The following is a 111,811-nucleotide window of genomic DNA, read 5'->3' as shown; positions in this document are numbered from 1 at the left end:
CGGCGGCTCCGTCGGTCGCCTCGGAGACGGCGAGGCAGTTGGCGTCGTTCTCGATGCGGACGGGCCTCCGGAGAACGAACTCGAGATCGCCCTGAAGCCGCCGTCCGTTGAACCAGGTGGAGTTGGCGTTTCGCACGAGACCGGTTCTGGGTGACAGCGAGCCTGGCGTCCCTATCCCGACGCCGGCGGCCTGCCCAAACCTCGCCTCCATATCCGCCACGATATCCCGGATGACGCCCAAAGCGCCGTCGTAATCGCCTCTCGGGGTCGAGACGCGCTTCCGCCCCAGCGTCGCGCCGTCGTCGTCGAGCGCCGCGGCTTCGATTTTCGTGCCGCCGATGTCGACGCCGATCAGCATGCCGAAGGTCTCCGCGCGCGGAACGAAGCGGGCCTCCGCGGGTTCGGCCGGTAGGCGCGTCGTTCCGATCGCGGCGGCGCGCAGTTCGCATGAAAGGCTGCCGTCATGTCGACCGTCCGCATCCTGCTCACATCGGCTCTCCTGTCCGCCTCGCTCGCTGTCGCCGGCGCCCCCGCGCTGGCGCAGAGCGGAGGCTCCTCCTCGGGAGGTTTGGGAAGCTCAAGCGGCGCATCGAGCGCCGGCGGCTCGTCGGGGGCCTCCGGCGGCTCACTGTCCTCGCCGTCTTACTCCGCCACGACCCCGCAGGGAACGCAGGCCTCGGGCGGCGCGGCCGGCGCGGCGGGCGGCCGCGCGGCTGGAAGCGCGATCAGCGCCGAGCGCAAATACCCGGAGGACGGCGGCCGCACCATCCGCTGCCCGGACGGATCGATCGGCAAGACCGACGCCGGCGGATGCCTCGGTGGTCCGCAGGTTCGCTAGTCTTCGTTCGCGATCGGCGTCGATGCGCTGACGCAAAGCCGCTCCGCAGTCGGAACAGGGCTTCGTTGCGGCGCACAAAAAGAGCAGAGAGATCAGGTCGATAGCGGCGCGCGCCAGAGGACGGCCGGGCAGGGCTCCGCCGTCGCCGGCGTCTTGGAACTCCAACGGCTTGACCTTCAGGGCGCAGGGGCGATGGACGTGCGCCATATATTTTGCGTCCGCGAGGGAGCCCCCAATGTCATTCACGCTCGCCAAGACCGAACGCCTCGCCGCGATCCTGTCCCAGACCCCGGTGATCCCGGTCCTCACCTTCTCCGACGCCAAGTCGGGGCTTGAGACCGCCAAGGCCCTGCGCGACGGCGGCCTCACCGTTCTTGAGGTCACCATGCGCACGCCGAAGGCGCTCGAGGCGCTGAAGGCCATCGTCGACGAGGTGGAGGGCGTCACGGTCGGCGCCGGCACGATCCTCGAGCCCGAGCACGTGCAGCAGGCGATCGAGTCCGGCGCGTCCTTCCTCGTCAGCCCGGGTTCGAGCTCTCGGCTTCTCGGCGCGGCCAGCGAAGCGCCGGTGCCGTGGCTGCCCGGCGTGTCGACGGTGTCGGAGGCGATGCAGCTCTCCGAGCGCGGGGCCACCTTCGCGAAGTTCTTCCCGGCCGGCCCCGCGGGCGGTCCGGCGTTCCTGAAGTCGCTCGTCGCCCCGCTGCCGGAGCTTCACTTCGTGCCGACCGGCGGCATCGACATGTCGAACGTCCAGGACTACCTGAAGCTGCGCAACGTCGCCTGCTGCGGCGGCTCCTGGGTCGCGCCGCAGGACGCGATCGACGCCGGCGACTGGGGGAAGATCCAGTCGCTCGCCAAGGAGGCGGCCGCGCTCAAGGCGCGCTGAGGGCGCGCCGCACGTTCGAGCCGGCGGCGCTCTTGTCCCGCAGGGTTGGGAAGCTTACGTCCGTCGCGACCTGATCTGCGACTTCAACGGAGGCTCCCGCCCATGCTCGACGCCAAGAAGCTCCTCGACCAATTCCTCGGTTCGGGGGCAGGCTCCGCATCGGGAAAGCCCGGCGGCGGTCTTAGCGAGGCGATCGGCGGCGCGCTGTCGCGCATGGGCGGGCCGGGTTCGACGCCCGCTCCTGTCGATCAGCAGGGGCGGCCTCCGGCCCCGCAACAAAGCTCCGGCGGCGGAGACCTGCGCAGCCAGATCGAAGGTTTCGCGAAGGGGCCGCTCGGCGGCGTCGCGGGCGGCGCGATCGCGGGGACGCTGGCCTCCGTTCTGCTCGGCGGCGGCAAGAAGAAGATCCCGATGAGCGGGTCGGCCGTGAAGCTCGGCGGTCTCGCGATCCTCGGGGGCCTCGCCTACAAGGCCTGGCAGAACTACCAGGACAAGAACCAGCAGCCGCCGGCGCAGGCGCCGTCCGCGCCGCCGCCCGCTGCTCCGGTCCAGATCGCGCCTCCGCCGCAAGAGACGGCTTTCGTTCCGAACGGCTCGGACGAGGAGCAGAAGCTCGGCCTGCTGCTGGTGCGGGCGATGATCGCCGCGGCGCGCTCCGACGGGCGCATCGACGGCGACGAGATCGCCAAGATCCGCGACGCCCTCAAGGCCGCGGGCGCCGACGGCGACGAGCAGACCTTCCTGATCGATCATCTCGGTCGGCCTGACGATCTCGACGAGATCGCCGCCGAAGCTCGTGGTCCGGAACTCGCCTCCGAGGTGTGGCTCGCCGCCCGCCTCACGATCGATCCCGACACCGACGGCGAGAAGCGTTTCCTCGAGACCCTCGCCCAGAAGCTCGGCCTCGGCGCGCCGCTCGTCGCCCATCTCGAGCAGATGGCCGCGCAGGCCAAGGCCTCCGGCGTCGAGGCCGGCTGACGCCCTTTCGGCTCATGCACCTAAAGCGAATGGCGCGCTCCGCGCCGCTCGCGGACCTTCGCCGGACGTCGTTTCTGTCCGGCGAAGGTCGCTATGTCCCGCATCGCCACCATCCTCGTAGCCTGCGCAGCCGTGACGGCCGCGCCGACGACGCTTCGCGCCTTCGAGTTCGACGGCCGCAAGAACGTCACGCTGGAGACGAGCGACGGCGACACCGTCGCCGTCGGTTCGATCACGTTCTCGAAGGCGGCCGAGGGCGCGACCTTTGCGGTCGCGATGGACCAAGGCCGCTTCAAGGACTTCTTCCTCTCCATGCGCGAGTTCAAATGCCTGGAGGGCAAGGAGATCCTGTGTCACGTGCCCTATCCTTACGCGAACCCGCGCACCGTCGCGGCCGACAAGCTCGGCTGGCTCGAGGCGAGCCTCATCTTCATGTTCAAGACGCCGGCGCAGTTCGGCGCGACGCTCGCCAACGGCCTCGTTTATGAGCTGAAGGACGAGAGCGAGGCGCTCGTCGGGACGCCGCGGCTGGTCGACCTCAACGAAATCGCCGCGCCGCCGGACGATGCGTCGCGGCCGCCCTTTCCGCCCGACGACCGGCTCGACGTCGAGCCCGGCTCGCGCTGGGGCGCGCGGCTCGTGATCCGCTAGGCCGTCCTCGGCGGAAACAGCGGATCCGGAACGGTTCCGGGTCGCCGCGGGTTTTCATTACGAAACCCCACGTTCCAAGCGAGTTCCCATGTCCGAGACCCCCGTCACCCCCGCTCTCAAGGCCCGCGCGAAGAAGCTCTGGGAAGACGCCGGATCCCCGGAGGGCCGGATGGACGATTACATCGAGAAGGCCCGCGAGCTCGCGGCTTTCGAGTCCAATCCGAAGGCCGGGCTCGAGCCGGTCGAAGACGCCGTCGCGGAAGAGGCCGAAAAGCGGTTCGGCCGCTCGGTCGAAGAAGCGAAGCTTCAGGAGAATCTCGGCGAGTTTCCGGGCCTCCAGCGCGACCAGGGCGACCGCGAGACAAAGCCCGAACGTTGACGTTCTGAATTCGTTACTTGCGTTTGCGGGACGGCGGGCGGGCGCACCCGCCGGTTGATCCTCCCTTGGCTGGAAGCATTTTAGATCGCGCGTGGCTCGTCGCCGCGATCTCGAATGACGCGCACAGCGAGGGAGTTTCCCGCCCATGTCCCCAACGCCCGATCCCAAGAAGCCGGCGTCGCTCCTCGGCCCGGTGGTCCTCATCGGGGCGATCGTCGCCGGCGCGGGCGGCGCCTTCGCCTATACGGCCGGCTGGCTCTCGCCCGATCGGCTGACGCCTGACAGGTTCCTAACGGCGCTCGCGCCGCCGTCCGGTCCCGCGGCGGGCCATCGCCGCAACCACGCCAAGGGCGTGTGCTTCACGGGCGAGTTCGTCTCCAACGGCGCTGGAGCCCGGCTGTCGAAGGCGCAAGCGCTCGCCGCAGGACGCTACCCAGTGGTCGGGCGTCTCAACCTCGCGACGCCCAATCCGATGGCGATGGACGCAAGCGCGAGGGTGCGGGGGCTCAGCCTCCAGATCTCGACGCCGGACGGGCAGCAATGGCGGATGGCCAACATCACCGCTCCGGTGTTCGCGGCCTCGACGCCGGCGTCGTTCTACGAGCTGCTGAAGGCGTCGGGGTCCAAGGATCCGGAGGCGCTGAAGGCCTATGCGGGCGCCCATCCGGAGTTTGCGGGCTTCGGGGCCTGGGCCGGAAGCGCGCCCTGGACCGAGAGCTACGCGCAGGATCGCTACAACGGGCTGAACGCCTTCCTGTTCTCGGACGCGTCCGGCGCCTCGCGCGCGGTGCGCTGGTCGTTCCTGCCGACCGTCGAGCCGGTCGCCTCCAAGCCGGACGAACTCGGCAAGCGCGGTCCGAACTTTCTCGAAAGCGAGCTCACGGACCGGGTGAAGGCCGGTCCCGTGCGCTGGAAGATGGTGGTGACGCTGGCGGGCCCTGGAGACCCGACGGCCGACCCGACCAAGGCCTGGCCCGAGGACCGCGAGAAAGTCGAGGTTGGCGAGGTCGTGGCCTCCGCCGTCCAGAACGAGCCTGACGGCCCCTGCCGCGACCTCAATTTCGACCCGACGGTTCTGCCGTCCGGGATCTCGACCTCGGACGATCCGTTCCCGGCTGCGCGCTCGGCGGTCTATCAGGCCTCCTTCGACAAGCGCACGGCGGAGGCGAAGGCCTATCCCGCGACGAATCCGGAGATGTCGAAATGAGCGGCGCTGTGGCGAAGTTCTCCCCGTTGCAGCGCGCGCTGCACTGGTCGATGGCGCTCGCGATCCTCGCCATGCTGTTTCGTCGGCGTCGGCATGACGGCGACCGTCGATCAGGTCCGCGAGACGCTGATCGCGGTTCACCGGCCGCTCGGGATCGCGATCCTGATCCTGGCGCTGCTGCGGATCGCCGTGCGCCTCGTCCAGGGCGCGCCCGAGCTTCCCGCCGGCATGCCCGAGCCGATGAAGCTCGCGGCGAAGCTCTCGCATCTCGCATTCTACGGGCTGATGATCGCGATGCCGATCATCGGCTGGGCTATGATGTCGGCGGCCGACTATCCGATCGTGCTGTTCGGGGCCGTCCATCTGCCGCCCATCGTATCGCCGAGCCGCGAGCTGCACGCCGCGCTCTGGACCGCCCATGCGGGGCTCGCGCTCTGCTTCTTCGCGCTGATCCTGCTCCACCTCGCCGCGGCGCTGTTCCACGCGCTGGTGCGCCGCGACGGGGTGTTCCAGCAGATGGCGGGCGGCCGCGCGCCGGCGGAGTAGCCGCCGCTCTTGTCCCGGACTTGGTCTGGGATCCAGAATCGATGCCGGTCCCGAACTCATCGCAACCGGCGGCGCCTTCATCGGAAGCGCCGCCGTCTCTGGGTCCCGGGTCACGTCCGGGACAAGGGGCGGTTCACGCCGCCGCACGCTTCTCCAGAAACGTCTTCATGCGCTCGAGCGCCTTCGAGATGTTCTCGGCCGAATTGGCGTAGCTGAGGCGGATGTAGCCTTCGCCCAGCACGCCGAAATCCGGCCCGCCGATCACCGCCACGCCGGCGTCGTCGAGCAGCGCGGAGGCGAGCGGCTTCGCCTTCCAGCCGGTCTCCTTGACGTTGGGATAGGCGTAGAACGCGCCCTTGGGCGCGATCGCGGAGACGCCTGGCAGCGCGTTGAGGCCTTCGGTCACGAGCTTGCGGCGCTTGTCGAACTCGGCGCGCATGTGGGCGACCGCGTCCTGCGGGCCTTCGAGCGCCGCGATCCCGGCCCACTGGGGGGCCGTTGACGCAGGACCAGGCGTTGACCCCGAGCTTGCGGACGTCGTCATAGAGCTTCTTCGGCCAGACCGACCAGCCGAGCCGCCAGCCGGTCATGGCGTAGGTCTTGGACCAGCCGTTCAGCACGATCAGCCGGTCGCGGATCTCCGGATAGGCCAGGAGCGTCTGGTGCTCGAGCCCGTCGAAGGTCAGCTGGTCGTAGATCTCGTCCGACATGATCGCGACGTCCGGAAAGGCCTCGAGACCCTTCACCAGCTTGTCGATCTCGTCCTTCGGGGTCACGCCCGCCGGTGGGATTGGCGGGCGAGTTGATGATCAGCAGCCGAGTCTTCGGGGTGATGAGCGCGAGCGTCTCCTCGGCCGAGAAGGCGAAGCCGTTCTCCTCGCGGATCGGCACCGGGATCGGATTGGCGCCCGTGAACTCGATCATCGAGCGATAGATCGGGAACCGGGGTCCGGATAGAGGATGTCGACGCCCGGCTCTCCGAAGAGGAGGATGGCGGCGTACATCGTGACCTTGCCGCCCGGCACGATCATCACGAGGTCCGGATCGACCTCGACGCCGAAGCGGCGGTTCAGGTCTTTGGACACCGCCTCGCGCAGCGGAAGGATGCCGGTCGCGGGCGTGTAGCCGTGATGGCCGTCCTTCAGCGCCTTGACCGCGGCCTCGACGATGTGGGGCGGGGTCGGAAAGTCGGGCTGGCCGATGCCGAGATTGACGATGTCCTTGCCTTCCGAGGCGAGCTTGGTCGCGCGGGCGAGCACCGCGAAGGCGTTTTCCTCGCCGATCCGGTCGAAGGCGGCGACGGTCTTCAGCATTTTCGGCCTCCCGGCTGACAGTCGTGGCGCGGTCGGACCGCGCGGGACGCTTCACCTATCATTTGCGCGGCGAATGTCATGCGCGTCCGATTCATGGCCGTCCTGCAAGCCGGCGGGCCAGACGCGCGCGCCAAAATTCCGGCGCGGGCTCACGCCCGCCGCTTTTTGGTGATCTGACGCAAGCCATGATCCTTCTCCGCGCCGCCGCGATCCTCGCCGTTTTCGCCGCCGTCGCGCCCGTGGCGGCCGCGCCCCTGAAGCAGACGATCGTCGCCTCGAAGGTCGGGCGTTCGAACGTCCAGATCCGCATCGTGGTGCATCCGCAGGCGGACTTCTGCACCAAGGCGCTGGCCGAAAAGATCAAGGCGCGCGCCCGCGAGCTCGCGAGGCGCATGTGCGCGAGAACCTCAAGGCCCTGATCAAGAAGGCCGGCACAGACGCCAGCGGCCCGACGCAGTTCTTCGGGGTCGCGTTTCTCGCCGGCTGCCCGAAGGACGGCTCCGCCTGGGTGGCGTTCCCGGCGGAGGGCAAGGACAAGCTGGTCTCCCGCTTTGCGCCGGAGCTCGGCTGGTCGCCGATGATGAAACTCTGATGGCTTGCCTCACGAAAAGGCGTTGGACGAGCCGCGCCGGACGCGGCAGGACCGACGCGGCTCCAGTTTCAGGCTTTTGATGATGACGACGTCTCCCACCGATCCCGATCTCGTTCCGCCGCGCGGCCTCAAGGTCGAGGGCCCGGCGCCGACGCGGCCGACGCCGGTGAGGCTGGAAGGCCGGCACGTCGTTCTGGGCCCGCTCGATCCGGAGAAGGACGCGGCCGATCTCTACGCGCCGACCCATGGCGAGGGTCGCGAGGCGCGCTTCGCCTATCTGTTCGACGGGCCGTTCGAAAGCGAGGCCGCGATGGCGGCGGCGCTCAAGACCGCCGCCGCGGCGACCGACGTCGCCACGCTCGCGATCCGCGACAAGGCGAGCGGCAAGACGCTCGGGCGCGCGGGCTTCATGCGGGTCGATCTCGGGCACCGCACGGTCGAGGTCGGCTCGATCCTGTTCTCGCCGGCGCTGTCGCGCACGCCGGCCGCGACCGAGGCCATGTATCTGATGGCGGCTCACGCCTTCTCGCTCGGCTTCCGCCGTTACGAGTGGAAGTGCGACGCGCTCAACGCGCCCTCGCGGGCCGCTGCGCTGCGCTACGGCTTCCGTTTCGAAGGGATCTTCCGCAAGCATATGGTGATCAAGGGCCGCAGCCGCGACACCTCGTGGTTCGCGATGACCGAGGACGACTGGCCGGCCGTCAGGGCCGCGTTCGAGGCGTGGCTGAAGCCCGAGAACTTCGACGCCGACGGAAGGCAGCTCCGCAAGCTGGCGGAGCTGAGGGGCGATGGCTGACGAGCGCTCGGGCGAAGGCGCCTCGGCCAAGGCCGATCCACGCAGGCCCGCGACGACCCCCGACGTCTGCCCGGTGCTGACGCCCGAGCAGGCTCGCTGGAGCCAGGAGCTCAGGCGGATCGAGCGCGACATGCTCGACGCCGTCGAGTCGGCGATGCGACGGGCGGCGGAGGACGCGAAGGCCCGTCTCGGCGGGGCGGGACCCGACCTTCGGCCTCCGCCGCCTGACTACTTCGTCGCCGTCGTTCAGCAGGCCGCCTTCACCCGCATGTGCGGCGCCGATCCGCAGACCTTCGCGGGCGGCGACGTGCGGATCGCCGGCGCCGTGATCCGAAACAACCAGAACATCGCGATGCATTACTGGGGCGCGGATCCGGCCGACCTCGCGCCGCCTGAGCGCGACAGTTGAGCCGGCTGTTGCGCGCGTAAGGCCGCGTCAGTCCTCGTCGTCCGGCTCGTCCTCGCCGGGCGCCGCGCCGAGCTGGGCTCCGAGATTGGAGCCGACCTTGCGCAGAAGCTTGCGGATCCTCTTGCGGTCCTTGCCGTCGACGCCGTCACAGGCTTCCTTTTCGAGCGCGCCCCAGACGCCCTCGACGGCCTCTGCGCGGCGACGGCCCTCTTCGGTCAGTTCGACCCGCACGACCCGCCCGTCGCCGTCCACGGCGCGGCGCTCTACGAGGCCTTGCGCCGCGAGACGCGCCACCGTCTTGGAGGCGGTCGGCGGACGCACCCGAAGCTCGGCCGCGAGATCGCCCATGGTCCGGCCGCTCTCCTGCGCGGCGAGCAGGGTCAACACTTGCTCCTGGCCCGGAAACAATCCGAGCTCCTGAAGGAGTTGAGCGCTGCGGGCGCGGTGCAGCCGCGCGGCGTGGAGCAGCTCGTAGCCCACGGTCTTGGCGTAGGGGCTCTTCATGGTCGGCCCTTCTCGAAGGCTTGGCCCGGCTCGGCGGCGTAACAATATGGCCGACGAAGCATATGCTGGTCTCGTGACAGGAAGTCGAGCGCGTCAAAGATCTGCGGCGGCGCATGCTTTCTGAGGCGTCCCTCGAATGTCCGCAAGGGCGGAGCGCGTCGTGAATCGTCTTCTGCTGACAGCCTTCGGCCGTTTCGACGGCGGACCGAACTGCTCGGAGGCGCTGCTCCGGCTTCTCGCGAGCGATCGGGCGAGGTTGGAAGCCGCCTTCGGAGGGCCCGTCGCCTTCAGGCTTCTCGAGGTCGACACGGAGGCGGCGGAGCGCCAGCTCGCCGCGGCGATCGCCGAGACGCGCCCGAGCCATGTGCTCCTCACCGGCCAGGCGGCCGGACGCGAGGCGTTGTCCTTCGAGCGGGTCGCCCGCAACCGGCGCGACCTTCGGGTCGCCGACGCGCGCGGACAGTTTGGCGCGCTCGGCCCGGTGCGCGACGGCGGACGGGAGACGCGCGCCGCCTCGTGGCCGGATCTCGAAGGCGCGGCGGCGGCGCTTCGAGCTCTCGGCTTCCCGGCGGAGGTCTCGGACGACGCCGGCGCGCATCTCTGCAACCAGACCCTCTACCTCGCGCTCGAGGCCGCCGAGCGCGCTTCGCCGGCTTTCGTCGCGACCTTTCTCCATCTGCCTCTGACGCCCGAACAGGTGGCGGCGGGCGTTCCCGCGGCGGCGCGGCTCGCTAGCTGCTTCGCGCTTCCCCTCGACGACATGGCGCGTGCGGTCGCGGCGTTTCTGGTCCATACCCGGCGCGACCGAAACCGACCGCCGGACGCCTGACGATGAGCCTGCCCCGCCGCCGCTGGACGGAGATGACGACCAGCGACTTTTGCGATCCTTCGGTCGGCGAGTGGATCGCGGTGCTCCCCGTCGCGGCGGTGGAGCAGCACGGGCCGCATCTTCCGCTCGGTGTCGACTCCATGATCGGCGAGGGCTATCTCGAGCGCGCGCTGGAGCTCGTCCCGGACGACCTGCCGATCACGGTGCTGCCGATGCAGCGCGTCGGAACCTCGGCCGAGCACGCCGCCTTTCCCGGCACGCTGTCGATCGCTCCTGAGACCATCATCCGCGCCTGGACCGACATCGGCGAGTCGGTGGCGCGCGCGGGCGTCCGCAAGCTGATCCTCATGAACAGCCACGGCGGCAACACCGCGGTGCTCGACGTCGTGGCGCGGAGCTTGCGCGTGCGGCGGGGGATGCTGGCGGTGCACTGCCACTGGCAGCGCTTCGGCTATCCGGCCGGGCTGTTCGAGCCCGAGGAGATCCGCCACGGCATCCATGCGGGCGGCATCGAGACGGCGCTGATGCTCAAGCTCAGGTCCGACCTTGTCCGCATGGACGAGGCGCGCGACTTCCGCCCCTATACGATCGACATGGAGCGCGAGTTCGCGCATCTGCGGGCGACCTCGCCCGCGGGCTTCGGCTGGATGGCGCAGGACATCAACGCCGCCGGCGCGATCGGGAACGCGGCTTCCGGCACGGCGGAGGCCGGCGCCGACGCGATCGAGCACGGCGCGCGCGCCTTCGTGGAGCTGCTCAAGGACGTGGCGCGCTTTCCGATGGAGCGCCTCGACGTCGGGCCCATCGCCTGACGGGTCGACAAATCGCGGGCCGGCGTCTCAAATGCGCCGGCGACAACGATAACAAGGGGACAGCGCGCATGGGGGACGTTCGGCAAGACGAGCGGCTGATCGAAGGGCTCAAGGTCATCGAGACCACCGAGACCGACAACGTGCTGCGCTGGGACGGCTCCGTCCTCTATGTCGAGCACGACGTCTACCACAACGGCCAGCTCGTCCACCGCAAGTACCGGCGCAAGGTGACGGCCGAAGTGGCCAAGGTCCTGCTGAGCGTGATCGCCGGGAAGGCGTGATCCTAGCCTCTTAGGAACGCCATGACCTTGGCGTAGGCCGGCTCGGCGTTCGGGTCGGGCAGCGAGGTGAAGACATGGGCGGAGCCGGGCCAGACCTGGAGCTCCGCCTGATTGCCCGCCGCGACCCAGCGCGCCGCCATGAACAGCGTGTCGTCGAGCAGCGGGTCGCGAACGCCGACGGTGAAGATCGCGGGCGGCAGGCCCGCAAGGTCTGCGTAGAGCGGCGAGACGTCGGGATCGCGCAGGTCTTCGCCGTTCTGCAGGAAATTCGCGGCGAACATGCGGATGTCGCGCGTGCCGAGCACGAGCTTCTGGTTGCCGAAGGCCCGCGCGCTCGGCGTCAGCGACATGTCGAAGCTGCCGGCCGTCAGGTTGGCGCGGGCGAACGGCGTCAGACCGTGGCGATCGCGCAGACGCACGAGCGTCACGGCCGTGAGATGCGCCCCGGCGGACTCGCCGCCGATCAGCAGCGTCTCGACGCCGAATTTTTGTTTCGCCTCGCGCGCGACCCAGAGCGCGGCCGCCTCGCAATCGTCGGACCCGCGGGGTAGGGGTGTTCGGGCGCGAGCCGGTAGTCGACCGAAGGCACGCGAAGCCGAGTTCGGTCGCGAGGCGCTCGAGCCGCGGATCGTCCTGGTCGCAGGTTCCGAGCGTCCAGCCGCCGCTGTGGAAGTGCAGGTAGAGAGCGGTCGGGTCTTCGGGCGCGATCACGCGCACCGGAACCTCGCCGGCGGGACCGGGAACGAGGATCGTCTCGGCCCGCGCGCTCTTCGGCTCCACGATGAACGGCGTCAGCCCCTTGGCGCGGCGGGCGCGCACCTCGGCGGGGCCGAGCGCCCAGGTGTCGGGCGCAAGGCTCGCCTGCGCGATCAGCTTCCTGGCCAGCGCCTCCGTTCCTTCGGGCGCGGCGCCTTCGGCGAAGACGGCGGGGTCGATCGTGAGCGGCTTCATCGTCCGGGCTCCGGCTTGGTTTCGGGCGGGCGCGGCGAGAAAACACGCGAGCGGGGGCTCGCCGCAAGGCCTTCGCGCCCGAGATGGGCCCGCATGGCCAACCCTCTGTTGCGCGACGCCGACCTCAGCCTCGTCTCCGCGGGTCCAGCGGACCACCAGGCGATCGCGCGCTTTTCCGTCGGCACGCGGGGGCCGGGCCTCGTCGACGTCACCGGAGCGGTCGCGCAGGCGCTGCGCGAGGGCAAGGCCGGAGACGGCCTCGCGACGCTCTTCGTGCGGCACACCTCCGCCTCGTTGACCATTCAGGAGAACGCCAGCCCCGAAGTGCTCGACGACCTCGTGGACGCGCTCGACCGCCTGGCGCCGCGCGACGCCGGGTGGCGCCATGGCATCGAGGGGCCGGACGACATGCCCGCCCATGTGAAGACGATGCTGACCGGCGTCTCGCTCTCGATTCCGGTGATCGGCGGCCGGCTTGCGCTCGGCACCTGGCAGGCGGTCTATCTCCTGGAGCACCGCGACCGCCCGCACGCCCGCGAGATCGTGGTGCATTTCTCCGGGCGGAAGGCTGTTTAAGGCTTCGGAACGGCCCGAACCGCGCCAATTCCGCAACGCCCTCAGAACTATTCTGAACGAGGCGTCATATCGCAGTGATTTCGCAACCGCGAATCGCTAAGAGACGCTCATGAGCACCTCGTCGACTTCGGCCTATCGCGTTCTCATTGCGGATGACCATCCGCTGTTTCGCGCCGCCTTGCGTGAAGCGATGGCCGGCGAGGCCGCCGACATCTCGGAGGCCGGCTCCTTCGACGCCGCCTCCAAGGCGCTCGAGGCCGACAGCGGCTTCGACCTCGTCCTGCTCGACCTCAACATGCCGGGCGTCAGCGGTTTCTCGGGCCTGATGTATCTTCGGGCGCAGTATCCTGCGCTGCCGGTCGTCGTGGTCTCGGCCAACGAAGACCCGACCACGATCCGCCGCTGCATGGACTTCGGCGCCTCGGGCTTCATCCCGAAGACGCTCGGCGTCGACGAGATGCGCGACGCGGTGCGTGAAGTTCTGGCCGGCGGCGCCTGGTCGCCCCCCGACGTCGACCTGACCGGCCCGGACGACGGCTCGGCCAAGCTCGCCGCCCGCCTCGGCACGCTGACGCCGCAGCAGGTCCGCGTGCTGATGATGCTGAGCCAGGGCCTGCTCAACAAGCAAATCGCCTACGAGCTCGGCGTCTCGGAAGCCACGGTGAAGGCCCACGTCTCGGCGATCCTCGCCAAGCTCGGCGTCGAGAGCCGCACCCAGGCGGTCATCGCCGCCTCGAAGATCGAGGCCGGCCAGTGGCCGGAGCGCGCCGCCGGCGTGAGCGCCGCGGCTGACCTGTCCGGTTAGCTCCCCGGCCGTCACTCCGCAGCGTCCCTGCGCACCAGCATCTGGGAGAGCAGGGCCCGCAGCGCCGGCTTCAGCGGCTTCGGCAGCATCGTCACCTGCTTCTCTTCGGTTTCGGCGCGCAGCTCCGGCGAACGGTCGGCGGTGATGAGCACGGCCGGCACCGGCTTTCCGAATTTCCAGCGCAGCGCCACGATCGCCTCCATGCCGTCGGCGTCGTCGAGATGGTAGTCGGCGAGCAGCACGTCGGGGATGGTCTTGGCCGCCCGCACCACGGCCTCGGCCTCCTTCAGGCTCGACGCCGTCATGATCGTGCAGCCCCAGCCGGTGAGCAGCGTCGTCATGCCCTCGAGGATCGCGGGTTCGTTGTCGATGGCGAGCACGTTGAGCCCGGCGAGCGCCTGGCTCGTCCGGGCGCCGGCGCCCGAGGCGACCTTCAGGGCCGGCATCGGCGCGGTGACGGGCACGTCGAGCGCGAAGATCGAGCCCTTGCCGGGGTCGGAGCGCAGGGTGATCGGGTGGTCGAGGATGCGCGCGATGCGCTCGACGATCGAAAGTCCGAGGCCAAGGCCCGACGCCACCCGCATGCCCTGGGTCGAGCCGCTTGAATTCGCGGAACACGACCTTCTGCTGCTGCGGCTCGATGCCGAGGCCGGTGTCCCACACCTCGACGCGAACCCGCCCCTTGGCGCGCCGGCAGCCGACCAGCACGCGTCCCTCGGGCGTATACTTGATGGCGTTCGAGACGAGATTCTGGAGCACGCGGCGAAGCAGCCGGCGGTCGGAGCGCACTGTGAGGTTCGTCGGCATCACGACGAGCTTCAGGCCCTTCTCCTCGGCGACCGGCGCGAATTCGCGCGCGAGCTGGCCCGTGATGTCGTCGAGCCGGAAGCTCGAGAGCTCGGGGCGCATCGCGCCGGTGTCGAGCCGCGAGATGTCGAGCAACGTGGAGAGGATCTCCTCGACCGCGTCGAGCGATGAATCGACGTTGCGCGCCAGCCGGCCGAGATCGGCGCCTTCCTCTGCGCGCTCCACGATGCTGGTGGCGAAAAGGCGCGCGGCGTTGAGCGGCTGAAGGATGTCGTGGCTCGCCGCCGCCAGAAACCGCGTCTTCGAGATGTTGGCCTCGTCGGCCTCGGTCTTGGCGCGGGCGAGCTCCTGGTTGAGGCGGGGTGAGCTCGCGGGTGCGCTCGCGCACGCGCCGCTCCAGCGTTTCGTTCGCGCGCTCGAGCGCCTCCTGCGCCGCCACCGTGTCGGAGATGTCCGTGTAGGTCGTGACGACGCCGCCTTCCGGGATGCGGGCCGAGCGGATCTCGATGACGCGGCCGGACGGGTGGAGGCGCGTGCGCAGCGTCTCGAGCTTCACGACGAAGCGCTCGATGCGGTCGGCGATGAAGGGTTCCGGGTCGATCGGCCCGTAGGCGCCGCGGGCCGCGTTGAAGCGAAAGATGTCGTCGAGCCCGACGCCGAAGTGGATCATCTCTTCCGGCAGGTCGAAACAGTTCGCGGAACTGCCGGTTCCAGCACACGAGCTTCATGTCGGCGTCGATCGCGGTGACGCCCTGGCGGGCGTGGTCGAGCGCGTTCTGGAGCACGTCGCGGCTCGTCAGCATCGCGGCGGAGGCGTCGTCGAGCAGCTTCAGCGCGTCCGTCGTCGTGACGTTGCGCTTGGTCAGCAGCATCGAGAGCACGAGGCGGGAGGAGGCGGCGCCGATCGCCGAGGCGAGCAGGTGCTCGGCGAAGCGCAGCGTCTGGAGGTCGACTTCGGCCTTCGGCTCGAGCGCCGCGCCGCGCGCAATGCCGAAGCCGCGAAACGCGGTTTCGGTGCGTTCGGCCCCGAGATAGCGCGCGACGGTCTGGACGAGCTCGCCCGCAGTCGCGCGCGAGCGCCAGGGCCGGAAGTTCGCCGCCGTCGGCTGCGGTCCCGCGCCGGCGGGTTCGCGCCCGCAGAAGGCGAGCGCCTGCTGCCGCTCGATCGGCGTCAAGCCGCGGGTGCCCGACACAACGACATAGGCGAGCGCATTGAGCAGCAGGCTCGTGACGACGCCATGGGTGAGGGGGTCGGAAAAATCGGCGCCGAACATCGCCTGCGGACGCAGCCACGCGACGCCCCATGGGCCGTTCGCCACCAGCCCCGCGAGCCAGCCCTCGCTGCCCGAAAGCGCAGGCAGGCAGCACCAGCGTCCAGCCCCAGAGCGCCAGCCCGACCAAGAGCCCGGCGATCGCGCCCCGGGCGTTGCCGCCCGTCCAGGCGAGGCCGCCGAAGAAGACCGGCGCGAGCTGGGCGATCGCCGCCATCGCGATCAGGCCGAGGCTGGAGAGATCGGTCGCGCCCGCGATCCGGCTCACCCCGTAGGCGGCCCCCATGACGAGCACGATCGAGATGCGGCGGATGAGGAGCAGCCGCTCGGCCATGTGCCCGCGGCGCGCCGAGCGGCGGCGCAGCATCACGGGCATCGCGAGATCGTTCGACATCATCACGGCGAGCGCCACGCATTCGACGATGACCATGGCGCTGGCCGCTGAGAGGCCGCCGAGAAAGGCCGCGACCGCGATCCACCGCGCGCCGGCCTCGAGCGGCAAAGCGAGCACGTAAGAGTCGGGCGAGATCCCCTGTTCGCCCCCGAAGGTCACGAGGCCGGCGAGCGCGACGGCCGGCACGAACAGGTTGAAGGCGACGAGATAGGCGGGAAACAGATAGGCGGCGCGTCCGACGTCGGCCTCGTCGCGATTCTCGACAACGGCGACGTGGAACTGGCGCGGAAGCAGCAGGAAGGCCGCGAAGGACAGCGCCGTCAGCGCGACCCAGTGCGCAGGAGACGGCGCGGTGGCGAAAGGCGAGACGACCGCGGTCGCCGCGGCCCGGCCGATCAGCCCGGAATAGCCGTCGAACAGCCAGAAGGTGACGAAGCCGCCGACGATCAGGAAGGCCGCGAGCTTGACCACGGACTCGACCGCGACCGCCAGCATCAGCCCTTCCTGCCGTTCGGTGGCGGCGACCTGACGCGCGCCGAACAGCATGGCGAACAGCGCGAGCCCGGCGGCCGCGACCAGCGCGGGATCGATCGCGAACTCGCTGCTGGGGCCCGCCATGATGGCGACCGACGTCGCGATCGCCTTGAGCTGCAGCGCCACGTAAGGGGTCGCGCCCACGATCGCGACGACGGCGACCAGTCCCGCCACACGCTCGCTCTTGCCGTAACGCGCGCCGATGAAGTCGGCGATCGAGGTGATGTTGCGCTCTTTCGCGAGGCGGACGATCCGCTTCAGCGCCGGGGTGAAGAGCGCAAGCGCAAGCGCCGGGCCGATCGAAAGCGCGAGGAAGCTCCAGCCGGCCGAGGCCGCGAAGCCGACCGCGCCGAAGAAACGACCAGGCGGTGCAGTAGACCGAAAGCCCGAGCGCATAGAGGTGCGGCCGGAGTCGCCCTTCCGTCCAGCGCGGGCGCGAATGGTCGACCCAGGCGGCGAGCGCGAACAGCGCCGCCAGATAGACCGCCGCGACGGTCAACACGATCCAACCCTGCAACTTGAGCCGTCTCCTCGCACAGCCTGACGCGCGGGCGATTGACTGAGACGAATCCTGTCGCGCGCCAAGTCATTGCGCGCCGTCGTCTTGCCAATCGCTCGCCGGGCTCGATAACCTCTAACGGCATAGCCGGCGTTTTGTCATCTGCCGGCCGTTACAGGGGGTTCCGCCATGTCGATGGTGCAAGAGTTCAAAGAATTCGCAATGAAGGGCAACGTCGTCGACCTCGCGGTCGGCGTCATCATCGGCGCGGCCTTCGGCAAGATCGTCGAAAGCCTCGTGGCCGACATCTTCATGCCGATCGTCGGCGCGGTCATCGGCGGCCTGGATTTCTCGAACTACTTCGTCGGCCTGTCGTCCGCCGTGACGTCGCCCGCGCTCGTCGACGCCAAGAAGCAGGGCGCGGTGCTCGCCTATGGCAGCTTCCTGACCATCACCATCAACTTCATCATCATCGCCTTCATCCTATTCATGGTGATCAAGGCGATGAACCGGATGAAGAAAAGGGAAGAGGCCAAGCCCGCGCCGGCCGCGGAAGTGCCGGCCGACGTCAAGCTGCTGGCCGAGATCCGCGATCTCCTCGCCTCCGGGGCGTCCGCGCCCAAGGTCTGAGGCCAAAGGACGCCTGCGGAACACGCGTCGGACGCGCCGCCGTTCTGGGCCGTGTTCCCGGATCCCGGCTCTTCGGCAGGGATGACGCCCCGGTTCCGGCGGTCGCCCGACCGCTGGCCGTCTTTGGCGAGGAGAGCCCAATGGCCGCCGCCCGGTTCGTGCTGCACCATCATCCGCAGTCGCGCGCCCAGCGCATCAAGTGGCTGCTGGAGGAGACGGGCGCGCCCTACGAGCTCGTCTCCCACGACCTCGAAGCCCGGACGCACAAGTCGCCCGAGTTCCTGGCGCTCAACCCGCACGGCAAGATCCCGACGCTCGTCGACCGCGGTCCGGAGGGGACCGCGGAGGTCGTGGTCACGGAATCCGCCGCGATCGTCATCCACGTGGCGGACGCGGTTCCCGAGGCCGGCCTTGCGCCGGCGCCGGGCTCGCTCGAGCGCGGGCCCTATCTCGGCTGGATCGTCTATTCGGCGAGCGTGCTCGAACCGGCGCTGATGGACGCGTTCTTTCCGCGCAAGGACGCGCCGTCGCCGGTGATGACGGGCTGGCCGAGCTTTGACGAGGCGCTGGAGCGCGTCGAGGCCGCGCTGAAGCCCGGCCCCTGGCTCCAGGGCGAGAGCTTCACCGCCGCGGATCTCACGATCGGCTCGTTCCTCGGCTGGCTCGCCGGCTGGGGCAAGCTGCCGGGACCCGAGCGCTTCGCCGGCTATCTCAGCCGCATCGCCGAGCGGCCCGCGCACAGGCGGGCGTTCGGGAGAGGCTAGCTCCCCCCGCTCGTCTTCCGGTCGTAGGCCGCCTGCGCTTGGAGGATCTCGTCCATGTTGCGCTCCGCCCAGTGGGCGAGCGCTGAGGCCGTCTCGTTCAGAGTGCGGCCGAGCGGCGTCAGCGAATATTCGACCGTGACCGGAACGGTGGCGAAGGCTTCGCGAAAGACGAGCCCATCCCGCTCCAAGCGCTTCAGCGTCTGCGACAGCACCTTCTGCGACAGGCCCTCGATGTCCCGTCTTAGGCGGTTGAAGCGCATCGGCTCCTCTGCGAGGCGGTCGAGCAGCAGCAGCGCCCATTTGTCCGCGATCCGGTCCAGCACCATCCGCGTCGGACAGCGCATGGCGTAGACGTCGTATTGCTGGCGCATCGCCTGTTCTCCAAGACGCTGAAAGGTTTCCGACCGGAAACCAGCGCACTCCCGCGTGCCTTCTTACGGCCCGCGCGAGAGGCGTCTATGTATCGCTTCGTAACATGGTTTCCATTAGATACCAAGAGACGAAGATGGCGAGCAAGGTTCTGGTTCTCGGCGCGAGCGGCACTGTCGGACGTCCTCTCGTGCGGGCGCTCGTGGCGAAGGGCGTGTCCGTGAAGGCGGCGTCGCGCTCGGGAGCGCCGATCGAGGGCGCGGAGGGCGTGCGGTTCGATTTCGGCGACCCGGCGACCTACGGGCCCGCCTTGGAAGTGGTCGACGGCGCGTATCTGCTGGCGCCACCGGCACGACCGACGTGCCCGGCCGGCTTCTGCCCGTCGTCGAGGCGGCGGCGGCGCGCGGCGTCAAGATCGTGCTGCAGACCGTGATGGGCGCGGACGCCGACGAGGCCAATCCCTATCGGCGCGTCGAGCGCGCCGTCGAGGCGAGCGGGCGGGCCTTTCGTGATCCTTCGGCCCAACTGGTTCGCGGACAATTTCCACACGTTCTGGAAGCCGGGCGTCGCGGTCGGTGAGATCGCGCTTCCGGCAGGCGACGGCGCGAGCAGCTTCGTCGACGCCCGCGACATCGCCGACAGCGCAGTCGGCGCGCTGACGAGCGATCGCTTCGATGGCCACGCCTTCACGCTCACCGGCCCGCAGGCGCTCGGCTACGCCGCGGCGGCCGAAGTCCTCTCAAGCGCGCTCGGCCGTCCTGTCGCCTACCGCGCGATCGACGACGAGACCTTCGTGGCCGCGCTGGTCTCGGGCGGCGTCCCGGAGGACTATGCGCGCTTTCTGGCGACGATCTTCGAGCCGGTCCGCGCGGGCCACACCGCGCCGACCACCGGCGACGTCGAGACGCTGTCGGGCCATGCGCCCCGCACGCTCGCCGACTACGCGCGCGACAACGCCGCCGCTCTCTCGTCCTGAGCGCGTCCCGCGGGGGCCGCGTCTGCGCCGCCCCCGCGGATCTTTCGTTCGTCAGGGTTACTTGGTCGCGCCGTCCACGATGCCGGCGAGGCCTTTCACATAGATCCCGTCGATCACGGTCTTGGCCTCGGCCTCGCTCGCGCCCTTGGCCTGGAAGTCGCCCGTCCAGGTGATGGTCGAGCCTCCGGACGCGCCGGCGGACTTCACCTGGATGGTCGAGATGTAGTTTGAGACCGGGAGCGGGCTTTCGAGGATCGCGTAGGTGTAGGTCATCGCCGCCTCGTCGCGCCCGACGAGCTCCTCGACGATCTCGCCGCCGCCCTTCAGCTGCAGGCGGCGGACCGGCTTCGCCCCGCCCTCGACCAGCGTGCAGCCCTCCACCGCCGGATGCCATTGGGCGATGCCGCAGAAGTCGCCGATCGTCGCCCACACCTTGTCGGGCGGGGCGGTGACGGGGGTCGTTTCCGTGACGGTCACCGCGAAGGCGGGCGTCGCGGCGAGCGCCGCCACGGCGGCCACAGCCGAAATGCGCTTGATCATTGTTCCGCTCCCTCTGGATTCTTGCGTCTTGGGCTTTCCGCCCCTTGGCTCAGAGGGTCTAGCGCCGGATTTCGTGAAGGGTAGCGGGCTTCCACTTTCGGGCGAGGCCGAGGCGCGCCTATTGACCTTTGTTCCGGTATCGCGCGGCCGCGCGATGGCCGATCGTCCGCGCGTCGTCGAACCAGGAACGCGAGGGAGCGCCGCGCTGAAGGGCAGGGCCGTCATCGAAGGCTTCGCGAACCGTCTCGTCGCCGTCGCGCTCATCTGCGCGGCCGCGATCGGCGGCGCGCCCGCCCGCGAGGCGGAGGACGCGCGGCCCGCCACCGCGCTGGTTCTCTCGATCGACGTCTCCGGCTCGGTGGACGAAGCCCGCTACAACCTCCAGCTCGAAGGGATCGCGGAGGCGCTGGAGGATCCGGTGACGCTGTCGGCGATTTCGGCGACCGGCGGCGCGGGCGTCTGGCTCTCGGTCGTCACCTGGGCCGACGGCGCGCGCGTCTCGGTCGGCTGGCGCCGTGTCGCCTCTCTTTCAGACGCGAGGGCGTTCGCCGACGAAGTCCGGCGCATCCCGCGCGAGCCCGGTCAGTTCACCTGCATCGGCGGCATGCTGCGCGTCGTCTCGCAGACGCTCATTCCGGCGCTGCCAAACCCGGTCGAGACGCTCGTGGTCGACGTCTCGGGCGACGGCATCGACAATTGCGGCGACGTCCGCGAGATCCACGAGGAGCGCGACGCGGTGCTGGCGCTTGGAGCCACCATCAACGGCCTCCCGATCCTGGTGCCGGGAGAAAACGACGTGGTCGGGGTGGGGGCCTTCAGGAAGCCGGGCTTCGGCCTGCGCGAGCTTCCCTCGCGGCCCGACCAGGAGGCGACGACGCTCGACCGATGGTACCGCGACCACGTGATCGGCGGTCCCGGCGCGTTCCTGCTGGTCGCGCAGGGCTATGAGGACTTTTCGCGCGCCCTGCGCCGCAAGCTCGTGACCGAGATCAGCCTTCTGGCGCGCCGGAGCCGCGAGCCGTCGGGTCCGGCGGTCGGCGCCGCGTCCGGCGTCGTCGCGTCGGGGACGGACTGAAGGAAGGCCGGCCCGTGGCCCGACAGGTCCACCTTGGCGGTCAGCGGCAGGTGGTCCGAGGCCTTGCGCGCGAGCGGCGTGTCGTGGACGGCGTGGTCGTGCACCAGCCCGCGCGGCCAGCCGAAGATGCGGTCGAGCGGGAACATCGGCCGCCGCGAGGGAAAACTCGCCAGCGGCTTCGGCTCGCCGAACAGGGGCTCGAACACGTTGAGCGAGGAGCCACGGCGCGCGCGCCATTCGTTGAGGTCGCCGAGCAGGACCGTCGGCATCGGCGGCAGGCGGCCGAAGGCGGAGACGATCGCGCCCGCCTGGCTCACCCGCGAGCGGCGCAGCAGGCCGAAATGCGCTGCGATGATGCGGAACGGACCGTCGCCGAGGTCGAGATCGACCAGGATCGCGCCGCGCGGCTCGACGCCTGGAAGCCGGATGCGGGTGCGCCGGTAGGACACCGGCTCGCGCGCGACGAGGAGCGCGTTCCCGTGCCAGCCATGGCCGTCAGGCGCGTCCGACTGGGCGAGGAGCCGCAGGCCCGTCTCCTGCCGCAGCGCCTCGAGGTCGAGCAGGCCGATGCGCTGGCCGAAGCGCCGGTCCGCCTCCTGCAGCGCCACCACCTCGGCGCCGATCTCCTTCAGCACCGCGATGATGCGGTCCGGCCGCGAGCGGCCGTCCGTCCCGACGCATTTGTGGATGTTGTAGGTCGCGACCTTCACGGGGCGGATGTTGCCTTGGTCGGTTACAGGTAGGGCGACGCGAGCCGGACGGTCGCGTCGCGCAGCTTGATCGCGAGCGGCTTGGCGTCGAGCTCCTCGAGCGAGGCGGCCGCGGCGCATTTCGAATCGATGAGCCCGGACAGCCGCGCCGCGAGCGCGGCGTCATAGAGCTCCACGGTCAGTTCGAAATTGAGGCGCAGGCTGCGCGCGTCCCAGTTCGCGCTGCCGATCAGGCACCAGACGTCGTCGATCGTCATGAGCTTCGAGTGGTCGAAAGGCGGCTCGGAGCGAAAGAGCCGGCAGCCGGCCTCGAGCAGCGGCCGGACATGCCCGTCGGAGGCCCAGGCGACGAGTCGGTGATTGTTGACCGCGGGCGTGACGATCCTGACCTCCACCCCGCGCAGCGCGGCGACCTGAAGGGCGGTGATCAGCCGCTCGTCGGGCAGGAAATAGGGCGTCGCGATCCGGATCGTCCGGCGCGCGGAGGCGATCGCGGCGAGCAGCGTCAGGACGAGGCGGTCGACCGTCTGGTCCGGCCCGGACACCACCGCGCGGGCGGGCGGCCCGTCCGCGGACGGCCTCGCGGGCGTCTCCGGCACGTCGTCTCCGGTGACGAAGGCCCAGTCCTCGTCGAAACTGTCGGCGATCTGGTCGACGACCGCGCCGCTGACTCGGAAATGGGTGTCGCGGACCGGCTCGTCGGTCGGGCGCGCCAGCACGTTCTCGCCGGCGATGTTGAGCCCGCCCACGAAGGCGAGCCGCCGGTCGAGGATCAGCGCCTTCTTGTGGAGCCGGAGGTCGAGCAGCGGCATGCGCCACGGCCAGGCCGAATGCAGGAACCGCGCGGCCGGAACGCCGCGCCGCCGCAGCGCCCGCCAGGCGGGCGAACGAAAATAGCCGCCGCCCATGCCGTCGATCAGCACGCGCACCGCGACGCCGCGCTCATGCGCTGCGGCGAGCGCCTCCACGAACGGCGTTCCTGCGGAGTCGGTGCGGAAGATGAAGGTCGAGAGCTCGACGCTGGTCCTGGCCTGCGAGATCGCCGCGAGCATCGCCGGATAGGCCTCGTCGCCCGACTGGAGGACAGCCTCCACCACGCCGTCGACGCGTTCGAGCCCGGTGATGGCTCCGACCGCCGTGGCGAGACGGTCCTGCGCCGAAATCTCGCGCGCGTCGGGATCCGAGCGCGTCTGCGAATGGCTGACGCCGCGCAGCCGCCGCGCCTTGCGGTGGACGCGGTTGATGCCGAAGAAGAAGTAGAGCGCGGCGCCGAACACCGGCGAGAGCCACGCGACCCCGATCCAGCCGATCGCCGCCCGCACGTCGCGCTTTCGCAGCAGCACGTGGACAGAGGTCGCGGTCGCGATGGCGACATGCAGCGCCGTGACCCACAGGCCTTCGTACTGGAGCTCGCTGAGCGTCACGAATCTCGTCGCCGCGTGGGAGCGGGCTTTCCGCGCCGGGAGCGCGTCCATGCCCTGAACGAACGGGCTCGATCCTATCCGATCCGCCGCGCCCGCGCAGCCGCCCGCCCTTCAACACCGCGTCGGAGCAAAGCGGGCCACGCTCGTCGCGGCTCGCTCGGCCGTCCGGCCAAGCGGCTTCATGGCGGTCGCCGGCGTAGAGGCGGCGTGCCGAAGAACCCGCGGCCGCCTCGCGCGAAGATTGAGGCCTTGGGGACGGGCGCCGCGCGTTCGACGGAACTTTCGAGCGCGCGCGAGAAGGCGGCGCCGGGCTCTCAAAGCCCTCGATTATGTCCCGCATAACGTTGGGGCCACAGGTTTACTTTTGGCGGCGCGTCACCAGAACCTGTGACGGCGGGTTTCTCTTCCCATCCTTGGCGACAGCCGGGGGCATCAGTCAGTCGTCGTCTTTCCGAGAGCGTCGTCCACGTTCGCAGTCTCGATACAGCCGGGGGTGCTCATGGTGCTGCCAGGGAGCGGAGGTCGATCACGGCGTCGCGGCGTCGCTGGGAAACTTCTTGTCGCGGCCGGCCTCGCGTCCCTGTCGGGCTGCGGCGAGGCTCCGCCGCCGCCGCCCAAGCACGTGACGGAGGTCGAGGTCACGCCCGTCGCCCTCACGCAGTTCGCGCCTGAGGTCGCGCTCACGGGACAGATCGCGGCGCGGATCCAGAGCCAGCTCGCCTTCCGCATCGAGGGGCGCATCGCCGCGCGCAATGTCGAGGTGGGAGACCATGTGACGAAGGGGCAGATCCTCGCCCGCCTCGAGACCACCCAGCAGGAGGCCGACGTGAGCGCGGCGAAGGCCGGGGTCGCCTCGGCGGAGGCGACGCTAAAGGAGGCCGAGTCGAGCTTCTCGCGCCAGAAGGATCTGATCGGTCAGGGCTTCACCACCCGGCCGAACTTCGACAGCGCCAAGCAGGCGCTCGACGGCGCGAAGGCGGGGCTGGACGGCGCGAGAGCGGCGCTCGGTTCGGCCGAGGACGCGCTCGCCAACACCGAGCTTCGCGCCGACGCCGACGGCGTGGTGACGGCGCGCACCGCGGAGGTCGGGCAGGTCGTGGCGGTCGCGCAGGCGGTCTACACGGTCGCGCAGGACGGCGCGCGCGACGCGGTGTTCGACGTGTTCGAGGCGCTGCCCGCAAAGCCGCCGCCCGACAAGCGGGTCGAGATCACGCTGCTCTCCAACCCGGCGATCAAGACGATCGGCGTGGTGCGCGAGGTCTCGCCCACCGTCGACGCCGCGCGCGGGACCGTGCGGGTCAAGATCGCGCTCGACAGGCCGCCGCCGGAGATGAGCCTCGGCGCGCCGGTGCAGGGGGCGGGGCGCTTCAAGCCCGCCGACACCATCGTGCTGCCCTGGACGGCTTTCTTCGCCGAGAACGGCAAGCCCGCCGTCTGGATCGTCGATCCGAACGCCAAGACCGCGTCGCTGCGCAAGGTCGACGTTCTCGGCTACCGCACCGGCCAGCTGGTGCTGAACGATGGGCTCAAGGCCGGCGAACTGGTCGTGACCCGCGGCGGCCAGCTTCTGAGGCCTGGCCAGACGGTCGATTTCGAGACCGGCGGCGCGGCGCCGAAGCCGGAGGGACAGCCGTGACGCTTCGCTCCTGCCTTTTCGCCGCCGTCTGCGCGGCTCCGCTTGCGGGCTGCGGCGAAGATCCGCCGCCCCCGCCGGTCGTCCGCCCCGTGCTGTCGGTGGTCGCCGAGCCCGCCGACGCCAAGAGGATCGGTTTCGCGGGCGTCGTCGAGCCCCGCTACCAGACCGACCGGGCGTTCCAGGTGCTGGGGCGGATCATCAGCCGCAACGTCGACGTCGGCGATCTGGTCAAAGTCGGGCAGACGATCGCGACCAACGATCCGCTGACCTACCAGCTCGCAGTCCGGTCGGCGCAGTCGGAGGTCGTGACCGCGAAGTCGCAGCTCGAGAAGACCAGCGCGCAGAAGGATCGCACGCAGACGCTCGTCAAGCAGGGCGTCTACACCCAGGCCGATCTCGACGCCGCGCAGCAGGCTCTCGACGCCGCCGCCGCCTCGGTGCAGCAGGCCGAGGCCCGCTTCGCAAAGGCCAAGGAGCAACTCGGCTACACCACTCTTGCGGCCGATCTCGACGGCGTCGTCACCGCGGTCTACGCCGAGGTCGGCCAGATGGCGTCGCCCGGCATGCGCGTGATGACGCTCGCGCGCACCGACATTCGCGAGGCAGTGGTCGACGTGCCCGACGACGTCGCCCAGGCGCTAGCCCCGGGCGCGCCGTTCCGCGTCGCGCTGCAGGCCGACCCCACCGTCGTCGCGGACGGCAAGGTGCGCGAGATCGCGCCCGAGGCCGACGCCGCCACGCGGCTGAGGCGGATCAAGATCACGCTCGAGCGGCCGCAGGAGGCCTTCAGACTTGGCGCGACGATCTTCGCCGCGCCCCAGCGTCCGACCGGCGATCCTTCGATCGAACTTCCGACGACCTCCGTGTTCGAGCGCGACGGAGCGCCTCGCGTCTGGATCGTGGACAAGAACGGCAAGACGGTTCGCAGCGTCGGAGTCGAGATCGCGCATCGGGACGCCCGCATCGTCCGGTTGTCCGGCGGCGTGCCCGCCGGCGAGCGGGTGGTGATCGCAGGCGCCAACAGCCTGTCCGAGGGTCAGGCCGTCAAGCTGGGGGCGGGCGAGTGAGCGCCGAAGGAGCCAGTCCGCCCGACGGCGGCGAAGCGACGGGCCGCGAGCCGTTCAATCTCTCGGTCTGGGCGCTCAAGCACCGCTCGCTGATCTGGTACTTCATGATGGTCTTCGCGGTCGCGGGACTGATGTCGTATCTCAGCCTCGGCCGCGCCGAAGACCCGGACTTCACGATCAAGACCATGGTGATCCAGGCGACATGGCCCGGCGCCACGGTCGAGGACACCATGACCCAGGTGTCCGAGCGCATCGAGAAGAAGCTCGAGGAGATCGACGCGCTCGACTACGTCAAGAGCATCAACGCCCCGGGCCGCACGACGCTTTACGTCTATCTGAAGGACACCACGCCCGGGAAATCCGTCCAAGGCTACTGGCTGCGCATCCGCAACATCATCTCGGACATCAGGTCCGAGCTGCCCTCGGGCGTGCAGGGGCCGTTCTTCGACGACGATTTTCGGCGACGTCTTCGGCAACATCTACGCCTTCACCTCGGACGGCCTCTCCCAGCGCCAGCTCCGCGACTACGTCGAAAGCGTGCGCTCGAAGATCCTGACGCTGCGCGACGCCGGCAAGGTCGAGCTCGTCGGCGCGCAGGACGAGGTGATCTATCTCGAGTTCTCGACGCGCCAGGTCGCGGCGCTCGGCATCACGCAACAGATGGTGGTGAGCGCGCTGCAGGGCCAGAACGCGATCACGCCCTCGGGCGTGATCGAGGCCAGGGGCGAGCGGGTGAGCGTGCGCGTCAGCGGCTCCTTCCAGTCGGAGGAGAGCCTCAGGGCCATCAACCTGCGGATCAACGACCGCTTCTTCCGACTGGGCGACGTCGCCACCATCACGCGCGGCTATCAGGATCCGCCGCAGGCCTTGTTCCGCTACCAGGGCAAGCCCGCGATCGGCCTCGCCATCGGCATGAAGCCGGGCGCGAACCTCACCATCTTCGGCGATCAGCTCACCGAGAAGATGCGCCAGATCGAGGGCGACCTGCCGATCGGCGTCGGGGTGCACAAGGTGTCGGACCAGCCGGAGCTCGTCGCAGACGCCGTCTGGGGCTTCGTCGAGGCGCTGATCGAGGCGGTGGTGATCGTCCTCATCGTCAGCTTCATCAGCCTCGGCGTGCGCGCGGGCCTCGTGGTGGCGGTGACGATCCCGCTGGTGCTCGCCATCACGTTCCTGGCGATGAAGCTCTACGGCGTCTCGCTGCAGCGCATCTCGCTCGGCGCGCTCATCATCGCGCTCGGCCTGCTGGTCGACGACGCGATGATCGCGGTCGAGATGATGATCGCCAGACTCGAACTCGGCGACAAGCTCGAGAAGGCCGCGACCTACGTCTACAGCCACACCGCTTCCCGATGCTGACCGGGACGGTGGTCACGATCGTCAGCTTCTTTCCGGTCGCCTTCAACAATGGCGGCGCCGGCGAGTTCACCTTCACGCTGTTCGTGGTGATCGCGGTCGCGCTCATCGTGTCCTGGGTGGTGGCGGTGCTGTTCGTGCCGCTGCTCGGCGTCACCATGCTGCCCAAGACGCTCAAGAAGCACGCCGAGAAGAAAGGCTTCTTCACGCGTGGGTTCCAGAGGCTGCTGATCCTGTCGGTGGTGGAAATGGGTCACGATCGCGGCCACCGTCGCGATGTTCGCGACCGCGGTGTTCGGCATGCGCTTCGTGCAGCAGCAGTTCTTCCCGTCGTCGGAACGCGTTGAGGTCATCGTCGACTGGACCGCGCCGCAGAACGCCTCGATCACCGAGACGCGCGCGCAGATGGACCGCTTCGAGAAGCATCTCGAGGGCGATCCGGACGTCGAGCATTGGTCGTCCTATGTCGGGCAGGGCGCGCTGCGCTTCCTGCTGTCCTTCGACGTCCAGCCGTCGAGCCCCAATTACGGCCAGATCGTCATCGTGACCAAGAGCATCGAGGCGCGCGAACGGCTGCGCGCCAAGCTCGACAAGATCGGGCGGGACGAATTCGTGGGCACGGACGTGTTCGTCCACCTGCTCGACATCGGGCCGCCGGTCGGCCGCGCGGTGCAGTACCGGATCGGGGGCCCCGACCTCGAAAGCACCCGCGTCGCGGCGAAGATCGCCGCCGTGATGGGCGACCATCCGAACCTCGGCCAGGTGGTGTACGACTGGAACGAGCCCGGCCGCGTGGTGAAGGTCGACGTGCTGCAGGATAAGGCCGCGCAGCTCGGCGTGACGTCGGAATCCGTTTCGACGGCGCTCAACGGCATCGTGGGCGGCTCCGCCATCACGCAGGTGCGCGACTCGATCTATCTCATCGACGTCGTGGCGCGCGCGCGCGACGTCGACCGCTCGTCGATCGAATCGATGCAGAACCTCCAGATCCGCACGGGAAGCGGCCAGACCGTGCCGCTCGCGGCGATCGCGAACCTCTCCTACCAGTCCGAACAGCCGATCGTCTGGCGGCGCCACCGCATCCCGACCATCACGCTCAAGGCGAGCGTGATCGGGGACATCCAGCCCGCCACGGTGGTCAAGCAACTCGCGCCGAAGCTCGAGCCGGTGACGTCGAAACTCTCGTCCGACTACCGCTTCGAAACCGGCGGCGCGGTCGAGGAGAGCGGCAAGGGGCAGGGGCCGATCATCGCGGTCGTGCCGGTGATGCTGCTCACCATGACCACGATCCTGATGTTCCAGCTGCAAAGCTTCGCGCGCCTGTTCCTCGTCGTCGTCGTGGCGCCGCTCGGATTGATCGGCGTGGTGGCGGCGCTCGTGCCGAGCGGCGCGCCGCTCGGATTCGTGGCGATCCTCGGCGTGCTCGCGCTCATCGGCATCCTGATCCGCAATTCGGTGATCCTCGTGATGCAGATCGAGGAATTGCGCGGGGAGGGCCTCGACGGCTGGACCGCTGTGGTCGAGGCCTCGGAGCACCGGATGCGGCCGATCCTGCTCACCGCCTCGGCCGCGAGCCTCGCGCTGATCCCGATCGCGCGCGAGATCTTCTGGGGGCCGATGGCCTTCGCGATGATGGGCGGCATCATCGCCGGCACGGTGCTGACGCTGCTGTTCCTGCCGGCGCTCTATGTCGCTTGGTTCCGCCTCAAGGAGCCGAGGCGCGACGAGGCGCCTGCGCCGGCTTGATCGGCGGCCGGCGCAGGCGGCTCATGGCTGCCCTGCGCGCGGAACGCCCAGGGCGAGCCGCCTGTTTGGTCTGGATCGCGGCGGGATCGGCCCGTCGCGTTCCAAAAACTGCACTCTCCGGAGCGACCCATGGCTCAGACGATCGCCGATCTCCTCGTCAAGACGCTGGCCAACGCCGGCGTCGAACGCATCTGGGGCGTCACGGGCGACAGCCTCAACGCGATGAACGACAGCCTCCGGCGGCAGAAGTCGATCTCCTGGATGCATGTCCGCCACGAGGAGGTGGCGGCGTTTTCGGCCGGCGCGGAAGCAGCGCTGACCGGCGAGCTTGCGGTCTGCGCCGGAAGCTGCGGGCCGGGCAACCTGCACCTCATCAACGGGCTCTACGATTGCCACCGCAACCATGTGCCCGTGCTCGCGATCGCGGCCCACATTCCGTCCAGCGAAATCGGCCTCGAATATTTTCAGGAGACCCGCCCGACGGAGCTCTTCCGCGAATGCAGCCATTTCTGCGAGATGGTGCAGGACCCGCGGCAGATGCCCGAGATTCTGCACCGGGCCATGCGCACCGCGATCGGCCGCAAGGGTGTCGCGGTGCTGGTCATCCCCGGCGACGTCGCGCTGAAGGCGGCCCCGGAGGGCGCGCGGTCCGACTGGCCGAAGCTGTCCGAGCCGCGGCTGCTGCCGAACGCCGCCGACGTCGAGGCGCTCGCCGAACTGCTGAACGGCTCCGACGCCGTGACGATGCTCTGCGGCGCGGGTTGCGCCGGCGCGCATGACGAGGTGGTGGCGCTCGCCGACGCCCTGGGCGCGCCGATCGTCCACGCCTTCCGCGGCAAGGAGTTCGTCGAATACGACAACCCCTTCGACGTCGGCATGACGGGGCTGATCGGCTTTTCGTCCGGCTATCAGGCGATGATGTCCTGCGACACGCTGCTGATGCTCGGCACCGACTTTCCCTACCGCAACTTCTATCCGCCGAAGGCCAGGATCGTGCAGGTCGACAGGGAGCCGGGCGCCCTCGGCCGCCGCGCGCAGCTCGCGCTTGGGATCGTGGGCGACGTCAAGGCGACGATTGCGGAGCTCATGCCGAAGATCCGGCCGGGCCGCGATCGCGGCTTCGTCGAGACCGCGCGCAAGCACTATACGGACGCGCAAGGGCCTCGACGATCTCGCCAAGCCCGCCGCCGACGGCAAGCCGCTTCACCCGCAATATGTGGCGCGCCGGATCGACGCGCTGGCGGCCAGGGACGCGGTGTTCGCGGTCGACGTCGGCACGCCCTCGGTCTGGGCCGCGCGCTATCTGACGATGAACGGAGAGCGTCGTATCCTCGGCTCGTTCCGCCATGGCTCGATGGCCAACGCCATGCCGCAGGCGCTCGGCGCGCAGGCGGCCTATCCGGGCCGGCAGGTGATATCGATGTCGGGCGACGGCGGCTTCGCCATGCTGATGGGCGACCTGCTCACCGCCAAGCAGCTCAAGCTGCCGATCAAGATCGTCGTCTTCAACAACGGCTCGCTCGGCTTCGTCGAGATGGAGATGAAGGCCGCGGGCTATCTCGACACCAATGTCGCCCTGGAGAACCCGGACTTCGCGGCGCTCGCGACAAGCGCCGGCATTCGCGGTCTGAAGGTCACGAGCTCCGGGCAACTCGACGACGCGCTTGCGCAGGCTTTCGCGCATGACGGGCCGGCGCTCGTCGACGTCCATGTGGCGCGGCAGGAGCTGTCGATCCCGCCGAAGATCGAGCTCGAACAGGCCAAGGGCTTCAGCCTCTATATGCTGAAGGCCATCATCAACGGCCGCGGCGACGAGGTGATGGACCTCGCCTCGACGAACCTCTTCCGGTGACGGCGGAAGTCTAGCCGAGCCCGAGCCGCTCCACGCCCCGGCCGATGGCGAGAACGGACTCGTCCGCAAAGCGTCGGCCGACGATCTGGAGGCCGACCGGAAGCCCGTCGGCCGCGACGCCGACGGGAACCGACAGCGCCGGGCATTGCGGCGTGAAGTTGAACGGGCAGGTCATGTCGAGGCCGATCAGACGCCCGCTCGCGTCCTCGCCGAAATAGTCGCCGTCGACCTTCTCGACCGGCGGCGCGGTGACCGCGCAGGTCGGGCAGAGCAGCGCGTCGTAGCTCTCGAACAGCCTCGCCATGTCGCGCCACATCGCGGTGCGCAGCAGCTCGACGCGCTTGTAGCTCGTCGCGTCCTTGGCGAAGCCGCGCTCCATGATGGCGACCATCGAGGGGTCCATGCGGTCGCGGAAGCCCGCGAGGCGGTCGCCGAAATAGGCCGACATGAACACGCACCAGACCTCGTACCACTCGTCGACGACGGCGCGCGTCCAGGGCAGCGCGACCTCCTCGACGATCGCCCCTGCGGCGCGCATGGCCTCGGCCGCGCGTCGGATCGCGGCCTCGACCTGCGGCTCGACGGCGTAGAAGCCGAGATCGACCGACAGTGCGAAGCGCTTACCGGCCAAGCTCGAATCCTGCGTCCGGCCGGGCTCGAAGGTCAGCGGCAGAGAGCCGATGTCCTCGTCGCTCGGCCCTGAGGTCGCCTCGAGGAATGCGACGGCGTCGTCGATCGTGCGGGCGAGCGGCCCGAAATGCGAGATGTCGTCGAACACGCTCGGCAGGATCGTCATCGGGATCCGGCCGAGACTCGGTTTCAGCCCGACGACCCCGCAGAACGAAGCCGGGATGCGCACCGAGCCGCCCATGTCCGACCCTTCCGCGAATGGCACGACGCCGGTCGCGACCGCGACCGCGGAGCCGCCCGAGGAGCCGCCGGGCGTGCGGCTCGGATCGCGCGGGTTGCGCGTCGCGCCGAAGCGCGGGCTCCAGGTGAGGCTCGAATGCGCGAATTCCGGCGTGGTGGTCTTCGCCATCAGGATCGCGCCCGTCGCCTGCAGGCGGCGGACGTAGAGCGCGCTCTCGGTGGGGACGACGTCGCCCGAGCTCCAGGAGCCGAGCGTGGTGAGGTCGCCTGCGGTCGGCGTCAGGTCCTTGGCGGCGAAGGGCACGCCATGGAGGAAGCCGGTCGCGCGGCCCTCCTCGACGGCCGCGTCGGCCTCGCGGGCGGCCGCCATCGCGGCCTCGTCCCGGATCAGCACGAAGGCGTTGAACGATCCTTGCGTCGCCCGCGCGCGGCGCAGCGACTCCCGCATGACCTCGACGGCGGAGAAGCGCCGGCTCCGCACGCCCGCCGCGATCTCCCGCGCCGTCAGATCGAGCGGATGCGCGGGAGGCGCGTCGCCGCTTGCTCCGCCGTCGCTCACTCGGCCGCCATCGCGAAGGCCGTGACCGTGTCGTAGCGCCGGCCGACATAGATCAGCCCCTCGCGGCCTTCCCCGCCCCCGACGCCCAGCACCTCGCAGAACAGCACCGCGTGCGTCCCGACGTCCACGATGCTGCTGATCTTGCAGTCGAAAGAGGCGAGAGCGCCCTTGAGGACCGGCGCGCCGCTCGGACCGATGATCCAGTCGGCGGCCGCGAACCGCTCTTCGACGGGCGTGCGCCCGCCGAAGAGGTTGGAGAGGGTCTCGTGCTCCGGCGCCAGCGTGTTGACGCAGAGGACGCCGTTCGCATGGAACGCCTCGCCGACCGAGCTGTCGCGCTTGACGCAGACGAGCAGCGTCGGCGGCGCGTCGGTCACGCTGCAGACAGCCGTCGCGGTGAAGCCCGCGCGGCCGGCCGGACCATCGGTCGTGACGACGTTCACCGCGGCCGCGACCGCCGCCATAGCGTCGCGATAGCGCTCCTTGGAGATCGGTCCGGCGTCTGCTGCCTTGTCCATCGCGTGCCGCCTTTCGCCCGTCAGAACTCGAGGAGGTTGTCGCGAAGTTTTTCGTGAGCGTAGGCGGTGCGCGCAAGACCGCGTTTTTGCAGGGCAGGCACGAGCCCATCGGCGATCTCGACGATGAAGCGGCGGCTGACGCGCAGCACCGGCGTCGTGATCAGGAAGCCGTCGCCGCCCACCTCCTCCATGATCTCGCCCATGCGGTCGGCGACCGTGTCGGGCGTGCCGACGAGCTCCACGGATGAAACCAGCCCGCCGCCGCCGTCGACCACCAGTTCTTTCAGCGTCTTGCCGCTGCCCCACTGCTGGAACTTGTCGAGCGTGCCGGACTCGCCGTTGGTGACGAGTTTTTCGGGCAGCGGCTTGTCGAGGTCGTACTGCGCGAAGTCGATCTCGGTGATGGCCGAGAGCGAGGCCAGCGTGTCGGTGATGAAGTGCGGCGAGTTCAGCATGCGCTGGTACTTTTCGCGCGCCTCGGCGTCGGTCTCGCCGAGCGTCGGCGTCACGCAGAACAGCACCTTGATCTCGTCCGGGTCGCGGCCGAATTGTTCGGCGCGGGCGCGGATGTCCTCGCGGAACGCCTTCATCGAGGCGACGCCGCTCGCCACCGAGATGATGCTGTCGGCGTGCGTCGCCGCGAAGTCGCGGCCCTTGGGCGAGGCGCCGGCCTGCACGTAGAGCGGCCGCTGCTGGGGCGAGGGAACGGTGTTGAGCGGGCCGCGGACCTTGTAGTACTTGCCGACGTGATCGATCGTGTGGACCTTCGTGTCGTCGGCATAGACGCCGGCGTCCCGGTCGAGGACCACCGCGTCGCTGTCCCAGCTCGCGAACAGCTTGTTCATGACCTCCATATACTCGTCGGCCATCTCGTAGCGCTGGTCGCGCGGCGGCAGCTTGTCCATGCCGAAGTTCTGCGCCGCGAGATCTTCCGCGCTCGTCACGATGTTCCAGCCGAAACGGCCTCTCGTCAGGCTGTCGATGGTGGAGGAAAGGCGCGCCATCATGAAGGGCGGGTAGGCCATGGTGGACATGGTCGCCACCACGCCGAGCCGCGAGGTCGCCATGCCCATGGCGACCGCGAGCGGGGCCGGATCGTGCTTGGGCACCATCATGCCGTGGTTGAGGGAGGCCTTGGTGGAGCCGCCGAAGGTCTGCGGCACCATCAGCTTGTCCTCGATCATTATGTAGTCGAAGCAGGCGCGCTCGAGCGTCTGGGCCATCTCGACATAGAACCGCCCGTCCCACGGCAGGCCGCCCTGGCCGAAGGGCTCGCGCCACTCGTCCGGCGTGAAGTTCATGAACCAGGCGAGGTGGAAGCGCTTGTCGGCCATGGGGCGGTCCCTTCACTTGAACCCGTGATCGGCGAAGCCTCGGTCAAAAGCTCGACGCCGTTATTAAACGCGTGTTTAATATGGCTCGGCATGGCGGAATTGCGCAGCGCAAAGTTGAGGCGCCGGGACGTGGACGAAGACGCTCAGTTTCGAGGAGGGCGCCCGTGAGAAAGGCGCGAGGCGCCCGCAAGGCGGACAGCGAAGCGGCGGGGGCGGCGCCCCGCGAGCCCGCGCGCGCCAGGCGGCGTCTCGCGCCCGCCGAGCGCACCGGGGAAATCCTCGAGGAGGCGCTGAGGCTCTTCGCCGAGCGGCATTATTCCAACGTCACGATGCGCGACATCGCGGCCGCCTGCGGCGTCAACCAGGCGCTGATCTACCATTACTTCGAGAGCAAGGAGGATCTATTCCGCCGCGCGCTGGGCTTCGCGATCGAGCAGCTCCACGACGGCTATGCGGCCGTGCGCGCCGCCGCCGCGGATCCGCGCGCCGAGATCATGTCGTGGCTCGACATGCATCTCTCGATCGCCCAGACGGTCACGCGGATGACGCAGCTGATGTCCGACCATTCCGCGTCCAGGGACGACAGGACGGGCGCCGGCGCGCTGATCGCCGAGTTCTACGCGTTCGAGCAGGGGCTGCTCGAGGACTGCATCGCCCGCGGCGTCGCGGCCGGACAGTTCAGGGCGGTCGACGTCGCCCGCGCGGCGCGGACCATCAGCCTCCAGCTCGACGGCATCTTCTACGCCTCGTCGAGCCGCGGCGACGGACGCATCGCAGGCGACGTCGCCGATCTGCGCGAGCTCGTCGCGACGCTGCTCGATCCGCCGAAGGCCGGCTGAGCCGCCCGGATCGCGGGCCGCTCGCCTCCCCGCAAGGGCGCCGCGGCGCCTTTACGGCGCGAGCAGGCGCTCGATGTAGTCGAGCTCGTCGCGCGGGCGGTCGGCCTCGCCGAGACGCTTCCGGAGCTCCTCCAGAACGCGCCGCGCCCGCTGGGCGTCGATCTCGCCGGGCACCTTGGTGGTGTCGCCGTCGCTCTCGCGCCGCCGCACGGGGCGGCCGAGCGGATCGTCGTCACGGCCTTCCTCGCCGTTCTGCGCGCCCTGCTGGCCCTCCTGGCCCTGCTGCCCGGGCTGGCCCTGGCCCTGCTGCATCGCCTCGGCCATGGCCTGCGCGCCCTTGCGCATCTGCTCGAGCGCCTTCTGCTGCTGGTCGAGCGCCTCGCCGGTCTGGCCCTGGCCGAGCGACCCTTGAGCCTCGCCCATGCTCTTGCCCGCCTGTCCGAGCGCGTTCTGCCCCGGCTGGTCGGACTCGCCCTGTTGCTCCTCCTGGCCCGCGCCCTGTTCGCCGCCGGGGCGGCGCTGGCGGCCGTCCTGCTCGCCCTCCTGCCGCTCGGCCTGCTGGCCTTCCTGTCCCTGCTCCTGCTCGCCGCTCTGGCCCTGCTCCTTGCGCAGCTGGTCGAGCTTTTCGCGCAGACGCTGCTGTTGCTGGGCGAGGTCCTTCATGGCCTGCTCGCCCTCGGGGTTCTGCTGCTGGCGGCGGTTCTGCTGGCTGCGCTGGTTGCGCTGCTGGCGGTCGTTCTGGCGATACTGCTGGAACGTCTGGTCACGCAGCTTCTGCTGCTCGCGGATCATCTCCTGAAGCTTGTTGAGCTGCTGCTGCTGGGCCTGCTGCTCGGGGCTCGGCTGGCTGCGCTGGGCGTTCTTTAGGTTGTCGAGCATGTTCTTGAGGTCGGCGAGCGCCTGCTTGGCGGCGTCCTTCGCGCCGTCCTTGGCGAGCTTCTCCATCTTGTCGATCATGTCGCGCAGGTCCTGCGGACGGATCTCCTTGCCGCGCTGGCCCTGCTGGGCCTGTTGCTGCTGCTGGGCGTTCGGATCGCGGCGCTGCTGCTCGGCCATCTCCTTCATGAACTTCTCGAGCGCGGCCCGGAGATCCTGCGTGAGCTTCTTGATCTCCTCCTCGGAGGCGCCCTCTCCAGCGCCTCGCGCAGCTTCTGTTCGGCGGCGCGCAGCTCGCGTTCGGCGTCCGGCAGGTCGCCGTCCTCGATGCGGAGCGCGATCTCCCAGAGATAGTCGGCCGCCGCGCGCAGCTCGTCGTCGGACTTTGCGATCTCGAGCCGGCGATAGGCGGTGGTGACGCCGAGATAGACCGCGGCGTCGGTGGTGAACTGCTCGGGATAGAGGTTGAGCGCCCGAAGCGCCGAGAGCACGCGCGGCTTGGCGTTGGCGTCGAGCGCGAGAGTGCGGCGCTGCTCCACGAGCGCGCGCGCGAGCGGCTTGGTGAAGTCGCGCCGGAAGCTTGATCTCGTGTGGCTTCGAAAGCCCCTCCTGCCCGGCCTCGTCGCGGGCCGCGAGCGTCATCACGGCGTCCGCGCCGGCGAAGGGATGCTCCATGACGTCGAGCGGCGTCTCGGCCTTGCCTTCCTTGGCGCGGGCGCGCGGCAGGCCGAGCGCGACCTTGGGGGCCTCGTAGAGCGGCCGGCGCGCGCCGGCCGCGTCCTCGCCCGGCGTGTAGCCGCGGGCGTAGCGGGGCGTCTTCGGCAAGATCTGCGGCTTCAGCTCGAAGCGCGCCTCGGCGCCGGCGACGCCATAGTCGTCCTTGACCTCATAGGCGAGGGTGGCGGTGCCGCGCGCGTTCATCTGCGGCGGCCGCGTCAGCTCGATGGAGGGCGTCCGGTCGGGGATCACCGTGAAGCGCCAGACGCGGTCGGGCGCGCCGGCCGCCATCACGCGCGCCTCGGCGTCGGCCGTCAGCTTGAAGCGGCGCTCGACCACGCCTTCGGGCGGGCGGCCCGGCGTCTCGACCGGCTCGGCCCCGCCCTTGGCCTCCACCGCGACCGCGCCGCCGGAACCGCGGATCACGAGCGTGGCGTTCGCCGGCACGGACACGACGTCGGAGCCGGGCTCGGCGGGAAGCGCCGCGGCGCGCTCCTCGGGGCGCGGCTCGCCGGCGCCGGCCGCGCGGGCGGTGAGGAACACGGGCGGGCGGCCCGTATAACCGGGCGGCGCCACCCAGGCGTCGAGCCGCGCGGGCGGAACGTCGGCGGCGGGCGAGGTCCAATCGAAGGCCGCAGCCACGCGCGCGCCGCGGTCGGAGCCGGCGACCGCGAAGGCCGCGACCAGCACGAGGCCGACGAGGAAGCGCAGCGCGTAAGGATCGCGCGCGGCGAGCCGGGGCGCGGCGCGCCGACCTTGAGGCGGCCGGCCTCGCGCCGCATGCGGTCGCGATGCGCGGCCCACAGCGCGCGGGTCATCGGGTCTTCGCCCGCGACCGAGGCGAGCTCGTCGTCAAGGCTCGTCGCGGGCCGGTGCGCGACGCCGGTCGCGCGGTCGACGCGGCCGAGCGCGGCGCGCCGGTCGGGAACGACCGAGCGGATGAGGGGGGCGAGCGCCGTCAGCAACGCGAACAGGAAGAGCGCCACGCCGACGATGCGGCCCCACGGCGGCAGCGCGTCCCACAGGCCGAACCAGGAGACCGCGAGGAAAGGGCGACGACGATCGAACCCGCGGCGAGCCAGGGCCAGGCGCCTTCCCACATCAGCGCGAGCCGCGCCCGAGCGATCGCCCGCTCGACCAGCGGGCGGGCTCCGGCGTCGTCCCGGCGATGTTCGGTGTCGCGGCTCTCGGTCAAAGCCCGGCCTCCTTCGGGCGGTCCGCCCGACGCTTTACGCAGCAGAGGCTAGCATGGACGACGCGCATGGCCACCTTTGGGCGGAGGCGCGCCGTCACCGGCTCGTGATCGCGACCGCTCCGGCGCTCAGCGCGCCTCGCCCTGGCGCATGGGCATCGTGTCGACGAGGTCGGTGAGGCGCGCGGCCTCGACGGGCTCCGCCGAACGCAGCTTCTCGCCGCCGTCCTTGCCGACGAGCACGACGGCGAAGGCGTCGTCGGCGACGCCGTAAGTCTTGCGGAGGTCCTGCGCGTTGAGCGTCGCAGGCGCGCGGCCGCCGGACAGCGGCGAGACCTGGCGCCTGGTCACGACGAAGACCGGCATGTCGCGGTCTTCGAGCGTCGCGCGCGCGGCCGCGAGCCGTTTCAGCTGGTCGGCGGCTTCGGGCTGGTCGCGCTCCGGCGCGAACACGATCACGGGTCGCGACTTCCAGAGATAGGCGTCGAGCCCCGCGGCGAAGGCGGGGGCGGCGAAGGCGGCGACGAGGGCCGCGGCGGCGAGGAGCGGTCTCATGAGAGACGAACTGGCGCCCGGCGGCAGGCCGTCAAGCGGGCTCGCGCCGCGGTGATCGGAGAGGGCGCCGCCCGCTCCGATCTCGTGGTCCTCCTCCGCCCGGGGAGGGGGGCCACCCGCAAGGTGGCGCAGGACACGAGCGGCGCCGTCGGACGCCGCTCCTCAGCCTCAGGCGCCGAGCAGCGCCTCGAACTTCTTGGCGACCGCCGAGCCCATCTCGGTCGTGCCGACCTTGGTCATGCCCTCCGACCAGATGTCGCCGGTGCGCAGGCCTTCGCCGAGCGTCTCGGAGATCGCCTTGTCGAGGAGGTCGGCGACGTCGGGTTTGCCGAGCGAATATTTCAGCGCCATCGCGAGGCTCGCGATCATGGCGAGCGGGTTCGCGATCCCCTTGCCCGCGATGTCGGGCGCCGAGCCGTGCACCGGCTCGTAGAGCGACTTGCGGCGGCCGTTCTCGTCCTCGGCGCCGAGCGAGGCCGAGGGCAGCATGCCGAGCGAGCCGGTCAGCATCGAGGCGACGTCGGAAAGGATGTCGCCGAACAGATTGTCGGTGACGATGACGTCAAACTCCTTGGGCGCGCGAACGAGCTGCATGCCGAGCGCGTCGGCGAGCATGTGGTCGAGCTTGACGTCCTCGTAGCCGCCCGACTTGTGGATCGCGGTGACCACCTGGTTCCAGAGAAGGCCCGACTTCATGACGTTGCGTTTCTCGGCCGAGGTGACGCGGCCGCCGCGCACGCGCGCGAGCTCGAACGCGACCTTGGCGATGCGCTCGATCTCGTAGGTCTCGTAGACCTGGGTGTCGACGGCGCGCTTCTGGCCGTTCGGAAGGTCGGTGATCTCCTTCGGCTCGCCGAAATAGACGCCCCCGGTGAGCTCGCGCACGATCATCAGGTCGAGGCCGTCGACGAGCTCGCGCTTGAGCGCGGAGGAATCCGCGAGCGCCGGGTAGCAGATCGCCGGGCGAAGATTGGCGAAGAGCTCGAGATCCTTGCGCAGGCGCAGCAGGCCGGCTTCCGGGCGGTGCTCATAGGGCACGCCGTCCCACTTCGGACCGCCGACCGCGCCGAGCAGCACGGCGTCGGCGGCCTTGGCCTTCTCGACGTCGCCGTCCGAAACCGCCACGCCGTGCGCGTCATAGGCCGCGCCGCCGACCAGGCCCTCGTCGATCGAGAGCGAAAGCACGCCGCGGGCCTCGATGACGGCGAGAACCCGACGGACCTCCGCCATCACCTCCGGGCCGATGCCGTCGCCGGGGAGCAGCAGGATGTTCTGGGTGGCCATTGGGGTCCTCGCGCGTCTTCTTGAATGTCGCGGGCGCGTCTTAGGCGGGGCGGGCATGGATTGGCAAGCGGCGCCCGGCGCGGCCATAGTGACAGTCCGATCACCAGCGCCGAGGGGCGGTATGGAGACCTTGCAGCCTTCTCCGATCGCCGCGGCGCGACGACCGGAGGCGCCGGCGCGGATCGGGCGGATCGCGGGGGCTGCGGCCTTCGTCGTCGCCGGGGTTCCGTTCGGCGTCGCGCTGGCGCTTTGGCGTTCGGGGCAGCCCTGGGGCCAACCATGGATCGGAGCAGGCTTTCGCCTCGTTCTCGAGCACGCCGCGTTCTTCGCGGTCTGCGCGGCCGTCGCCATGGCTATGGAGCTTGCGTCTGATTTCTCCGCCTTCCGCCGACGTCTCCGGCGGCGGGCGATCGTCGCGTTGAAGCGGAGGCCATGGCTGCTCCACCTGCTGATCTGGGGCCCGCTCGCGACGCTGGCGCTGGTCGGAGGCGAGATCGAGTTCTGGCGCGCCGTGCTGGCGGTCGCCATCGCCGCCGCGGTCCTGATCCACGCCGCCATCCTGCGGAGCTTCGCGGACGGGTTCGGCCTTGGAGGCAAGCTGTTCGCCCTGGCCTTCGGCGCCGGCTTCGCCTGGTTCCTGCATGGCTGATGTCGCCGCCGCCAGCGGCCGCGGCCCCGCGCTCAAGGCGCGCCGGAGCCGCGAGGTCGTCGCGATGGCGGCCGTGGCCGCGCTCGCGCCGGTCCTCGCCGCCTTCGTCGGCGTGGCTGTCGAGGGGACGCCATGGGCGGAGCTCGGGGGAGCGGCCTATGTCCGGCTGAGCGGCGCCGGCGTTCCGCTCGCCATCTTCGTCATGGCGATGATCGCGACGCATGAGGTGGTCGGCGATCCCACGCGGCTCGCCGTCGCGCGCCGCCGCCGGGCGGCGGCCCGATGGGCGAAACGCAAAAGGCGGCTCGCCTATTTCGTCACGGCGCCGCTCGTCATCGCGCTGTTCGTCTTCGGCGCCTTTGCGGCCCTGCCTTTCGCGGCGCTGGTCGCGCTCTTCCTGCTCGCGACCGCGGCCCTCGCCGCCGCGCTCGTCGCTCTCGCCGCCCGACCCCGCGCGGCGTCCCTCCCGGCGGCGGCCGTCGCCGGGATCGTCTGTTGCAGGCTGTGGACCGACGCCTTCGACGCGGCCGTGCGGCTCGTCGGCTGACGGCCGCCCTCAGATGAACCGGCCGCCGCGCTGCAGCACCTCGATCTTATAGCCGTCCGGGTCGGAGATGAAGAAGAAGCGGGCGAAGGGCTTGCCGTCGCGCTCCATGGTTTTGAGCCGGTTGGGGTTCAGCCCGGCGTCAGTGACGCGCTGGTGCTCGGCCTCGAGGTCGTCGACCGACAGCGCCAGATGGCCGTAGCCGTTTCCGAGATCGTAGGGCTCGGAGCGGTCGGCGTTGACGGTCAGCTCGAGCTCGAAGCCGGTTTCGGCGTTGCGGAGATAGATCAGCGTGAAACCCTCGAACGGGTAGCGGTCGGCGACCTTCAGGCCGAACGCCGTCTCGTAGAAGGCGAGCGAGCGCGCCTCGTCGGTCACGCGGATCATCGAATGGATCATCTTGGCCATGGCGGCGCTCCCTGAAACTCGGCGGGGCTAAATGGAGCGCGGCGCAGCGTGTTCGAGGCGCGACGCGCAAAGTTCCCTCCTCCGCAGCGGGGGAAGGGGCGGCCGACGTCGGGCGTTCCGCCAAAACAAAAGGCCCCGGCGTTTCCGCCGGGGCCTCGGTTCAGGCGTCTCCAACCCGAGGGCCGGAGCGGTCCCTGATCACTCGCGGTTGCCGAACAGCGACAGCAGCGCGGTGAACAGGTTGATGAAGTTGAGGTAGAGCGACAGCGCGCCGAGGATGGCCTTGCGGCTCATCGTGCCGTCGTCGTCCATCTCGTAGTACATTTCCTTAATGCGCTGCGTGTCATAGGCGGTCAGGCCCGAGAAGATGACCACGCCGAGCACCGACACGACGAACTGGACCATCGAGGACTGGAAGAACAGGTTCACCAGGCTCGCGATGACGATGCCGAACAGGCCCATCACCAGGAACGAGCCCATGCCCGTCAGGTCTTTCTTGGTCGTGTAGCCCCAGAGGCTGAGCGCGCCGAACGCCGCCGCGGTGATGAAGAACACTCGCCCGATCGACGCCCCGGTGTAGACCAGGAAGATCGACGACAGCGACAGGCCCATCAGGCCGGCGAAGACGTAGAAGGCGATCTGGCCGCCCGCCGCGCTCATCTTGTGGAGGCGCGCGGAGAGGAAGAACACCATGGCGAGCGGGGCGAGCAGCACCACCCACTTCAGCGGGCTCGTGTAGAGCATCACGCCGAACGGCGTGAGGTTCATACCGCGCGCCACCGCGCCGGTCGGCTCGGACGACACGGCGAGCATGAACGCGCCGATCGCCGCGAGGCCGGTGATGGCCAGGCCGATCGACATGTAATTGTAGACGCTCAGCATGTACGACCGGAGGCCCTGGTCGATCTCCATGCTCGGCGCCGACGTCTGGCCGTAGGTTCGGCCGAGAGCGTTGCGATTGTAGTCCGACATTGATCGTCGTCCCTTCGGAACAGGTTACCGTCAGGTCCGCCGGATCACGGCGTTCCATTGGTTGAGAACGATATGGGATGGGGCCCGTAGCGCACAAGTTCGCGAGCGGTCGCAGGTTCTGACATCTTCGTCAGATGGAGCGTGACGACGCCCGAGGGTTAACGTCCCCTCTTCGACTTGCGCGGACGCGGCTCCACGTCGAGCCAGGCGCCCCTGGCGAGGCGGGCGACGAGGCGGCGGAGGAAGCGCGGCTCCACCGCCACGCAGCCTGCGGTCGGCGAGAAGCCGGGGCGGCGGCGTGGAGGAAGATGGCAGAGCCTCGGCCGGGCGTGGCGGGGCGGTCGTTCCAGCCGAGCTCGACCACGAGGTCGTAGAGCCCGTCGTCGCGCCACAGGGTCTCGTGCGATGCGGAAAACGGCAATGTAATCAATCGATTGTACCGGCGGTGACCGGGCGCGTCGCACCAGCCGTCGGTGGTCCGGATGGTTCGCGTGTCGAGGCCCGAGGGCGGCCGCGGGCCGCGGTCTGCGCGGCGGAAGAGGCGGCGCAAGGCGAGGCGGCCGCGCGGCGTTCCGCCATCCCCCTCGCGCTTCGTCGTGACCGTTCCGGCGGGCCCGAGCGCGCAAGGGAACGCCATGCCGCCGGCCTCCAGGCGACCGCGCGCGCGGTCGCCGGCGCGGGGCCGGACGATGACCCTTTCGATGCGCTTTTTGCGGACGAAAGTTCGCCTGAAGGGCGTTTTGGGCATGAAACGCGTCCCGAAACGCGCCTTGCCGAACGGGCGGCGCCTGTCTAGTTCACGACTGCCGGCTGCACTGGGCCGGCTTCCAAGAGACGTTGAATGGCCACCAAGCGCAAGATCCTTGTCGTCGAAGACGACGCCGACCTCCGTACCGAACTCGTCGAGCAGCTCGACCTCCACGAAGAATTCGAGCCCGCCCAGGCGGGGTCGGCCCAGCCCGCCATCGCTCACGTCCGCGGCGAGCATGTCGACCTGATCATCATGGACGTCGGACTTCCCGACATGGACGGCCGCGAGGCCGTGAAGGTGATGCGCCGCGACGGCTATCGCGGACCGGTCATCATGCTCACGGGGCAGGATTCGGACGCCGACACGATTCTCGGCCTCGAGGCCGGCGCGAACGACTACGTGGCCAAGCCCGTGCGATTCGCGGTCCTTCTCGCACGCATCCGCGCCCAGCTTCGCAGCCACGAGGCGAGCGAGGACGCGATCTTCACGATCGGGCCGTACACGTTCAAGCCGGGCGGCAAGGTGCTCGTCACCGACAAGAACGCCAAGATCCGCCTGACCGAGAAGGAGACCGCGATCCTGCGCTTCCTCTATCGGGCCGGATCGTCGGTGGTGGGAGAGAAACTCTTCTTCAGGAAGTCTGGGGTTACAATTCGGGCGTGACCACGCATACGCTCGAGACCCACGTCTATCGTCTTCGCCAGAAGATCGAGGCGGATCCGTCCAACGCGCGGCTGCTGGTCACGGAGGCCGGAGGATATAAGCTCGTTCCATAGGGGACGACTTATCCAGTTGCGTAGCGGGGGCGCGTGGCGCTCGAGGACGACATCAGGACGTTGAGCGAGACGCCGCTGCTCGACCAGCTCGGCCGGGACGCGCAGCGGCTCATCGCGTTTTCGGCGGACCGGGTGCGGCTCGCCGAGGGCGACGAGCTGTTTCGCGAGGGCGAGCGGGCCGACTGCGGCTATGTGGTCGCGTCAGGCTCGCTGAGGCTCGTGCGTCCGGGCGGCGAGATCACGGTCGGCCGCTCGACGCTCGTGGGCGAGCTTGCGCTCATCGCCGACGTCTCCCGTCCGGCGACTGCCGTCGCCGTCGAGCCGACCGAGGTGCTGCGAATCGCCCGCGGCCTGTTCGCGCGGCTGTTCGACGAATATCCCGACCTCGCCCGCAACCTTCACGCCCGGCTCGCGCAGCGGCTGAAGGCGAACGTCGCGGAGCTCAAGTCGATCGAGGCGCTGCTGCGCCGCTGAGGAACGCGGCGGCGTCATGCCCGCGTCGTCGTCGCGGGTATCCACGACGTTGGCGTAGAGTTCGACGTCCCCTAGAAAGTCGTGGACGCCCGGCCGCCGCCGGGCATGACGGCTGCGCTGACCGGATGTCCCCAGCCCTAATTGTCCTCGTCGGAATCGTCGCCCGACGAGGAGTCGTCCTCGTCGCCGCTCGCCGCCGCCGGCTTGCCTTCGGCGCGCTGGAACATGCGGTACTCGTGCTCGCGGTCGTCGAGCGTGACCTTCAGCGTAAAACCCTCGATGCCGGTGACGAGCCAGCCGTCGACCTGGTCGCCGAGCCGCAGCCGCTCGATCTCGCCGCCGTTCTCCACGATCGCGACCGCGCCCTCGGGACCCTCGACGACGCCCGCAAGCTTCAGCTCCGGCGCCGCCGCGGGCGCGCGCTCGGGCGGGGCGGAGGAGGCGGCGGGGGAGGGGCTTCGGCGACCGCGGGCGGCGGCGCGGGACGGCGCCGCGAGGGCGTGAACAGCGGCGCGTCCCGAAAGCCCGCGAGAGAGCCCTTGTCGAGGCCGGCGAGCGGATTGAGCGCGGCGATGTCGGGCGACGGCGCGGAAGCCGGCGCTTCCGTCCCGGCCTCGTCCCGCGCGGCGGCGGGTTCGTCGGCCTCTTCGGCGCGCTCCCGCGAGGGCGCCTCGGCCGCGCGCGGCTCCCGGCCGTCGGCCGCGGCGGGCGGCTCCTGCGGCTCGACGCCCTCCGGCCCGTCGGAATTCTGCGCGGCGGCGGCGACGGCGAGCGAGCATCGCGCCGGCGCCCGCAAGGACGAGAAGGAGAGGGGCGCGCCTCATGAGGGAAGCTTCCTGTGGCCGCGCGCGACCAGACTGACCCGAAGCGTCGGGTCCTCGTCGGCGGCGTCAGCCTCGGCGTCGAGCCGCCGGGCCTCCAGCCGCTCGATGGTGAGCAGCGGCAGGCGGGTCTCGAGGCCGTAGAGCATCTCGAGCAGGCCGTCATTGGTCACGTCGAAGGTCACGCGCAGCTCCACCCGCCCGTCGTCGGGCGCGTCGGCGTCGCGCACGGAGCCGGGCTCCTGCGTCTCGATCAGGCGGCCCGAGGCCTCGCCGACGGCGTCGGTCAGGAGCTTCTGCAGCTCGGCGCGCGCGATCTCGACGCCGTCGCCCGGCAGATAGATCGAGGAGGCGTCGAGCCCCGATCCGGCGCTCTCGCGGATGCGGGCGGCGCGCAGCTCGAGCGCCGCGACGGTCGCCTCCTGCTGGTCGGCGAGCGCCTCGGTCTCGCTCGCCTGCAGGAAGGTCACGGCCGCGAAGATCAGCGCGCCGAGCGCAGCGCGACCGCGAGCGCGCCGGTGACGACCCGGCGGATCGGACGCGGTTCGGCGCTCACGGGCGGGGATCCTGGAACGGAGATGAGGAGGGCGCGGGCGCGCGCCCGGCGGCGGAGGCGTCGGCGGTGCGCGCGCCGTCGGGCCGCACCCGCGCGGCGAGGATCTCGAACAGGTCGCGCCCGTCCGGCGCGCGCGTCACCGGGGCGGCGAAGCGGGTCTCGCGGGTGAGGCCGCTCGCCTCGAGCTTGGCGATCAGCCCCGGCGAGGCCGAGGAGGAGCCGGCGATGCGGATCCGGCCCTCGTCGATCTCGAGGTCGCGCAGCGCGTGTCGGCCGGCACGGCGCGGGCGAGCCGGTCGATCAGCGTCGTCATCGCGTCGTCGGGGCGCTTGGCCTTGATGAGCGCGGCCTCGTGGGAGCCGGCGCCGGCGCCGGCCGCCGCCGCGAGCGTCGCCCGGGCCCTGTTCTGGCGATGCTCGATGTCGGCGAGGCGCGTTTCGGCGGCGTAGGAGGCGTAGAGCGAGAGCCCGAGCGCCGGGACGACGACCGCGGCCACGATCGCGGCGGCGAACGCCACCGTGCGCCGGGCGCGGATCTGCGCGGTGTCGCGCGCGCCGCGCCAGAGGTCGATCTCGAGCGGCTGGTCGAGAGGCTCGGACGCGGAGCCGATCGAGGTCGGCTCGAGGCCGCGCGCCGACGCCTTGGCGAGCCAGCGGTCGGCGATGTCGCGCGATGTCGCGGCGAGGTCGACCGACAGCTCGCCCGATTCGGTTTCGCCCGAGACCCGGTAGCCGTAGAGCGCGCGGTCGGGCGACCAGGGGATCAGCCGTTCGAGCCGGTGCTCGACGATCGGGTCCAGATAGTCGCGGCCGGCCGCCGGCAGCGCGAGCGTGCGCATCAGGACGGTTTCGGCGGGAAGGCGAAGCTCGGTCGGCTGGCCGCCGCGCTTGCGCGCGCCTGCCGGCAGCCGCTTGGGCGCGCCGTTCGCCGGAACCTCATAGAGCGTGAGCTCGTCGCCCTCGGCCAGGGCCACAAGGCGGTCGCGCGCGCCGGCCCGCGCCGCGAGCGGCTGGGCGAGCGCCACGAGGTCGTCCACCGCCGTCCTGAATACGCCCTGGAGCGACATGCGACCCGAACCTTCGCCTCAACCGGCTGTCACGCGATTTCGGCCGCGAGCCTTATCCGCCGCCGACCCGCGGTCAATCCGCGGCGGGGCAGTCTAACCCGTCGTCCGCAACACTTCAGAGATGGTGGTCATTCCGCGGCCGGCTTTCGCCACGCCGTCCTCCAGCATGGTGGTGAGGCCGCCCTTGCGGGCCGCGGCCAGCATCGCGGTCGGATCCGGGTTCTCGCGGATCATGCTGCGGACGTGGTCGTCCACCCGCATCACCTCGAACACGCCGACGCGGCCGCGATAGCCGGTCTGGCCGCAGGCCGCGCAGCCCTGCGCGGCGAAGAAGCGCGCCATCGGGTCGATGCGGAAGCCGCGCTCCTCGGCGAGCGCGCGCGCCGTCTCGGCCTCGCGCGCGTCCTCGCGCTTGCAGCGCTCGCAGAGCCGGCGCACGAGGCGCTGGCCGAGCACGCCGCGCAGCGCCGAGGCGATGAGATAGCTCTCGACCCCCATGTCCGCGAGGCGCACCACCGAATCGGTCGCCGAATTGGTGTGGAGCGTCGTCAGCACGAGATGGCCGGTGAGCGCGGCCTGCGCGCCGACCGCGGCGGTCTCGGCGTCGCGCATTTCGCCCACCATGATGACGTCGGGGTCGTGGCGCAGGAACGAGCGCAGCGCGGTCGCGAAGGTGAGCCCGATCGACGGCTTGATCTGGGTCTGGTGGACGCCCGGGATCTGGTACTCGATCGGGTCCTCGACGGTCACGATCTTGCGCGTCGGGTCGTTCAGCACCTGCATCGCGGTCGCAAGCGTCGTGGTCTTGCCCGAGCCCGTCGGCCCGGTGACGATGACGATGCCATGGGGCTCGGCGAGCAGCGACTTGAAGGCCGCGAGATCGCGCCCGCCGAGGCCGATGCGCTCGAATTCGAGCAGGCGCGAATCCTTCAAGAGGATGCGCAGCACGGCCGTCTCGCCATACATGGTCGGCATGGTGGCGACGCGCAGATCCGCCTCGTTGCGGCCGATGAACACGTTGGCGCGCCCGTCCTGCGGCAGGCGGCGCTCGGCGATGTCGAGATTGGCGAGGATTTTTACGCGCGAGATGACCGCGGCGGCGAGGTGCCGGGGGGCGGTCTGCTCGGTGCGCAGATGGCCGTCGACGCGAAGCCGCACGCGCAGCTCGTCGCGGCCGGTCTCGATGTGGATGTCGGTGGCGCCGAGGTCGATCGCCCGCTCCATGAGCTGGTCGACGAGCCGCACCACCGGCGCGCCGCGCGCAAGATCCTTCAGCGCCTCGACGGTGTCGGCCGCGGCGGCGGCGTCCGCGCCCTGCGCCGCATGGCCCGCGGCGTCTGGCGTCGCCCGCTCGAACAGCAGGTCGATCTCCTCGAAGGAGACGATCACGAGCCGCGGCGCGCCTCCGAGCGCGAGCCGGACGGCCGGCAGATGCTCGCCGGTCGGGTCCGCGACCGCGATCGCGACGGCGCCGTCGAGCTCGAACGGATAGGCGAAGGCCTCGCGCAGGAAGTTGCGCGACAGCCCCTCGATGCGCGGGCGGGCGGCGGCGACCTCCGCGAAGCTCATGCGCTGCACGCGGTGGAGCCCGGCGAGCGCTTCGGCGAGGTCGGGCGCCGGGACAGCGCCCGCGCGCCACAGCGCCTCGGCTTCGCCGCTCGCGCGCGCGGCCGAGGCCGGCCGGTCGGCGGGCGCCGGCATGTCGACCAGGAGGCCGAGCCGGTTCAGATGTCCGGCGAGTTCTGTCGGTGGCGGCGTCGGTGCGTTCATGTCCGGCGTCTGTGGGACCGGGACGGAGCGGGTCCGGGCCGGGACAGCATATCGCGAAGAGCTTAATCGACAAAAACGAACGCGCGCCGGGCTGGCCGGCGCGCGTCGAAGGATGTGATCGGAGGCCGGTCAGGCGTTGGGTTTGTTGACGCCTTGCGTGTCGGCGTCGTTCGGGCAGTGGGGGTGGCCGGCGAGGTCGTCGAAGGTGAGCTTGTCGGTCGGGTTCGAGGGCGCGAGCTTCAGGAGCTTGCGGGTGCGCCAGGCGGTCGAGTGGTCGGCGCAGGCGGTGTCGCCCGACAGGCCGAGCCCGCCGATCGCCTTGTCGCCGTCATAGAGGCCGACGCCGCCGCCGAACGTGATCGTGCCGCCGACGCGCTTGCCGATCAGCGGATCCTGCGCGGTGCCGAACTTGTCGTAATTGCCGTCATAGACCGTCGCGCCGTCGAGCGGATTGCCGGCCGCAAGGCCGAACAGCGGATTGCCGCCGCTCGGGCTGCCCTGAACCCACGGATAGAGCTGAGCGGTGGAGAGCGGCGCGCCGTCCTGGCTGAGGCCGTTGGCGGTGAACGCCTTGGCGGCCGCGATCTGGCGCGAGAGCAGCCACTGGCTCGCGGTGGTCTCGCCCGAATAGGCGACGGCGCAGACCGCGCCGGTGCGGTCGACCGCCACCGCCCAGTAATGATTGTTGAGGCCGGTCGAGTCCTTCTCGTCGGCCTTGACGAGCGCGGACTTCAGCGCCTCGGGGGTGACCGGGCAGGCGGCTTCGGCGCGGCCCGCGGCGACCGTCGCGGCGAGGCCGACGAGCGCGGCGCAGAACATCTTCTTGTCGAACGTCTTCATGCCAGTGCTCCCTTGGAGATCGGATTTTCGAGATCGGATCCGGAACGCGCGCGTCCGGCCGGTCGGACCCAGGCGTCCGAAGCCGTCGAGCGTTCTTTGCCGGCTCGATCTGCGCGAGCCGGGGACCGAAAAATGCGGTTTGAAATCGGGAACGCGACGCGGATGCGCCGGCATGCGCGTCAAGGACGATCGCCTGCCTGCCAGATACCACCTGAGCGCGACGGGGGCGTCCAAGTCAACGGCGAATTCTGTCCGACCTCAAGATTCCGTTGTCGCGACAGCCAGATGACGACGGTCGACAACTTGGCTGGGCCTGATTTCGTTGGGCGTCTACCGATCCAGATCGTGCTCGAAACTTTGGTCTTAGTTGGTTCCGACCAAGATGCGGCGGGTGTGGCCCTGCGACATCATCATGACGCAGATGACCCCAGCTTGGAATGAGGCGGCGCGCGGGCGGAAAGTTGTCGTGCGGCCGCAATGGCGAACCCCGCCGGGCGCGGCTGCGCCGCAGACGTCTCGTCAGGCCGCTTCCGAGTCGAAACGGCGCCTCGGCGCTGCTCTCGCCGACTTTCGTCGCATCGTTTCTTTCTTTGTTATTAAACGTGTGTCGGAATGTTGTTAATCGCGTTTCGTCAAGCATTGAAATTATTTCCTGCGCCCGATTATCTCGATTTTACGACGCTGTTTTAACCAAATTCTCGCGCTTCGCCTTGGTTTGACTTTTGCCGTTCCAGCGCTTTCAATGAAATCTTCGCAGCTCGGGGCTGCGTGGTTCGGGGTGTTGGTGATGAATGCGGTGCGTTTCGCGGGCGTCGTTGCGGGCGGACTGGCGTGCCTCGGCATGCTCGTCGGCTGCTCGGCGACCACCGAGGAGGCGGCTCCGCGCTCCTCGCTGATGAACACCGGCCTGTTCACCGATCTCAAGGCGCGCCAGCCGCGATCGGAGCGCTCGGGCCCGCTCGCGATGACCGTCGCGAACTCCGCGACCACCAACATCGTCGCGACCGACGGCCCTGCGGGCTCGGAGGCGACGCTGAAGCCGATGGCCTTCGTGGGCGACGCCGACGAGGGCGGCGCCGTAGGCCAGAGCGAGGCCGGGAACGGCGCGCGCGGCGGCGCCTATCGCCTCAATTTCGAGAATGCGGACGTGCGCGAGGTCGTCCAGGCGGTGCTCGGCGAGACGCTGCGCATCAACTACACCATGACCGAGGACGTCTCGGGCAAGGTCACGATCTCCTCGCCGCGCGCCATGAACAGCCAGGAGCTGCTTTCGGCGCTCGAGGCCTCGCTCAACGCCAACGGCTTCTCGATGACGAAGTCGGCCGGCGGCTACCGCATCGCGCCGACCTCGGTCGGCGGCGGCGTGGTCGACACGCCTTTCGCCACGCAGCCGAGCTATGGCGTCTCGGTCGTGCCGCTGCGCCACGTCTCTGCCGCCACCATGGGCAAGCTCGTCGCGGGCTTCATCACCGAGAACGACGGCCTGCGGGTCGACCAGGCGCGCAACGCCATGGTGGTGCGCGGCCCCGGCTCGAAGCGCCAGGAGGCCATCGAGGCCATCATGTCGTTCGACGCCGACTGGATGCAGAACCAGGCGGTCGGCATCTACGAGGTCCGCCGCGCCGCGCCGGACGCGGTCGTGGCCGAGCTCAACCGCGTGTTCGACGCCGAGAAGGGGGCTTCCGGCGGCGTCATTCAGTTCAAGCCGATCGGGCGCCTGCGCGCCGTGATGGTGGTGAGCAAGAACCCGGCGCTGCTGAAGCGCGCCGAGACCTGGGTGCGCCGTCTCGACCGCGACACCCAGAGCGGCTCCGAGAACGTCTTCGTCTACAAGGCGCGGTACCGCGACTCCAAGGAGCTCGCCCGCATCGTCTCGACCCTGTTCCGGGCCGGCGGCGACGGCGGCCGCGGCGCCTCGGCGAGCACCGGCCAGCGCAGCGCGGGCGCGAGCTCCTCGGCGTTCGACCGCAACGGATCGGAAAGCGGCTCCTCCTCATCGTCGGGCTTCGGCTCCGGCTCCTCGAGCTTCGGCTCGGGCTCGTCGAGCTCTGGCTCCGACGCCGCCCGCGCCTCGCTGCAGGGGCGCGCGGGCGCCGGGCAGCAGTCGGCCTTCAACAACCCGAATTTCGGCGAGCAGACCGAGGGCTCTCAGTCCGGCCAGGAGAGCGGCGGCGACTCGATCGACCTCACCAGCCAGTCGCAGGGCGATCGCGCGAACGTGCTGATCAGCGCCGACCCCGCCAACAACGCCGTGGTGGTCTACGCCGACGGCTACACCTACCAGAAGATCCTCGCCGCGCTCCGCCAGCTCGACAGCGCGCCGCTTCAGGTCGCGATCCAGGCCACCATCGCCGAGGTGACGCTGAACGACGAGATGAAGCAGGGCGTCGAATATTTCGTGAAGTCTCAGAATGTCGGGCTCGGCAACAACAACGGCTCGGTCAGCCTGTTCGGCAGCGCCGCCAACGCGCTCGGCAAGCTCGCGCCGGGCTTCAACATCCTGCTCGGCACCAATTCGAGCCCGGACGTGCTGATCTCCGCGCTCGACCAGGTCACCGACGTCGAGGTGCTGTCCTCGCCCTCGCTCGTCGTCGCCGAGAACCAGCCGGCGAACTTCCAGGTCGGCGACGAGGTGCCGGTCCAGACCCAGTCGCTCGCCACCGCCAACCAGGTGAACCCCAACAACCCCTCGCTGCTGAGCTCGGTCGAGTACAAGGACACGGGCGTGATCCTGAACGTCACGCCGCGCATCGGCTCCAACGACGCCGTCACCATGCAGATCGAGCAGGAAATCTCCTCGGTGCGCGGCGGCAGCGGCGCCAACACGCTGACGCCGACGCTGTCGAAGCGCCGCGTGGCCAGCAACATCTCGGTCACCAGCGGCCAGACGGTGCTGCTCGCCGGCCTCATCTCCAAGCGCGACGAGCGCGGCAAGAACCAGGTGCCGCTGCTCGGCGACCTGCCGGGCGTCGGCGGCCTGTTCGGCCAGCGCTCGCGCCTCAACCAGCGCACCGAGCTCGTCGTCTTCATCCGGCCGACCGTCATCCGCACCGGCGAGGACGCGCAGTCGGTCGCCGAGGAGTTCCGGTCGCGGCTCCTGGTCGCGCGCCCGCCGCAGGGCGCGACGCGGGCCAATTATTCGAAGTGACGCGCCGGCCATGGCGCGCGACGTCATGCTCGAAACCGGGGTCGCGGCCGCCGCGCTCGCTCTGGCGGCGCTGATCGCGTTCGAACCGCGCACCGCCGCGCCGACCGGCGCGCTCGCGCTCTGCCTCGCCGTCATCTGGATCTCCTGGAGCGACGTGCGCGACTTCACGATCCCGGACGGCGCCAATTTCGCGCTGGGCGCGTTAGCGCTCGGCGTCCGCTTCGCCTCCGACGGGTTCTCGTCCGAAACCGCGTTGCTCGCGCTCGGCTCCGGCGCGCTCTGTGGGGCGGCGCTGTGGGGCGTGCGGGAGATCTACTACCGGCTGCGCGGCCATGACGGGCTGGGCTTCGGCGACGTGAAGCTCGCGGCGGCCGCCGGCGTTCTGGTGGGCCCGGCGGGCTTCGCGCTCGCGCTGTTCGCAGCCTCGCTCGCGGGCCTTGCGGTCGCGCTCGCGCTGCGCAGCTCCGCCGAGGCGCGTCTTCCGCTCGGCGCGCTGCTTGCGCCGGCGGTCCTTGCGGTGTGGGGCTCGGGCCTCGAACAGGCCGCGGACCTGCTCGCATGACCGCGGCCGGCTGACCCGCCATGGCGCTGTTCGAATACAAGGCCATCAACCCTGCGGGCCGGATGGTGGCTGGCTCCATGGAGGGGGCCTCGCGCGCGGAAGTGCTGGCCGAACTCGACCGCGCGGGCTTCACGCCCGTCTCGGCCTTCGAGACCGACGGCAAGCCGAAGCGGAGCTGGCGCGAGCAGCTGACGCCCGAGCCCTCGCCCGAGCACATCACCGGCTTCACGCTCGACCTCGCGATGCTGCTGAAGGGCGGCGTGCCGCTCAACCAGGCGCTGATGATCCTGACCCAGATGGAGCGGCGGCGCTGGCTCGTGCGGCTCATCGAGGAGCTTCATCTCGAGATCGCGGGCGGCAAGAGCTTCAGCCAGGCGCTCAGCCTTCACCCGCGCTCCTTCCCGCCGGTCTATGTCCAGACCGTGCAGGTGGCCGAAAGCGCCGGCCGGCTCGAGGAAGCGCTCTCCGACATCGCGACCGAGCGGCAGCGCAACGAGAAGCTGAAGCGCTCCTTCACCTCGGCGATCGCCTATCCGGCCTTCCTGTTCGTCGCGGCGCTCGGCGTGATGTCGTTCGTGCTGCTGTTCGTCATCCCGCAGTTCGAGGGCGCGCTGCAGGGGTTTCGCTCGCGGCTGTCGCCCTCGACCACCTTCGTGTTCGACCTGTCGCGCTGGTTCCGCGACAATGTCGACCTGCTGGTGATCGGCGTCGCGGGCGCGCTCGTGCTCCTGCTGCTCGCAAGCCGCCTGAGCCGCGGCGGCAACCTGTTCGTGCGCCTGTTCTCCCGGCTGCCGTTGACCGGCACGATGCTCAACCACGAGCTCACCGTCACCTTCTGCCGCACGCTCGCGATCCTGCTGGCGAACGGCGTGCCGATCACCAACGCGCTGCGGCTCATCCGCGACATCGTGCGCGTGCCCTCGGCCGCGCTCGCCATCGACGCCGCGATCGCGGACGTGCGGCAAGGCCACCGGCTGTCGGAGGCCTTGTCGCGGCACGCCTTCCTTCCGGCGCATGTGACGCAGATGCTGCGCGTGGGAGAGGAGTCCGGGCGGCTTCCGGACAGCGCGTCGCGGATCTCGAGCTTCTACGAGACGAAGCTCGAGACGAGCCTGCGCCGTCTCGTCGCCGTCATCGGTCCCGTGATGATGATGCTTGTGGCGGCGCTCGTCGGCTGGCTTATCGTGTCGGTGATGACGGCGCTGACGAGCATCAACGATCTTCTGGTGTAGGGTTTTCCGCGCATGACGATTTTCAGGACCCGCCCCGACAGGGCTTCGCGCCGCGACCGCACGGGCGGCTTCACGCTGGTGGAGCTGCTCGTCGTGCTGGTCATCCTCGGGCTCGTGATGAGCCTCGTGGGCCCCCGCGTCCTCGGCTATCTGTCGAGCTCGCGCGAGCGCGCCGCGCGGCTGCAGCTCCAGTCCTTCTCGGCGGCGCTCGACCTCTACTACCTCGACATGGGCCGCTACCCGACGACCTCGGAGGGGCTCCAGTCGCTGGTGAAGGCCCCGGCCGGCCAGGACAAGTGGGCCGGTCCCTACGTCCAGCAGGGATCCATTCCGATGGACCCGTGGGGCAACGCGTACGAATACCGCACGCCCGGCCGCACCAAGGCATACGGGATCTCGTCGCTCGGCTCGGACGGCCGCCGCGGAGGCGAAGGTGACGCGGCCGACATCGTCAACGACTGACGGATTACGGTCGGGGCGCGGCGCCCGCGGGGGCTTCGCGCTCATCGAACTGATGCTCGCGCTCGCGCTGATCGCGCTGGTGGCGACGCTGGCGCTGCCGCGGGCGCGCCCGTTCGACGGCGGCGCCGCGCTCCGCACCAAGGCCTACGAGGCCGCGGCTCTCCTGCGCAAGGACCGCGACGCCGCGCGCCGGCTCGACAAGGAGGTGGCGAGCGTCGTCGATTTCGGCCGCCGCCGCGTCGCCTCCGGGGCGGGCGCCGAGACGGTGTGGATGCCGACCGCGATCGGCATGCGGCTCTCCGCCGACCGCTTCTCCGGATTCCGCTTCTTTCCCGACGGCCGCTCGAGCGGCGGCGAGCTGACGCTCGACGCCGGCGGCGGGCGGCGGCTGAAGCTCACCGTCGACCGCCTCACCTCCGCGGTCGAGATCCGCGCCGACGACAGGCGCGCGCAATGACGCGCGGCGGCGCCCGGGCGGGCTTCACGCTGATCGAGACGCTGGTGGCGCTCGTCGTGCTCGCGGTCGTGATGGTCGTGACGGTGCGCGGCTTCGTGACCGCGCGGCTCGGGCTCGACCGCGCCCAGTCGACGCTTGCGGCCGAGGCGGTGGCGCGCTCGCTCGTCGAGACCGAGCTCGACCGGCTCGCCGCCGCGCCCGGCGTGCGGACCGGCGAGACCGACGGCTTGGCCTGGACGGTTTCGACCGAGCCGATCGTCCTGCCGCTGCAGGCCGCGCCGCCGCCGAAGGCCGGGGCCGCCGCGGGCGGGGAAGGGGCCGGCGGCGATGATCCGCAGGCCGCGCGCAAGCAGGCCGAGGAGGCCGCGCGCTGGAAGCCGATGCGCGTCGTCGTGTCGGTCGCGAACGGGCGCGGGCGCCCGCTCACGATCGAGACGCTTCACCTGACGAAGGTGGAGTAGATGGGCGCGCGGGCGGACGGCCGGGGGCCGCGACGTTCCGGCGGGGGCTGTCCAGGCTCGGGCCGCGACGGGTTCCTGCTGGTCGAGGCGCTGTCGGCGCTCGCGATCTCGGCGCTGCTGATCGCGGCGCTGCTCGCCTTCACGGGCATGCTGCGCCGCTCCGCCGACCGCACCGCCTTCCGGGTCGAGACCATGGAGGTCGCCGGCCGCACCGTCTGGACCGTCGCGAGCGAGCTTCGGCAGACGAGCCGCCAGCGCTGGGCCCCGGAGGAGCGGACGGCTGGCGGCGCGACGCCGACCCGGGCCGCTGCACAGCCGGGCGGAGCGAGCCCGAACGCGCGCCCTCGCCCGGGCTCGAACGAGGAGGACGACGGCGGCCCGCAGACGGGCGGCCGATCGAACGCCGATCCCCGCCAGTCGCCGGACGGCGAGCAGCAGGCGGCCGAAAAGGAGCCCGACCGCAACTTCGTGTTCTCGGGCACCCCGGAGCGGGTGCTGTTCGCGCTGACGCCGGAGCTCGCGACCGGGCTTCGGGCCCCGGTCCTCGTGGTCTACCAGGTCGACGCCTCGGGCGCGGTGCTGCGCGCGGAGGGCGCGATCGGCCCGGAGGCCAAGGGGCCGGACGCCGTTCGCCTCGGCCCCGTGGCGCGCGTGGCCCCGGGGCCGGAGCGGATCCGCTTCGCCTATGTGGACAAGGACCAGAACGGCGAAGAGGTGATCCTCGACGCCTGGACCGACCGGCGCCGCATGCCGGCCGCGGTGCGGATCGACCGCTCCGACATCGCGACCGGCCGGCCGCTCGGCTCGCTGCGCGTGCCGATCCTGCTGTCGGGCGAGCCGGGCTGCGCCGATCCCGAAAAGCGCTTCTGCAGCCGCGTCGACCGCGACCAGTCCGGCGGGGCGGGAGGCGCGACGCAGCCGGGCCGCCCTGCGGCCGGGCGGCAAGGCTCCGACGGAGAGCCGATGTGAGGCGCGGCGGCCGCGACGGCTTCATTCTCGTTTCCGTGCTCGTCTCGCTGATCGTGCTCGGCGGGCTGGCGGCCGCGGTCGCCTATCTGACGCGCACCGCCGTGGTGGGCGCGGCCTCGGCGCGCGAAGCGCTTGTGATCGACGCGCTGATGCAGTCGGGCCTCGAGCTCGCAGGCTACGAGCTGTTCTCGCTGCGCCGACCGGCCGAGCTCGTGAACGGCCAGCGCATCCGCCTCAACGACGGGGTGGTGACGCTGTTCGCCGCCTCGGAAGCCGGCAAAATTGATCTCAACGGCGCGCCGCCGGAGCTGCTCGCGGCGCTCTGGACCGCGATCGGCGCGCCCGGTATGCGGCCCGAGACCTTCGCGGCCCGGTGATCGACTATCGCGACCTCGACGACGAACCCTCCGACAATGGCGGGGCGGAGATCCCGCAATATTCCGCCGCCGGGCCCAACCGGCTGCCCGCCAACGCGCCGTTCGAGCGGATCGACGAGCTTCAGAACGTGCTCGACGTCACCCCGGCGCAGGTGCGGCAGCTGCGGCCTTACCTCACCGTGCACAATCCCGACGGCAAGATCGCGGTGCTCGAGGCGAGCGTCGCGACGCTTCGGCTCATTCCCGGCGGGGCCCGGCTCGCCGACCAGATCCCCGCCCTCAAGGCCGCGGCCCAGACCGAGCGCCAGAACGAGGGCCAGAGCGACGCCGTCGAGCGCCTTCTCGGCGACGCCGCCAAATTCGTGACGGTGGAGAGCGAGCCCAAGGCGTTCACGGTCCGCGTCGAGGCCGAGCGCGGCGGGTCGCGCCGCGCGGTGGACTTCGTGCTGACGGCCTCGCGGGCGCCCGACGCGCTCTATTTCGTCACCGACCGCATCGAGCGCCGGCCCGGGCGCTGAACGTTATGCGGGCGTCACGCCGCGCGCCGCGCCTAGATGGTGCAGTGCAAAAGTTTCTTTTAAAGAATATTTCTTTCCTGTTCGATTGACGTGGTCCGCGACCCCGTCTAGCGTTCGCATCAACCGCGGCGCAGGCCGCGACGGTTGATCGGAGCGACGCCTCATGTGCGGGATCGTGGGCCTTTTCCTGAAAGACAAGTCGCTCGAGCCGAAGCTCGGCGAGATGCTGAGCGAGATGCTCGACGTGATGTGCGGCCGCGGGCCGGACTCGGCGGGCTTCGCCGTCTACGGCGCGGGCGAGAAGGGCAAGGTGAAGCTCACCCTTCGCGCCGTCGAAGGCTATGACTTCAAGGCGCTCGAAAAGGTCGTCGGAAACGGCGCCTCGATCGTCGAGCGCTCGACCCATGCGGTGCTCACCGTCGACGCCGCCAAGGAGGCCGAGGCCCGCGCCGCGCTTGCAACCGTCGAGGGCGTCTCGGTCGTCGGCGCCGGCGAGCGCATGGAGCTCTACAAGGAGGTCGGCCTGCCGATCGACGTCGCCCGGCGCTTCAAGCTCGAGCAGATGTCGGGCACCCACGGCATCGGCCACACCCGCATGGCGACCGAGAGCGCGGTGACCACCAACGGCGCGCATCCGTTCTCGACCGGAACCGACCAGTGCCTCGTGCACAACGGCTCGCTTTCGAACCACCGGGGCCTCCGCCGCGTGCTCGAGCGCCAGGGCTTCAAGGCCGAGACCGACAATGACAGCGAGATCGCAGCCGCCTACATCAGCCAGCGCATGAAGGACGGCCGCTCGCTCGGCGAGGCGCTCGAGGACTCGCTCGACGACCTCGACGGCTTCTACACCTTCGTGGTCGGCACCGAGACCGGCTTCGGCGTGCTGCGCGACCCGATCGCCTGCAAGCCGGCCGTCATGGCCGAGACCGACCAGTATGTCGCGTTCGGTTCGGAATACCGCGCGCTCGCCGGCCTTCCGGGCATCGAGACCGCCAAGGTCTGGGAGCCGGAGCCGGCCAAGGTCTACTTCTGGGACCGCAAGGCGGCCTGAGACACGACATTCGAGCATCCAGGGGACACCGCCCGATGAACGCCAGCACCCAGAGCCACGCCTTCGACCTGTCGTCGTCGACGGTCCGTGAGCTCAACTCCGCGCTCCACGCGCTCAAGGAAGGCTCCAACGCCTCCCTGTGGCGCGTGACCAACCCGCGCGGCCTCCACGCCATCGCCGCCGGCGTCGACGCGCCGGTGACCGTCGAGGTCGACGGCCCGGTCGGCTACTATTGCGGCGGCATGAACAAGCACGCCACGATCCACATCCGCGGCTCCGCGGGCGTCGGCGTCGCGCAGAACATGATGTCGGGCTTCGTCCACATCGAGGGCGACGCCAGCCAGGCCGCCGGCGCGACCGCGCATGGCGGCACGCTCCTGATCGAGGGCAACGCGGCGGCGCGCTGCGGCATCTCGATGAAGGGCGTCGACATCATCGTGAAGGGCTCGATCGGCCACATGTCGGCCTTCATGGCGCAGGCCGGCACGCTCACCGTGTTCGGTGACGCGGGCGAAGCGCTCGGCGACTCGATCTACGAGGCGCGGCTCTACGTGCGCGGTTCGGTGAAGAGCCTCGGCTCGGACTGCGTCGAGAAGGAAATGCGCGACGAGCACAAGGCTCAGCTCTTCGAGCGCTTCAAGACCGCGGGCGTCGACGGCCAGATCGATCCGGGCGAGTTCAAGCGCTACGGCTCGGCCCGCAATCTCTACCACTTCCACGTCGACAACGCCGGCGCGTACTGAGGTGGCGCCTTGGCCAGGCCGACTGCGTGCTTCGAGACGCGGCCAGACGGCCGCTGCTCGGCATGAGGTCGGTCCCGGCCTGCCATTCTCCACGTCCCTCATGCTGAGGAGCGCCGCCCCGGCGGCGCGTCTCGAAGCACGCACTCCCGCTCCGCAGCGAGACCCGTCATGAACGAGCACGTCAAGAACCCCAACGCCGCGCCCCGCACGCTCCCGCGCGAGTCGGCGACCTTCGACCAGCACACGCTGGCCGAAATCCGCCGCGCCGCGGCGACCGGCATCTACGACATCCGCGGCGCCGGCGCGAAGCGCAAGCTGCCCCACTTCGACGACCTGCTGATGCTCGGCGCCTCGATCTCGCGCTATCCGCTCGAAGGCTATCGCGAAAAGTGCGGCACCGACGTCGTGCTCGGCACCCGCTTCGCCAAGAAGCCGATCGAGCTCAAGATCCCGATCACCATCGCGGGCATGAGCTTCGGCTCGCTCTCGGGCCCCGCCAAGGAAGCGCTCGGCCGCGGCGCGAGCCAGATGGGCACCTCCACCACCACCGGCGACGGCGGCATGACGCAGGAGGAGCGCGGGCATTCCAAGACGCTCGTCTACCAGTACCTGCCCTCGCGCTACGGCATGAACCCGGACGACATCCGCAAGGCGGACGCGATCGAAGTGGTCGTCGGCCAGGGCGCCAAGCCCGGCGGCGGCGGCATGCTCTTGGGTCAGAAGATCTCCCCGCGCGTCGCCAAGATGCGCACGCTTCCCGAGGGCATCGACCAGCGCTCGGCCTGCCGCCACCCCGACTGGACCGGCCCGGACGACCTCGAGATCAAGATCGAGGAGCTGCGCGAGATCACCGACTGGGAGAAGCCGATCTACGTCAAGGTCGGCGCCTCGCGGCCCTATTACGACACCGCGCTCGCGGTGAAGGCCGGCGCCGACGTCGTGGTGGTCGACGGCATGCAGGGCGGCACCGCCGCCACGCAGGAGGTGTTCATCGAGCATGTCGGCATCCCGACGCTCGCCTGCATCCGCAACGCCGTGAAGGCGCTCCAGGACCTCGGCATGCACCGCAAGGTGCAGCTGATCGTCTCGGGCGGCATCCGCAACGGCGCCGACGTCGCGAAGGCGCTCGCGCTCGGCGCCGACGCCGTCGCGATCGGCACGGCGGCGCTCGTCGCGCTCGGCGACAACGACCCGCAGTGGGAGGACGAGTACCAGAAGCTCGGCACCCACGCCGGCGCCTATGACGACTGGCACGAGGGCCTCGACCCGGCCGGCATCACCACGCAGAACGCCGAGCTGATGAAGCGCGTCGACCCCGTGAAGGCCGGCCGGCGCCTCGCCAACTACCTCTCGGTCATGACGCTCGAGGCCCAGACCATCGCGCGCGCCTGCGGCAAGAGCCACGTCCACAACCTCGAGCCCGAGGATCTCGTGGCGCTGACCATCGAGGCCGCGGCCATGGCCCAGGTTCCGCTCGCGGGCACCAACTGGATCCCCGGGCAGACCGGAAGCTTCTAAGGCCGGCCGGCCGGCGGCGTCATCCTGGACGGCCGTCGGGCCGATCCGGGATCGTGCTCCGGAATGGCGCTTTTTTCTGAGGACGATCCCGGCGCTCGCTTCGCTCGGCCGGGATGACGAGCACGGGGACTGACACGAATGGCGTCCGATCTGGCCAAAGTCGCGAAAGATCGCGGCATCAAGTACTTCCTGATCTCCTACACCGACCTGTTCGGCGCCCAGCGCGCCAAGCTGGTGCCGGCCGACGCGATCGGCGGCATGCAGAAGGCGGGCGCGGGCTTCGCCGGCTTCGCCACCTGGCTCGACATGAGCCCGTCGGACAGCGACCTCTTCGCCAAGCCCGATCCCGAGAGCCTGATCCAGCTGCCCTGGAAGCCGGAAGTCGGCTGGCTGGCCGCCGACCTCTGGATGGACGGCAAGGAGGTCGAGCAGGCGCCGCGCAACCTGCTCAAGCGCATGATCGCCAAGTCGGGCTACCAGATGAAGTCGGGCATCGAGCCCGAGATGTTCCTGGTGAACGCCGACGGCACCGCGATCTCCGACCCCTCCGACACCGCAGAGAAGCCCTGCTACGACCAGCAGGCCCTGATGCGTCGCTACGACGTCATCACCGAGATCTGCGACGCGATGATCCAGCTCGGCTGGGGCCCCTACCAGAACGACCACGAGGACGCCAACGGCCAGTTCGAGATGAACTGGAACTACGGCCCCGCGCTCCAGACCGCCGACCAGCACGCCTTCTACAAATTCATGGCGAAGTCGATCGCCGAGAAGCACGGCCTGCGCGCGACGTTCATGCCCAAGCCCTTCGTGAACCTCACCGGCTCCGGCTGCCACGCCCATGTGTCGCTGTGGGACGGCAAGAAGAACCTGTTCGAGGACCCGAAGGGGGAGCTCGGCGTCAGCGAGCTCGGCTACCACTTCATCGGCGGCCTGATGCACAACACCGACGCGATCTGCGCGCTCACCAACCCGACGGTGAACTCCTACAAGCGCATCAATGCGCCCCGGACCACGTCCGGCGCGACCTGGGCCCCGAACTCGATCACCTATACGGGCAACAACCGCACCCACATGATCCGCATTCCGGATGCGGGCCGGTTCGAGTTCCGCCTCGGCGACGGCGCGGCCAACCCCTACCTGCTGCAGGCCGCGATCCTGGCCGCCGGCCTCGACGGCATGGACAACAAGCGCGATCCCGGCAAGCGCCTCGACATCAACATGTACACCGACGGGCACAAGGTCCGCGGCGTGAAGAAGCTGCCGCTCAACCTGCTTGACGCGCTGCGCCTGTTCGAGAGCTCGAAGGCCACGCGGACCATGTTCGGCGACGAGTTCGTCACCGCCTATTCCAAGCTCAAGATGCAGGAATGGAACAACTATTGCCGCACGCTCAGCCAGTGGGAGCGCGACAACACGCTCGACTGCTGAGCAGTCGGGACTTCGCCTGAAACTCACGCGGCGCGGCGTTCCGGAAGGAGCGCCGCGTTTTTTCTTCTGCGGCGGAGGGGGCGAAGCTCCCGAACCTCCTCGCCGTCATCCCGGCCGCAGAGCCGGGATCCAGAGCCGAGGCGTCCGATCCAGAACCGAGGCGGCCGATCCAGATGCCGCAGCGGCGTCGGTTCTGGATCCCGGGACAGGCCCGGGATGACGGGCTGCGGTTCCCCGCGTCAGTTCTCAAGGGCGACGGTTTCACGCGCGATCCTCGCCGTCATCCCGGCCGCAGAGCCGGGATCCAGAACCGAGGCGTTTGATCCAGATCCCGGGAGGGCGTCGGTTCTGGATCCCGGGTCAAGCCCGGGATGACGGGCTGTGGTTCCCCGCGTCGGTTCTCAAGGGCGGCGGTTTCACGCGCGATCCTCGTCGTCATCCCGGCCGCAGAGCCGGGATCCAGAACCGAGACGTCCGATCCAGACCCCGCTGCGGGGTCGGTTCTGGATCCCGGGTCAGGCCCGGGATGACGGGCTGTGGTTCCCCGCGTCAGTTCTCAAGGCGGCGGTTTGAGGCGCGATCCTCGCCCTCATCCCGGCTCTGCGGCCGGGATGACGGGCTGCGGTTCCGGCGCGTCGGTTCTCAAGGGCGGCGGTTGAACGCGCGATCCTCGCCGTCATCCCGGCCGAAGAGCCGGGATCCAGAACCGAGGCGTCCGATCCAGATCCCGCTGCGGCGTCGGTTCTGGATCCCGGGACAGGCCCGGGATGACGGGCGGTGGTTCCGGCGCGTCGGTTCTCAAGGGCGGCGGTTGAACGCGCGATCCTCGCCGTCATCCCGGCCGCAGAGCCGGGATCCAGAGCCGAGGCGGCCGATCCAGATCTCGCTGCGGCGTCGGTTCTGGATCCCGGGTCAGGCCCGGGATGACGGGCTGGGCTTCCCCGCGTCAGTTCTTAAAGGGGCGGCGGTTCTCTGCATCCGCTCTCAAGGCCCGCGGTTTCCGCGCGTTTTTAGGACGCCGCGGCGAACAGGTCCGGCGTCGTCCTCGAGCGCTCGAGCTCCAGCAGGAACGCCTTGGCGTTCAGGCCGCCCGCAAAACCCGTGAGCTTGCCCGAGGCGCCGATGACGCGGTGGCACGGCGCGACGATCGAGATCGGGTTGCGCCCGTTGGCGGCGCCGACGGCTCGCACCGCGTCGGGCCGCCCGACCGCGCGGGCGATCTCGCCATAGCTGCGCGTCTCGCCATAGGGGATCGCGACGAGCGCGGCCCAGACGTCGCGCTGGAAGTCGGTGCCCTGGAAGTCGAGGGGCAGGTCGAAGCGGGTCCGCCGCCCCGCGAAATACTCGCCAAGCTGCCGGCTCGCCTCGGCGAGCGTCTCGTGCCGGTCGTCCCGCGTCATGTCGCCGAGCGGCACGCGGCCCGGGCGGTCGTTCTCCCAGAGGATCGCCGCGAGCCCGGCGCCGCTCGCCGCCAGCGTGAGTTCCCCGACCGGCGAGGCCGTCGTCGTGAAGGCCAGCATGTCGCTCCTCCAGGCTCGTCGCGGGCCGACACCCGCCGAAGAGAAGAGGATAGGGCGCCAGGCCGGAAGACGCCCGCGCCGAAACCCCGCCGAGAGGGCGCGGTCCACAGGCGCGCGCCCCGGCGGCGACGTCCGGCCGCGCGCGCTGGCGCGGACATGGGCGCCCGACGCCCACAAAACCGCTTTGACGCCGGGCAAGATCATCAGCATACTGATTATCGACCGCGGGCGCATCGGCCGCCGCCGTACAGAAGCGTCGCTATCATCAGTATGCTGATGATCTGCGTCGCGTCCGATCCGGGCGGGGCCGCGTGTCCTTGACCTTGCGAACGGACGCCGCTCTCCGGCCGCCGGCGGGCGCCGCGACCGATGGCGCGACGCGCGCAGACATTTCCTGGGCTCCGCCGAAACCCGGCGCAGCCCGAACAGCAGGGGCTGACGTGACTCCGTTTCCGAACGCCGATCCGCAGAGCCTTCGCGGGTTCCTCAACATGGTCCGGGACCAGCACCCCGACCACTTCCTGCGCGTCTCCGAGCCGATCGAGACGCGCTACCAGTCGACGTCGATCGTGTTCGAGCTGGACCGTGCCGGGCGCAGCCCCGTGGTCATGTTCGACGACATCGGCGGCAAGGGCATGCCCTGCGTCACCAACATCGCGGCGAGCCGCAAGCTGCTCGCGGAGTGCCTGAGCACGACCGAAGCCGACCTGCCGACCGTCTTCCGCGAGGGCAGCCAGCGCTACATTCCCTGCGAGACGGTCGACCGCGGCGCGTGGGACGAGATCGTGTTCGAGGGCGAGGACGTCGACCTCACCCGGCTGCCGATCCCCCACCAGTTCACGGTGGACGCGGCGCCCCTACATCACGGCCGGCCAGATCACCGCGCGCGACCCGAAGACCGGGGTCGACACGACCGGCTTCCACCGCCTGATGCTGAAGGGCAAGAACCGGCTCGGCGTGTCGCTGCATTCGCGCCGCCGCATGCACGAGTTCCACCGCCGCGCCGAGGAGATGGGCCAGTCGCTGCCGGCCGCGATCACGCTCGGCGTCCACCCGCTGCATTACATGGGCTCGATGACCTATGCCTATCCGCCCCATGTGCGGAAGTTCGAGATCATCGGCGGGCTGTTCGGCGAGCCCTACCGGCTGGCGCGCTGCGGCGTGCAGGACCTCGAGGTCCCCGCCGGCGCCGAGATCGTCATCGAGGGCGAGATCCTCGCCGGCGTCCACGAGCCGGAAGGCCCGTTCGGCGAGTCACGGGCTACCCGTCCGAGTTCACGGGCTACGCGTCCTACCGCAGCACCCAGAACGTGTTCGTGGCCCATCGGGTCCGGATGCGCCGCGACGCCATATTCCACAGCGTCGTAGCCGGCATGTCCAAGGACCACATCCTGATTTCCTGCATCACGCGCGAGGGCGAGATCCTGAACGCGCTGAAGCGCAACATCCCGAACGTGCAGGCCGTCCACGTCCACGTGCCGCATTCGACCTGCGGCGCCTTCATGGCGGTGATCTCGCTGAAGAAGATCGCCGAAGGCGAGCCGCAAATGGCCGCGATGGCGGCGCTCTCGACCGAGCTCTACACCAAATACGTCATCGTCGTGGACGACGACGTCGACATCTTCGACATGAACGACGTGTTCTGGGCGATCGCGACCCGCGTGCGCGCCGAGAAGGACATCTTCTTCGTGCCGGGCTGCAAGGGCGCGATCCTCGACCCGAGCTCGGACCCGGAGAACTTCACGCTGACCAAGATGGGGATCGACGCGACGCGCCCGACCGGCCGCGACTTCGCCGAACGCCTGGTGATCTCCGAGGAGGAGCGCGCCAAGGCCCGGGCGATCCTCGAGCGCGCCGGCGTCAAGATCGGATGACGGGCGAGGCTGGACACAGCGCGTCCGACCGCGCCGCCGCGCCGCTGCGGGAGTTCGCGGTCGCGGTCTACGGCGCGGAGGGGTGAGCGAGGCCTGTCTCGCGCTGCAGGACGAGCATGGCCAGGACGTCAACGTCGTGCTGTTCGCGGCCTGGGCGGGCGCGGAGCTCGGCCGCAGGCTCGGCGCCGAGGACGTCGCCCGCGCGCGCGGCCATGTCGCGGAGTGGCGCGACGCGGTCGTGGCTCCCCTGCGCGCCGTCCGGCGGGCGATGAAGCGCCTGTCCTCGCCGCCGCCCGGCCACGAGGAGCTGCGCTCCGCGGTGAAGGCCGTCGAGCTTCAGTCCGAGCTGCTCCAGCTCGCCATGCTGGACGGGTTCGCGCAAACGCTGGGCGCGCCGGCGCCGCCCGGCCCCGAGCTCGCCGAGGCCAATCTTCGCGCCGTGGTCGCCGGCTCGCCGGAGAGCGCGTCGGCCGCCGTCTCCGTCATCGTCGCGGCGTGCCGCGGACGAGCCGACGCAAGCGGAGCGGGATCATGAAGCGCCTGATCGTCGCCATCACCGGCGCCTCGGGCGTCATCTACGGGGTGCGCGCGCTCGAGCTTCTCCGCGAGACGGCCGACGTCGAGACCCATCTCGTGCTGACGCCGGCCGCCATCCGCACGATCAACGCCGAGCTCGACATGACCGGCGACGCCGTCCGGGCGCTCGCCGACCACGTCCACAGCCACAGGGACATCGGCGCGTCGATCTCGTCGGGCTCGTTCGTCACGGAGGGCATGCTGGTGGCCCCGTGCTCGATCAAGAGCCTCAGCGGGATCGCGCATTCCTACAATGACGAGCTCGTCATCCGGGCTGCCGACGTCTGCCTGAAGGAGCGACGCCGGCTCGTCCTCATGCTGCGGGAGACGCCCTTCCACCTCGGCCATATCGAGCTGATGGCGCAGGCGACCCGCAACGGCGCGATCATCATGCCGCCGGTCCCGGCGTTCTATCACCGGCCCGCGACCGTCGACGACATCGTCGACCAGTCGGTCGCGCGCGCGCTCGATCTGTTCGGGATCGCCGCGCCCAAGATCATGCGCTGGAACGGGCGGACGTCGGAGGTCGAAAGTCCCGAGGACGACGACCCCGGCTTCTGACGTCTGATAATTCCGGCATGACGCGGGGAGCAGGATTGGACCTAGGGCGCTCTAAAAGTCCTTCAGGACCGCGCGGCCGAGGCCGTTGTTGCCCCTGACCAGCGCCTTCATCTGCTGGATGAAGCGGTCGCGGTCCTCTTCCGGCAGCGGCTCCATCAGGCGATGATGGGCGCGCTGCAGCGCGTCCTGCATCTCGACGATCAGCGTTTCGCCGGCTTGCGTGAGAAACCCCTTGCGGATCCGGCGATCCTCGTCGGTCGCTTCGCGCCGGACGAGGCCCCGCGCTTCGAGGCGCGCCAGCACGTTCGACGTCGTCGTCCGGTCGACGCCGATGTCGGCCGCCAGCGAAACCTGATCCGCGCCGGGGCGGACCAGCAGAACCTGCAGGACGCTCGCCTGCACTGGCGTCGTTCCGAACGCCTCGCATTCCTCGTGATAGATCGACACGTAGATCTGGTGCAGGCGGCGCGTCAGGAAGCCCGGGCGGTCGAACAGCCCCCGGGCCTTTGTCTTGGCGTCTTCCGTCACCGATCGCTCCGTCGCCTCACGGCCTCCGCGGCCGTCGGTCCAGATCGGGGACCGGCGCCGCGGATCATACAAGCCGCGGCGCGTCAGGCGAACTTCGGGCTCGCGGATCAGAGCGACGAGGGGCCGCGCGCGCCGAACATGATGCGGCGCTGCATGGGCAGGAACGCCCGGTCCGCCGCCTCGTCCCTCGTCAAGAGCGAGGCCGCCACGGCCGCCGCGAAGGACAGCGGCATGCAGATCAGCGCCGGGTTCTTCATCGGCACGAACCACCAGGCCTGGGAGACCTCGGCGAGGCTCTTGCCCAGCACGTCGACCTGGATGGTCGGCGACAGGCAGATCATCACGAGCGAGGAGACGGTTCCGACCAGGATGCTGGCGACAGCGCCGGCCGTCGTGAAGCGCTTCCAGGCGATCGAGAGCAGCAGCGCCGGGAAGTTGGCGGCCGCCGCGACCGCGAAGGCGAGGCCGGCCATGAAGGCGACGTTCTGGCCCTCGAACACGATGCCGAGGAAGATCGCGAGCGCCGCGATCGCGACTGTGGCGATCCGCGCGACGGTCAGCTGCTCGCGCTCCGGCGCTTCGCCGTTGCGCACCACATTGACCCAGAGGTCGTGGCAGACGGTCGCGACGCCCGACAGCGTCAGCCCGGCGACGACCGCCAGCATGGTGGCGAAGGCGACCGCGCAGATGAAGCCGAAGAACGCGTCGCCGCCGATGGTGAGCGCCAGCAGCGGCGCCGCCATGTTGCCGCCGCCGCCGGCCTTGGCCACGACCTCGGGGCCGACCAGCATCATCGCGCCGAAACCGATGACGAAGACGAGCAGGTGGAACGAGCCGATGATGCCGGTGGCGTAGAGGATCGACATCCGCGCCTCGCGCACGTCCGGCACGGTGAAGACGCGCATCAGGATGTGGGGCAGCGCCGCGGTGCCGAACATCAGACCGACGCCGAGCGAGATCGCGTCCCAGCCGCTGCCAGCGACCTTCGATCCCGGCTGGAGCACGCGCTCGCCGTGCTTTTCGGCGGCCGCCTGGAACAGGGTCAGCGGGTTCATCTCGAAATGCGCCAGCACCAGCAGCGCGAGCACGAGGCCGCCGAGAGAAGCAGCAGCACGGCCTTGATCACCTGGACCCAGGTGGTGGCGAGCATGCCGCCGAAGATCACGTAGACCAGCATCGCGGCGACCACCACCACCGAGGCGGCGTAGGGCAGGCCGAACAGCAGCTTGATCAGCGCCCCGGTCGCGACCATCTGCGCGAGCAGATAGAGCAGGATGACGACGAGCGTGCCGAACGCCGCCGCGACGCGCACCGGGCGCTGCTTCAGCCGGTACGCCACGACGTCCGCGAAGGTGAACTTGCCGAGATTGCGCAGCGGCTCGACGATCAGGAAGGCGATGATCGGCCAGCCGACCAGGAAGCCGATCGAGTAGATCAGCCCGTCGAAGCCGTTCGACGTGATGATGCCTGCGATCCCGAGCAGGGCCGCGGCGCTGAGGAAGTCGCCCGCGAGCGCCCAGCCGTTCTGCCAGGCGGTGATCTGCCCGCCGGCTGCGAAGAACTGTTCGGTGGTGCGCGTCCTGCGCGCGGCCCAGTAGGTGACGCCGAGCGTCAGCGCCATGAAGACGAAGAAGAAGGCGACGGCGAGCGGATTGTTGGCGGCCTGCATGGCATGATCCTCACGACATGATGCGGCGCACGGCCGGATCGTAGAACCGGTTGGCCCAGACGACGTAGACGAGGCAGAGCGCGAAGGAGCCGACGATCACCCCGGCCCCGAGCAGGATCGACAGCGACAGTCCGGGCGCGAGCATCGTCCCCATGGTCGGCTTGGCGAAGGCGAACATCGCCATGAAGCCGAAATACATCGCGATCATCACGAGGCTGAGCGCGACCGCGACCCGCGTGCGTCTGCGCGCGAGACGCACGAAATCGTCGGGTGCGGCCGGCAGCGCGGCGGCGTCATCGATGGAGACCATGGGTCATCTTCCTCCGGGGCTGCGGGTTCGGCGTTCGAGGGGATCAGCGGGCCGCGCGCCGGCCGGCTTCGACGAGCGAAAGGCCCTGCGGCTCGCTGCGGGCGGGCTCGTCCGCGTCGGCGTCGGTCCAGGCCGGCGCCGCGGCCTCGGCCCCGAAGGAGATCGGCTCGCGCGGCGTGCGGTCGACGCTGAGGCGGAAGATGTCGAAGCGGTTGTAGTAGCCGACGACGTCGTGGAACTGCTTGGGCTCGACGCAGGCCGCCGTGTCGATGTCGGCGTAGAGGATGCGCTCCCTCGCCCTCATGGGTCTCGGTCACGAGCGCGCCGGCCGGGTCGAGCACCATCGACACGCCCGCAGGCGTTCGCTCGATGACGTCGGCGAGCGCCGCGTCGCCGTCCGACAGCGTCGCCTTCGCGTCGGCGTCGAGCGTGGCGGAGCAGACGATGTTGAAGACCTTGGCCTCGAAGGAATGCGCGCCGGCGCGGATCTCGATCGCGCGCTTCAGGTCGTAGGCGGCGCTGTCGCCGGGGACGCGCGTCGGCCAGGCGGGCGGATAGGTCGAGATGTGGACCTGCTCGCCTTGCGCCATCAGCGCGTAGCGCGCGAGCGGATTGGTGTTCTCGCCGCAGATCAGCATGCCGACGCGGCCGAGATCGGTCGGCGTGACGCGCAGGCCGCGCGCGTCGCCGCTCGCCCAGATCAGCTTCTCGAAGAAGGTCGGGACCAGCTTGCGATGGTGGTTGAGGGTCCTGCCGTCCCGCCCGATCAGGACGTTCGAGTTCCAGAGGCAGCCGACGCTCGCATCCGTGCCCTCGCTGAACCCCATCGAGACGATGACGCCGTGGCGGCGCGCCGCCGCCCGCACGACCGCGAGCTCCGGCCCGTCTAGACGCACCGACTCCGCCGCGAGGCGCTTGAAGAGGTCGTGGTTGCGGATCGGCGCGCGCAGCGCCGCCCAGAGCGGAAAGCCCGGCATGTAGCCTTCCGGGAAGACCACCAGCGAGGCGCCGGCGCGGGCCGCCTCCTCGATCAGCGCGGCGGCCTTTTCGGCGGTCCCCATGCTGTCGAGGAACACAGGCGCGACATGGCAGGCCGCGGCCTTGAACCTGGGATAAGTTGCGGACATCGAAGCGGCTCCCGGAAATGGCGAGCCGCATTAACCGCCAGGGTTGCGGATCCGGCGAGGCGGAAAATCCGCAACCGTCGCTGCATTCTCGCAGGGCGTGCTCAGAATTCGTTCAGATAGGGCGCCCCCCGCGCGAACAGCTCCGTCAGGAACCGCGTCACGGCGCGGACCCGGGCGAGATGCTCGATGTCCTGATGGACACCGAGATAGAGCTCGCGCCGCACGATCACCTCGTCGGGCAGGACGGGGACGAGCGCCGGATTTGTCTTCGCCGAGAAAAGCGGCAGCAGCGCCAGTCCCGCCCCGGTCGCGACCGCGGTCTGCTGCGCCGCCATGCTGGTCGAGCGGAAGACGACGCTGCCGGGCTTCAGCACCTCCATCAGCCAGTGGACCGGCTCGATGGCGATCAGGTCTTCGACATAATCGACGTAATCGTGGTCCTGCAGCTCCGCGGGCGAGGCCGGCCGTCCGCGCCGGGCGAAATAGGCCTCCGATCCGAACAGCGCGAGGCGGAACTCGCCGACCCGCCGCACCGAGAGCCGCGGGCCGTTCGGCGGCACGAACGAGACCGAGATGTCGGCCTCGCGCTTCGTCAGGTTGATGAGGTGCCGCTCTGTGACGAGTTCGACCACGAGGCCCGGCATGACGGCGGCGAACTCCGCGAACCGCGCCGACAGGTAGAAGGCCGCGATGCCCTCCATGCTGGCGACCCGCACCCGGCCCGAGGGCGAGCTCGTGTCCTCGAGGCCGAGCGCCTCGGGCACCGAGATCATCTTCTGCTCGATCGCCTCGGCGATGACGAACAGCTTGTCGCCCGCCTCCGTGAGCTCGAAGCCGTCCGAGCCGCGCTGGAACAGCTTGGCGTCGAGGCTGCGCTCGAGCTCGGCGATGCGCCGGCTCACCGTCGTGTTGTCGACCTTCAGGCGCCGGGCCGCGGGCGCGAGGCGTCCGTGCCGCGCAAGCTCGACGAAGAAGGCGAGGTCGTTCCAGTCGAACATCGGCGTGTCGGGCTCGCGAGGTCACGGACCGTTGGTCGCCCAGAGTGACACGCCGGAGCGCCCGGACGAAACGCCCGCCGGCGCTCACCCGACGGCCACGCCGAGGCGGGCTGCGACGCGGCGCGCGGTGGCCTCGCGCCTGGCCGTGACGTCGGCGACGGCCCGCCGCGCCTCGGCGAGCACCGCGGCCGGCGCGGTCTTCGGGTCCCCGCTGTCGAAGGGCGGCTCGGGCGCATAGGCCATGTAAAGCTGGATCGCCTGCGCGACGTCCTCGCCGCGCAGCATCGCCGCGAGCCTCAGCGCGCCGTCGATCCCGGCGGTGACGCCCGCGGCGAACACGAAGCCGTCGTCGACCACCACGCGCTCGTCGACGGGCGTCGCGCCGAAGAACGGCAGCAGGTGGATCGAGTTCCAGTGGGTGGTGGCGCGCCGTCCCTTGAGCAGCCCGGCCGCGCCGCAGACGAGCGCGCCGGTGCAGACGGAGAACACGATCTTCGCGCCCGCCGCCTGGCGGCGGATCCAGCCGAGCACGGCCTCGTCCTCCATCAGCGCCTCCTGTCCGAGGCCTCCAGGGATGTGCAGCACGTCGAGCTGCGGGGCGTCGGCGATCGCGGCGTCGGGCGCGATCCGGAGGCCGCGGACGTCGCGGACCTGATCGGCCGTCCGGCCATAGACGCGATAGGTCGCGTCGGGGATCCGGGCCAGAACCTCGTAGGGGCCGGTGAGGTCGATCTGGTCGAGGCCTTCAAACAGCAGCGAACCGATCTGGAGATGGGCGTCGGCGGGGGTCATGTGCGCCTCCTCGGGTGGACTGGACAGATCCACCCTAGCCGGCCACTCTCTGGCGGAGATGCCAAAGACCCCTCGCTTTCCGCCAAACCCGTCGCGCGCTGCAGAACCGCGCGTCGTCGAGGTCGTCGCCTTCCCGGCGGTGCAGTTGCTCGACGTGGCGGGCCCGACGCAGGTCTTCGCCACCGCCAACGACTATGCGGCGAGGGCCGGAGACGCGGCGCCCTATCTCTGCCGGCTGGTCGCCAGCGGCGGCGCGAGCGTCGTGTCGACCGCGGGCGTCACGCTCGCGACGGAGGCGCTTCCCGATCCCGGCTCGGCGATCGACACGCTGGTGATCGCGGGCGGCGGCGGCGTCCACGCCGCGGCCGAGGACGCAGGGCTCGTGGCCTGGGTCGCCGCCCGCTCGGGCCGCGCGCGGCGCACCGCCTCGGTCTGCACCGGGGCGTTCCTTCTGGCGGCGGCGGGCGCGCTCGACGGACGGCGCGCCGTCACGCACTGGTCGTTCTGCGAGGCGCTCGCCAAGCGCCACCCCGCCGTCGAGGTCGAGCCCGACCCGATCTTCATCCGCGACGGCGACGTCTGGACCTCGGCCGGCGTCAGCGCGGGGATCGACCTCGCGCTCGCGCTCGTCGAGGAGGATCTGGGGCGCGACATGGCGCTCGCGGTCGCGCGCCATCTCGTGGTGTTCCTGAAGCGGCCGGGCGGCCAGGCCCAATTCAGCGCCGCGCTGTCGCTGCAGACGTCGCAGGACAGGTTCGGCGCGCTGCATCGCTGGATCCGGACGCGCCTCTCCGGGGACCTGTCGCTCGCAACGCTCGCCGCCGAAGCCGGCATGAGCGAGCGCAGCTTCAGCCGGCGCTATGTCGAGGAGACCGGCGTGACGCCCGCCCGCGCCGTCGAGCGGCTCCGGGTCGAGGCCGCCCGCCAGTTGCTGGCCGAGACCAGGCTGCCGGGCAAGCGGATCGCCGAACGCTGCGGCTTCGGCTCCGAGGAGACGATGCGCCGAAGCTTCCTGCGCCTGCTCGCCGCCACGCCCCAGGACTACCGCGCGCGGTTCGGCGCTTAGGGGCCTGCGCATGCGAGCGAGGTCCCCGGGGTGGCTGCGGCGCCCCGGATTTCTCTCGACTCACTCGCGGGCCTCTGGCCTTTTGCAGTGAGAACGTACCGTTCATTGAAGCGAATCCGTCACTCGATCGGGCGCGTAAGGAAGTCGATCCGGGGGGATCTGCGGCGTGGAAGGCCAGTTCGTTTTCTCTCGCTCCGGCGCCTCGATCGCGGACGCCGCCGGCGAGATCCGGCCAATCGCCGCCTGACCTGCCGATGGCGCGCTCATGACCGACATCACGCGAAGCATCGAGCACCCCTCCGGGTCGAAGCGCCTGAAGCAGGCGCGCAAGCTGCGCCGGGAAGGTCGTTTCGAAGACGCGCTCGCCTGTCTTGAAACAAGCCTCCGCGCCGATCCGGAAGCCCTCGATCTCGTCGCCGAGCAGGCCGCCCTCCTGCTCGGGCTGGGGCGGATCGACGACGCCGGCGCGGCGGTCGAACGGCTGGCGGCGCTCGACCCGGCGCAGGAGCGGCTCGCCGAATTGCGCGGCGCGCTCGCCGACGCGCGCAACGACCCGGTCGCCGCCGAGGCGTTCTTCCGCGCCGAGGCCGGGCGTCGCCCCGACGACCTCAACTGGCTGAAGCGCTGGGTCCGCACGCTCGCCAAGGCGTCGCGGACCGAAGAGGCGGCGGCGATCGTCGACGAGGCGCTGGCGCGCGCGCCCTCCGAGCCGAAGCTGCTGTTCGAGCGCGTCGCGCTGCTGCGGCGTCTCGGCCGGATCGACGAGGCGCGGACGGCGACGGAGGCCTTCGCGGCCGTCGTCCGTGACGACGATCCGAGGCTTCCCGAACTGCGAGGCGCCCTCGCCGAGGCCGACGGCGACCACGCCGCCGCCGAGACGATCTACGCCGCCGACTGCGCCGCGCGTCCAGACGACGCCGGGGGGCTCCGTCGCTGGGCGCGGGCGTTGATGCGCCTGTCGCGGGAAGAGGAGGCGCTCGAAGCGCTTGGCCGCGCCCAGCGCGCGGCGCCGACGAAGCTGTTTCCCGACCACGTCCGGCTGCTGTGCCGTCTCGGCCGGGCCTCGGACGCGCAGGCCGAGCTCGACCGCTTCGCGGCGCTGAGCGGGCGCGACCGGCGCCTGCCGGCCCTGCGGGCCGAGGTTCTGGAGGCCGCCGGCGATCCGGCGGCGGCCGAAGCGATCCTGCGCGCCGACGCAGCCGACGAGCCGCGGGACGCCGAGCGGCGGCGGCGCTGGGCGCGCGCGCTCGTGCGCCTGTCGCGCCCGCTCGAGGCGCTCGCCGCCGTCGACGAGGGCCTGCGCCGTGATCCGGACCAGATCCAGCTCTCGGCGACGCGCGTCTCGCTGCTCGTGACGCTTGGCCGGCTCGACGAGGCGCGGGCCGAGCTCGACCGCCTGGAGGGCTCCGGCGTCGAGCTGCCAGAGCTTGCGAGGATGCGCGCCGACCTCGCCGGCGCCTCCGGGGATCTCGTTCAGATCGAGGCTGCGACGCGCGCCGCCGTCACGGCCGATCCCGCGGACGCGTCGAAGCGCGTGCGCTGGGCGAGGGCGCTCGCTCGTCTGTTGCGGACCGTCGAGGCGCTCGCGGCCGTCGAGGACGGGCTTGCGGCCACGCCGGACGCCGCGGAGCTCGTCGGCGAACGCGCGCTGCTGCTTGCGGGCGCAGGCCGCGTCGACGAGGCCGCCGCCGAACTCCAGCGCCTCGCCGCGTCGCGCCCGTCCTATGAGGGCCTCGCCGAGGTCCGGGCCGGCGTCGCCTCGGCGGCCGGCGATCTCGAGGGCGCGGCCTCCATCCTGGCCGCCGAGGTCGCGGCCGCGCCGCAGAGCGAGAAGCGGCGGCTTCGATATGTGCGCGCGCTGACGCGTCTCGGCCGCTACGAGCAGGCGCTCTCCACGCTCGCGGCCGCGCCCGATCCCGACACGCCGAGACTGAAGGTGACGCAGGCCAATCTGCTGCTCACGCTCGGGCGGTGGGAGGAGGCGCGCGGCCGGATGGACGGCTTCGCCGAGGACGACGCCCGCGAGCGGCTCGGCCGCGACCTGTTCGAGCTCAACCTCGCGCTGATGACGATGGATTACGCCGGCGCGCAGGAGCAGGCCGAATCCATCCTGACCGCCGCGCCCGCCAACCGGACGGCCGCCGAGGGGCTGGCTTGGGCGAACATCGGCGCGATGCGCCCGGCCGCCGCCTGGGCCGCGCTGAGGAAGACGCCGCGCGAGGCGGTGGACGGCGGGGCGGCGACGAGCGGCGGCGGGCGCCTCAGGAGCCTGACCGGGCAGGTGGTGAACGAGCTGCGCCTTTCGGGCGAGGCGCTCGGCGAGCTCGACGCGCGGGCCGGCGAGGGCGACGAGGCGCTGGCGGCGGCCGCCGCCGAGCAGGTGCGCCGCGATCCGAACGCCTTCGGCCCCGCGCTCGGACTGATCGTCGCCTGCGCGCGCTCCGGCCGGCTCGGCTTCCGCGCCGAGGCGAGCGACCGCGGCGGTCCGCCGAAGCTGCTGCACCAGTTCTGGGACGGAGCCGAGGCGCCGGCCGACGTCGAGCGCTGCATGGCCGAGGCGCGCGCCGCCAACGCCGACCGGATCAGCCGGCGGTGGAACGACGCGGCCGCGCGGCGCTTTCTCGGCTCGCTGTCGGACTGGCGCGTGATCCGGGCCTATGAGGCGGCCCCGCATGTCGCGATGCGCGCGGACCTGTTCCGCTACGCCGCGCTCCACGAGTTCGGCGGCGCCTATCTCGACGCCGACGACGCCTGCGAGCGGCCGCTGACGAGCCTTGTCCCCGACGGCGCGGAGCTCGTGCTCTACCAGGAGCGCCTCGGCTCGCTCGGCAACAACTTCATCGCCGCCGCCGCCGGCCATCCGCTGGTCGCCAGGCTGCTGGAGGAGGCGACCGAGAACGTGCTCTTGGGGGCGGGCGAGTCGATCTGGCTCGCCACCGGCCCCGGCCTCGTAACGCGCGTGATCGCGCGCGCGATCGTCGCCGAGCCCGACCTGCGGCTGCCGGCGAACGTCCACGTCGCGCCGCTCGACGCCTTCCGCCGCACGGTGCGGGCGGGGGCGGCGAAGTCCTACAAGAGCGACGCGCGGAACTGGCAGAAGGCCTGAGCCGCGGCCCGTCTCAGGCCGCCAGCGGCTCGACCTCGTAGCCGAGACGCTCGATCAGCGGCGCGAGGATCTTCTGGGCCGGCGCGAGGTGGCGCAGGTAGTTCTGGTGCCGGTGGCGCGAGCGCCGATAGAGCGGCTCCTTCACCTGCGCGTAGCTCGCCGTGCGCGCATAGCGCTCGTTGGCCTCGAATTCGAGCGCCTTCGGATCGAACGGAACGCCCACGAAGTCGAACAGGCGGCGCACCGTCGCCTCCTGGTCGTCGACGATGTCCTCGTAGCGCAGCTCGAGATAGTTGAGGTCGGCGACGCCGCGGTAGTGCTCGACGAGATCCGCCGTCATCAGCAGGTGCTTGGCGGCGCTCTCGAGGTCCCTGCCGCAGCCGAAGCCGTGGGTGAAGAAGTTCGACATGGCCGACACCATCACGTCGAGCGGATGGCGCACGACATGGACCAGAGGCGCGCGCGGGAACATCAGCGCGATGAGGCCGAGATGGGTCTCGTTCAGCGGCATCTTGTCGGTGAAGAACGGCGTGTCGTCGCGCGCGACGCCCATGCGCCGCGCGCTCGCGAGATAGAAGTTCCGGAGGTCGTCGAGGCCCTCCCGGCGGTCGCCGAGTAGCAGGTCCGACAGCGAGCCGGGGTATTCCCAGGGGCTGCTGAGCAGACGCGGGCTGATCGCGGCGATCTGGCCGACGAATGGCAGTTCGTCGCCGGCCGAGATCGCGTCGCTCGACGAGAGCGTCTGCTCGACGAGCGTCGTTCCCGAGCGCGGGAAGCCGAGGATGAAGATGGGTTGCGGCCCGTCCCGCCGGTCTTCGGCGCGCGGCAGGACCGCGAGGCGCTCGCGCGTGAAATAGGTCTTCAGGTTGCTGGTCAGCCTGTTTGCGGCCGCCTCGTCATAGGCTCCGGCGCCGAGCTCCAGCGCGCGCGCCTTCCCGGCTGAAAAATCCGCCCAGGCCTCGTCGTGCAGGCCGAGCCGGTCCTTCAGGCGGCCGCGCTCCAAGAGCTCCTGCGGTCCGAGCTGGCGCGCCCCGGCGCTCGCGCGCTCGTCCAGCAGCTTCACGGCCTCGTCCACGCGCCCGCGGCGGCCGAGCACCGTCGCGCGGCGCAGCGTCGCCTGCGGATTGTTCCGCGCGATCTGGTCCACGCGGTCGAGCAGCGTTTCGGCGTCGTCGAACTTGCGGTCGATCTCCTCGAGCCGCGCCCAGGCGAGCAGCGTGCGCCGATCGTTCGGCTGGGCCGCGTCGGCCTCCCGGAACAGCTCCCTTGCGGTCTCGATCTCGCCGGTCTCGAGCAGGTTGGTGGCGAGGTTGGTCAGGATCAGCGGCTCGCGCCGGGGCGACAGCTCGAGCGCCCGGCGATTGTGGTGCGCGGCGAGCGCATGGCGGCCGAGCTGGGTCATCGTCATGCCCATCAGGTAATGGGCCTGCGGGTTCGTGGGCGAGAGCCGCACCGCCTGCCGCGCATGCGGCTCGGCGGCCTCGGCCCCGCCCCTCGCGATCGCCATCTGGACGAGCTTGACGGTCGTCGCATAGTCGCTGGTGTCGAAATGGGCGGCGCGGCGGAGCAGGGTGATTGCGGCTCCGGCGCGCCCTTCAAGCTCGCGGACGCCGGCGAGCGCCTTGAGCGCCACGGGATCGAACGGGGACCGTTCGAGCGCCTCGACCGCGAGCCTGGCGGCCACGGGATAGTCGCCTTGCTTGAACGCCTTGACGCCCTGCGCCGCAGGACCGTCGGCAGACCGGGCCGCGGCGGAGGGCGGACCCGCGGTCCACACGTTCAATTCGCAGCATTTGGCGGGCTTCAGACCGCTGCCGCACGGGCAAAGGGACGTCGCGAAATCTTCTGATTGCATGGACTGCCAAGCCAACTGGGCGTACGGAGCGCGCGGAAGGTATCCCATTGGCCTCTTGAGGCCTAGCGCCCGCCCAGGGCCTCTCGGGTCACGGTTTACGGGCCGCTCGACGGCGGCGAAGACCGCCGCCCGACGCCTGTGAAGGCCATCCCGCCAGACCTGCCGCGCCGCCGAACCTGCTAGGCTGGCCGTGACGGCCGATCGACCGGGGCCAGGCGCGCCGTGACCAGCCACTCGTCCGGGCTTTCGGCCGGCCTGAGCCATTCATGCGCGAAGGTCGCGGTGAACGGGCCGGTTGTGGTCGGGAACGAGGCGGTGACCTCGGACAGTCCGACATGGGTGATGAATCCCCGGCTTTCGCTCGGCGCTCCGCTTTCCGCGCTCTCCAGGACGAAAACGACGTTCTGGTTGACCAGAGGGCCGTTCGCATGGGTTCGATCGCTCATCCTGTCCTCCCGTTCGGCTTCCGGCGACCGTCGCCGCAGCCCCCGATGGAGGTGGATCGATCGCGCGCGCCGGCCATTCGTCTTCCGACGCGAAAGCGGCTGCGCTTTCGAGCGCCGCACGAAGTTTCGCCGGGATGTGGAGACGTGGCGCACCCGAGAGGATTCGAACCTCTGACCTCTGCCTTCGGAGGGCAGCGCTCTATCCAGCTGAGCTACGGGTGCTGGCGACGCGGCGGAACCTAGCCGATGCGCGATGGCGGGGCAATCGCGAGATCAGCGCGTTCGCGATCGCAGCGGGCTTGCGTCGCGCCGTCGGCGCGCGTCAGCCACGGGGCTCGAACGTCCTCGGCCGGCTCAGCCGGTCGCGAGGATGTGCTCGAGGTCCTTGAGCGCGGCGGCGGCCGTCGCCGCCGGCTCCGAGGCGCAGCTGCTGACCACCAGTTCGCCCACCGCGTCGGTCGCGATGCGGATCGCCTTGGTCTTGCCCCGCGCCAGCGCGAACAGGTCGCTCGCCGGATAGGTGCGGAGCTCGACGCCGGCGGCGAGACCGTCGCTTGCCCGCCTCGCATGGGCGACGAGCCTCGGCGACAGCCCGGCGTCCCGCCAGCGGCGAACGTCGTCCAGCTCGACATGCCCGACGCCGCCGACGGAGAGATCGGTCATCGTGAGCGATGCGCCCAGTCCGAAGTTGAGCAGGATCAGAAGCTTCGAGGCGGCGTCCCAGCCGTCGACGTCGAGGCTCGGATCGGCCTCGGCGAAACCGGCCCCCTGCGCCGCGGCGAGCGCCTCCCCAAGCGTGACGTCGCGCTCCATCATCTCGGTCAGCAGATGGTTGCTGGTGGCGTTGAGGATTCCTCGATCGAGACGATCTCGCAGCCCGCGAGATCGTGCTCGATGAGGTCGATGGTCGGAAGGGCCGCCGCGGCGGCGCCGCTGATCTTGAGCCGGACGCCGTGGCGGGCCGCGAGCTCCCTCAGGCCCGGGCCGTCATGGACGAGCGCGCCTTTCGACACCGCGATCACATGCCTGCCGGACGACAGCGCGGCCCTCATATAGCCGAGCCCCGGCCCGCCGGTGCGGAAGTCCGACGGGCCGGCCTCGATCAGCACGTGGGCCTGCGCGGCGTCGAGAAAGTCCTCGGGCGGCGGCGCGCTCCTGTCCCAGTCGCCTCGCCCGAGGCCGTCAGGATCGACCGCCGCCGATTTCGACCGGCGAAGGCCCGTCAGCCGCACGTCCGCGCCGTAACGTGCGGCGTAGCGGGCGCGGCGGTTGGCGAGCTGCTCCGCGACCGCCCGGCCGACCCCGCCGAAGCCTGTGACGGCGATGTTCCAGCGTCTCATGCGGCCCCCATGCCGATCGACGGTCAACGCAGCGACCGGGCGTCCGGCTCGCCTGCGGCCTGCGCGATGCGGGCGTCCACGGGACGCACCCGGCCGACGGAGTCGAGGACGTAGACGCCCGGCCCGACCCCTGCGGCGAGTCGATCGTCGCCCGTCTTCTGCAAACGGCCGTAGATCGCCGCATAGGCCGCGAACCCGTCATGCCCGGCACCGGACCGCGTGCCGAGCACGGAGATGTCGATCGCGCGAACGTTGGCGTTGCGCGCCTCGGCGAGCACGCGGGGGTCGTCGACGTCGGCCGCGCCGGCCCGGAACTGGCCGCCCGCGAGAAGCCTCGAGAGCGACAGCGCCTGATCGTCCTTGGAGACGAGCACTGTGATGGGCGCGCGCAGGCGTCCGACGACGCGCAGCTGCTGGAGAAACACCTCCGAGTCGATGTCGGGGGCCGCGAGAGCGACGTCGAGCTTGGCGATCGCGCCCGCATTCCGCGCGATCCGGATCTGGCGGACGGACTCCATGGCGAGCCATGATCCCATGCTGTGCGCGACGAGCCGCACGTCGCGGATCCTGCGCTCGGCGGCGAGCCGCGCGAGGACATGGGCGAGGGCGTCGCGCGAGAAGGTCACGGCCTCCTTGTCCGCGAGATAGCCGGTCACCGCCGCTTTCGACGGCCAGGAGAACAGGACGGCCGCGCGCCCGACGTCGGCGTCGGCGACAAGCTGCGCCATGCGGAACAGCGATTCCTGAAAACTGTTGTTGAAGCCGTGGACGAAGACGTGGACCTCCCTGTCCATGACGTCGCCGCGCGCCGCCGCCGCGCCGAGCTCGGCGACCATCTGGTCCTCCTCAAGACGCTCGGAGGAGACGACCGCGAAGTCCTTCGTCGGGTCCGGCGCCCCGGACGGCCATTCGATCTGCGCCGGCCTGTGGGTCGGCGGGATCGAGACCACGTAGCGGAGATAGCTTGGAGCGACGGCGATCGCGTTCGTCGGACGCGGAGCGTCGTCGCCGTCGACGGACCTGGTGGTGGCGACATAGATGGAGACGAGCTTCGCCCCGGGGGTCGCCGTCACCGGATCCAGAACCGTGAGGCCCGGGCGCTGCGCGCAGCCGCAAAGCGCAAGCGCAAGCAGCAGGACGACGCCGAGGCCAGGGCGTTGCGGCGCGGCGCGCGTCGTCGTCATGAGCCGTCGTTCCTCCGTCACGCGATGATGGAAAGCGCCGCCCCGAGGCTCACGACATGGCCGGCGCGGGCGGGGCCGGCTGGTCCGGCAGCGGAATGAACTCCGCGTCGTCGGCGTCCGGCAGCTTCATGCGGCCCGCCTTCCAGTCGGAGGCGGCCTGCGCGAGCCGGTCCTTCGAGGAGGAGACGAAGTTCCAGTAGATGAAGCGCTCGCCCAAGGGTTCGCCGCCCAGCACCATCACGGCGGAGCGCTCCAGGGCCTTCACGCGCGAGGCCGCGGCGCCGAGCACCAGCATCTTGCCGGCCTCGTAGCGGGCGCCGTCGAACTCCACCGCGCCGGTCGCGACATAGAGCGCGCGCTCCGTGTGGCCGAACGGGATCTCGGCGGTCGCGCCCGGCTCCATGTCGAGATGGGCGTAGAACAGCGGCGAATGGGTCGCGGCGCCGGCGACAAGGCCATAGGCGCTTCCGGCGATGAGCTGGCCGTGCACGCCGGCGTCGCTCCATTGCGGCAGGTCTTTTCCCGCGTGATGCGAGAACGACGGCGCGATCTCCTCCATTTCCGTCGGGAGCGCGACCCAGGCCTGGATCCCGTGCAGACGGTCGCCGTGGGCTCGGGCGTGTTCGAGCCGCTCGCTGTGGGTGATGCCGCGCCCGGCCGTCATCCAGTTGACCTCCTGCGGCCGGATCGCCTGCTCGGTGCCCAGGCTGTCGCGGTGCATGACCTCGCCGGAGAACAGGTAGGTGACGGTCGAGAGCCCGATATGCGGGTGCGGGCGGACGTCGACGTCGCGGCCGATCCCGGGCGCGAGGTCCATCGGTCCCATATGGTCGAAGAAGATGAAGGGGCCGACCATGCGGCGCTTGGCGAAGGGCAGCACCCGCCCGACCTCCATGCCGCCGCCGAGGCTGCGGCGCCGCTGCTCGATGATCATCTCGATCATGCCGTCGTCTCCTTGGCTGTCGCCTGAACCTGGGCCGTCCGGACGATCGGCGCGACTTCGGTCCCCAAAAGTTCGATCGAGCGCTTCATCGCCGCCGTTTCGAGAGACGCTGTGCTCATCTGGAAGGTGATGCGCGAGAGGCCGCCGAGCGTTTCGCTGGCGCGCAGCATCTTGACCGCGACCGTCTCGGGCGACCCGATGAGGAACGCGCCCTCAGGGCTCGCCATGGCGTCGAACTGTTGGCGCGACGGCGGCGGCCAGCCGCGCTCGCGGCCGATGGTCCCGGTGAGATGCGCCCAGCCGGGGAAAAACGCGTCCCTCGCCGCCTTGTCGGTCTCGCCGACGAAGCCCATCGCGTGGACGCCGACCTTCAGCGTCTGCGGATCGTGCCCGGCCTGGAGCCCGGTGTCGCGGTAGAGGTCGACGAGCAGCCGAAAGCGGTCGAACGCGCCGCCGATGATGGCGACCATCAGCGGAAGGCCGAGCGCGCCGGCGCGGGCGAAGGATTGCGGCGAGCCGCCGACGCCGATCCAGACCGGCAGCCGCTCCTGGTGGGGGCGGGGATAGACGCCCTGGCCGGCGAGCGCCGGGCGGTGGCGGCCTTCCCAGCGAAGATTGGCGGTCTCGCCGAGCTTCAGGAACAGGTCGAGCTTTTCGGCGAACAGATCGTCATAGGCGCGCGTGTCGAGGCCGAACAGCGGGAAGGCCTCGCCGAACGAGCCGCGGCCGACGACGAGCTCGGCGCGCCCCTTGGAGATGAGGTCGAGCGTCGCGAACTCCTGGAACACCCGCACGGGATCTGCGGCGCTCAGCACCGTGACGGCGCTCGCCAGGCGGATCCGTTCGGTGCGGGCCGCGGCGGCGGCGAGGATGACGGCGGGCGCGGAGTCCAGGAATTCGGCGCGATGGTGTTCCCCGACGCCGAACACGTCGAGCCCGACCCTGTCGGCGACCTCGATCTCCTCGAGAAGATCGGCCATCCGGTCGGTGGCCGACGGCAGCCGCCCGGTGGCGGGGTCGGGGAGGATGGCCGCGAAACTGTCGACGCCGATGTCCATGCGAAGGTCCCTCAACTCTCGTAACGCCCGGCGACGGGGGGTCAGAACCGGAAATTCGCCATGGCGCTGGTCATCTTTATGGTCCGCGCCGGCCCTGTGTCTTGGACGAAAGACCCGGGGACGAAGACGCCGACCGAGGCCGACAAGGTGAGCTCGGCGCTCGCCCGCCACGCCACGGCGAACTCCGCCTGCTTGCCGATGAAGCGCGCGTCGCTGTCGCGGCCGCTGCGCACCAGCGTTCCGGGTATCGCATAGACCCCGTCATTGACGTTCTGGCGCCAGTAGGCCGCGCCCCGCAGCGACGCCGCGACTTGCGTGTGGGGATGGACCGTGACGGAGGGCTGCAGGTGGATCAGGTTCCGGGGTCCGACCGGCGACTGCGAGGCGAAGTACTTGCCGCGGGGAAACAACGGATTGAGCGTGCCGAGCCTGGAGTCGTCCGGGTCGTCGTCGCCCGAGACGACGTCGACCGTGAGCGCGAGTTCAGGCTCGAGCAGCGTCTCGCGAAACCGGCGGCCGACCTCGCCGCCGACGCCCCACGCCGCCACCCGTCCGCCCGCGAAGGAGCCGCGCTGAACCGCGCCTTCGAAATTCCAGTAATAGGCGCCGCGTCGCCAAAGAGCCTGCCGCCGAAAGTGTGGATCAGCTGCCGGCCGGCCCCCTGGTCGAAGACCGCCTCGCGGTCGCGGAAGCCGAGATAGTAGACGTCGAAACCCGTTGCCCGGTCCGGCGTCAGCCACCGCGTGACGTAGAGGCCCCAGACCTTCTTCTGGCGCGACCTGCGGTCGTCGAAATCGCCCCGCAATGTGTCGACCGGCTGAAGATGGAGCGCCGTCACTTGGGCTGTCTCGCCCGTCAGCGTCGCGTCGCCGCCCTCGAAGGACTGAAGGACGTTCGGACCGTAGCGCGTGTCGATGAAGCGCCCCGCGCCGAGCGACACCAGCTTGCGCCCCGCGGACAGCCGAAGCGAGGCGCGGTCCGCCACCGCGATCTCGCCTCCGACGAAGGCCTGCAGCATGTCGGCTCCGGTCGTGTCGACCGGGGTCCACTGGTGATCGGAGCCGGAAATCGACGAGAGGATCGGCTGGGCGAAGACCCGGACCGGGCCGGCGTGGAGGTCGGCGTAGGGCATCAGCCGACTCCAGACGTAAGCATCGTCCGGCGCCGAGCCCCAGAAGGAGCCCTCGTAGCCCTCGAGACGCATGCGGGTCTCGACGCCTGTCGTCAGATAGAGCGAGTCGTCGGCGTTCAGGGGAATGTATTTGAATGGCTCGGTCCAGTGGCCCGTCCGCCGGTCCGGATCGGCGAGGTAGGACCAGTCCTCGCCGTGCCGCTCGATGGTAAGCGTCGGCGCGCGTTCGATGTCGGTGGAGATCTCTGCGTGCGAGGCGACGGGGGCCGCGCCGAAGAGCGCCGCCGACAAGGCGACGCTCCATTTGCGGCTGAAAGACCCCGCCATCCCCGCCCGGATCAGCGCGTCGCGTGCGACGGAACCGGCGTGTTGAGAAGCTGCGTCTCCCAGAGGTAGGCGATGCCGCTCGCCCCGGCGTGGGCCTTCATCACCTCGATCAGCGCAGGGAGCTTCTCTGTCCGCGCCCAGTCGCGCTGCCATTCCGCGGAGACGGCGAGCCACGTCATCATGTTGACGCCCGCCGCGATCATGCGCTGGACGGCGACCTGGTGCGCCTCGACCGACACGCCGCCGGAAGCGTCGGTGACGACGGTGGTGTCCCAGCCTTCGCCGGCCGCCTGGATCGCGGGCATCGCGACGCAGATCTCCGTCCAGAGGCCTGCGATGATCAGCTGCTTGCGGCCCGTCGCCTTGACGGCGTCGACCACGACCTGGTCCTCCCAGGTGTTGATGAAGGTGCGGTCGATCACCTCCTGGCCCGGGAACACGTCGGTGACCTGCGGAAAGATCTTGCCGCCCTGGGCCGCGATGACGCTCGTCAGGATGACGGGCACGTCGAACGCCTTCGCGGCCTTCGCCAGCGCCGCCGTGTTGTTGATCACCATCTGCGGATCGTGGCTGTTCAGGTTCGCGAGCTGATAAGGCTGGTGATCGATCAGGACGACGACAGAATCTTCCGGACGAAGAAGCGAAGAAAGTCCGTTGCGAAATGTCACGAGTGCGCCCTTTTCCTGATTTGACTGGGATCGATGGCCGAGACGACTGCGCCGGGTGCGGCATCGCCTTGACCGTCACCCTGTCAGTTCCAGTTTCGATGCGGTAGCGCTGTCTCGCGACGAACTGTGTTGCGCAACGGGGAACGCCAAAGTGGACATCGAAGAGCTGAGGACGTTCGTCGAAGTCGCGGACGCCGGGGGCGTGACGACCGCGGCGCGGCGGCTCGGCGTCTCGAAATCGATCGTCAGCCGACGCCTCGCCCGGCTCGAGGAGGACCTCGGCGTTCAACTGCTCGCGAGGACTACCCGCGGAGCGGCGTTGACCGAGGCGGGGGCGATGTTCCGCGATCACGCCGCCAGGGTCTGCGCGGAGATCGATCTCGCGAAGGAGACGATCCTGCCGGAAGGCGAGCTGCGCGGCCGGCTAAGGATCTCGGCGCCGCTCTCCTTTGGCCCGACGCATTCGCCCCGGCGCTCGCGGCCATGGCGCTGCGGCATCCGCAGCTCCACGTCGCCACGTCCTACACCGACCGCTTCGTCGACCTGATCGGGGAAGGCTTCGATTGCGCCATCCGCGTCGGCTACCTGCAGGACTCCAACCTCGTGGCGCGGCGCGTCGGGCCGATGTTCGGAAAGTTCGTCGCGAGCCCGGCCTATATCGCGGCCCACGGATCCCGAGACGCCGGAGGAGCTCGTCGCCCATGAGGCGCTGATGCAGGGGACCGAGCCCTGGAACGTGACGGACGGCGACGCCGTCGTCGCGGTCCAGCCGCGGGGGCGTTTCAAGGCGGACAATGGCCTCGCCCTCCTCGAGGCGGCGGTGGCGGGGCTCGGGGTCGCCGCGCTTCCCGACTGCCTCACCGACGAACATGTGACGTCGGGCGCGCTCGTGCCGGTCATGACGCGCCACCCGCCGCCGGCAGCGGGCGTATGTCGTCCGCCCGCCCGGCCTGCATCCGGCGCGGAAGGTGCGGGTGTTGACCGAGCTGCTGATCGAGATGTTCGGGGAGCCGCCATATCTCGCCGCGCCCGTCCGATGACTCTGGCGAACAAGACGCTCCGGTGAGCGTCTCGTTCGGGATCATCGAGGGGCGCGCCCAGGTCCGCGACGCTTGCGAGCCGCCCCGAGGCCGGCGTCACGCCGGCGCGACTGTGTCTTGGACGTCAAAACTGTGAGGCTCTGAAGGAACAAATCTCCGGTTTCAACCGCCGCGTTGAGCATCCGGAAGTCGAAAAGACGTCCCGCCGCGGCGAGGCGCCGGGCGATGCAACGGAGATCCAAATGACCTGCTTCACGACCATCGGCGCCGCCGCCGTCATCTCGCTCGCCGCCGCCACCGGCGCCATGGCGCAGTCCGCGACCACGCTCGGCTACGGCGCAAGCGTGGATTCAGCCAGCAACGTCCGCGCCGGCTCGTCCTCGGCCCAGTCGATCAAGAGCGACGGCGAGGTCATGCCGGTGGAGTTGCGGCGCGATCTCGACGTCGGCATCGGCGGCGATTTCGAGAACCGCTCCCTCGACTCCAACGCCCGCCAGAGCTGGACCGGCAACAACAACGACGGCTGACGGGTCGCGTCGCCTTCGCTGCCCTCGACGCGCCTTCGACAGGGCGGCGGACCGATCGTCGGATCCGCCGCCTATCGTCCGAGACGTCGGGGTTCGAGCGAGCGTCTTGCGCCCTCCGCTTCAGGGCGCGGACGAAGGGGGCCGTCCGATCCCGATCGCTCAATATCCGCGGCGACGGTCGAGCCCTTCGGGCGCGACGCCGGTCATCCGGTATGTCGCGACAGCGACTGCGACCACCGCGGACGCCGACGACATGTCGGTCGGCGCTGCGACGTGCGGAAGGATCGTCACGCCGGGATGGCTCCAGAACGGATGCCCGGCCGGCGGAGGCTCTGTTCGGAACACGTCGAGCACGGCGTGGCGCAAGCGGCCCGAGTTGAGCGCGTCGACGAGATCGCTCTCCGCGACGTGCCCGCCGCGACCGAAATTCACGACGCAGGCGCCCCCGGCCAGCGCCTCGAACGTCTTCGCGCAGAGCACGCCCTCGGTCTCGGGCGTCAGGGGCAGGAGATTGACGAGGATCTCCGCGCCCCGGACGGCCTGCAGGAAACCGTCGGCCCCGGCGAATGTCCGCACGCCCTCGATCGTCGCGCCCGAGCGGCTCCAGCCCCGAACGTCGAAGCCGACAGCCTTGAGCAGGGCGGCGGAGGCGCGCCCCATCTCGCCGAGCCCGAGGATCGTGACGGCGCGGTCGCGCGCGAACCGGAACGGGCGCGCGGACCAGAGTCCGGCGCGTTGCTGCGCGCCATAGACGTCGAACTCGCGATGCAGGCCCAGCACGGCCGCGGCGACCGTTTCGGCCATGGCCTGCGCCATCGTGGGGTCGACGAGGCGCAGGACGGGCACATCCGGAACGGTTGGATCCTTCAGCAGCCCGTCGACGCCGGCCCAGAGGCTGTGGACCCATTTCAGCGCCGGGAGGCCGCGCAGGCCGCCGGGCGGCGGGTTGGCCACGATCGCGATCTCGACGGCCGGCCGATCCGGGTCCGTCTCGACGACCTCGTCGGGCATCGCCGACCGGAGGGCGTGGAGCCACGCGGCCTCATCGTCGGCCGACAGCGACGTGAGCAGAAGGACCGGCGACGACGCCATCCCGGGCGCTAGGCCGGCGTCCGGGTCGGACGCGATCACGACCAGCACTTCGGCCTGCTCGTCGCCGAGGCTGCGCACCTCGTGGCGCTCTTCGCCGGAAAAATAGAGGCAGTCGCCCTTGTCCAGCTCGAGTTCCTCGCCGCCGAGCTTCACGGCGATCCGTCCGGAGACCACGAACAGCATCTCTTCGCCGCCATGCGCCCAGCGCGGGCCCCCGATCGCGCCCGGCGACGACGTGGGGCGCATGATGAAAGGCTCCATCATCTTGGCGGCGCGGCCCGGCGCGAGCGGCGTCAGCCCGAAGGCGCGCTTGGGCGCGCGCTGATCGCGCGCCCGCTGCAGCGTGTATCGGACGTTCGGCACCGCGTTGAGGTCGAACAGCTGGGCGATGTTGACCTCGAGCGCGCCCGCGACGCGGATCAGCGCGGTGATCGAGGGCGTCTTCAGGCCCCGCTCGACGAGCGAGAGATAGCCGCGGGTGAGATCGCTGAGGCTTGCGAGCCGGTCGAGGGTGAGCCCCCGCTCCTGACGCAGCGCGCGCAGATTGGGGCCAAGGCGATCGCCCTTCGCCGTATCGAGCACTGCGTCCTCCGTTCGCCCAGATCAGCCGACGCGGCGCGACAGGCGGTTCCGACCGTCATGGCCGATGAGCGTCGGTTTGGCGACTCGCGGCTGACGGGGCGCGAAAACATTCCGATGGCCGTTCGGCGTGAGTTTAATGTTGGAAATCATAAAGCCGGCAGCCGCGAGGTGCAAATATTTCAGGCGCCGAAATCGGGCGTTTCGCCAAGAATGAAGCCAAACACAGCACGCCTGGCGCTTTCGCCGCATGTGGCGCCTAACGGGTGAGCGGTCGCGAGCCCTGCCACAAAAATCGGCTTTTGATTTCTGTGAGTAAACATGTTTCGATCCTTGGGCGGCCGGCGATGGCGGGTCGCGGATCCAAGGAAAAGCAGCATGGCGCGCTTGTTCTCTTCCTGCGGCGGCCCCGTTCCGGTCCCGGCCGCCCATGACCGCAACGGCTCCATCAAGCAGGCTTCATGCCGCGCGAGCCTTCCCCGCTGGCCGGAGGTCTCTCCCGTGATCCGGCGCATCGGGAGCGGACCGCGCCTGTCCGCCGCGACGGTCCATGGCGGTCTCGTCTACGTTTCCGGTCAGGCGCCTGACGATCTCGGCGTCGGCGTCGTCGAGCAGGCGGCCCAGGTGCTCGCCAAGATCGACGCGATCCTCGCCGAGGCCGGAACCGACAAAAGCCGCATCCTGAGCGCGATGGTCTGGCTTCCCGCGATCGGCGACTTCGCAGCCTTCAACACGGTCTGGGACGCTTGGGCGCCCGCGGGCGCAGCGCCCGCCCGCGCCTGCGTCGAAAGCCGTCTCGCCGATCCCGCGATCCGGGTCGAGATCGGCTGCGTCGCGGCGCTGCCGGACGCCTGATCCCTCAATCCGCGCCGCATGCGCGACTTCGACCTCCCGGCCGCATGGCCGGGCGGCGCCGGCCCCGTGCGGCCTCGCGCGGACCGGAGCCTGAAGCAGTCCGAACGACGTCTCCACACCCACAGCGGGGGTTCACGATGACAATTGCGGTGGAAGTCTCCGATGCGGCCGCGGTCCCTGCGGGCGAAAAAATGCCGGACGCGGAACGGCGCAAGATCGTCTGGTCGAGCGTCATCGGCACGACCGTCGAATGGTACGACTTCCTGATCTACGGGACGGCGGCCGCGCTCGTCTTCAACAAGCTGTTCTTCCCGAGCTTCGACCCGATGGTCGGCACGATCGCGGCCTTCGGCTCCTACGCCGTGGGCTTCGCCGCGCGCCCGCTCGGCGGCGTCATCTTCGGCCATTTCGGCGACAAGCTCGGCCGCAAGGCCATGCTGTCTCTGACGCTTCTGATCATGGGCGTCGGCACCTTCCTGATCGGCTGTCTGCCGACCTACGACCAGATCGGCGTCTGGGCTCCGATCCTGCTCGTCGTGCTGCGCCTCGTGCAGGGGCTGGGCATCGGCGGCGAATGGCGGCGCGGTGCTGATGGTGGTGGAGAGCGTGCCGGACAGGAAGCGCGGCTCTACGGCGCGCTGGTCCAGCTCGGCTACCCGCTCGGCGTCATCGCCTCGATCGGCGCGTTCCGGATGACGGGGCTCATGTCGGAGGCCGACTCCTCGCCTGGGGCTGGCGCATCCCGTTCCTCGCCAGCGCCCTGCTGGTGGTCGTCGGCCTCTTCATCCGCCTGCGCCTGCACGAGACGCCCGCGTTCAAGAAGGTGAAGGAGCAGAACGTCGTGGCCAAGATGCCGGTCGTCGAGATCCTGACCCAGCACACGCGGACCTTCGCAACGGCGGTCGGCCTCAAGGTCTCGGAGATCGCCTATGTCAGCATCGTCACGGTGTTCTCGATCTCCTACGTGACCGCCAAGCTCGGCCTGCCGCGCAGCGTGATCCTGAACGGCATCCTGATCGCCGCGATCATCGAGCTCTTCACGCTGCCGCTGTTCGGCATGCTCGCCGACCGCTACGGGCGGCGCGCGATGTTTATCCTCGCCTGCCTGTTCTCGATCGGCTTCGCGTTCCCGATGTTCAGCCTGCTGAACACGGGCGATCCGACGACGATCACCATCACGGTCGCGGTCGCGCTGAGCCTCGGTCAGGGCGTCATGTTCGCGATCGGCGCCGCCTGGATGTCGGAACTCTTCGACGCCCGGCTGCGCTACACCGGGGCCTCGCTCGGCTTCCAGGTGGGCGCGGCGCTGAGCGGGGGCTTCACCCCGATGATCGCGGCCGCGCTGCTGGCCTGGAGCGGAGCCACCTGGCCGATCTCGGTCTACCTGATCGTCCTCGCGCTGATCACGCTGACCGCGACGCTGGCCGCGCCCGAGACCGCCGGCAAGAAGATCGACTGAGGCGCGGAACGCGCCGGACGAACGCGGCGTCCGGAGCTTGCTCCGGGCGCCGCATGGCCTTTCGGTTCGAAGCGGCGACGTGACGGCCGCCAGGGAGACGACCCATGAGAGACGACGAACGACGTCAGGACGGCCTCGGCGAAGCAATGGCCGAGAAGCCGGGCCCGAAGATGGTCGAGGCCTTCGAGCATGCGCAGGGCTCGGCCGCCCGCAACGTTCCGGGCGGCGCGACCGGCTTCGGGGCGTGCTGCTCAACATCATGTCGCGCCCGCCGCAAGCTACGAGATGGAGGAGCTCGAGGAGGCGCAGTGCGTCGCGGGCCGCGGCATCGTGGGCGACCGCTATTATCTTGGGACCGGCACCTATTCGCCCAAGCCCGACGCGCGCGAGGTCACGCTGATCGAGCAGGAGGCTCTCGACGCGCTCTCGCGCAACGATCCGCCGCTGCAGGGCGGCTCCATCGCGCTCGCGCCCGGCGATCACCGGCGCAACCTGACCGTCCGCGGCGTGCCGCTCAACCATCTGGTCGGCCGTCGGTTCCGGGTCGGCGAGGTGATCATGAGGGGAGGGCTCTCAACTTCCCCTGCAAGTATCTCGAGGCTGCTGGGACTTCCGGTCTATCTGCCGCTCTACAACCGCTCCGGCCTCAACGCCGGGATCGAGCGCGGCGGCGTGATCCGGCCTGGCGACGAGATCGAACTGCTGGACGACGCCTGACGCCATGACCGCCCGCATCATCATGAAGCTCCGGGTCGCTGCCGCACGGCTTGCGACCGCGGACGTCCTGCATCTGACGCTCGTCCACCCGAGCCGCCCCAAATTGCCGGCCTGGGAGCCGGGCGCGCATGTCGACCTGAGGTTGCCCGACGGAAAGATCCGGCAATATTCGCTCTGCGGCGACCCGCAGGATCTTCGAACCTACGAGATCGCGATCAAGCGCGAGGACGCGGGCCGCGGCGCCTCGCGCTGGGCGCATGAGGCGCTGGTCGAGGGCGCGATCGCCCATGTCTCCGCGCCGCGCAACAACTTCCCGATCCGCGACGCCTCCCGCCACCTCTTCGTGCTCGGCGGCATCGGCGTGACGCCCGGTCTCGCCATGGCGCGGCGGCTCAGGGCCGATGGAGCCGAAATCGCGGTCCATTTCTGCGCTCGGACGGCCGCCGAGGCCCCGCTGCTCACCGAACTGTCCGAGGCCTGCGGCGACCGGCTGTCGACATGGTTCTCGGGCGAGGGCGCCCGCTTCGATGCGGCGTCGGTCGGGCCCTATTCGCAAGGGGCTGCCCTCTATGTCTGCGGCCCGCATCGGCTTTACGAGGCCGTGCGCGACGCGGCGCTGGCGCTTGGCTGGCCCGAGACCGCGATCCACGCCGAGGCGTTCCAGGCGCCGGTCGACGAGAACTTCAAGCCGGAGCCGTTCGACGCGACGCTCGCCTCCTCGGGCGCGACGCTGCACGTGCCGGCCGACCGTTCCCTGCTCGACGTGCTGCGCGAGCACGGCAAGATCATGCCGTCCTCCTGCGAGCTCGGCGTCTGCGGCTCCTGCGTCTGCGGCTATACGGAGGGCGTGGTGATCCACCGCGACGCCGTCATCTCGACAGCCGACCGGCAGGACAGGATCGCGCCCTGCGTGTCGCGCGCGCGGGTCTCCGTCACGCTCGACCTTTGAGGATTGAACGCGACGCCCGGCGCGCGCTCATCGCGCCGGGCGCCCGTCTCGTCTGGTCCGCCGTCAGACCCCGTTGCGCCGCAGGAAGTCGCGGATCTTCGCCGCGATCTCGCCCGCATGGGTCTCGAGCGCGAAGTGGCCGGCGTCGAGCAGGTGGACTTCCGCCTTCGGGAGGTCGCGCCTGTAGGCTTCGGCGCCGGGCGGGATGAAGAAGGCGTCGTTCTTGCCCCACACCGCCAGAAGCGGCGGCTGATGCTTGCGGAAGTAAGCCTGGAACGCGGGATAGAGCTCGACATTGCTCCGGTAGCTCAGGATCAGGTCGAGCTGGATCTCCTGCGCCTCCGGGCGGCGCATGTAGTGCATGTCGAGCGTCATGCCGTCGGGCGAGACGCGGCCCTCCGGCGCGCCGTGGCTCCACTGGAAGCGGATCGCCTCGTCGGTCAGCGCCGCGCGGCAGGCCTCGCGGTTCTCTGGCGTCGGGTCGCGCCAGTAACGCTGCCAGGGCTCCCATTCCTTGCTGAGGCCTTCCGTATAGGCGTTGCCGTTCTGGCTGATGATCGCGGTCACGCGCTCGGGATGGGCCATCGCCAGCCGGAAGCCGGTCGGCGCGCCGTAGTCGAACACGTAGAGCGCGTAGCGGGTGAGCCCCATGGCCTCGACGAAGCCCTCCGTCACCTCGGCGAGCTTGTCGAAGCTGTAGGCGAAGGACGCGCGCGGCGGCGCGACCGTGTTGCCGAAGCCGGCGAGGTCCGGGGCGATGACGCGGTATTTGTCGGCGAGCAACGGCATCAGGTCGCGGAACATGTGGCCGGCCGTCGGAAAGCCGTGCAGCAGCAGGAGAACGGGCGCGTCGGCGCGGCCGGCCTCGCGATAGAACACCGTCACGTCTCCGACCTGTTTGGTCCCGAAGCGCAACGCTGCGTCGTCACCTCCGGGCGCCGAAGCCGCGTCGGCGCTCGCCGTCTTCTGCGCGGCCGCGGCTCCGGAGAGCGCGATGCCTGCAAGACCCAGTCCGGCGATCACGGACCGCCGCTCGAAACCTTTTCTGCTCGTCGTCATGGCGTCGCCTCTCGCTTTGCCTGTGTGTGTCGACGAGAAGCTATGCGTTTCGGAAAATCGTATAAGACGCCATCATCGCACTCTGTCATTTCAGGATCTGCAATCATGGACAGGCTCGACGCGATGGCGATGTTCGTCTCGACCGTGGACGAGGGATCGCTCGCGGCGGCCGCCCGCAAGCTCGCGCTGTCGCCCGCCAAGGTCACGCGCGCCCTGCAGATGCTGGAAGAGCGGCTCGGCGAGAGGCTCATCCACCGCAACGCCCGCCGCCTGCGCCTGACGGAGGCCGGCGAGCGTCGGCTCCCCGTCTACCGGAGCGTGCTGGCGGAGCTCGAAGCCGCCGACGCCGGGGCCGGCGAGACGGTCGACGGACGGATCGGCGTGACGGCCCCCGAGCTGTTCGGCCGCCTGCACGTCATGCCCGTGATCGAAAGCTTTCTGGCCGCCCACCCGGCCGCCCGCGCCCGCGCTTTGCTGCTCAACCGGATGGTCGATCTGGTGGAGGAGGGGCTGGACGTGGCGGTGCGGCTCGCGCCGTTGCCGGACTCGGGGATCGTCGCGACGCGGCTCGGCGAGGTCCGCAAGCTCGTCTGCGCCTCGCCGGATTATGTCGCGCAGGCGGGCGCGCCGGCGACGCCGCATGATCTTACGTGCCACGCCTGCATCGGCGAGCAGGAGGGCGACGCCGGCGCGCTCTGGCGCTTCGTCGACCCGGCTGCGCGCCGGGCCAAGCGCTTCTCCGTGCCGATCACGCCGCGCCTCGCGCTGAACTCCGCCGGGGCGGCGATCGACGCCGCGGTGCGCGGGCGCGGCGTCTGCAGCGCATTGTCCTATCAGGTGGCCGGACATGTCGCGGCCGGCCGGCTCATGACCCTGCTCGACGCGTTCGAGCCCGAGCCGACGCCTGTAAGCCTGGTGTTCCACCCCGTGCCGCGCCGCAACGTGACGCTGCGGGCCTTCATCGATCACGCGACGCCGAGGCTGCGCGAGGATCTGGCGAACGTTTCGCGACGGATCGGCGGCCGGCCGGCCGAAGCAGACGTCGGCCTCGCTCCGGGGTGAGGCGTCGAGACCGGCGACGCGGCGCGCCTAAAGCCTCGAGCCGCCGCTGGCCTCGATCGCACGCGCCGTATCGGCGTTCTCTCGGACCGTGGCGTTCATGTCCGTGCGCGACGGCGTCGGCGGTCATCCCGCGACGTCCGAGTTCGCTCGCGGGCGCATGGATATTTTCTGAATCGATGATTTCGTTGGTAGCGGAGGAGGGCCTCGAACCCCCGACACGCGGATTATGATTCCGCTTGTCGGCCGGATTGAAACCCTCTCGAGGCCTCGATGAGGATCGCCAAAACTGCCATTTCCTTAGCAATTCGAAGCTATAAATCCTCTTCCGTCGCCAGGCTCCGAGCGCCCGCTCAGCCGGCCGCCGCGCGTTCGAAACTGCCCCAAACTGCCCAATCGGGTCAACGGCCCTTCAATGGCGAAGAACCTCACTCAATCCCTCATCGACAAGGCGCTGCGCGACGCCAGGCGTGACGGCAAACGCATCGAGCTGTCGGACGGAGCCGTGCGCGGCCTGGTCCTTCGCGTGGGGGCCGGAGGAGCGAACTGGAGCTGGCGCTACACGCTCGACGGCAAGTTCGACCGCATCGGTTTCGGCGACCTCGACGAGTGGCCGCTCGAGGACGCGCGCGATGTCGTGCGGGCCGCCAAGCGCTTTGCGAAAGCCAACCGCGCGGCTCCAACGCAAGCCTGGTGGGACGAGCAGCGGCGCGCCATGGGGAAGGTCGCGGCCGCCCATCCGCAAGCCGAGCAGCCCGGCCGCATGACGTTTGCTGAAGGTCGCGAAGCCTATCTGGCCGAGGTCGCCCGAACCCGCCGGCCCGACACCCTGCGCGCCACCCGCTCGCTCCTGAACCACCCCTTGTTGGCGTCCCTGGAACAGCGGGCGGTCGCCGACATCGGCCGGCGTGATCTCGCAGTCATCGTGGCCGAGGCCCATTCGGCCGGCACCGAAGGCCGCGCCGAGCATCTCGCGGGCGCGCTCCGGACACTGTGGAGTTTCCTGCAGTCTGACGCCAACGCCGAACGTTCGCAGGTGGAAGCGGGCGTGATGAGCAGATTGAAGGCTCCCGAGAGATCGAGGCCAAACGAAGATCGACCCACGCGCCAGCCGCATGTTCCCGCCATGACGGAACTCGGCCGGATTCTCGCTATCGCCCGGTCTGGCGCAATGCGTGAAGAGCATGGGCTGGCCCTCGAATTGCTGGTGATGACCGCGCAACGTCGTCGACCGATCGCGACAGCGCGGCTCACCGAGTTCTCGGCGTTGCCAGGCCACGGGGGCCTCTGGCGAATTCCCGCGTCGCATCGGAAAACCGCGGAACGCCGGAAGGACTACACGGATCACGTCATTCCGATCCCAGCCAAAACCTGGCGCCGCGTCGCCGAGCAGATTGAGCGGTCAAGCGCTGCTGGGTCGATCTATCTCCTCCCGGCGGCACGGGTCCGCAGAAGACAGTCTCGAGATGAAAGCGAGGTCGTCGGCCACATGGCGGCTGACACCCTGACGCACAAGCTGATGCATCTTCCCGGCGTCAAAGCTACTCCTCATGCGCTCAGACGCGGCTTCGCCACCCACGGGGAGAGGATGCTCGGGAACAGTCGTGAGGCTACCCGCATAATCCTTGATCATAACGAAGGCGAGGAAACGCACGATGTAACCCGCGCGAGTTATGCCCTGCACGACGGGACGCATCTGAAATGGTCCGTCGTGAAGAAGTGGTGCAGCGCAATCGAGCGCGCCTGCGCTGAAGCATTGTCTTCGCAGCAGGACCTCAAGGACCCGACCGCATTGGCCAACGCCATTGCTGAAGCGGAGCAGGCCTACCGACAGGCGGAGAAGGGCTCACGGGCCAAGCCGGCGAGAGGCCAACCGACTACGTGAGGCGCGTGGGTCTCGAAGTGACTTCCCTTCGACACGCGAGTGCAGAGGTCAGGGTGCAGAGTTAAATTTTAGTTATAATTACAATGATTTCGTAGTCGAAATACATGGCTGCATTTCGATTGATATCTGTCTAATCGGAGGTACGCGTACATCATAACTTCTATGGCGGTATAGAAGCCATTCATTGGCGATCCGGTATGTTGATTGAGATTCAACATATATCACAACACTACCGAAATAATCTCTAATCGCGAGAGCGAGAACCAATTCGTTAACGAGCTTGCGCCTTGTTACTTCATCGCGCGAGTAGTCACTAAACACACGTATAAAAATTTTATTTTTCGTTTGGTCGTCGTATAGGCAATAATCTGCTGACGGCGCGTCTTCTGAAGGCACAATACGAATATATCGATCATCAGGATACTTCTGATTGATATCTTCAACTAAAAGCTCTGTGGTGACACTCGGTGCCAATCGGTCTGGAAGATCGATTGATTGCGGGTCTCTAGCTTTTTGTTCGAGTGAACGGACCGCCCTGACTGACAATTTATCGGTGACTACACGCTCGGCGACCGCCTTTGCTCCCGCTACATCATAGCTCGCCCATTTTTTTATATCTTCAACGGTGTTAAGCGCCATTTTTGTCAGGTCGACCTGATGACGATCCTGAAACTCACGAGCGAAATTCAACGCTAGGATCGCTCGCGTCAAAGTCTGTGAGGAGATATTATGAACTCGCGCCTCTTCTTTAATAGCGCGCTCACGCATGCCTCGTGCCGCGTCTTTTACTTTCGGCTCTGCCTTTGATGCCGCCTCGAACCAGCGCTGACCCATAACCGTCGCTTAAGCCCAAAAATCGCCAATGTAAGTATTAGATAGATTTAATTGCCAAAAGTCAAATGATGCTCAGTGGCGCGTCGCCACGCCCTGTAGCCCCGCATCGCGATCGGCAGCTACGTCGATTGGCCTAGAGTTTGGCGACGTCCAGATTGTTTCATCTTAAATTTTGCCTGATATATCTAAGAGTTATGTGGGATGTCACTTGCGACTGGGTTTTCCAGTAAACAGCGCGCTCTTTACCAGGTTTCGCAGTCGCAAGCGACACAGTCTGGCGCTAGAACCATTCGGAAATCGCTAAGCATTTCGATTATAACGATGGCTAAATGATCTGATGTGCCATTGAGTTTTGTCTTCGAATCGATCTTTTGACGGCCTATCCTATGTTAATCATTAGTTCTGAGTTGGCGGTCTGCCGATCTATACTATTGTGACAAGAGGCGCGCCCCTCGCGTTGTCGCATTTGCGTTCTAATAATTAACACGCGGGCCGATAGATGTGATTAAACAAATATCTATAGCAATCAAATATTAGCTCTCAAAATCTGCTATTGAATGTTGCCTAGCATCGCGATCACTTGTATACAGTCGCTGTCGATGTCGCTCCGCGAACTCGCCTCGAGCACTTAGTGTGCTGCCGCATTGCCGGCCGAGGGTCGCATGACCGATGAAGCCACCTCTGCAACGCCTATGCCTTCATCTTCAGTCGACGCTGACAAGGAACGCGTGCTTCCGACTCCCCAGCAAGCGACAGTCCTTCTTTTTCGCCGAACGCTCGCGATCTCGTCGAGGCGCTATCGCGCTGGATAGTGCTGGGCCGCACCCGAACCGCCCAGGTTGACGACACCACGGGTGTCTAATATGTTTAGACAGATGGCGCGGCCTTGCTTGCCGCTTGAGAGCCCACATCGAGACGGACAAATGTTCATCGAATCAGCGAGCCTGGAGCGAGATGAGCAGAGGATCATGCCCCCTCTCGTGCTCCCTGTTACGCTCAGGACACTCCCGGGTTTCGTTGAGCGCACAAAGCGATCAGTGCTAATCGCAGAGCACTACGGTCGGACCTCTACTGACGAGCAAGATAGCGGGCCTACTCAGGAGGCAGCATGTCGCGCCGCTGCTGCCGAACATCGTTGGCAGTCTGGAGATTTTCACTACGATCACGGGCTGTCTGGGGTTCTTCCGATGGAAGAGCGACCCAAGTTGGAGCGCTTATACAACCGCGCACTTGCTGGCGAATTTGACGTACTTACTATTGCGACTCCTTGCCGTTTTGCTAGGTCACTTACCTCCTGGATAAATGCCTGGGCAGCCTTTCGACTGCGTGGTGTAAAGCTATACGATTGCTCCTCAAGAAAATTTATTGACGATCCCATCTCTGCAGCGCTTGCCGCAGGTGTTGCTGCGCAGGATTACGAGTCTACGGCTAACAAACTCTATCTTGGAATGCTTAAAGCTGCGAACGATGGATACAATCTTGGGGGCATTCCGTACGGTTTTACTATCGGAAGAGAGCGTGGTACGATAAGGGAAGATCCCATAAATGGGCCACGAGTAGTAACAATACTTGGCTGGTTGGCTGCCGGAGTTTCGCCTCAGATTATAAAATACTTGGTTGAGGCCAAAGGCTGGGAGTCTCCGCGCGGTTTCGACGGCTGGTGGGAGTCCACTATTGTTTATATAGCAACCAACCCAGCATATATCGGCATGATACGCTGGAGGGCGACAACAACAGTAGATAAGGTCCGGCTTCGAAATCCAGATGATCAAATAATATACGTGCGAGGGCTTCACGAAGCTCTCGTCACAGATGACATATTTTACGCTGCTGCGGCGCGAGTGGCCGGAACATCAAAATCGATTGATCGATCAGCCTACTTCCTTGAGAAGAAGGTGAAATGCCCAACCTGCGACGGATTCATGGGTAAAGCGAAGCATAATTTCGATTGCAATCATAAAGGAGATAATCGCATACGAAGCACTCTTCCGCGCTATGTACTGATTGAAGCAGTATTATCCATCATAAAAGACCTTATCCCGAAACTACAGCCCGATGGCGCGTTTATTGAAAGTACGCAAGCAAATCAGCGCGCCCGCCAAGCTGAAATTGACGCTAGAAAATCTGACATACGGACGCGCATAAAACGTATTGATGATGAAATATCTGAAATAATTGATCTCAAAATTACAAAGCGAATCTCTAATGAGCATTTCAATGATAAACACGAGCCCCGCGTTACTAGGAAAAACGAATTATATGCAATACTGACAGGGATCAAGGATGTCGAGATAACTCCGGTAGAGACGCAATACACGTCTGTAGGTGCGTTTGCGAAAGCGTTAGAGGAGTTCGGGAGGCGAGATCCAAATGCCAAGGACAACGAAGAAAGTGCACTTCTCGTTGCGAAAATGAACAGTATTATTCATGAGGTGCGATACAGGAGAAGAAATGAACGAGATTCGATTGACGTCCAAGTAGACATTAATATTTCCCGTTACTAGGAATGCCGGATGATCGGCCAGCTCAGTTTGAAAGGACGGTATTCTATGGAACGAACCCGCGCGCAACACAAATGTTTAGAGATGAAATAGTGCGGAGACTTGATGCCGGGGAAATTGGTCTAACAGATGACCAGCATCTCCACGTCCTCACTGCCTTGAGCGACATTCCATCAGCATCCGGCCGTCATTGGTTCGAAAATAAACGGACAGTTGAAGCGATAGTAGCTATTCATGCAAATTGGTTTTTTGGTAATAATGTGATGGAATACGCGCCAATTTATGCTACAACGTTTGCAGTGCTTAGGCAGAAAGGCTATGTGAATCGTGTTATTCGCTCTCTCGAGAGTGTTGGATTCGATTTTGTCGCAGTTAAAAAATTGGCAGGTGAGCTTCCAGGAAAGAGCGGATACCGTCGAGTTGGTATTGCCCATACGACAGATATTGAACCGGATTTGTGTAATCCGTCGTCTAAGCGAGAGATCAATCGTTTGAAGCGAAGGGAAGGAATTCGACGTGCTCGAAACCGCAAACTGGGGCCGATAGTGCTCGAAATTATCAAGCGTGAGTCACAGGATGTTGTTGATATTAGTAAACTTGAACCATATCTTGAGGATTCGTCTTTGAAGAAGAGCTTATAGTGGAAAGCGACATGTCGAGGGCGCGCTGGTCGCTCGCTCTTCGCTCCTTCAGAGGCGCTAAGTGGCGTTTCCGACCCCGGGACTGAAGCCATTGCACGAGTGCTCGAAGTTTTCGTCTCGAGATGACAAGCGCTTCTGACCCATGGCTGCCCTCCGGAGGGTCCGCTTTCTGACGCTCCATAATCGTGGAAGTTGCTACGTTTTGGCTGCGTTACTTCGAGGATCTAGGGCCGCCTCGATCGCTTGATCGACATGCTCGAGCCAAACGAACTCGAGCCGATCTCGGGCCTCCTTCGGGATGTCGTCATAGTCACGACGGTTCCTCGCCGGCAGCATGACGCGCGTCAGGCCAGCCGCCGCAGCAGCCACGACCTTCTCCTTGATGCCGCCGACAGGAAGCACAAGCCCACGCAACGAGATCTCACCAGTCATCGCAGTGTCGCTACGCACGGTGCGGTTCGTCATCAGTGACGCGAGAGACGTATACATGGCTACACCCGCACTCGGCCCATCCTTGGGCGTGGCGCCGGCTGGCACGTGGACGTGGATGTCGCTCTTGTCGAAGGCGGATGCATCAACGCCAAGCGAAGCCGCCTTGCTCTTCACGAGGCTGAGCGCCGCCTGGGCGCTTTCCCGCATCACGTCGCCAAGATGGCCGGTTAGGATGAAGCCGCCCCGGCCCGGATTGCGCGCCGCCTCGATGAAGAGGATGTCGCCGCCGACCGGCGTCCAGGCAAGTCCCGTTGCGACACCTGGCACGCTGGTGCGCATGGCGATCTCGTTCTCGAAGCGTGACGGCCCAAGGATGGCTTCGAGATCATCGACGCCGATCCGGACGTGGGTCTCGCTGCCGTCTGCGATTCTGACCGCGCCGTTGCGCAGCACACGACCGATCTCGCGCTCGAGGCTGCGCACGCCTGCCTCACGCGTGTAGTCGCGGATGATCGCCCGAAGCGCTTCTGTGTCGATCGCAGCCTGGTCAGCCGTCAGGCCGTTCGCCTCCAGCTGGCGGCGAGCCAGATAGCGCTCGGCGATCTGTAGCTTCTCGCCCTCGGTGTAGCCTGCGAGGCTGATGATCTCCATGCGGTCGCGCAGCGGGCCCGGGATCGTATCGAGCATGTTGGCGGTTGCGATGAAGACGACGCGCGACAGGTCGAACGGCACGCCGAGATAGTTGTCCCGGAACGTCCCGTTCTGCTCGGGGTCGAGCACTTCCAGCATCGCGGCCGAAGGGTCGCCCTGGATGCCGCGACCCATCTTGTCGATCTCGTCGAGCATCATCACCGCCCCGCGCGAGCCGGCCTTGCGGATGCCCTGGATGATGTTGCCAGGCAGCGCGCCGACATAGGTCCGCCGATGGCCGCGGATCTCTGCCTCGTCATGGACGCCGCCGAGGCTGACGCGCACAAAGGGGCGGCCCATGGCGCGCGCGATCGACTGGCCGAGCGAGGTCTTGCCGACGCCCGGAGGGCCGGCGAAGCACAGGATCGGGGCCTTCCCGTTCGGCGCGAGCTTGCGGACCGCCAGATATTCGACGATGCGGCTCTTGATCTTCTCGAGGCCGAAATGGTCCTCGTCGAGGATGCGGCGCGCCTCGGCGATGTCGATGTCGCCTGCGTCCGGCTCCTTCCACGACAGCTCGATCAGCCAATCGAGATAGGTGCGGATCATGCCGGCCTCGCCGGCGGCCTCAGGCATGCGCTCGTAACGGCGCAGTTCCTTGCGGGCTTGGTCCTCGACTTCCCTAGGCATGCCGGCGGCGGTGATCGCCTCGCTGAGCTCCGCGACTTCCTGGGCCTTGCCTTCGCCTTCGCCGAGCTCGCGCTGGATCGCGGCCATCTGCTCGCGTAGCACCGCCTCGCGCTGCCGCTCGTCGAAGGTCGCTTTGGTCTGCCGGCCAATCTCCTGGCTGATCTTAAGCACCTCGGCGCGCTCGGCGAGAAGGCGTGACACCCTCTCCATCCGTTCGACGAGGTCGACGGTCTCAAGGATCTCCTGCTTCTGTTCGGGCGAGACGTCCATATAGGCGGCGGTCATGTCGGCGAGCACGGCCGCCGACGGGGCCGACTGGATCGCCTGGACGAGCTCCTGCGGAACTTGCGGCAGCAAATTCAGCGCCTCGACAGCCTGCTGGCGCAGGTTGAGGAAGCGCGCCTCGATCTCGGGCGAGCGAGCGCTTGGCTCCGGGATCTGCAGCACCCGCGCGAAAGGGAACGGCGTGCCAGGGAAGAAGTCGAGCAACCGCATCCGTTGCGCGCCCTGCAAGACGACGTGGTGAGAGCCGTCCTGAGCGGTGACGTAGCGGACGATATTGGCGACCGTGCCGACGCCGTAGAGGTCGGCGGCGCCAGGTTCCACGACCTCTGGGTCCTTCTGCAGGACCACCGCGATCTGGCGTTCCTCGCGGACCGCTTGCTGGATCGCCGCGATGCTCCGAGGACGCGCGATCGAGAACGGCGCGATAAGGTTAGGGAACAGCACCGAGCCACGCACCGGCAGGATGATCATGCCGTCAGAAGGCAGCGCCGGCGCGGAGCGATCCTCAGCTGCGGCTTCGATAGGGTCCGAATTTCCGAAAATGTCGCTCATGCTCTCAGCCTCAGATCGCCTTCGTCAGGCTGAACAGCAGGCAGCCGTCGGCCGCCGCTTGCCGCACGCCGGAATACCGTCCGGCAGGCAGCGGGATACGGCGCTCGAAACGACCCTGTGGAAGTTCGAGACGATGGATGACCGCGTTGCGCAGGGCGGCTGGCAGCGTCCGGCGGCCGGCCACCACGAGAGCCCCGTCCTCGATCGCCGCCTCGACGCGCTCGGGATTGACGCCAGGCAAGGCGACAAGCACCAGAACCTCGTCGTCGGTCTCGATGACGTCGACGGGTGGCTCCCAAGCGGGTTCACGCGGCGTCGCAGTCGCCTGGAGAACGAACACCTGGCGATGCAGGCGTTCGGCCCGGGCAAGCGTGTCGAGCGCTTCACCCAGCATCCAGTTCAAAGGGTCTCGATTGGCCAAGGAAGCGCCTCTTGGACTGGTCCACGAGCCGGCTCCGCGGACGACGCAGAAGGTGGGAACTGGTCCGGCTTGCCACAAGCCGGAATTGGGTCGGACCGTCCGCCAGAGCGACGTTCCGATCCGACCCTAGAGCGTTCAAACCGGCATAGGGTTCGCGACAATGCTCATGTTGAAGGCGTTCACGAGAGCATGTTCCTGCGGGCCGGGATTAGCCCGCACTCGCTGGACCGCTTCAACCACCACTTCTTCGACCTCAGTCGCCAAGCCAGCCATCGTCTGCTCAATGAAGGCGTCGAGCGGCATTGCGCGAGGGTCGTCACTCTTCTTGACCAGGTCCGTGTTGACCCACGGCGGCGTGATCTCCTGAACGCGCACCGACGTCTCACGCAGCATGAAGCGCTGCGAGAGCGTGTAGGAGTGCAGAGCGGCCTTGCTGGCTGAATAGATCGCGGCAACCGCCAAGGGCATGAATGCCAGGATCGAGGTGTTGTTGACGATGGTTGCGCGCGGTTGGCTCTTAAGGTGTTCGATCAGCGCCGACGTCATGCGGATCGTGCCGAGCAGATTGGTCGTGAGCACGCGCTGAGCGTCTGCGTCGTCCACCACGCCACCGGCGTCGTCGAAGGGCATGATCCCCGCATTGTTGATCAAGACATTAAGGGTCGGATGCTCACGAATAAGCTCGTCCGCCACCCGCTTGATGCTCTCAGGATCAGCGATGTCGAGTTCGATCCCGACCATGCCGGGGTTGGCTTTGGTGACCTCCGAAAGCAGCTCCTTGCGGCGGCCGGCGACGATGACCTTGTTGCCCAGCTTGTGGAACGCTTCGGCAAGGCCTCGGCCAATTCCCGAAGTCGACCCGGTGATGAAGACGGTATTGTCGGTGAGTTGCACGACTTCGATCCTTCAGAGGGTTTCAGCGATCAGGCTTTGCGAGCCGCCGCGGACCCAATCCACGATGAGCCCGGCGTAGATTTCTGGTTCGTCTTCCCAGACGAAGTGACCTGCATCGACGATCTCGCCTCTCGCATGCGGAAGGCCTTCGACCAGCAGATCTCCATTCCCCGGAGGGACGAGCGGGTCGGTTTTTCCGGAGATGACGAGCGTCGGCGTCTTGATCGAAGGCAGCAGGTCGTGAAGACGCGGCAAGTCGGACGGATACGCCCGGACATAAGCGGCTGCGGCTTTGTAACGACCCTCGGCGGATGAGAGCCGATAGTCCTCCAGAGCGTCGGCAGGCGGTTGGTTTCTCGACAGCCGCTTGATGCGATCAGCGACGATCTGGCCGTCGGAGCCGCCGTCGATCTCCGACAATGGCCCTTCAATCACGCTTCGAAGGCCTGCTCCCACGAGATCCATGCTCGTGCCGCCGCTGCCTACGATCACGCTTTCAAACATCGAAGGCTTCTGCGAAGCGGCGAACAGCGCCGCCGAGGTGCCGATGTCCGGGCTGACCGCGTGGACGCGCTTCAGGCCGAACGCTTCGGCAATCTTCACGATGAAGCCGCCCATCGTCGCCGGGGTCATGAGGTCCGCTCGAAACTGCGAGCGCCCGAAGCCGGGCAGATCGACGGCGACCAGCGGCCCCACGTCCTGAAGCAGCGGCCAGATCGCGTGAAACGCCTGGACGCTTTGCGGCCAGGGGCTCGTCAGCAGAAGGGGCGGCCCTTTGGACGTGCCACCCTTGGCATAGCGGATCGAGAGGCCATCGACGGTTATGACATCGGTCTCGAGAAGAAAGTTCTTCATGTTGGGGCTCCGCATTGGCCGGGCCTGCTCGGATCGCTCGACGAAGTGTCGCGCTCCGTTCAGGCGGCGACGCTGGTCTGCACGAGGTACCGGGGAGCCGGCAGCGATCCGCCGAGGTGACCTGCGAGAGCTTTGCGGGCGTCGTCGTAGGCGTCCCACTCTCCGGCGTCCTGGAGCAGCGGGATCGTGACGACCTCTCCTGCGTCGAAGCCCATCAGCGCGGCGTCGACCAATGCGTCGGCCCGCATGACAATCTCAGCCGGGAGGTTTTGGTGACCGCCGACGCCCGCAACTTTCCAGAAATCCGTCGCGGTGGCGCCGGGAAGCACCGCTTGGACCCGAAGCCCCTTCGATGCGAGCTCGTGATCGAGCGACTGGGTCAGCGCGAGGACATAGGCCTTGCTGGCGCCGTACACGCCATTCAACACCTCAAGGCCGATCGCGACGGTCGACGAGATGTTGATGATGGAGCCGCCGCCACGAGCGACAAAGGCCGGCGCTGCTGCGTAGGTCAGGCGGGTGAGCGCGGTGATGTTGACCCCGATCATCCGCTCCATGTCGTCGACGTTGGACTGGAGCAGCGGAGACGCGGATCCAAAGCCGGCATTGTTGACCAGCACCGAAACGCTCGCATCGTCGCGCAGGCGGGCCTCAAGCATTCGAAGGTCGGTCGCGGAGTTGAGATCTGCAGCAATGGTCTCGACGACATTGCCGCCAACGTTGCGGGCGCGCGTCGCGACCTCTTCGAGGCGTTCCTCGTTCCGCGCAACGAGGATCAGATCGTAGCCGCGCCGCGCCAAACGGTCAGCGTACATGGCGCCAATGCCACCAGAAGCGCCAGTGATGAGCGCCACACCCAAAGTACTAACTGCCATTTCCTTCTCCCAACCGTGGTCCTGATAGCTGAGCTTTAACGCTTTGCTCCGCGCCGTTCTGCTATACAGTTGATCTGGTAGAACTATACGTTGGTATGGCAGCCTGACATATTGTGCATTTTAAATCACGAACACCTCTAAAAATATTATCTTGACGCGATCGCGCGATTTTTATTTTGCATTGCTACAATGACGACCGACTAATCCGTTCTGGGCGATGTAAAGTGCGCAATGTTTCTTTTGAGCCAATCATCGACGGATTTTGGTTCCTTTCCTGTGATGTCATAATAAGTATTTTGTTGTTTCGCTCATTGCTGAGTCGTGAAAAATCCTATCAAGTCCGACTGAAATCTCAGCAGCCATTTCGGTAAGTCCCGCGTCTAAAAGCGTCTGCTTTTGATCGTCTGGCGCGCGATGCTCATAGACTACCTTTCTGCCAAGTAGTCGCGAAATCGCTTCTGCAATCTCAGGCATGCTCACAGCTTTCGGGCCGGTGAGATGGTATGCACGGCGAGACGTTAGAGGCCGCTCCTCCATAAGGGCGACGCGCGCGACGTCGGCGACGTCGCTCGTGTTGATAAAGTTCACTCGGCCATCGCCGGCCGCGCCGCCCCATAAATCTTGCAGGACGAAGGCTCCCGCTCGGGACAATACATCAGTGAACGTGCTCGGCCTTAGGATGGTATATCCCAGATCCGTATCAGCCAGACGAGCTTCGATTTCAGTGTGCCAATCGAACGGATGGTATTTGCTTGGCGGCCCCATGGCAGACAGCTTTACAATGTAAGATACACCGCTCTCAATGGCCGCATCAATCAACGCGATCTCGTTCTTGACTTGCTGATCCGACGTTCCGTGAGCAAGAAAAAGGCGTTCAACTCCGCGCAGCGCGTCGACAAGAGATGAGTGTCTGTCGAAGTCTATCGTACGCATAGGTACGTTGATCGGCAGCACATCGTTCTTGGCTCTACGGCTGAGAGCTACCAACTGTACTGGGTCGCCTAAAAGTTTGCCCACTAGCGCGGCGCCAACTCGGCCGGTGGCGCCAGCGATCGCGATCTGAGGCCCGCAAGATTGAACGTCCGTCGGCATGGCAACCCCCGAAAGATAAAATTCAATTCCACTAAATATTGGCGAGCTTCTGCGCTTGCCGATTTAGATAATAGCGTGGCACTCTAAAATATATGATTAGAATTATTTGGGATATCATATATCTTTATGTGCAAATTGCCTGTACGTTCGTATACAAGCTATCCTGCTCACCTAAAAAATCTTCCCAACAAATTCTCGGATATCGCTCAACATAAGCCTTGGCTCTTCAAGAGAAGCGAAATGTCCACCGCTTGGCATGTCGGTCCAGTGCACGACGTTGTAGGTCTTCTCGAGGAATGAGCGTGGCGGCGGGGCGAAAACGGGATCAGGAAACGCAGCCACGCCCAACGGGACTTCGATCCGGGTCCCCGCGCTGAACGAACCGGCGCGCTCAAGGCGCTTGCCGTGATAGATCCAGGTCGCCGTCACAACCGCCGACGGCCCAATGTAGAGCATGATATTCGATAGTAGAAACTCTTCAGAAAATTTGCTCCAGACGTCCGGATCGCCATTGGATAGCTTGGGCAAGTCCGCCCACACTCCGAACTTCTCCAGTATCCAGGCTGCAACACCAACAGGGCTGTCAGCAAGCACGGCCCCCAAAGTCTGGGGTCTCGTTTCCTGCTCGAGATTATAGCCAAGCTCCCATTCGAATATCTCCGAACAGCGGGTGGCGAATGCGATCTCATCTGGCGTAGTCGGCGCAGCATCTGAGGCATGGACATAGGCCATGTTGATGTGAGCGCCGAGCAACCGGTCTGGTTGCCCGAACGTCATCCAACTCGCGATGTGCGCTCCCCAATCCCCTCCGTGGACGATGAACCGCTGCGGACCGAAGAGAGCGTGCATCAACAAGGCGAACAGTTGTCCGGCCCAGCGCGGGCCGACGGCGACGTTCGCGCACGAGAAAGCGAAACCCGGCAGCGAAGGAACGACGACGTCGTGCCCATCGGAGGTCAATGGTTCGATGAAGGCTTCAAACTCGAGGAATGATCCAGGCCAGCCGTGCAGAAGAAGTATCGGCGGCTTCGAGCCGTCGCCCCGCGCGTGAATGAAATGAATGCAGGTTCCGTCGATCTCGGTGATGAAGTGTGGAAGCCGATTCAAGCGCTGCTCAACCGCCCGCCAGTCGAAGCGAGTAAGCCAATAATCGGACAACCGTCGAAGGTCTTTCTTGCCTACGCCTGATCGCCATCCGCCAAGGTCAGGGAGGTTGCTCCAGTCATATCGCGCCACGCGATCGCGGATGTCAGCCAGCCGTTCGTCCGAGATCTCGATCTTGAAAGGCTCAATCATCGTCGCCCTTTAGTCCGCGCAGTCGTCGGCCCGAGGCGGACGCTCCGAGATCGATTGGTCTGCATCAATACGAGATGTTGGGCAGATGGTCGCCGTATGCCTCCGGCGGGGCGATATGAACGACCGTACAGGTGTTAGGTCGCACCAGACCGCGCTACGTTGGCCCCGAGTTTATGGGTCGGGAGCGCTGATCGACCCTAGTGGATTGTCAGGTCCCCCAGGGCGGTCTCAAGGCTGGCCTGCAGATCGCTGCCGTCAAAAGGCTTCCTGAGGAACGACACGGCTCCGGCGGACAGAACACGCTCTTTGACCGCCTCCGTGGGGAAGGCCGTCATGAAGATGATAGGGAACCGTCGCCCTGCGGCGATCAGCTTGTCTTGCAGGTCAGGGCCGCTGATGAGCGGCATCTGAACGTCGGAAATCATGCAAGCCGGCTCTTCGTCGCCGCCTTCTTTCAAGAACGCCATCGCCGACTCGAACGTACGCGTCCTGTAACCCAGCGATCGGACGAAGCTGGCCGTCGAAATCCTGACGGCCTCGTCGTCGTCCACAATCGCAATCATTGGCACCTGGCTCATAATCGCCTTAACGCTCTTTACGCTGGATAGGCCGCATGCGGCCTGCGCGAATTCCATTGAGCGCAATATGAGAGATCAGGCCCCGTGCTTGGAATCATACAGAGGTTTGTCGACGGCAAATTCTTCGTGTGAATCTACCGGAGGTTACGGCTGGTTCGCCCCGCACGCAGACCATTCGCGAACGGTCACCGACATGGTCGTTCCCGCGCCGAGCGTAGAGCTGACCGAGATGGGGTGCGCGAGCGCCTGAGCAGTCTGCCGAACGATATGCAGGCCAAGGCCCAAGCCCTCGATGGGCCCCCCGTTCTGGCTGCTGCGTTCGAAGGCGTCGAAGACTTTCGTGAGGTCCTCGCTGCGGATGCCGCAGCCGCGGTCACGAACTTCAATCTCCACTTTGCCATCCGAGGGCGACGCAACGATATCCACGGTCGCTCCACGGTTCGAGAACTTGATCGCGTTCCAGATCAGGTTCTTCAAGATGGACTGGAACATCCTCGGATCCGTCATGACGATGCGGTCTGGGAAGCTGAACGTCAGCCGGACATCGCACGCTGCGGCGTAGGCAGCGGTCGCTTCTTTGACCCGACCCAGAAGGTGATCCAGCTCCACGGGCTTTATGTTCGGCTTTAGAGAAGCGCCCGCCTGCGAAAGCATCGCGATGTCTTCGAGGTCGTCGTTCAGGCGAATAAGAGCGCCTTCCGCGATCCTCAGAAAGTCCGACTCGACCTCTGCGCGGGAGGGAGCGATCGCGCGCTGGATGCAGAAGAGCGCTACGCTGAGTGGCTGTTTCAGATCGTGTCCTGCGACAGCTAGGAGCCTGAGCGCCGCTTCTGCGCGAAGCGCGTCTTCAGACGGGCGTTCGAAGCCTTTCCCCATAGGCGAGACCGAAATCGTTTCCATTGCATTATCCCCCTAGCGGCGCCGAGTTCGTGTATCTGTGAAGATCATTACGTATACGACGCGCTCGTAAAACTATACTGAGGTTTGTATGCATCATATTTGGATGGTGAATTGCAGCTTTTATCGATTATAAGCTGTCCGCCGAAAATAAAATTCGGAGACCTTATTTTTCATCGATGTCGCCCGATTAATGTTCTGACGTTTCAGTCTTCCCCACTGCCGGCCAACTCTTCCGCATTTGAATGCGAGCATGCGTGAAGGTGAGCGTTGACGGGCCAAGTCGCGAGAAGTCCGCTCAACGGGAACATCGTTTGACGTCTTGCTGTGGAGCGAATTGCGCGGGCGCGCTTGCGAAGGCGCTAGCGCAAGTCATCGCGAGCAGAGCAGCGCTGGTCATAAAGAGCGCGCGGTACTCAATCCAGAAGGACTGCAAACTCATCCTAGCCTCCACCTCATTGTTCATACGAGAGCGTGACGGAACATCGTCGCCACAGCAATCGTGCGGATGTCCGCTGAACCGAGACTTCCAGGCAGCCGGACACCTCCCGGCGTATAGGCGGCGGCGCGATCGGTTACCCGGGCGTTGGCTTGCCTGCGCCCTATCTGGCGGACATCGCGAAGCCAGCCGAGGAGTCGCTTCCTGTGAAGAGTTTCATGAACGCCCGCTCGGCGGTGGTGACCGACGCGGTCGAGGGCCTTCTCGCGGCGTCGGGCGGGACACTGGCTCGGCTAGACGCCTATCCGGACATCAAGGTGGTGCTGCGCGCCGACTGGGACCGGTCCCGCGTCGCGCTCGTCTCCGGCGGCGGCTCAGGCCATGAGCCGGCCCATGCGGGGTTCGTCGGCGAGGGGCTGCTGACGGCCGCGGTCTGCGGCGAGATCTTCGCCTCGCCGACGGTCGACGCCGTGCTCTCCGCCATCGTTGCGGTCACGGGCGAGCCGGGCTGCCTGCTGATCGTGAAGAACTACACCGGCGACCGGCTGAACTTCGGCCTGGCGGCCGAGAAGGCGCGCGCCCGCGGCCTGAAGGTCGAGATGGTGATCGTCGGCGACGACGTCGCGATCGAACATGCGCCCCAGCCGCGCGGGATCGCCGGGACGCTGCTGGTCCACAAGCTCGCCGGGGCCGCGGCCGCCGCGGGGCTGTCGCTCGAGGAGGTGAAGGCGCGAGGCGAGGACGCCGCGGCGCATGTGCGCTCGCTCGGTCTGTCGCTCACCACCTGCGCGATGCCGGGAGCCGAGCGCGAGGAGCGCATCGCGCCGGACAAGGTCGAGCTCGGCCTCGGGATCCACGGCGAGCCGGGCAGTCGCATCATCGATTTCGCCGCCGCCGACCGCCTCGTCGAGCAGGTCGCGGCTCCGCTTCTGGAGGCGCTGGCGCCGGACGAGCGCGTCGCCCTGATGGTCAATTCGCTCGGCGGCACGCCGCCGCTCGAGATGTCGATCGTCATGGCGGCGGTGGCGAGGACCAGGCTTGCGGAGCACGTCGATCTCGTGATCGGCCCGGCGCCGCTGATGACATCGCTCGACATGCGCGGCTTCTCGCTCACCACGCTCGCGCTGGACGAGGGGCGCCGCACAGGGCTGCTGGCGCCGGCGACGAGCGTCGCGTGGACGGGGCCGAAGGCGTTCGCGCCAGCGCGGGTCGTTCCCGCGCTGCCATTGGACGACGGTCCGGCTGTCCCGCCGTCGAACGATCCCGCCGTTCGCCGCCTAATCGAGACGACGACC

The 111,811-nt window shown here is 68.5% G+C and carries 98 protein-coding genes, 1 tRNA gene and 18 pseudogenes (2 of these 117 only partly in view); 60 read left to right on the top strand and 57 right to left on the bottom strand.

Annotated features, from left to right (window positions below; all coding sequences use genetic code 11):
- Positions 1-358, bottom strand: partial view of an ROK family protein gene (locus K6K41_RS11775; RefSeq protein ID WP_261405197.1) — the beginning only. 542 nt of this gene lie to the left of the window's left edge; the window shows 358 of its 900 coding nt (coding positions 1-358); its start codon is at positions 356-358; the stop codon falls past the left edge of the window.
- Between the two features lie 105 nt (positions 359-463).
- Between K6K41_RS11775 and K6K41_RS11770 the strand changes: the two genes are divergently transcribed.
- The 7 genes from K6K41_RS11770 to K6K41_RS11740 all read left to right on the top strand — a co-directional run bounded on the left by K6K41_RS11770 (position 464) and on the right by K6K41_RS11740 (position 5,485).
- Positions 464-838: a hypothetical protein gene (locus tag K6K41_RS11770; RefSeq protein ID WP_261405196.1), complete on the top strand. Its 375-nt coding sequence runs from the start codon at positions 464-466 to the stop codon at positions 836-838.
- A 235-nt stretch (positions 839-1,073) separates the two neighbouring features.
- On the top strand, positions 1,074-1,724 hold the full coding sequence (locus K6K41_RS11765) for a bifunctional 4-hydroxy-2-oxoglutarate aldolase/2-dehydro-3-deoxy-phosphogluconate aldolase (protein ID WP_261405195.1): 651 nt from the start codon (positions 1,074-1,076) through the stop codon (positions 1,722-1,724).
- Between the two features lie 102 nt (positions 1,725-1,826).
- Positions 1,827-2,702, top strand: a complete 876-nt coding sequence (locus K6K41_RS11760; RefSeq protein ID WP_261405194.1) for a tellurite resistance TerB family protein — start codon at positions 1,827-1,829, stop codon at positions 2,700-2,702.
- Positions 2,703-2,795: 93 nt separating this feature from the next.
- A complete protein-coding gene (locus tag K6K41_RS11755; protein WP_261405193.1) occupies positions 2,796-3,353 on the top strand; it encodes a hypothetical protein in 558 nt (185 codons plus the stop codon).
- Between the two features lie 88 nt (positions 3,354-3,441).
- The gene (locus tag K6K41_RS11750; RefSeq protein ID WP_261405192.1) at positions 3,442-3,732 is read left to right on the top strand and encodes a hypothetical protein; all 291 of its coding nucleotides are present in this window, start codon (positions 3,442-3,444) and stop codon (positions 3,730-3,732) included.
- A gap of 145 nt (positions 3,733-3,877) precedes the next feature.
- On the top strand, positions 3,878-4,939 hold the full coding sequence (locus tag K6K41_RS11745) for a catalase family peroxidase (RefSeq protein WP_261405191.1): 1,062 nt from the start codon (positions 3,878-3,880) through the stop codon (positions 4,937-4,939).
- A 93-nt stretch (positions 4,940-5,032) separates the two neighbouring features.
- Positions 5,033-5,485, top strand: coding sequence for a cytochrome b (locus tag K6K41_RS11740; RefSeq protein ID WP_315855184.1), 453 nt, complete (start codon positions 5,033-5,035; stop codon positions 5,483-5,485).
- A 133-nt stretch (positions 5,486-5,618) separates the two neighbouring features.
- Here the strand turns inward: K6K41_RS11740 and K6K41_RS11735 are convergent.
- Positions 5,619-6,798: pseudogene (locus K6K41_RS11735) on the bottom strand (pyridoxal phosphate-dependent aminotransferase).
- A 185-nt stretch (positions 6,799-6,983) separates the two neighbouring features.
- On the opposite strand from K6K41_RS11735, the gene K6K41_RS11730 reads away from it, so the two are divergent.
- From K6K41_RS11730 to K6K41_RS11715, 4 genes are all read left to right on the top strand, one after another.
- Complete coding sequence (locus K6K41_RS11730) at positions 6,984-7,217, top strand: hypothetical protein (RefSeq protein WP_261405190.1); 234 nt, start codon at positions 6,984-6,986, stop codon at positions 7,215-7,217.
- Positions 7,193-7,390 (top strand): hypothetical protein, encoded by a 198-nt coding sequence (locus tag K6K41_RS11725; RefSeq protein WP_261405189.1) that lies wholly within the window; start codon positions 7,193-7,195, stop codon positions 7,388-7,390. Before K6K41_RS11730 ends, K6K41_RS11725 begins: the two co-directional genes overlap by 25 nt.
- A gap of 82 nt (positions 7,391-7,472) precedes the next feature.
- Positions 7,473-8,186, top strand: a complete 714-nt coding sequence (locus K6K41_RS11720; RefSeq protein WP_261405188.1) for a GNAT family N-acetyltransferase — start codon at positions 7,473-7,475, stop codon at positions 8,184-8,186.
- Positions 8,179-8,595: a hypothetical protein gene (locus tag K6K41_RS11715; RefSeq protein ID WP_261405187.1), complete on the top strand. Its 417-nt coding sequence runs from the start codon at positions 8,179-8,181 to the stop codon at positions 8,593-8,595. The genes K6K41_RS11720 and K6K41_RS11715 overlap by 8 nt, the downstream gene beginning before the upstream one ends.
- Positions 8,596-8,622: 27 nt before the next feature.
- Here the strand turns inward: K6K41_RS11715 and K6K41_RS11710 are convergent, their stop codons facing one another.
- Positions 8,623-9,099 (bottom strand): MarR family winged helix-turn-helix transcriptional regulator, encoded by a 477-nt coding sequence (locus tag K6K41_RS11710; protein WP_261405186.1) that lies wholly within the window; start codon positions 9,097-9,099, stop codon positions 8,623-8,625.
- A 160-nt stretch (positions 9,100-9,259) separates the two neighbouring features.
- Between K6K41_RS11710 and K6K41_RS11705 the strand changes: the two genes are divergently transcribed.
- The 3 genes from K6K41_RS11705 to K6K41_RS11695 all read left to right on the top strand — a co-directional run bounded on the left by K6K41_RS11705 (position 9,260) and on the right by K6K41_RS11695 (position 11,021).
- The gene (locus tag K6K41_RS11705) at positions 9,260-9,928 is read left to right on the top strand and encodes a pyroglutamyl-peptidase I (protein ID WP_261405185.1); all 669 of its coding nucleotides are present in this window, start codon (positions 9,260-9,262) and stop codon (positions 9,926-9,928) included.
- A 2-nt stretch (positions 9,929-9,930) separates the two neighbouring features.
- Positions 9,931-10,740 carry a creatininase family protein gene (locus K6K41_RS11700; RefSeq protein ID WP_261405184.1) on the top strand — a complete coding sequence of 270 codons (810 nt, stop codon included), beginning with the start codon at positions 9,931-9,933 and terminating at the stop codon, positions 10,738-10,740.
- A 68-nt stretch (positions 10,741-10,808) separates the two neighbouring features.
- Positions 10,809-11,021: a hypothetical protein gene (locus K6K41_RS11695; RefSeq protein ID WP_261405183.1), complete on the top strand. Its 213-nt coding sequence runs from the start codon at positions 10,809-10,811 to the stop codon at positions 11,019-11,021.
- A gap of 2 nt (positions 11,022-11,023) precedes the next feature.
- On the opposite strand, the pseudogene K6K41_RS11690 reads toward K6K41_RS11695, so the two are convergent.
- Positions 11,024-11,972, bottom strand: a pseudogene (locus K6K41_RS11690) (alpha/beta hydrolase).
- Between the two features lie 93 nt (positions 11,973-12,065).
- Here K6K41_RS11690 and K6K41_RS11685 point away from each other — a divergent pair.
- On the top strand, positions 12,066-12,548 hold the full coding sequence (locus K6K41_RS11685) for a secondary thiamine-phosphate synthase enzyme YjbQ (protein ID WP_261405182.1): 483 nt from the start codon (positions 12,066-12,068) through the stop codon (positions 12,546-12,548).
- 109 nt (positions 12,549-12,657) lie between these two features.
- Entirely contained in the window at positions 12,658-13,353 is a 696-nt protein-coding gene (locus tag K6K41_RS11680; protein WP_261405181.1) for a response regulator transcription factor, read from the top strand.
- A gap of 11 nt (positions 13,354-13,364) precedes the next feature.
- Here the strand turns inward: K6K41_RS11680 and K6K41_RS29450 are convergent, their stop codons facing one another.
- The 4 genes and pseudogenes from K6K41_RS29450 to K6K41_RS29985 form a co-directional block, all read right to left on the bottom strand.
- Positions 13,365-13,937, bottom strand: coding sequence for a response regulator (locus K6K41_RS29450; protein WP_315855183.1), 573 nt, complete (start codon positions 13,935-13,937; stop codon positions 13,365-13,367).
- Positions 13,938-14,010: 73 nt separating this feature from the next.
- Positions 14,011-14,430 (bottom strand): annotated as a pseudogene (locus tag K6K41_RS29445) (sensor histidine kinase); the annotation flags it as partial.
- Positions 14,431-14,644: 214 nt separating this feature from the next.
- Positions 14,645-14,830, bottom strand: a pseudogene (locus K6K41_RS29440) (PAS-domain containing protein); the annotation flags it as partial.
- A 58-nt stretch (positions 14,831-14,888) separates the two neighbouring features.
- A pseudogene (locus K6K41_RS29985) lies at positions 14,889-14,963 on the bottom strand (hypothetical protein); the annotation flags it as partial.
- A gap of 2,090 nt (positions 14,964-17,053) precedes the next feature.
- On the opposite strand from K6K41_RS29985, the gene mscL reads away from it, so the two are divergent.
- The gene (gene mscL, locus K6K41_RS11670) at positions 17,054-17,488 is read left to right on the top strand and encodes a large conductance mechanosensitive channel protein MscL (protein ID WP_261405712.1); all 435 of its coding nucleotides are present in this window, start codon (positions 17,054-17,056) and stop codon (positions 17,486-17,488) included.
- Between the two features lie 140 nt (positions 17,489-17,628).
- Positions 17,629-18,252 carry a glutathione S-transferase family protein gene (locus tag K6K41_RS11665; RefSeq protein ID WP_261405180.1) on the top strand — a complete coding sequence of 208 codons (624 nt, stop codon included), beginning with the start codon at positions 17,629-17,631 and terminating at the stop codon, positions 18,250-18,252.
- Here the strand turns inward: K6K41_RS11665 and K6K41_RS11660 are convergent.
- Positions 18,249-18,623 carry a winged helix-turn-helix transcriptional regulator gene (locus tag K6K41_RS11660; RefSeq protein ID WP_261405179.1) on the bottom strand — a complete coding sequence of 125 codons (375 nt, stop codon included), beginning with the start codon at positions 18,621-18,623 and terminating at the stop codon, positions 18,249-18,251. The two genes, K6K41_RS11665 and K6K41_RS11660, sit on opposite strands and share 4 nt — an antisense overlap.
- 134 nt (positions 18,624-18,757) lie before the next feature.
- Here K6K41_RS11660 and K6K41_RS11655 point away from each other — a divergent pair.
- Positions 18,758-19,597, top strand: a pseudogene (locus K6K41_RS11655) (SDR family oxidoreductase).
- A 57-nt stretch (positions 19,598-19,654) separates the two neighbouring features.
- Here the strand turns inward: K6K41_RS11655 and K6K41_RS11650 are convergent.
- Positions 19,655-20,137 (bottom strand): SRPBCC family protein, encoded by a 483-nt coding sequence (locus K6K41_RS11650; protein ID WP_261405178.1) that lies wholly within the window; start codon positions 20,135-20,137, stop codon positions 19,655-19,657.
- Positions 20,138-20,291: 154 nt separating this feature from the next.
- Between K6K41_RS11650 and K6K41_RS11645 the strand changes: the two genes are divergently transcribed.
- A complete protein-coding gene (locus tag K6K41_RS11645) occupies positions 20,292-21,212 on the top strand; it encodes a DUF1194 domain-containing protein (RefSeq protein ID WP_261405177.1) in 921 nt (306 codons plus the stop codon).
- 110 nt (positions 21,213-21,322) lie between these two features.
- On the opposite strand, the pseudogene K6K41_RS11640 reads toward K6K41_RS11645, so the two are convergent.
- Both K6K41_RS11640 and K6K41_RS11635 read right to left on the bottom strand, forming a co-directional pair.
- Positions 21,323-22,042: pseudogene (locus K6K41_RS11640) on the bottom strand (endonuclease/exonuclease/phosphatase family protein); the annotation flags it as partial.
- A complete protein-coding gene (locus K6K41_RS11635) occupies positions 21,946-23,397 on the bottom strand; it encodes a phospholipase D-like domain-containing protein (RefSeq protein WP_378146948.1) in 1,452 nt (483 codons plus the stop codon). The gene K6K41_RS11635 and the pseudogene K6K41_RS11640, both read right to left, overlap by 97 nt.
- Positions 23,398-23,845: 448 nt before the next feature.
- Between K6K41_RS11635 and K6K41_RS11630 the strand changes: the two genes are divergently transcribed.
- From K6K41_RS11630 to poxB, 4 genes and pseudogenes are all read left to right on the top strand, one after another.
- Positions 23,846-24,982, top strand: a complete 1,137-nt coding sequence (locus K6K41_RS11630; protein WP_261405175.1) for an efflux RND transporter periplasmic adaptor subunit — start codon at positions 23,846-23,848, stop codon at positions 24,980-24,982.
- Positions 24,979-26,049, top strand: a complete 1,071-nt coding sequence (locus K6K41_RS11625; RefSeq protein ID WP_261405174.1) for an efflux RND transporter periplasmic adaptor subunit — start codon at positions 24,979-24,981, stop codon at positions 26,047-26,049. Before K6K41_RS11630 ends, K6K41_RS11625 begins: the two co-directional genes overlap by 4 nt.
- A gap of 104 nt (positions 26,050-26,153) precedes the next feature.
- Positions 26,154-29,151, top strand: a pseudogene (locus K6K41_RS11620) (efflux RND transporter permease subunit).
- Between the two features lie 129 nt (positions 29,152-29,280).
- Positions 29,281-31,003: pseudogene (gene poxB, locus K6K41_RS11615) on the top strand (ubiquinone-dependent pyruvate dehydrogenase).
- Between the two features lie 10 nt (positions 31,004-31,013).
- On the opposite strand, the gene K6K41_RS11610 reads toward poxB, so the two are convergent.
- The 3 genes from K6K41_RS11610 to K6K41_RS11600 are packed head-to-tail and all read right to left on the bottom strand — an operon-like array spanning position 31,014 to position 34,284.
- The gene (locus K6K41_RS11610; RefSeq protein ID WP_261405173.1) at positions 31,014-32,432 is read right to left on the bottom strand and encodes an amidase; all 1,419 of its coding nucleotides are present in this window, start codon (positions 32,430-32,432) and stop codon (positions 31,014-31,016) included.
- Entirely contained in the window at positions 32,429-32,950 is a 522-nt protein-coding gene (locus tag K6K41_RS11605; protein ID WP_261405172.1) for a flavin reductase, read from the bottom strand. The genes K6K41_RS11610 and K6K41_RS11605 overlap by 4 nt, the downstream gene beginning before the upstream one ends.
- Positions 32,951-32,970: 20 nt before the next feature.
- Positions 32,971-34,284 carry an NtaA/DmoA family FMN-dependent monooxygenase gene (locus K6K41_RS11600; protein ID WP_261405171.1) on the bottom strand — a complete coding sequence of 438 codons (1,314 nt, stop codon included), beginning with the start codon at positions 34,282-34,284 and terminating at the stop codon, positions 32,971-32,973.
- A 164-nt stretch (positions 34,285-34,448) separates the two neighbouring features.
- Between K6K41_RS11600 and K6K41_RS11595 the strand changes: the two genes are divergently transcribed.
- Positions 34,449-35,123, top strand: coding sequence for a TetR/AcrR family transcriptional regulator (locus K6K41_RS11595; protein WP_261405170.1), 675 nt, complete (start codon positions 34,449-34,451; stop codon positions 35,121-35,123).
- A 51-nt stretch (positions 35,124-35,174) separates the two neighbouring features.
- Here K6K41_RS11595 and K6K41_RS11590 read toward each other — a convergent pair.
- The 3 genes and pseudogenes from K6K41_RS11590 to leuB all read right to left on the bottom strand — a co-directional run bounded on the left by K6K41_RS11590 (position 35,175) and on the right by leuB (position 39,747).
- Positions 35,175-37,816, bottom strand: a pseudogene (locus K6K41_RS11590) (TIGR02302 family protein).
- Between the two features lie 221 nt (positions 37,817-38,037).
- The gene (locus tag K6K41_RS11585) at positions 38,038-38,463 is read right to left on the bottom strand and encodes a DUF4174 domain-containing protein (RefSeq protein WP_261405168.1); all 426 of its coding nucleotides are present in this window, start codon (positions 38,461-38,463) and stop codon (positions 38,038-38,040) included.
- A 168-nt stretch (positions 38,464-38,631) separates the two neighbouring features.
- Positions 38,632-39,747: a 3-isopropylmalate dehydrogenase gene (gene leuB / locus K6K41_RS11580; RefSeq protein ID WP_261405167.1), complete on the bottom strand. Its 1,116-nt coding sequence runs from the start codon at positions 39,745-39,747 to the stop codon at positions 38,632-38,634.
- Positions 39,748-39,868: 121 nt separating this feature from the next.
- On the opposite strand from leuB, the gene K6K41_RS11575 reads away from it, so the two are divergent.
- Together K6K41_RS11575 and K6K41_RS11570 are read left to right on the top strand one after the other, a co-directional pair.
- Positions 39,869-40,396, top strand: coding sequence for a hypothetical protein (locus K6K41_RS11575; protein ID WP_261405166.1), 528 nt, complete (start codon positions 39,869-39,871; stop codon positions 40,394-40,396).
- Entirely contained in the window at positions 40,389-40,943 is a 555-nt protein-coding gene (locus K6K41_RS11570) for a hypothetical protein (RefSeq protein WP_261405165.1), read from the top strand. Before K6K41_RS11575 ends, K6K41_RS11570 begins: the two co-directional genes overlap by 8 nt.
- A 9-nt stretch (positions 40,944-40,952) precedes the next feature.
- On the opposite strand, the gene K6K41_RS11565 is transcribed toward K6K41_RS11570, so the two are convergent.
- From K6K41_RS11565 to K6K41_RS11555, 3 genes are all read right to left on the bottom strand, one after another.
- Positions 40,953-41,348: a VOC family protein gene (locus K6K41_RS11565; protein WP_261405164.1), complete on the bottom strand. Its 396-nt coding sequence runs from the start codon at positions 41,346-41,348 to the stop codon at positions 40,953-40,955.
- A gap of 198 nt (positions 41,349-41,546) precedes the next feature.
- Positions 41,547-42,320, bottom strand: a complete 774-nt coding sequence (locus K6K41_RS11560; protein ID WP_261405163.1) for a Bax inhibitor-1/YccA family protein — start codon at positions 42,318-42,320, stop codon at positions 41,547-41,549.
- Between the two features lie 130 nt (positions 42,321-42,450).
- Positions 42,451-42,957, bottom strand: a complete 507-nt coding sequence (locus tag K6K41_RS11555) for a L,D-transpeptidase family protein (protein ID WP_428978579.1) — start codon at positions 42,955-42,957, stop codon at positions 42,451-42,453.
- A gap of 204 nt (positions 42,958-43,161) precedes the next feature.
- Between K6K41_RS11555 and K6K41_RS11550 the strand changes: the two are divergent.
- Both K6K41_RS11550 and K6K41_RS11545 read left to right on the top strand, forming a co-directional pair.
- Positions 43,162-43,847 (top strand): annotated as a pseudogene (locus K6K41_RS11550) (response regulator transcription factor).
- 33 nt (positions 43,848-43,880) lie between these two features.
- Positions 43,881-44,321: a cyclic nucleotide-binding domain-containing protein gene (locus K6K41_RS11545; RefSeq protein WP_261405162.1), complete on the top strand. Its 441-nt coding sequence runs from the start codon at positions 43,881-43,883 to the stop codon at positions 44,319-44,321.
- 137 nt (positions 44,322-44,458) lie between these two features.
- Here the strand turns inward: K6K41_RS11545 and K6K41_RS11540 are convergent, their stop codons facing one another.
- The 7 genes from K6K41_RS11540 to K6K41_RS11510 form a co-directional block, all read right to left on the bottom strand.
- Entirely contained in the window at positions 44,459-44,671 is a 213-nt protein-coding gene (locus tag K6K41_RS11540; protein ID WP_261405161.1) for a hypothetical protein, read from the bottom strand.
- 44 nt (positions 44,672-44,715) lie between these two features.
- The gene (locus K6K41_RS11535) at positions 44,716-45,117 is read right to left on the bottom strand and encodes a hypothetical protein (RefSeq protein WP_261405160.1); all 402 of its coding nucleotides are present in this window, start codon (positions 45,115-45,117) and stop codon (positions 44,716-44,718) included.
- Positions 45,118-45,141: 24 nt separating this feature from the next.
- Positions 45,142-45,612 (bottom strand): type II secretion system protein GspM, encoded by a 471-nt coding sequence (gspM, locus tag K6K41_RS11530; protein ID WP_261405159.1) that lies wholly within the window; start codon positions 45,610-45,612, stop codon positions 45,142-45,144.
- An 82-nt stretch (positions 45,613-45,694) separates the two neighbouring features.
- On the bottom strand, positions 45,695-45,838 hold the full coding sequence (locus tag K6K41_RS11525; RefSeq protein ID WP_261405158.1) for a hypothetical protein: 144 nt from the start codon (positions 45,836-45,838) through the stop codon (positions 45,695-45,697).
- A 53-nt stretch (positions 45,839-45,891) separates the two neighbouring features.
- Positions 45,892-46,764, bottom strand: coding sequence for a type IV pilus biogenesis protein PilM (locus K6K41_RS11520; RefSeq protein WP_261405157.1), 873 nt, complete (start codon positions 46,762-46,764; stop codon positions 45,892-45,894).
- Between the two features lie 93 nt (positions 46,765-46,857).
- Positions 46,858-48,534: a GspE/PulE family protein gene (locus tag K6K41_RS11515; RefSeq protein WP_261405156.1), complete on the bottom strand. Its 1,677-nt coding sequence runs from the start codon at positions 48,532-48,534 to the stop codon at positions 46,858-46,860.
- 129 nt (positions 48,535-48,663) lie between these two features.
- Positions 48,664-49,374, bottom strand: a complete 711-nt coding sequence (locus K6K41_RS11510; protein ID WP_261405155.1) for a heme-binding protein — start codon at positions 49,372-49,374, stop codon at positions 48,664-48,666.
- 742 nt (positions 49,375-50,116) lie between these two features.
- Here K6K41_RS11510 and gspD point away from each other — a divergent pair.
- From gspD to glnT, 13 genes are all read left to right on the top strand, one after another.
- Complete coding sequence (gspD, locus tag K6K41_RS11505; protein ID WP_261405154.1) at positions 50,117-52,522, top strand: type II secretion system secretin GspD; 2,406 nt, start codon at positions 50,117-50,119, stop codon at positions 52,520-52,522.
- Between the two features lie 10 nt (positions 52,523-52,532).
- The gene (locus K6K41_RS11500) at positions 52,533-53,084 is read left to right on the top strand and encodes a prepilin peptidase (protein WP_261405153.1); all 552 of its coding nucleotides are present in this window, start codon (positions 52,533-52,535) and stop codon (positions 53,082-53,084) included.
- 20 nt (positions 53,085-53,104) lie between these two features.
- Positions 53,105-54,316: a type II secretion system F family protein gene (locus tag K6K41_RS11495; RefSeq protein WP_261405152.1), complete on the top strand. Its 1,212-nt coding sequence runs from the start codon at positions 53,105-53,107 to the stop codon at positions 54,314-54,316.
- A gap of 12 nt (positions 54,317-54,328) precedes the next feature.
- Positions 54,329-54,778: a type II secretion system major pseudopilin GspG gene (gene gspG, locus K6K41_RS11490; RefSeq protein WP_261405151.1), complete on the top strand. Its 450-nt coding sequence runs from the start codon at positions 54,329-54,331 to the stop codon at positions 54,776-54,778.
- A 52-nt stretch (positions 54,779-54,830) separates the two neighbouring features.
- Positions 54,831-55,235, top strand: coding sequence for a general secretion pathway protein GspH (locus K6K41_RS11485; RefSeq protein WP_261405150.1), 405 nt, complete (start codon positions 54,831-54,833; stop codon positions 55,233-55,235).
- Positions 55,232-55,696, top strand: coding sequence for a prepilin-type N-terminal cleavage/methylation domain-containing protein (locus K6K41_RS11480; RefSeq protein ID WP_261405149.1), 465 nt, complete (start codon positions 55,232-55,234; stop codon positions 55,694-55,696). Before K6K41_RS11485 ends, K6K41_RS11480 begins: the two co-directional genes overlap by 4 nt.
- Positions 55,697-56,665 (top strand): hypothetical protein, encoded by a 969-nt coding sequence (locus K6K41_RS11475; RefSeq protein WP_261405148.1) that lies wholly within the window; start codon positions 55,697-55,699, stop codon positions 56,663-56,665. It abuts the gene before it with no gap.
- Positions 56,662-57,042 carry a hypothetical protein gene (locus tag K6K41_RS11470; RefSeq protein WP_261405147.1) on the top strand — a complete coding sequence of 127 codons (381 nt, stop codon included), beginning with the start codon at positions 56,662-56,664 and terminating at the stop codon, positions 57,040-57,042. The genes K6K41_RS11475 and K6K41_RS11470 overlap by 4 nt, the downstream gene beginning before the upstream one ends.
- Complete coding sequence (locus tag K6K41_RS11465; RefSeq protein ID WP_261405146.1) at positions 57,039-57,560, top strand: general secretion pathway protein GspK; 522 nt, start codon at positions 57,039-57,041, stop codon at positions 57,558-57,560. Before K6K41_RS11470 ends, K6K41_RS11465 begins: the two co-directional genes overlap by 4 nt.
- Before the next feature lie 163 nt (positions 57,561-57,723).
- Positions 57,724-58,611 carry a class II glutamine amidotransferase gene (locus tag K6K41_RS11460; RefSeq protein WP_261405145.1) on the top strand — a complete coding sequence of 296 codons (888 nt, stop codon included), beginning with the start codon at positions 57,724-57,726 and terminating at the stop codon, positions 58,609-58,611.
- A 35-nt stretch (positions 58,612-58,646) separates the two neighbouring features.
- Positions 58,647-59,354, top strand: coding sequence for a GltB/FmdC/FwdC-like GXGXG domain-containing protein (locus K6K41_RS11455; RefSeq protein ID WP_261405144.1), 708 nt, complete (start codon positions 58,647-58,649; stop codon positions 59,352-59,354).
- A 168-nt stretch (positions 59,355-59,522) separates the two neighbouring features.
- Positions 59,523-60,872, top strand: a complete 1,350-nt coding sequence (locus K6K41_RS11450) for an FMN-binding glutamate synthase family protein (protein WP_261405143.1) — start codon at positions 59,523-59,525, stop codon at positions 60,870-60,872.
- A 138-nt stretch (positions 60,873-61,010) separates the two neighbouring features.
- Positions 61,011-62,303 carry a type III glutamate--ammonia ligase gene (gene glnT / locus K6K41_RS11445; RefSeq protein WP_261405142.1) on the top strand — a complete coding sequence of 431 codons (1,293 nt, stop codon included), beginning with the start codon at positions 61,011-61,013 and terminating at the stop codon, positions 62,301-62,303.
- 1,010 nt (positions 62,304-63,313) lie between these two features.
- On the opposite strand, the gene K6K41_RS11440 is transcribed toward glnT, so the two are convergent.
- Positions 63,314-63,823, bottom strand: coding sequence for a methylated-DNA--[protein]-cysteine S-methyltransferase (locus tag K6K41_RS11440; RefSeq protein WP_261405141.1), 510 nt, complete (start codon positions 63,821-63,823; stop codon positions 63,314-63,316).
- 491 nt (positions 63,824-64,314) lie between these two features.
- Here K6K41_RS11440 and K6K41_RS30375 point away from each other — a divergent pair.
- The 5 genes and pseudogenes from K6K41_RS30375 to K6K41_RS11415 form a co-directional block, all read left to right on the top strand.
- Positions 64,315-64,467 (top strand): annotated as a pseudogene (locus tag K6K41_RS30375) (hypothetical protein); the annotation flags it as partial.
- 217 nt (positions 64,468-64,684) lie between these two features.
- Positions 64,685-65,191 (top strand): UbiD family decarboxylase, encoded by a 507-nt coding sequence (locus K6K41_RS11430; protein ID WP_315855221.1) that lies wholly within the window; start codon positions 64,685-64,687, stop codon positions 65,189-65,191.
- Between the two features lie 5 nt (positions 65,192-65,196).
- Complete coding sequence (locus K6K41_RS11425; protein WP_346433445.1) at positions 65,197-65,697, top strand: hypothetical protein; 501 nt, start codon at positions 65,197-65,199, stop codon at positions 65,695-65,697.
- An 82-nt stretch (positions 65,698-65,779) separates the two neighbouring features.
- Positions 65,780-66,232: a TIGR02444 family protein gene (locus K6K41_RS11420; RefSeq protein ID WP_261405138.1), complete on the top strand. Its 453-nt coding sequence runs from the start codon at positions 65,780-65,782 to the stop codon at positions 66,230-66,232.
- A complete protein-coding gene (locus K6K41_RS11415) occupies positions 66,229-66,834 on the top strand; it encodes a UbiX family flavin prenyltransferase (protein ID WP_261405137.1) in 606 nt (201 codons plus the stop codon). Before K6K41_RS11420 ends, K6K41_RS11415 begins: the two co-directional genes overlap by 4 nt.
- Positions 66,835-66,885: 51 nt before the next feature.
- On the opposite strand, the gene K6K41_RS11410 is transcribed toward K6K41_RS11415, so the two are convergent.
- From K6K41_RS11410 to K6K41_RS11380, 6 genes and pseudogenes are all read right to left on the bottom strand, one after another.
- Positions 66,886-67,362 (bottom strand): MarR family winged helix-turn-helix transcriptional regulator, encoded by a 477-nt coding sequence (locus K6K41_RS11410; protein ID WP_261405136.1) that lies wholly within the window; start codon positions 67,360-67,362, stop codon positions 66,886-66,888.
- Between the two features lie 107 nt (positions 67,363-67,469).
- Positions 67,470-69,031: pseudogene (locus tag K6K41_RS29430) on the bottom strand (sodium:solute symporter family transporter).
- Positions 69,032-69,041: 10 nt separating this feature from the next.
- Positions 69,042-69,341, bottom strand: a complete 300-nt coding sequence (locus K6K41_RS11395; protein WP_315855181.1) for a DUF485 domain-containing protein — start codon at positions 69,339-69,341, stop codon at positions 69,042-69,044.
- 43 nt (positions 69,342-69,384) lie between these two features.
- Positions 69,385-70,468 (bottom strand): annotated as a pseudogene (locus tag K6K41_RS11390) (carbon-nitrogen hydrolase family protein).
- 101 nt (positions 70,469-70,569) lie between these two features.
- Positions 70,570-71,466: a LysR family transcriptional regulator gene (locus K6K41_RS11385; RefSeq protein ID WP_261405133.1), complete on the bottom strand. Its 897-nt coding sequence runs from the start codon at positions 71,464-71,466 to the stop codon at positions 70,570-70,572.
- Between the two features lie 84 nt (positions 71,467-71,550).
- Positions 71,551-72,258, bottom strand: coding sequence for a DJ-1/PfpI family protein (locus K6K41_RS11380; protein WP_261405132.1), 708 nt, complete (start codon positions 72,256-72,258; stop codon positions 71,551-71,553).
- Positions 72,259-72,316: 58 nt separating this feature from the next.
- On the opposite strand from K6K41_RS11380, the gene K6K41_RS11375 reads away from it, so the two are divergent.
- Complete coding sequence (locus K6K41_RS11375; RefSeq protein WP_261405131.1) at positions 72,317-73,324, top strand: GlxA family transcriptional regulator; 1,008 nt, start codon at positions 72,317-72,319, stop codon at positions 73,322-73,324.
- A 265-nt stretch (positions 73,325-73,589) separates the two neighbouring features.
- Positions 73,590-76,430, top strand: coding sequence for a tetratricopeptide repeat protein (locus tag K6K41_RS11370; protein ID WP_261405130.1), 2,841 nt, complete (start codon positions 73,590-73,592; stop codon positions 76,428-76,430).
- A gap of 13 nt (positions 76,431-76,443) precedes the next feature.
- Here K6K41_RS11370 and K6K41_RS11365 read toward each other — a convergent pair whose 3' ends face one another.
- From K6K41_RS11365 to K6K41_RS11315, 10 genes and pseudogenes are all read right to left on the bottom strand, one after another.
- On the bottom strand, positions 76,444-78,207 hold the full coding sequence (locus tag K6K41_RS11365; RefSeq protein ID WP_261405709.1) for a tetratricopeptide repeat-containing sulfotransferase family protein: 1,764 nt from the start codon (positions 78,205-78,207) through the stop codon (positions 76,444-76,446).
- A gap of 257 nt (positions 78,208-78,464) precedes the next feature.
- Positions 78,465-78,731, bottom strand: a complete 267-nt coding sequence (locus tag K6K41_RS11360; RefSeq protein WP_261405129.1) for a hypothetical protein — start codon at positions 78,729-78,731, stop codon at positions 78,465-78,467.
- A gap of 145 nt (positions 78,732-78,876) precedes the next feature.
- Positions 78,877-78,953 (bottom strand) — tRNA-Arg (locus tag K6K41_RS11355).
- A gap of 132 nt (positions 78,954-79,085) precedes the next feature.
- Positions 79,086-79,547, bottom strand: coding sequence for a hypothetical protein (locus K6K41_RS11350; RefSeq protein ID WP_261405128.1), 462 nt, complete (start codon positions 79,545-79,547; stop codon positions 79,086-79,088).
- A gap of 5 nt (positions 79,548-79,552) precedes the next feature.
- On the bottom strand, positions 79,553-80,071 hold the full coding sequence (locus K6K41_RS11345; protein ID WP_261405127.1) for a hypothetical protein: 519 nt from the start codon (positions 80,069-80,071) through the stop codon (positions 79,553-79,555).
- Between the two features lie 23 nt (positions 80,072-80,094).
- Positions 80,095-81,255, bottom strand: coding sequence for an alpha/beta hydrolase (locus tag K6K41_RS11340; RefSeq protein WP_261405126.1), 1,161 nt, complete (start codon positions 81,253-81,255; stop codon positions 80,095-80,097).
- 49 nt (positions 81,256-81,304) lie between these two features.
- Complete coding sequence (locus tag K6K41_RS11335) at positions 81,305-82,198, bottom strand: pirin family protein (protein ID WP_261405125.1); 894 nt, start codon at positions 82,196-82,198, stop codon at positions 81,305-81,307.
- A complete protein-coding gene (locus tag K6K41_RS11330; protein WP_261405124.1) occupies positions 82,195-83,256 on the bottom strand; it encodes an LLM class flavin-dependent oxidoreductase in 1,062 nt (353 codons plus the stop codon). The genes K6K41_RS11335 and K6K41_RS11330 overlap by 4 nt, the downstream gene beginning before the upstream one ends.
- A 41-nt stretch (positions 83,257-83,297) precedes the next feature.
- Positions 83,298-84,460: pseudogene (locus K6K41_RS29980) on the bottom strand (alginate export family protein).
- A 266-nt stretch (positions 84,461-84,726) separates the two neighbouring features.
- Entirely contained in the window at positions 84,727-85,383 is a 657-nt protein-coding gene (locus K6K41_RS11315; protein ID WP_261405122.1) for a hydrolase, read from the bottom strand.
- Between the two features lie 151 nt (positions 85,384-85,534).
- Between K6K41_RS11315 and K6K41_RS11310 the strand changes: the two are divergent.
- Both K6K41_RS11310 and K6K41_RS11305 read left to right on the top strand, forming a co-directional pair.
- A pseudogene (locus K6K41_RS11310) lies at positions 85,535-86,423 on the top strand (LysR family transcriptional regulator).
- Between the two features lie 242 nt (positions 86,424-86,665).
- Positions 86,666-86,950 carry a hypothetical protein gene (locus K6K41_RS11305; protein ID WP_261405121.1) on the top strand — a complete coding sequence of 95 codons (285 nt, stop codon included), beginning with the start codon at positions 86,666-86,668 and terminating at the stop codon, positions 86,948-86,950.
- A gap of 159 nt (positions 86,951-87,109) precedes the next feature.
- On the opposite strand, the gene K6K41_RS11300 is transcribed toward K6K41_RS11305, so the two are convergent.
- Entirely contained in the window at positions 87,110-88,624 is a 1,515-nt protein-coding gene (locus K6K41_RS11300) for an NAD(P)-dependent oxidoreductase (RefSeq protein WP_261405120.1), read from the bottom strand.
- A gap of 498 nt (positions 88,625-89,122) precedes the next feature.
- On the opposite strand from K6K41_RS11300, the gene K6K41_RS11295 reads away from it, so the two are divergent.
- From K6K41_RS11295 to K6K41_RS11280, 4 genes and pseudogenes are all read left to right on the top strand, one after another.
- A complete protein-coding gene (locus K6K41_RS11295; RefSeq protein ID WP_261405708.1) occupies positions 89,123-89,476 on the top strand; it encodes a RidA family protein in 354 nt (117 codons plus the stop codon).
- Between the two features lie 191 nt (positions 89,477-89,667).
- Positions 89,668-90,935, top strand: a pseudogene (locus tag K6K41_RS11290) (MFS transporter).
- A 146-nt stretch (positions 90,936-91,081) separates the two neighbouring features.
- Positions 91,082-91,652: pseudogene (locus K6K41_RS11285) on the top strand (MOSC domain-containing protein).
- A 4-nt stretch (positions 91,653-91,656) separates the two neighbouring features.
- Positions 91,657-92,601, top strand: a complete 945-nt coding sequence (locus K6K41_RS11280; protein WP_261405118.1) for a PDR/VanB family oxidoreductase — start codon at positions 91,657-91,659, stop codon at positions 92,599-92,601.
- A gap of 63 nt (positions 92,602-92,664) precedes the next feature.
- Here K6K41_RS11280 and K6K41_RS11275 read toward each other — a convergent pair whose 3' ends face one another.
- Positions 92,665-93,660, bottom strand: coding sequence for an alpha/beta fold hydrolase (locus K6K41_RS11275; RefSeq protein WP_261405117.1), 996 nt, complete (start codon positions 93,658-93,660; stop codon positions 92,665-92,667).
- Positions 93,661-93,765: 105 nt separating this feature from the next.
- Between K6K41_RS11275 and K6K41_RS11270 the strand changes: the two genes are divergently transcribed.
- Together K6K41_RS11270 and K6K41_RS11265 are read left to right on the top strand one after the other, a co-directional pair.
- A complete protein-coding gene (locus K6K41_RS11270; protein WP_261405116.1) occupies positions 93,766-94,722 on the top strand; it encodes a LysR family transcriptional regulator in 957 nt (318 codons plus the stop codon).
- Positions 94,723-95,134: 412 nt separating this feature from the next.
- Entirely contained in the window at positions 95,135-96,604 is a 1,470-nt protein-coding gene (locus K6K41_RS11265) for a tyrosine-type recombinase/integrase (RefSeq protein ID WP_261405115.1), read from the top strand.
- 78 nt (positions 96,605-96,682) lie between these two features.
- Here the strand turns inward: K6K41_RS11265 and K6K41_RS11260 are convergent, their stop codons facing one another.
- Positions 96,683-97,438: a hypothetical protein gene (locus tag K6K41_RS11260; RefSeq protein ID WP_261405114.1), complete on the bottom strand. Its 756-nt coding sequence runs from the start codon at positions 97,436-97,438 to the stop codon at positions 96,683-96,685.
- Between the two features lie 863 nt (positions 97,439-98,301).
- On the opposite strand from K6K41_RS11260, the gene K6K41_RS11255 reads away from it, so the two are divergent.
- Both K6K41_RS11255 and K6K41_RS11250 read left to right on the top strand, forming a co-directional pair.
- A complete protein-coding gene (locus K6K41_RS11255) occupies positions 98,302-99,942 on the top strand; it encodes a recombinase family protein (RefSeq protein WP_315855220.1) in 1,641 nt (546 codons plus the stop codon).
- Positions 99,943-99,944: 2 nt separating this feature from the next.
- The gene (locus tag K6K41_RS11250; RefSeq protein WP_261405113.1) at positions 99,945-100,580 is read left to right on the top strand and encodes a hypothetical protein; all 636 of its coding nucleotides are present in this window, start codon (positions 99,945-99,947) and stop codon (positions 100,578-100,580) included.
- Between the two features lie 195 nt (positions 100,581-100,775).
- On the opposite strand, the gene lon is transcribed toward K6K41_RS11250, so the two are convergent.
- The 9 genes from lon to K6K41_RS11205 all read right to left on the bottom strand — a co-directional run bounded on the left by lon (position 100,776) and on the right by K6K41_RS11205 (position 110,080).
- Positions 100,776-103,088 carry an endopeptidase La gene (lon, locus tag K6K41_RS11245; RefSeq protein ID WP_261405706.1) on the bottom strand — a complete coding sequence of 771 codons (2,313 nt, stop codon included), beginning with the start codon at positions 103,086-103,088 and terminating at the stop codon, positions 100,776-100,778.
- Between the two features lie 91 nt (positions 103,089-103,179).
- Entirely contained in the window at positions 103,180-103,590 is a 411-nt protein-coding gene (locus tag K6K41_RS11240) for an Hsp20/alpha crystallin family protein (protein ID WP_261405112.1), read from the bottom strand.
- A 135-nt stretch (positions 103,591-103,725) separates the two neighbouring features.
- Positions 103,726-104,484 carry an SDR family oxidoreductase gene (locus tag K6K41_RS11235; RefSeq protein WP_261405111.1) on the bottom strand — a complete coding sequence of 253 codons (759 nt, stop codon included), beginning with the start codon at positions 104,482-104,484 and terminating at the stop codon, positions 103,726-103,728.
- Between the two features lie 12 nt (positions 104,485-104,496).
- The gene (locus tag K6K41_RS11230) at positions 104,497-105,339 is read right to left on the bottom strand and encodes an alpha/beta fold hydrolase (RefSeq protein ID WP_261405110.1); all 843 of its coding nucleotides are present in this window, start codon (positions 105,337-105,339) and stop codon (positions 104,497-104,499) included.
- Between the two features lie 59 nt (positions 105,340-105,398).
- A complete protein-coding gene (locus K6K41_RS11225; RefSeq protein WP_261405109.1) occupies positions 105,399-106,214 on the bottom strand; it encodes an SDR family NAD(P)-dependent oxidoreductase in 816 nt (271 codons plus the stop codon).
- Between the two features lie 282 nt (positions 106,215-106,496).
- Positions 106,497-107,306, bottom strand: a complete 810-nt coding sequence (locus K6K41_RS11220; protein WP_261405108.1) for an NAD(P)H-binding protein — start codon at positions 107,304-107,306, stop codon at positions 106,497-106,499.
- A 171-nt stretch (positions 107,307-107,477) separates the two neighbouring features.
- Positions 107,478-108,602, bottom strand: coding sequence for an epoxide hydrolase family protein (locus tag K6K41_RS11215; protein ID WP_261405107.1), 1,125 nt, complete (start codon positions 108,600-108,602; stop codon positions 107,478-107,480).
- 197 nt (positions 108,603-108,799) lie between these two features.
- A complete protein-coding gene (locus tag K6K41_RS11210) occupies positions 108,800-109,237 on the bottom strand; it encodes a response regulator transcription factor (protein WP_261405106.1) in 438 nt (145 codons plus the stop codon).
- Positions 109,238-109,324: 87 nt separating this feature from the next.
- Positions 109,325-110,080 carry a sensor histidine kinase gene (locus K6K41_RS11205; RefSeq protein ID WP_261405105.1) on the bottom strand — a complete coding sequence of 252 codons (756 nt, stop codon included), beginning with the start codon at positions 110,078-110,080 and terminating at the stop codon, positions 109,325-109,327.
- 654 nt (positions 110,081-110,734) lie between these two features.
- Here K6K41_RS11205 and K6K41_RS11200 point away from each other — a divergent pair.
- On the top strand, positions 110,735-111,811 hold the 5' portion of the coding sequence (locus K6K41_RS11200; protein ID WP_261405104.1) for a dihydroxyacetone kinase subunit DhaK. It continues 543 nt past the right edge of the window; only the first 1,077 of its 1,620 coding nucleotides appear in the window; its start codon is at positions 110,735-110,737; its stop codon lies off the right edge, out of view.

The sequence above is a fragment of the Chenggangzhangella methanolivorans genome (assembly GCF_019797865.1).
In the GTDB taxonomy this organism is placed as follows: Bacteria; Pseudomonadota; Alphaproteobacteria; order Rhizobiales; family Methylopilaceae; genus Methylopila; species Methylopila methanolivorans.
Note: the sequence above shows the minus strand (reverse complement) of the source record. Positions and strands in the feature narration are given on the sequence as shown.

What these genes read in the sequence shown, in the direction of transcription:
- K6K41_RS11770 (WP_261405196.1), top strand. Translation starts at nt 464, where the DNA reads ATGTCGACCGTCCGCATCCTGCTCACATCGGCTCTCCTGTCCGCCTCG.
- K6K41_RS11765 (WP_261405195.1), top strand. Translation starts at nt 1,074, where the DNA reads ATGTCATTCACGCTCGCCAAGACCGAACGCCTCGCCGCGATCCTGTCC.
- K6K41_RS11760 (WP_261405194.1), top strand. Translation starts at nt 1,827, where the DNA reads ATGCTCGACGCCAAGAAGCTCCTCGACCAATTCCTCGGTTCGGGGGCA.
- K6K41_RS11755 (WP_261405193.1), top strand. Translation starts at nt 2,796, where the DNA reads ATGTCCCGCATCGCCACCATCCTCGTAGCCTGCGCAGCCGTGACGGCC.
- K6K41_RS11750 (WP_261405192.1), top strand. Translation starts at nt 3,442, where the DNA reads ATGTCCGAGACCCCCGTCACCCCCGCTCTCAAGGCCCGCGCGAAGAAG.
- K6K41_RS11745 (WP_261405191.1), top strand. Translation starts at nt 3,878, where the DNA reads ATGTCCCCAACGCCCGATCCCAAGAAGCCGGCGTCGCTCCTCGGCCCG.
- K6K41_RS11740 (WP_315855184.1), top strand. Translation starts at nt 5,033, where the DNA reads ATGACGGCGACCGTCGATCAGGTCCGCGAGACGCTGATCGCGGTTCAC.
- K6K41_RS11730 (WP_261405190.1), top strand. Translation starts at nt 6,984, where the DNA reads ATGATCCTTCTCCGCGCCGCCGCGATCCTCGCCGTTTTCGCCGCCGTC.
- K6K41_RS11720 (WP_261405188.1), top strand. Translation starts at nt 7,473, where the DNA reads ATGACGACGTCTCCCACCGATCCCGATCTCGTTCCGCCGCGCGGCCTC.
- K6K41_RS11715 (WP_261405187.1), top strand. Translation starts at nt 8,179, where the DNA reads ATGGCTGACGAGCGCTCGGGCGAAGGCGCCTCGGCCAAGGCCGATCCA.
- K6K41_RS11710 (WP_261405186.1), bottom strand. Translation starts at nt 9,099, where the DNA reads ATGAAGAGCCCCTACGCCAAGACCGTGGGCTACGAGCTGCTCCACGCC.
- K6K41_RS11700 (WP_261405184.1), top strand. Translation starts at nt 9,931, where the DNA reads ATGAGCCTGCCCCGCCGCCGCTGGACGGAGATGACGACCAGCGACTTT.
- K6K41_RS11695 (WP_261405183.1), top strand. Translation starts at nt 10,809, where the DNA reads ATGGGGGACGTTCGGCAAGACGAGCGGCTGATCGAAGGGCTCAAGGTC.
- K6K41_RS11685 (WP_261405182.1), top strand. Translation starts at nt 12,066, where the DNA reads ATGGCCAACCCTCTGTTGCGCGACGCCGACCTCAGCCTCGTCTCCGCG.
- K6K41_RS11680 (WP_261405181.1), top strand. Translation starts at nt 12,658, where the DNA reads ATGAGCACCTCGTCGACTTCGGCCTATCGCGTTCTCATTGCGGATGAC.
- K6K41_RS29450 (WP_315855183.1), bottom strand. Translation starts at nt 13,937, where the DNA reads ATGCGGGTGGCGTCGGGCCTTGGCCTCGGACTTTCGATCGTCGAGCGC.
- mscL (WP_261405712.1), top strand. Translation starts at nt 17,054, where the DNA reads ATGGTGCAAGAGTTCAAAGAATTCGCAATGAAGGGCAACGTCGTCGAC.
- K6K41_RS11665 (WP_261405180.1), top strand. Translation starts at nt 17,629, where the DNA reads ATGGCCGCCGCCCGGTTCGTGCTGCACCATCATCCGCAGTCGCGCGCC.
- K6K41_RS11660 (WP_261405179.1), bottom strand. Translation starts at nt 18,623, where the DNA reads ATGCGCCAGCAATACGACGTCTACGCCATGCGCTGTCCGACGCGGATG.
- K6K41_RS11650 (WP_261405178.1), bottom strand. Translation starts at nt 20,137, where the DNA reads ATGATCAAGCGCATTTCGGCTGTGGCCGCCGTGGCGGCGCTCGCCGCG.
- K6K41_RS11645 (WP_261405177.1), top strand. Translation starts at nt 20,292, where the DNA reads ATGGCCGATCGTCCGCGCGTCGTCGAACCAGGAACGCGAGGGAGCGCC.
- K6K41_RS11635 (WP_378146948.1), bottom strand. Translation starts at nt 23,397, where the DNA reads ATGGACGCGCTCCCGGCGCGGAAAGCCCGCTCCCACGCGGCGACGAGA.
- K6K41_RS11630 (WP_261405175.1), top strand. Translation starts at nt 23,846, where the DNA reads ATGGTGCTGCCAGGGAGCGGAGGTCGATCACGGCGTCGCGGCGTCGCT.
- K6K41_RS11605 (WP_261405172.1), bottom strand. Translation starts at nt 32,950, where the DNA reads ATGGACAAGGCAGCAGACGCCGGACCGATCTCCAAGGAGCGCTATCGC.
- K6K41_RS11600 (WP_261405171.1), bottom strand. Translation starts at nt 34,284, where the DNA reads ATGGCCGACAAGCGCTTCCACCTCGCCTGGTTCATGAACTTCACGCCG.
- K6K41_RS11585 (WP_261405168.1), bottom strand. Translation starts at nt 38,463, where the DNA reads ATGAGACCGCTCCTCGCCGCCGCGGCCCTCGTCGCCGCCTTCGCCGCC.
- leuB (WP_261405167.1), bottom strand. Translation starts at nt 39,747, where the DNA reads ATGGCCACCCAGAACATCCTGCTGCTCCCCGGCGACGGCATCGGCCCG.
- K6K41_RS11575 (WP_261405166.1), top strand. Translation starts at nt 39,869, where the DNA reads ATGGAGACCTTGCAGCCTTCTCCGATCGCCGCGGCGCGACGACCGGAG.
- K6K41_RS11570 (WP_261405165.1), top strand. Translation starts at nt 40,389, where the DNA reads ATGGCTGATGTCGCCGCCGCCAGCGGCCGCGGCCCCGCGCTCAAGGCG.
- K6K41_RS11565 (WP_261405164.1), bottom strand. Translation starts at nt 41,348, where the DNA reads ATGGCCAAGATGATCCATTCGATGATCCGCGTGACCGACGAGGCGCGC.
- K6K41_RS11560 (WP_261405163.1), bottom strand. Translation starts at nt 42,320, where the DNA reads ATGTCGGACTACAATCGCAACGCTCTCGGCCGAACCTACGGCCAGACG.
- K6K41_RS11555 (WP_428978579.1), bottom strand. Translation starts at nt 42,957, where the DNA reads ATGGCGTTCCCTTGCGCGCTCGGGCCCGCCGGAACGGTCACGACGAAG.
- K6K41_RS11520 (WP_261405157.1), bottom strand. Translation starts at nt 46,764, where the DNA reads ATGTCGCTCCAGGGCGTATTCAGGACGGCGGTGGACGACCTCGTGGCG.
- K6K41_RS11515 (WP_261405156.1), bottom strand. Translation starts at nt 48,534, where the DNA reads ATGAACGCACCGACGCCGCCACCGACAGAACTCGCCGGACATCTGAAC.
- K6K41_RS11510 (WP_261405155.1), bottom strand. Translation starts at nt 49,374, where the DNA reads ATGAAGACGTTCGACAAGAAGATGTTCTGCGCCGCGCTCGTCGGCCTC.
- gspD (WP_261405154.1), top strand. Translation starts at nt 50,117, where the DNA reads ATGAAATCTTCGCAGCTCGGGGCTGCGTGGTTCGGGGTGTTGGTGATG.
- K6K41_RS11500 (WP_261405153.1), top strand. Translation starts at nt 52,533, where the DNA reads ATGGCGCGCGACGTCATGCTCGAAACCGGGGTCGCGGCCGCCGCGCTC.
- K6K41_RS11495 (WP_261405152.1), top strand. Translation starts at nt 53,105, where the DNA reads ATGGCGCTGTTCGAATACAAGGCCATCAACCCTGCGGGCCGGATGGTG.
- gspG (WP_261405151.1), top strand. Translation starts at nt 54,329, where the DNA reads ATGACGATTTTCAGGACCCGCCCCGACAGGGCTTCGCGCCGCGACCGC.
- K6K41_RS11485 (WP_261405150.1), top strand. Translation starts at nt 54,831, where the DNA reads ATGCTCGCGCTCGCGCTGATCGCGCTGGTGGCGACGCTGGCGCTGCCG.
- K6K41_RS11480 (WP_261405149.1), top strand. Translation starts at nt 55,232, where the DNA reads ATGACGCGCGGCGGCGCCCGGGCGGGCTTCACGCTGATCGAGACGCTG.
- K6K41_RS11475 (WP_261405148.1), top strand. Translation starts at nt 55,697, where the DNA reads ATGGGCGCGCGGGCGGACGGCCGGGGGCCGCGACGTTCCGGCGGGGGC.
- K6K41_RS11460 (WP_261405145.1), top strand. Translation starts at nt 57,724, where the DNA reads ATGTGCGGGATCGTGGGCCTTTTCCTGAAAGACAAGTCGCTCGAGCCG.
- K6K41_RS11455 (WP_261405144.1), top strand. Translation starts at nt 58,647, where the DNA reads ATGAACGCCAGCACCCAGAGCCACGCCTTCGACCTGTCGTCGTCGACG.
- K6K41_RS11450 (WP_261405143.1), top strand. Translation starts at nt 59,523, where the DNA reads ATGAACGAGCACGTCAAGAACCCCAACGCCGCGCCCCGCACGCTCCCG.
- glnT (WP_261405142.1), top strand. Translation starts at nt 61,011, where the DNA reads ATGGCGTCCGATCTGGCCAAAGTCGCGAAAGATCGCGGCATCAAGTAC.
- K6K41_RS11440 (WP_261405141.1), bottom strand. Translation starts at nt 63,823, where the DNA reads ATGCTGGCCTTCACGACGACGGCCTCGCCGGTCGGGGAACTCACGCTG.
- K6K41_RS11425 (WP_346433445.1), top strand. Translation starts at nt 65,197, where the DNA reads ATGTCCAAGGACCACATCCTGATTTCCTGCATCACGCGCGAGGGCGAG.
- K6K41_RS11415 (WP_261405137.1), top strand. Translation starts at nt 66,229, where the DNA reads ATGAAGCGCCTGATCGTCGCCATCACCGGCGCCTCGGGCGTCATCTAC.
- K6K41_RS11395 (WP_315855181.1), bottom strand. Translation starts at nt 69,341, where the DNA reads ATGGTCTCCATCGATGACGCCGCCGCGCTGCCGGCCGCACCCGACGAT.
- K6K41_RS11385 (WP_261405133.1), bottom strand. Translation starts at nt 71,466, where the DNA reads ATGTTCGACTGGAACGACCTCGCCTTCTTCGTCGAGCTTGCGCGGCAC.
- K6K41_RS11380 (WP_261405132.1), bottom strand. Translation starts at nt 72,258, where the DNA reads ATGACCCCCGCCGACGCCCATCTCCAGATCGGTTCGCTGCTGTTTGAA.
- K6K41_RS11375 (WP_261405131.1), top strand. Translation starts at nt 72,317, where the DNA reads ATGCCAAAGACCCCTCGCTTTCCGCCAAACCCGTCGCGCGCTGCAGAA.
- K6K41_RS11370 (WP_261405130.1), top strand. Translation starts at nt 73,590, where the DNA reads ATGACCGACATCACGCGAAGCATCGAGCACCCCTCCGGGTCGAAGCGC.
- K6K41_RS11360 (WP_261405129.1), bottom strand. Translation starts at nt 78,731, where the DNA reads ATGAGCGATCGAACCCATGCGAACGGCCCTCTGGTCAACCAGAACGTC.
- K6K41_RS11350 (WP_261405128.1), bottom strand. Translation starts at nt 79,547, where the DNA reads ATGATGGAGCGCGACGTCACGCTTGGGGAGGCGCTCGCCGCGGCGCAG.
- K6K41_RS11345 (WP_261405127.1), bottom strand. Translation starts at nt 80,071, where the DNA reads ATGAGACGCTGGAACATCGCCGTCACAGGCTTCGGCGGGGTCGGCCGG.
- K6K41_RS11340 (WP_261405126.1), bottom strand. Translation starts at nt 81,255, where the DNA reads ATGACGACGACGCGCGCCGCGCCGCAACGCCCTGGCCTCGGCGTCGTC.
- K6K41_RS11335 (WP_261405125.1), bottom strand. Translation starts at nt 82,198, where the DNA reads ATGATCGAGATGATCATCGAGCAGCGGCGCCGCAGCCTCGGCGGCGGC.
- K6K41_RS11330 (WP_261405124.1), bottom strand. Translation starts at nt 83,256, where the DNA reads ATGGACATCGGCGTCGACAGTTTCGCGGCCATCCTCCCCGACCCCGCC.
- K6K41_RS11305 (WP_261405121.1), top strand. Translation starts at nt 86,666, where the DNA reads ATGACCTGCTTCACGACCATCGGCGCCGCCGCCGTCATCTCGCTCGCC.
- K6K41_RS11280 (WP_261405118.1), top strand. Translation starts at nt 91,657, where the DNA reads ATGACCGCCCGCATCATCATGAAGCTCCGGGTCGCTGCCGCACGGCTT.
- K6K41_RS11275 (WP_261405117.1), bottom strand. Translation starts at nt 93,660, where the DNA reads ATGACGACGAGCAGAAAAGGTTTCGAGCGGCGGTCCGTGATCGCCGGA.
- K6K41_RS11270 (WP_261405116.1), top strand. Translation starts at nt 93,766, where the DNA reads ATGGACAGGCTCGACGCGATGGCGATGTTCGTCTCGACCGTGGACGAG.
- K6K41_RS11265 (WP_261405115.1), top strand. Translation starts at nt 95,135, where the DNA reads ATGGCGAAGAACCTCACTCAATCCCTCATCGACAAGGCGCTGCGCGAC.
- K6K41_RS11260 (WP_261405114.1), bottom strand. Translation starts at nt 97,438, where the DNA reads ATGGGTCAGCGCTGGTTCGAGGCGGCATCAAAGGCAGAGCCGAAAGTA.
- K6K41_RS11255 (WP_315855220.1), top strand. Translation starts at nt 98,302, where the DNA reads ATGTTTAGACAGATGGCGCGGCCTTGCTTGCCGCTTGAGAGCCCACAT.
- K6K41_RS11250 (WP_261405113.1), top strand. Translation starts at nt 99,945, where the DNA reads ATGCCGGATGATCGGCCAGCTCAGTTTGAAAGGACGGTATTCTATGGA.
- lon (WP_261405706.1), bottom strand. Translation starts at nt 103,088, where the DNA reads ATGATCATCCTGCCGGTGCGTGGCTCGGTGCTGTTCCCTAACCTTATC.
- K6K41_RS11230 (WP_261405110.1), bottom strand. Translation starts at nt 105,339, where the DNA reads ATGAAGAACTTTCTTCTCGAGACCGATGTCATAACCGTCGATGGCCTC.
- K6K41_RS11225 (WP_261405109.1), bottom strand. Translation starts at nt 106,214, where the DNA reads ATGGCAGTTAGTACTTTGGGTGTGGCGCTCATCACTGGCGCTTCTGGT.
- K6K41_RS11220 (WP_261405108.1), bottom strand. Translation starts at nt 107,306, where the DNA reads ATGCCGACGGACGTTCAATCTTGCGGGCCTCAGATCGCGATCGCTGGC.
- K6K41_RS11215 (WP_261405107.1), bottom strand. Translation starts at nt 108,602, where the DNA reads ATGATTGAGCCTTTCAAGATCGAGATCTCGGACGAACGGCTGGCTGAC.
- K6K41_RS11210 (WP_261405106.1), bottom strand. Translation starts at nt 109,237, where the DNA reads ATGGAATTCGCGCAGGCCGCATGCGGCCTATCCAGCGTAAAGAGCGTT.
- K6K41_RS11205 (WP_261405105.1), bottom strand. Translation starts at nt 110,080, where the DNA reads ATGGAAACGATTTCGGTCTCGCCTATGGGGAAAGGCTTCGAACGCCCG.